The following is a 115,343-nucleotide window of genomic DNA, read 5'->3' on the forward strand; positions in this document are numbered from 1 at the left end:
GGGCCTGACCAGCCGGCTAACAGCTTTTGTGGTTAAAAACCTGCCCCCGGCATGCGTTTTTTGTATTACCCGGATGACAGACACAGCCAGTAGTCAATGTAAATAAACGCAAGTTACACCCACAAATGCCGCATCAAAGAAAACCCGCTGATCATTAAAAGGGCAGCCAGCAGCCGACCCATGAGGGGTGGTGGAATACGCCCCGCCAGCCGGTTGCCCACCACAACCGCCAGCAACGCAATAGGCGCCCCCAACAGCCAGCGTGGGCCAACCACTGCAAAACTGAATTGCCCGTCAAACCACAGCACACTCACGGCAATTGACCCAGCCAACACCATCACGACCGGCACAGTAGCGCGCACTGCAGCAACGCTACCCGCGCATCGCTGCAACCAAGCCACAACTGCGGGACCTGCCGTTGCAAACATGACCTCAATGACACCAATGAGCAGACCAGCGAAATGCACCCAGCCCACCCCGGGGGGGATTGCCGGACGCCGGATGGGCAATAAAGCACGTAAGCCTACAACGGCCACATATACCCCCAAAAAAAATAGTGGCCATCGTTTGTCCAGCTCGCCCAGCAACCATATCCCTAGAAAAGTACCAACCGCCATACCCGGTAACAACCGTGTCAGCGACGACCACTGAACCTGTTTTATATTCAGGCCACCGTGCAAGATGGATGCGGCAATATCCAGCAATATTGCCAGGGCCACCACCTCGGCAAGTGGCCAATAATTAGCCAGCAGCGGGACAACAACCAATGCAGAACCAAAGCCGGTAATGCCCAGCACCAAATAGCCAGCGCACAGCGCCAGGGCAGGAAACAAAAACTCAGACAATATCATCAGGCTTGATCGCTTCCAGACTTTGAGCGTGATGCTGAATCCAACGCACAAGTGCTTCGGCGGCTGGAGTAAGAGGCAAATCGAAACGGCGCAATACATACACAACTGCACTGGGCACCGTTTCTTCTATATTGATCTGACGCAACGCCGCAGAGAACGCATTGCGCTCGTATAAAGCGCGAGGCATAGTGGTCAACCAGTCCGAATGGGCAACGATGCCCGGTAGCGCCAGAAACGATTCACACACCATACCCATACGCGGTGCCGGCAAGCCATAATGCCTGAAAGCCTCTTCGATAATGGCGCCCGGGCCGCGTGGCGCACTCGAGAAGACCCAGCGGCAATCTTGCAGATCGCTTAACCGTTTGGCGTTGATTAATGGGTGATTGTCGCGTGCGACGATGACGATCTGGCTGGCGTACAAGGCCTCGGCCACCAGATCTTGCTCGAGATCGTACCGATGAGCGGCCGTCAACGCGAAATCAAGGCTGCCATCGCGCAAGCTGGCGGAAATACCGGGATATAGGCCATCACGAACTCGCACCACCACTTCAGGGTATTCGTTGCTGAAACTGGACAACGCCTGCGGTAGTGCCGACAAGGCAATAGCTGGCGACGTGGCGAACGTGATGTTGCCTTCCCAGCGCCCCCGTAACTGCTGCATTTCATCTTGCGCCCGTTGCGCCTCGGCCACAATCAGCCTGGCGTGCTTGATAAAGGCCTGTCCAAAGTGCGACAGCGTCACACCTCGTTTGCTACGCACTAGCAACGGCGCATGCAAAGACTGCTCGAGTTGCTGTATGGCGGCGCTAAGCGCAGGTTGGGACATATGCAACTGCTGTGCCGCTGCCCTAAGGCTTCCGACCTCTTCGATGCACAGCAGGGCCTGCAAAGTTTTAAGCTTCATGCGCGTCGCTTTTTATGATCAATTTTTCTGATCATAACCAAAAAAATTAGATTTGTATCTTTCACTCTACAGACACTAGTATTGGACAACAGCTCATAAAAAAGACTCAAGGAGACTCGCATGTTCATTCAAAACTGCTGGTATGTCGCGGCCTGGGACATTGAAGTACCCGAAGAAGGGATGCTTGCCCGGACCCTGCTAAATCAACCTGTCTTGCTTTATCGGGACACCCAAGGCAAAGTTGTAGCGCTCGAAAATCGCTGCTGCCACCGGGGAGCCCCGCTACACCTTGGTCGCAAAGAGGGCGACTGCGTACGCTGCATGTACCACGGACTGAAATTCGACCCCTCGGGCCAGTGTGTCGAAGTACCCGGCCAAAGCCAGGTCCCGCCAAAGACACGCATTCGTAGCTACCCGGTTGTAGAACGCAACCGACTGGTTTGGATCTGGATGGGCAATGCAGAAACCGCAAACCCGGACGATATCCTGGACTATTTCTGGCACGACTCGCCGCAATGGCGCATGAAGCCTGGCTACATTCATTACCAGGCTAATTATCAACTCATCATCGATAACCTGCTCGACTTCTCACATTTAGCCTGGGTACACCCCACAACACTAGGAACCGAGAGTGCAGCCGAGCTCCGGCCAAAAATTGAACGCGACATGAATGGCAACGGCACTCTGACGATCTCCCGGTGGTATCTGGATGACGAGATGCCCAACCTGCACAAGAAAGTCGCACAATTCAACGGGAAAGTTGACCGATGGCAAATCTACCAATGGTCACCCCCCGCTTGTCTGCGCATGGACGCAGGATCTTCTCCGGTAGGCACAGGAGCGCCTGAAGGCACCCGGGTGCCCTTGGCTCTGCAGTTCCGACACACATCGATTCAAACGCCCGAAACCGAGAACACCAGCCACTACTGGTTCTGTCAGGCCAGGAATTTCGAGCTGGATGACGACAGTCTGACCGAAAAAATCTATCAGAGCGTCGTTGAAGCGTTTGAAGAAGATCGAACCATGATCGAAGCACAGCAAAAAATCCTAAACCTGACTCCAGATCGTCCGTTCTTGCCTATCGCTGCTGACGCCGGACTGAATCAGGCGCGCTGGCTGATTGATCGCAAGCTGGCCCACGAAGCCGACACAGAAAACACAAACTAACTCCAAGGAAACCCGATGAGCTTTAAAGGAAAAGTCGCCATCGTGACGGGTGGTGCATCTGGCTTTGGCGCAGCCATTGCCAAACGCCTGTCGCAAGACGGATGCGCCGTCATGCTGGCCGACCTGAATGAGGATCTTGCCAAGCAGACAGCCCAACAACTGTCGCAAGCAGGCGGCCGCGTCGACTGGCGCAAGTGCGACGTCGCACTTCATCACGACTACCAAGCTGTCGTCGACGCGACACAGGCGACCTTTGGTGGACTCGATATTGTCGTGAACAATGCGGGCACAACACATCATAACAAGCCGGCCCTCTCCGTCACCGAAGACGAATTCGACTTCGTCTTCCGAGTAAACCTGAAAAGCATTTTCTGGTCAGCGCAATGCGTACTGCCCTGCTTTGCCACTCAAGGGCATGGCGTGATGATCAACGTCGCCTCAACAACAGGCGTACGCCCCGGACCGGGCCTAACCTGGTACAGCTCAAGCAAGGCTGCCATGATCAACGTGACCAAAGGACTCGCGCTTGAGTTTGCCAAATCGGGGGTTCGCATCAACGCAGTCAACCCCATGATTGGCGAAACGCCCCTGATGGCATCTTTCATGGGCATGGAAGACACACCCGCCAATCGGGAAAAATTTCTGGCCCGCATCCCGTTGGGCCGTTTCACGCGCCCGGACGACGTTGCGGGTGCCGTAAAGTTTTTGGCATCGGACGACGCAAGCTTTATGACGGGCGTATGTCTGGATGTCGACGGAGGAAGAAACATATGACAACGCCATTTTCGTACAGCGCCCCCAAACTACTGATCGCCGGCCAATGGAGAGAAGGTCGGGACACCAACCGCAATTTGATCACCAACCCAGCCAACATGCAGGCACTTGACGAGCTGACACTAGCCAGCAAAGACGACCTGAACGAAGCGCTTGCGGCAACCCAAGCAGCCTTCAACGTTTGGCGACAAACCAGCGCACACGAGCGTTGTGAGCGACTGGAGCGCGGCGTAACGCGTATTCGAGAAAACACCGAACATATTGCGCATTTACTGACGCTGGAACAAGGCAAACCCCTTGCCGAGGCGCGGGCCGAATGCCAAATGGCAGCCGACCTGGTCAAATGGTATGCCGAAGAGGCGCGCCGGATCTATGGCCGGATTATTCCCTCGCGTTTACCTAACAGCCGGATGGAAGTACAAAAGCAGCCCGTCGGCCCCGTCGCAGCATTTTCACCCTGGAATTTCCCACTGGTGCTGTCAGCCAGAAAGCTCGGCGGCGCACTGGCTGCGGGCTGCACCATCATTTTGAAAGGGGCGGAAGAAACGCCCGCCAGCGTTGCGGCCATGGTCGATTGCCTGAATCACGCGTTGCCTGAAGGCGTTTTGCAACTGGTCTATGGTAACCCGCCCGACGTCTCGCAAACCCTCATCGAATCACCCGTTATCCGCAAAGTCAGTTTTACAGGCTCGGTACCTGTCGGGCGACATCTGGCTGAACTGTCGGCTCATCATCTAAAACGTATCACCCTTGAGTTGGGCGGGCATGCCCCCGTCATTATCTGTAGCGACGCCGACCTGAAACGTGCCGTAGATCTGCTTGCCACACACAAGTTCCGTAATGCTGGGCAGGCATGTCTTTCTCCCACCCGGTTCTTTGTGGCCCGCCAGTGCTACGACCAGTTTGTCGATCTATTCGGCAAGGCTGCGTCTGCTTTACGCCTGGGGTCGGGGCTCGACGCGCAAACGCAAATGGGGCCGGTGGCCAACGCGCGACGCAAGCAAGCTTTGCTCGACCTGATTGACCGTACCGTGGCGGCGGGCGCGCAACGCATTTCGGCGACAGCCCCCGACGAAGGTTGCTTCGTTTCGCCCACGCTGTTGGTCGATGTACCGCAAAGCGCCCCCGCCATGCGCGAAGAGCCGTTTGGCCCAGTCGCCTGCCTGGTGCCTTTTGACACGCTTGACGAAGCCATTGCGCTAGCCAACCAAAGCGAATATGGGCTGGCCGGATACCTGTTCACAGACTCCGCCGCCAGCATCCATACGGTAACGCAAAATCTTGAGGTGGGCAGCCTGGCCATTAACGGCGTTGGCGTTTCGGTTCCCGAAGCACCCTTTGGTGGTGTTAAAGACAGCGGCTACGGCAGTGAATCGGGCATTGAAGGCATGGAAGCTTTTCTTGACAGCCGCTTCGTGCATTACGTCAGCTAACTTCGTCGCTCCAAGGCGTCGTACCTCGATTAGGCAGTATTGCACTAAAGAGGCCGGCGCCTTTTGACATTTACGGAATATTTCATGAAACCCAACATTATCTATATTGTTTCGGACGACCTGGGTTACGCTGACCTAGGCTGCTATGGCGGGCGGGAGGCCCAATTCGGGCCGGTGTCACCTCATATTGACCAATTAGCCGCCGAAGGCGTGAAATTCACCCAGGGTTATGCCAACTCACCGGTGTGTTCGCCCACACGCTTTGCGCTCATGACGATGCGCTATCAATATCACGTTCGGGCTGGCCTCGAAGAGCCCATTAGTAGCCGCAGCAAGGGCAGCACAACACTTGGGCTGCCGCCCGAACTACCGACGCTACCCCGGTTACTGGGCGAAGCCGGCTATAACACGGCGTTAATTGGCAAGTGGCATCTAGGGTATCCGCCATCGTTCGGCCCGTTACGGTCGGGCTATGACGAGTTTTTCGGCATTATGGCCGGGGGCGTCGACTACTTTACCCACTGCAGCAGTACGGGTGATCACGACCTGTACATTGACGAGGAAGAGCACAAAGAGGTTGGCTACCTGACCGACGTGCTGTCGAACCGGGCCGTTGATTACATCGAGCGCATGGCACCCGATGCCAAAGCAGGCAAACCTTTCTTCCTGAGCTTGCATTACACCGCGCCTCACTGGCCCTGGGAAACTCGCGACGATGCTCACGTCGCACCCGAGATCGCCAAGAACCTGTTCCATCTGGATGGCGGCAACGTCGATAGCTACCGAAAGATGATTCACCACATGGACGAAGGTATTGGCTGGATCATGAGCGCGCTGCGCACGCAGGGGCTGGATCAAAACACCCTGGTCGTCTTTACCAGCGACAATGGCGGTGAGCGCTTCAGCGACAACTGGCCATTGGTCGGCGGCAAAATGGACCTGACCGAAGGGGGAATTCGCGTCCCCTGGATCGCTCGCTGGCCAGCCGTCATTCCTGCAAATACGGTGTCGACACAACATTGCATGACCATGGACTGGTCGGCGACCATGCTCTATCTTGGCGACGGTAAACCCCACCCAGCCTACCCGCTAGACGGTATATCGCTGGAACAAGTACTGAAAAATCCCTCAGATACCTTCGAACGTCCTTTGTACTGGCGCATGAACCATCGCAGTCAACGTGCTTTGCGCATGGGCGATTGGAAATATCTGAAAGTAGACGATGCGGAATATCTGTTCAACCTAAAGGCCGACGAACGCGAACGCTCCAACCAAGGAAAACGCGAACCCGGCCGCCTTGCACAAATGCGCGCGCATTGGCTGGAATGGAACACCAGCATCCCCACCATCCCAGAGGACGCCATGGTTAGCCTAGGGTATTCGTACAAGGATATGCCGCAGCGCTAGCCGCGTCGGCCATAGACGCCGCAAAAAAGCCGATGCCGCTTTGACGCGACATCGGCTTTTTTGCACCCTACACAAACTTTAATTGCAGCTCCAAGTTGATGACTGCTGTACCGCTAAGACCTAAAACCATTGCAATGGCGCCAGCACCAAACCGGGCCAAGCCATAATCACGGCGATCAACAACAGATTAGCGACAATGAAAGGTGCCACACCACGATAAATCGTAGATAAAGGCACATCGGGCAGCAACGACTTGACTGTGAACACATTCATGCCTACCGGTGGGGTCAACATCCCCAGTTCCACCATGACCACCACAAAAACGCCAAACCAAACCGGATTTATGCCCATATCAATGGCCACTACAGTAAACACCGGTGCCGTCAGCAACAGTACGCTCATGACTTCCATCAGCGCGCCCAATAGCAGATAAATCGCAACCATCGCCAGTAATACACCCAAGGTTGAAAAGCCACTGGTTTGTATCCACTCGACCAACTGCGCCGTCATGCCAGACAAGGTAATAAAATTAGCGAACACCAGCGCACCAAAGACAATGACAAAAATCATCGCCGTCGTTACGGCGGTTTCTTTCAGGCACTCGAGCAAAATCCGCAGCGTCATTTTTCGGCGGGCCAACCCAATAAGGAAGGCGCCCATGGCGCCAATGCCTGCGCACTCAGTAGCTGTAAATACACCGCCATACAGCCCACCCATGACCAGCACAAACAGCAACAAGGTCGACCAGACGCCTTTAAGGGCAATGAACCGTTGCTTGTAAGGCATGCTTTCGCCACGCGGCCCGAGGTCTGGACGCATCAAGACGGTAAACCAGACCGTAGCGATAAAAAACACAAGCAACAAAATGCCCGGCACGATTGCCGCAATAAACAGCAGACGAATGTCGGTCTCGGTAAGCAACCCGAAGATCACCAACGGCACAGAAGGTGGAATCAAAACACCAAGCACCCCACCGGAAGCTACCGAGCCCGTAGACAACTTGTCGTTGTACCCTAGGCGACGCATGGGCGGCATGGCCACTTTGGTCATGGTTGCGGCCGTAGCAATGGAACTACCCGAAATGGCGGCAAACAATCCGCACGCGGCCACTGTGGCGTGGGCCAACCCTCCACGCAAATGCCCCAGCCACGCATACGCTGCATCGTAAAGCTCGGCACTGATGTCCGCTTTATGAACAAACAAACCCATGAGAATGAACATGGGCAACACTGACATGCCGTAATTTGCAGAAGAATCAACAACGATTTGCCCAAGCATGTACAGCGCCGGGTCTATCCCCCGCAAAGCTGCATATCCGCCCACCCCCGCCAATAAAAGCGAAAAAGCCAACGGCACTCCAGCAAAGGCCAATAAAAAAACAACGCAAAATCCAATTAATGCAATAGTCATTCTGACCCCTCTTTGCCTTGCACTCCGCGCCACATCAGGCCCAACGCCAATAATGCCGAGATTGCAGCCAGAGTCGCCAATGAAAAGCTCAGAGGCGCAAATGGCAGATTAAGAACTTCAGTACGATTACCGGCATCGAGATCTTCAGTGGCTTGCACCCAAAGACGCCACGACAACAAAAGCAACGCCCCCATGCTCAGACCGTCGCAAAGCACCATTTTCAGGCGTCGCACGCCACCTTTCACCCACCCGTCAACGAGGCTAACGCTGACATGCTGACGGCTTCGTGTGACCAGCGGCAAGGCAATAAAAATAACCAACGCCATCGAATACTCGATAATTTCCATACTGCCCTTTACCGGGGCAGAAAATAAATATCGGGCAAACACATCGATAAACGTGAGCACCACAATGATGGCAACGGGGATGGCGCAAAGCAACCCAAGAGTGCGCTCCAACAGACCCGCGCCCGTCGTTTCAGATCCGGTATTCAAATTCATGAAAAGCCCTTTTCAAAACACAGCACCAAGAACGGTTCGAGCACGGCCTGCAGAACGGCTAACCGCACCATCGAATCACGATCCAGCATTCCGTCCGCAGACCGTTGACGTACTTGCGGATAATAAGTTAGTGTGCAAAACGAAGTACCGGCTTTACTGTCTTGCCCGAAATAGCATCTTCAATCGCTTCATTGATTTGCCCAAACGGGTACATGCGTACCAGCCGTTCAAACGGGAAGCGCCCCAACGCTTGCATTTCGATGAGTTTGGGAATGAAGACATCGGCGTTGGAGTCGCCCTCGACAATGCCCCGCAAAGTTTTGCCATTCAGCATCACATCGCGCACATCAACTTCAAGCACCGACCCGACCGGAGCGCCCCCTACAAAACCGCAGCGCCCTAGTGGCGCAAGGCAGTCAATGGCTTGCCGCAACACCGCAGTGACCGCAGTCGTATCAAGACTGACATTAGCGCCGCCACCGGTGACCCGAGCAATTTCCACCACAACATCGCTGCTGCCATCGGCAAGCACAGTGTGGGTTGCACCTAGTTCTGTGGCCAAAGCAAGTCGTTCAGCAACGCGATCAACCGCCACAATCGTGGCTGCCCCCAAAGCCTTGGCAGCCATCAAGGCCGACAAGCCCACGGCACCCGTGCCGAAAACGACCACCGATTCGGCTAAGCCTGGTTTAAGCACATTGATAATCGCGCCGGCACCGGTCTGAATACCACAGCCCAAAGGACCGAGCATTTCAAACACCTCGGATGACACGGTGTCGGGGACTTTAACGACGTTGCGCTCGGTACAAATCGAATATGTCGCAAACGACGATTGGCCAAAGAAATTGTGGCGCACTGGCTGACCGCCTCGAGACAACGCCGTTGATCCGTCTGGACGCTGACCTAAAAAGTTGGTTCCGAAAAAGTTCGTGCAATAGCTTTCGGCATGTGCATGACAACTGCCGCAGTGGCCGCAAGAATTAAAGCTCATCACCACTCGGTCGCCCACTTTGACTTTGGTCACCGACTTACCCACAGCCTCGACAATACCAGCCCCTTCGTGGCCAAGCACCATCGGTTGTTCGACAGGGAACGGGCGACGCATCACGGAAATATCAGTATGACAAACGCCGGTTGCCACCAGCTTTACTCGAATCTCGTTATCGCGTGGCGGCTCGATGTCAAGCACCTCGATAGTGAGCGCCTGATTCGGCGCGTTCAAAACCGCCGCATTTATCTTTAATGTGGCAGTCATTATGCGTCCTGCACACTTTCGTGAACCAGTCTTGATTCCTGATCGATAAGACGATCAATCATGGCCCGAACCCGGCCCAGCGCAGCATCGCTTCGTACGGCTTTAGGCTTGACCTCTGGCGCACTGTTCATGACCTCTTGTTGAGCTTCTATTACCCAACGATCTTCGGCAAACGCGGTCGACATACCGATACCTACCTTTTCAATAATGCCTAGGTCATCATGCGGAAATTGGCACGGCTGAATCCAGAAGTAATGTGTGGTTTGCTCGGTTTCGGGCGTTAACAACGAAAAATGACGCAAATGCAAACCGCCCGGCCGTTCGTGAGGCGCATCGTCGTCGCCAGCAGATACCGAGCCGGCCCAGTTCTCAAAAACGGATGGCAACCACCAAATTTGACGATTCCAGAAGTCGACAGGGCCTGTAAACTTACCCGCCATGGCATGCAATGGCGAAGGCTGACAATTACGAATCACCCGATTCAACTTGATGCCGCGATCGAATGACGTAATTTCGGGACGAGCATTGGGAAACTCGCTATTGCCGAGCGTGGTTCGGTGCACAAACGTCAGGTGCGAGAAATCGAGCAGGTTATCGGCGATGAGCTGGTAATTTGCCTTGTAGTGGATATAACCGCTAGCAGTCGGCCAGTCTGGCGCATTGTTCCAGTGCACATCAACAATCTCGTCGCGACTAGCCAGCTCCGGGTCACCCAACCAGATCCATAAAAAGCCATGCTGCTCCACCAGCGGGAAGCGACGTACACACATACCTGGCGGAATCACGTCTTGCCCGGGAATTTCTACGCAATCGCCCTGAGCGTCAAACTTCATGCCGTGATAACGACAACGGATACCGCCCTCTTCGACGTCACCCAGCGACAAGGGGGCAAGACGATGACAGCACCGATCTTCAAGCGCTACGGCCGTACCGTCGGACAGACGAAAAAGCACCACTTTTTCGTTCAGCAATGTGCGGGCGAGAGGTTTTTCGGTACATTCGGGGGCCGTTGCGGCCACGTACCAAGCGTTCTTGATAAACATAATATCCACCTAATGATTGAAGCGGGTGAGCCGACGAGCCTTTACTTGTTCGCTTCGGCCTGGGTTTTATAGAATTCGAGCGCTTCCTGACCGTTCACGCCTAGCTTTTCGGCGTCATCAAGCCAGGCTTGGGTAATAGGTTTGGCCAACGCATGAAGATCTTTTGTGAAAGATTCGTCGGCCAGATGAAACTTCGTACCACTTGCGGCCGCCTTGGCACGCGCCGACGTTTCAAGCTCGTCATATACCTTCATGCTTTGTGCAAGCGCTTCACCGCTAATCGCCGAGATCGCTTCGCGATCAGCCTGCGAAAGCGCCGCCCAACGCTTTTTATTGATGAACAAGACAAACGACGGCGCTGTCAGGCTTCCTGTCACATCGGTAACGTCAGTGGCGTAAGACACCGTTTTAAGACCATCGGCGTCCGAGACCGAGTAGCCGACGAAAGCATCGACCGTTCGGCCCGAAATCGCTTCGTAACTCCGGGCTGCAGGGGCAACCACAACGCCGGCACCAGCTGCCTCGACCACCTTGGCAGGAACGCCCGGGATGGAATAGACTTTTTGACCTTTGAGATTGTCAATGCCGTTGATTGGGCCTTTCATGCCGAACATGACACCGGGCGGTAACACAAACATACCCAGCACCTGAACGTCGGCCAGTTCGTTGACTTTGGCAAAGTGTTCTTGGTAGGTGCGCCATAAGGCAACCGAACTCCCCCGCGAGGTCGTGTTCACAAAGGGCAGGTGGGCGATTTGGTTAAGCTTGGCCTGCTCGGTCAACAAGCCATGAAACTGATACGCCACATCAAAAACCCCCTTGGTCACGCTGGGCAATTGCTGATGCGGCGCCGCAAGACTCGCAGGTGCCACGTCAACTTTCACCCGACCGTCGGTCGCCTGACCGACACGCTCAGCCCAAGGCTTGATGACAATGTCGGTAACCGGGTGCGTGGGCGACAAAAAGCTGTTTAGCAACAACGTGGTTGTTTTCGCAGATGCAACCAACGGGGCGCAGGCCGATAGAACCAATGCCGATAAAAGGCGCTTGTATTTCATTTTTGTCTCCGTATATGTATTTGTTTTGAGTAGCCATAATAGATGCGGCTCTGTATGCTTAACAAATCAGTTTTATTGCTCTGTGATCAGAAAAACCAATAAGCCAATTTAGCCATCACGCGCGCAAACAACCTCAACCACTTGCATGTGAAGCCCAATGAAAATTCAAACGCTCAAAGCCCTTTTGCGGATCAACGAGATGGGAAGTATTCGCGCGGCGGCGCTGGCTCTGCATATCTCGCAGCCGGCCCTTACTCTGGCCATACAGCAACTAGAAGACGAAGTGGGCGCACCACTACTAATACGCACTAAGCGCGGGGTGACATTCACGGCCTATGGCAACGCCGTCCTGCAGCATGCGCAACTTATCGTGTCGGAAAGCCAGCGTATCAATGAGGAAATCGCGCAGATGCGGGGGCATTGGGAAGGACAAATCAGGCTGTCCTCGGCGCCGGCCATATCATTGACAATCTTGCCGCAAGCGCTGCGGCCTTTCATGGCCAAACACACAGGAATCAAGGTGCATTGCATTGACGGGCTGTCACCCATGATCAATCCTGCTCTCAGGTCGGGCGGGCTTGACTTTGCCCTGACACCGGTAGAGCTGGATAACATTGAGCCGGGCCTGACCGTAGAACCTTTGTGCGAACGCAAAATTGTCATCGCCGCACATAAATCGAACCCCTTGGCCAAGGCCACACGCCTTGAAGAACTGCAAAGCGCCCGTTGGCTGTACGCAACCCCAAGACCGGGTCCAGGCGCACATATAGAAAAAGCTTTTAGCGCAGCAGGCCTTGAGCCCCCAAAACCAGTCATGATTTGCGAGTCGTTGTTGACGCTACCCGACCTTCTAGTCGACTCAAACTTCGTCACCACGCTGCCAAATATTATTTTTGAACGAGCGCAGCATACCCACGACCTGTGCGCCATTCCTGTTCAAGAGCCCATCCCCACACTGCAAATCGGCATCCTTCGCATGGAAAGTGTCCCTCTGACTCCGGCTACGCAAGAACTGTTGAGCTGGATTCGCTTTGCGGCCAACAACTAACCACCACTGCCGTTTACCGAGCCACGAAAACAGCTATAAAAAACATTACTTTTAGGCCCAGAAAAGATAAACTGGAAAACAATTGCATTTAATATGTAATAGGCTTCCAACTTTTAGCAATAGGCCAAATGCCCACATTTACCGACAACCCGCGCGATATGGCCGAGGCGTTGCCCAGCATGATCTGGACAGCTACCCCAAGCGGCCAGGTCGATTACGTTAACCACGTGTTCGCGCACTACACCGGGCACCCGGCCAACCAAGACGACACAATCGACTGGCTGGCGGTCGTGCACCCCGACGACCACGAATCTACACTGCGCATTTGGGGCAACTGCATCGCGTCAGGCGCCAAGTATCAGGCTGAATTCAGAATTTTCCATAAGCCCAGCAACAGTTACCGCTGGCACCATGTGGCCGCTACCCCGCACCACAACGCCGACGGCACAATTAGGCGCTGGTACGGCATCACCACCGACATCCACGACATCAAACTGGCCAACCGAGCCGTTGACAAGGCCCACGACGAGCTTAAACGTGTGGTTGCACTGCAGGCCCTCGAAAGCAAAGTGCTAGACGCCATCAGCCAAGAACGCGAACTGCAAGACATGCTCGACATCGTCACCCACGCTGTTGACGGCTTCATCCCTGAGGTTCAGTCTTCTATTTTGCTGGTAAAAAACGGGCGCTTATGGCTTGGGTCGGCCCCTAAACATCCGCAAGACTACATTGAAGCCATTAATGGAATAAGTGTTGGCGAAGGCAATGGCTCTTGCGGCACCTCGGCCGCCCGGCAAGAGCCGGTGATTGTTACCGACATAAACACCGACCCGCTATGGGCGTCGGTTAACGACCTGGTGGAACTTATCGACGCGAAGGCGTGTTGGTCAATCCCGGTTATCGGGGCCACTGGCAAAGTGCTGGCCACGTTTGGCATATACAGCCATCACCCCGCACCCCCAACCGACGAGCAGCTAGCCACTATTAACCATATTTGCCAGTTTGTGCGTGTGGCTATCGAACGTACCCAACAGCGCGAAGCCGCCCGCCAGATAGAGAGACAACTGCGGTTGTCGCAAAGCCGCGAGGCCATAGTCAAGCTTACGGGCGGCTTGGCACACGATTTCAACAATTTGCTCACGGTCATTTTAAGTAATGCCGGCCAATTGGCCGAAGAGCTTACCGAAGGCAGCGAACACCAGGAAATGGCGTTAGACATCAAACGCGCGGCGCGCCGCGGGGCCGACATGATTCGCAACCTGCTGTCATTTTCAAGACAACAGTTGCTGCAGCCTAAGCCAGTACACGTTAACTCCCTGCTTACGGGCATGCACACCCTGGCCGAACGGGTACTCGACAGCCGAATTACGCTTAACCTGGCCCTTGAAGCCCGCCCCGCCACAATTATGGTTGACCCGGCCCAGCTAGAAAATGCCGTCCTTAACCTATTGTTAAACGCACGAGACGCAATTCAAAACTCGGGCACGGTGACGCTGCGCACCCGCACCGTCAATCACTATAACGCTGCCCTTCCCCGCACTTTACCAGTCAATGCCACCTACCTTCTCCTCGAGGTACAAGACGATGGCCACGGCATTGCGCCCGACGCCCGGGAGCATATCTTTGACCCGTTCTACACCACCAAAGACGTGGGTAATGGCAGTGGACTCGGGCTAAGCATGGTCGATGGCTTTGTTAAACAGTCGAAAGGCGGCGTCGCCGTAACCTCAGCCTTAGGGCAAGGCACCACAATAAGCCTTTATTTCCCGGTGATGGCCGACGTCGTCACTGCGTCCGGCGCCAAATCAGAAATCGAAACCCCACCCAGCGGTACCGGCAAAATTTTGGTTGTCGAAGACGAGCCTGCGGTACAAACCACACTGGTGCGGCAATTACAAAAACTGGGCTACCAGGTGCTGGCTGCGGGCAACGGCCACGAAGGCTTGCTCGAGCTGCAACGCCACCCCGATATCGACCTGTTGCTTACTGACATGATGATGCCCGGCGGTATGGACGGCCAACAGTTAGCCACCCTGGCGCGCCGGCACAACCCCAACATACGCGTAGTGTTGTCGTCGGGGTATTCGCACAAACTGGCCAAAGATCAAGACCGCACCGCCGAAGGCTATTGGCTGTTACCCAAACCTTATTTACGAATTGATTTGGCCACTTTGCTGAAAAAAGCACTTGCTACCTTAGCCACTTAGGTCCCAACTCACCCGCGCTTGGCCGACCTGCTTGCCAATTCACGAACAACCTGATCACGCAGCAGTATCAAGACCTGTAACTCGCGTTCAGAAGGGTTCCGCGGGGTGTGATCAAAAATACTCAGTGCGCCCAAAACACAACCGTTAAACCGAATAAGCGCACCTGCATAAAACTGCAACCCATGCCACCAAGAAGCCAATTGCGGCGTTTTTTTACCTTGCAATGCAGCACAAAAATCGCCTCCAACAACCAGGTCGGCATAAGGGTTCGGCTCGAGCAGCGTTTGCGAACAAATGTATGGACAAATCGGCAGCTCGCGCGCACCTAGGCCCACTTCAGCCTTGAACCAAAAACGATCTTTATCTATGAAGTTTATGGCCGCAGCCGGCACACCCCACGTGAGAGCGGCCAAACTCACGATGTCGTCGAAGGCCTCCTCGTACTCGGTATCGAGAATGCCCAACTGATCTAAAACACGTAACCTTTGGCTGTCGGACACCATAGCGTCAACTCGAGGGTCTGCTTCGCAAGTAACCATGGCTTTACATATAAGTGACGATAGTTGACTTTGTTTCTTATAGATACGTTTTGTTAATTATAATATTTGAGATACTCATCAAGCGCCTTAATAGCCCTATAAATTGAAAGGGTTCTGATTTGCTAGGCTCGATACACGCGTCTATTACGTAAACTAGGCTTTTGAGCTTCTATACGCACTAGAATCAACAACAAGGCCGGCCATTTTTCCGGCCTTGCTGTTGGATAATAGCGGCGCCACAAGAGCGCCGCACTACCCCTTAGAACTTCACACGCAAATACAAAGAACCTGTATTTTCGGTGTTACCGTTACCAAACTGGCCGTTGTACGACAGCCCCAGAGCGGCCTGCTTACCAACAGCCATTTCAGCCCCTAAGTCGACCAGCGCTGCGTTCTTGGCAATAGGCGAACCTGCCACCTTGAAGCTCGCACCATTACCCTGAGTGAAGCGCATGCTGCGAGACGATTCGATATCGCCCGCTGCATGGCGCCAGCCCAACCCGGCAAACAATGTAGCTTTGTTAGTCCCGGTATCAATGGTAGTTTTGCCGCGCAGGCCCAAGGTAAACATGGTGACGTCGTCGGTTTGGCTATCGCTGCTAAGCGCAGCTGCCCCACCCGATTCGGCAAAACCCTTGGCACGCTGACTCAGCCACGCAACGCCCAGGTATGGCTCAACTTCGCTGGCCTGCCCCACCGGCATGGCATAACCCAGCTCGGTAAACAGTTGCGTCGTATTGACATGGTAGTCGGCCTTGAGGGTTTGATTGCCCCCCAGGGTAACGTAACGGCGGCTGTCGACATTGTGACGGGTATAGGACGCACCGGCCATGAAGTTGACTTTGCCTTCACCAGTTGCCCAGCTGTTGCCGCCATAGAGCGCGGCGGTGTAGCTGTTGACGTCTGATTTTGAAGAACGGTCGTTGACTTCGATTTTGCCATCGGTAAAGCCGAAAGCGGCACCGACACGCCAACCGTTACCCACTGCGCCATCGCCCCCCACGAACAGACCTGTGGTCCGCGTACTGACCTTGGCAGCATTGCCATTGTCTTCAAGCGAACCCCAGTTGCCAACGACCTCGGCCCACAACGGGCGTGCGTTAGACGTGGGCATGGCACCCGCGGGCAAACCACCCGACGACTGGGCCACCGGCGCGCCAGGGGACATACCTGCACCCAGATTGCCGCGCATGCGGTTGGACAAGGTTTTGGTAATAACGCTGGCGCCACTTAAAAGTGCCGACTGCGTGCTGCCGTGAACTTCACCCGAAAGTTGATTGAGGGCGCCGGCGGTATCGGTAGACTGCATCGCTGCGTCGGCCGAGGCGTTTTGACCCAGAACAGTCAACACACCATCTAGAGTGGCATTTTGGTTAGCCGACAACCCTGGACGCTTGGCGGCCACTTTGGCATCGTCTGCAGACAGACTGATCTTGACGTCTTTAGCGCCGTACTGGGTAGCGTTAAGCTTGACCAATGTGCCGTCAAAACTGCTGTCGAGGGCTTCGGATTTGAATCGTTTTGTTGGATCAGTTGCCCCGTCAATGGCACCGGCCACGGCTTCTACAATAGTGTAGTCATGGTTCAGCTTGTAACCGCCCTTACCGTCTTCTTGACGCACTTGCAGGTCGATACCGCTAAGGTCTACGTTACCGGTTGAAATGCGGATCAGGTCGGATGCACCGGCCGCATTAACTTCGGCAACATAAGTACCCGTAAAACCCGCCATAGAACCATAGGTTTGAACACCCACGGAGTTACCAGGGCCCAAAGTACCGCCCGAGCCCCGCAGTACGCCTGCCACGTTCAGGTTACCGCCCAGGGTGGCGCCGCTATTTACAACCGCATCGCCGGTAATGGTGACGGGGTTTTGCGTGGTACCGCCGCGTAGCGACGAGTTGCTGTCCAGTTGAACGCCACCATTGATGGTGGTGCTGCCACTACCCAGGCTGACGCTGCTGTTGCTGGCAGCCAGCGCGGTGCCAGTACCGCTGCCAATGGTGTTGGAGGGTCCGGCAAAGTTCAGTGTGCTACCCACGGCGGTTACACCGCCTTGAATAATGGCATTATTGTTGAACTGCAGGGTAGAACCCGTTTGCCCAGACAGGCTCTGGGTAATGGTGGTGGTGCCCGACCCTTGAAACGTCATGCTCGAGTTAGAGGCGGCCGAAACGCTGCCCGTCACTGTATTGACATCGTTGAAGGTAACGGTGGTGTTCGATGTGTTGGTAACACTGCCAGTGTTGCCGGTAATGGGTTTACTTCCATCAGCAACGGTGGTGTTACCGTCAACAACCAGCCCTGCCCAGAACGCCCCGTCTTGAACATCCAGAACGGTTTGGGCAATTCTGTTTGAATCCGTATCCCTTAAGCCTCCGTAATAGTTCTCAATGTTGCCATCGGCATAAGAGCCGGCTTTTAACGTAAGGTTGACTACGCCATCTTCGCCACTGCCGGTACGATCCACGCGTAGCAATGTACCGTTATTCTTGGTCAGCGTTGAGCCGCTGCCAACGGTAATTTTTTGAGTCTGACCATGTGTGTCGAAGTTGGAGCTTATCGACGCCAGGCCTGCCTCGACAGTAGTGTCATTCAGAGTGACTTCAGCACCATTTAGTATTTCAATGGCGTTGCTCTTGAGGGCGACAAGACTGCTACCATTCGAGGTCGTCAGTTTGCTACCTTGACCAGAAATGCTGGCGGCAACTGAGCTTGTACCGCGTGTCTCCACGCGAGTCTTGTTCAAGTCAATGACACCAGTTTTTTGCGCCAAAACACCATAACTGCCATCACCAAGGGTGGTGATCGACGCGTTATTGAGATTGACACGAGCAGCTCCTTCCTCAGCGAGTGCCCCCATATTTTTATAGACTGAGGCCCCACCCCCTTGAACCAGAATGTTTGCGTTGCTGTAAGTAGCCACGCCACCGTTCAAAGCCCAAAGCCCATAGCCTACCTGACCTGATGTTGTTACGTCCACGCCGTCGGCCGTAACGGTCGACCCAGCGTCGCGTGCATAAAGACCATAAGCCATGAAGCCGTTTGTAGTAACAGAGCCCCCAGTTAATTCGACGCTTCCACCGTTATAAGCATGTGCTCCGTAAGCTCGCTGACCTTGAGTAACTATGGTGGTGCCGGTTGTTGAGATTGTCGACCCCGCACCATCTGCATAGAGGGCGTACCCGCGTGATCCCTGGCCTTCACCTTGGCTTCCTTTGCCATTCTCGTTCTTTGTTTCTATGGTGCCGCCAGTAAGCGTTATTGTTCCGCCCTCATTTGCATAAGCGCCGTAACCAAGCCCTGTTGTAACGACGTTCGTGTTGACGCCTGTGATGCTTGAGTTGGCGCCCAGCGAGTACAAACCGTGGGCGCCGTCTATGCCGAGGTTACCGTCAGCAACTGTGACCCCATTGTGGCTGGTGCTGATAGAGCTATTTGTAAGTGTTATCTTCCCGCCGCGTTCGGCTGTTGCGCCGCGAGCCTTCGAACCAGTGGTAACAATTGTGGTGTTGTCGACTGAAATGACCCCGCCAGTGGCGTTTTTATCGTTATTAGCGACCAAGCCATGGCCGAGCTCACCGCTGGTGGTTATTTTCGTGTTGTTCAGCGTGATGGTTGACCAGCTTTCGGCAAACGCACCAAAGCCATTTTTCCCCGTGGTGTCGATAGTGACGTCTGATGCACCTGTCGTGCTGATGAGACTGCCGTCGATGGCGTGCAGAGCAAAAGAGTCGTCACCGGTTGTCGAAACGGTAACGCCGACGCCAAGATTGATTACAGACTTGTCTGTGCCGTCTTTAGAGCTAGCGCCCGACTGAATGCCGTGGGCTTTATTGCCCACGGTGTGGACGATCATATTGGATGCGTTCAGCGTGGACGCAGCACTGCTTCCATTTTCGTGAACCAGAACGCCCCAAGCGCGTTTGGAAGAATCTGTAGTACTTGCTTTGTAGTTTTTGCCATCAATGGATGCCGACTCACCATCTCTGTGACTATAGGCTGCAGCGTTGGTTGCCTGGTTGTCGTACTGCGTATCCGCCACCGCCGTTCCCGCTACTCCTATCAAGCCCGCACCCGCCAAGGCAAGTACACCGCTGCGCAACATGCTTTCTGCGCAGCTTTTCTGCACCGAAGAGCCCGAGCGCTTTCCGCGCGCGTGGCTTAGTTCTGAAACGGCTACGTATGTGCCGGTTTTTTCGTTCCAGATGGTTTTGTAGACCCTATTCATTTTCTCTCCTGTGCAGCTTATGCCCGGTGTTGCCGTTGGCTAACCGTAGAAAGCCTGGTTCAACGTGATTTATTTGGATACAAGTAGATTTTTGTATCCATTGAAACATTTTTACTCACATTGATCAAGCAACCATAATTATATAAATAACATTATTTTCGGTTGAAAAATGAATTCAATATTTCAAATAACTTCATAGGAATTGCAAAAAACCAAAGTTCAAAACGCGGAAATGAAGTAGTTTTTTAGCCCTATTTTTATTTAAAAGCCTAATAAACAAGAAAAATTCAGGGAAAAGTACACTAGAACAGCAAGCCAACTGCCCAAAAAATAAATTACTCATTCCTTCAATTACATTATATTTTTTGTATACACCAAAGATCAGACGAGGCAAGAAGCACGCTTAAATGTAAGCAAACAGCCCGCGCCTTTGGCAACAACAACCAAAGAACAACACAACCAACCAACGCAAAAAGGCCGGAACACCGCCCTATGGCATGTGTTCCGGCCTAGCCAGAAACTATTCAAATATGCGTGCTTGATCAGCCCAACTAAGACAACAACATCACCTGCCCCGTGTCTAACTGATAGATACCGCCCACCACTTTAAGAGCGCCGGTTTCGACGCGTTGCCGCAAAATTGGTGTGGCGGTTGCCAGGCGTTGAACATTCAACCGGACATTTTCTTCCGTAGCCCGCTCTAGCAAAGACAAATTGCCGGGCTGACGACTGGCTGCTTGTACCGCAGGAACAATAGCCGTTGCCAAGCTTTGAATGTGGCCTGGGTAATCTGTATTTTTTTCGTAGGCGGAAATGGCTGCCGAAACGGCACCACAGCGGCTGTGGCCCAACACCATAATCAGAGGCGCGCCTAATACAGCCACCGCATATTCAAGGCTACCCAAAATGTCGACATTGACATAATTGCCGGCCACACGGGTAACAAACAGGTCGCCACGCGATTCGTCGAAGCAAAACTCGGGGCCGACACGAGAGTCCGCACAACTTAACAGACACGCATAAGGGTTTTGACCTTCGGATAGCGCGGCGCGAGATGTCGCGAAATCTTTTTTCGACGTGTCGCCTCTCACATAACGTGCATTGCCCGCCATCAGGCGCTCAAGCGCCTGGTCAGGCGACAGCTTGTTTTCTATTTTTGGCGGCGCCGACTGGGCTTGCGATTTCGCACCCAGGGAGCCAAATAACAGCGCCGCCGAGAACCCCGCAAGAAGCTTGCGCCTACCCGCCGAGACCTGGCGTTGATCAACGCCGCCTAAACCCCGATGAAACCGCGAAAAACAAGTGACACACATAATCGCCCTCCGTCAGGGAAAGTCAGGCATGAGTCAACCCGATACAGCCTGGGCTACCTGAAACGCAATTCTAAAAAGCGGGCACCGCTTTGCTGTGGATCACCGCTAACGCTGCGCCCGATTAAAGCTTGTGTCAATAGGTAATGGCAGCAACACCGTCATCACTGGGAATACACGCCATAAAAAACGCCCGGGCACCGCCTTGTCGGCAGGTGCTCGGGCGCGGTTTGGTGTCGCCGGGCTAGCGCTTGGGCACAGCATGCGTTACAGCGCGCCGCACCACCGACAGCCCGGGCTTACCCGGCCGAGTGATTAACCCAGCTTGGCAATCGCCGCGTTCAGCGTTGCGCTGGGGCGCATTGCGGCATCAGCCTTGGCTTTGTTGGGACGGTAGTAACCACCGATATCCACCGGTTTACCTTGCGGTGCAGCCAGTTCGGCGACGATCTTGGCTTCGTTTTCGGTCAGCGCCTTGGCCACTTCGGCAAACTTGGCTTGCAAGTCGGCGTCGGCGGTTTGCTCGGCCAAGGCCTGAGCCCAGAACATGACCAGGTAGAAATGGCTGCCGCGGTTGTCGAGGCCGCCGACTTTACGATCGGGCGAGCGGTTGTCGTCGAGGAATTTACCGGTTGCGCTGTCGAGGGTATCGGCCAGCACTTTGGCTTTGGGGTTGTTGTAACTGTTGGCCAGGTGTTCAAGCGATGCGGCCAGAGCCAGGAACTCACCCAGTGAATCCCAGCGCAGGAAACCTTCTTCGACGAACTGTTGTACGTGCTTGGGCGCCGAACCGCCTGCACCTGTTTCGAACAGGCCGCCACCGGCCATCAAAGGCACGATAGACAACATTTTCGCGCTGGTGCCCAGTTCCATGATGGGGAACAGATCGGTCAGGTAGTCGCGCAGCACGTTGCCGGTGACCGAGATAGTGTCTTTACCCTGACGAATACGCTCGAGCGAGAACAGGGTGGCATCGACCGGAGTCATGATGCGAATATCGAGACCGTTGGTATCGTGGTCTTTAAGGTAGCGCTCGACTTTTTCGATAAGCTGAGCGTCGTGACCGCGCGCAGGGTCGAGCCAGAATACCGCCGGGGTGTTGCTAAGGCGCGCACGATTGACAGCCAGTTTTACCCAATCTTGAATCGGGGCATCTTTGGTTTGGCACATGCGCCAGAGGTCGCCTGCCTGTACGGCATGCTCGAGCAAAACGTTGCCCGACGCGTCGGTAACACGCACGACACCGTCGGCCGGCACAACAAACGTTTTGTCGTGCGAGCCGTACTCTTCGGCGGCTTGCGCCATCAGGCCTACGTTAGGAACACTACCCATAGTGGCAGGATCGAACGCGCCATGGCGTTTGCAATCGTCGATAACGGCCTGATATACACCTGCATAGCAACGATCGGGGATCACGGCCTTGGCGTCTTGCAAGTTACCCTCGGCGTTCCACATCTTGCCCGAATCGCGAATCATCGCAGGCATCGAGGCGTCGACAATGACGTCGCTAGGTACGTGCAGGTTGGTGATGCCTTTGTCGGAATTGACCATGGCCAACGCGGGATGCGCTTGATAGACCGCATCGATGTCGGCCTTGATGGCGCTTTGCTGGTCGGCAGGCAAGTCGCCCAGACGAGCGTACAAATCGCCGATACCATTGTTGGGGTTGAAGCCAATGGCTTTAAGCGCTTCGGCATGCTTGGCCAGTACATCTTGATAAAACACCGAAACAACGTGGCCGAACAGGACCGGATCGGACACCTTCATCATGGTGGCTTTCAGGTGCACAGAAAACAGTACACCCTGACGCTTGGCGTCTTCGATTTGCGCTTGCAAAAAGCTGCGCAGCTTGGCCACCGACATGACCGAAGCATCGATCACTTCACCGGCTTTAAGCGTCGTTTTTTCTTTCAGGACGGTTTTGCTGCCATCGTTGGCCGTCAATTCAATTTTGACGTCGCCGGCCTGCCCCACTGTGACGGATTTTTCGCTGCCGTAGAAGTCGCCGTCGGCCATACTAGCCACATGCGCTTTGGAATCAGCTGCCCAGGCACCCATTTTATGGGGATGCTTGCGCGCATAATTTTTAACCGACAGGGGGGCACGACGATCGGAGTTACCTTCACGCAAGACGGGGTTAACCGCGCTGCCCTTAACCTTGTCGTAACGCGCCTTGATGTCTTTTTCTTCGTCGGTTTTAGGCTCATCGGGGTAATCGGGCAAAGCATAACCTTGGGCCTGCAATTCTTTAATGGCAGCCTTCAGTTGCGGCATCGAAGCACTGATGTTGGGCAGCTTGATGATATTGGCTTCGGGTTGCGTTGCCAATTGACCCAGCTCGGACAGCGCGTCGGAAATTTTCTGGTCAGCGGTCAGCTTGTCGGCGAATACCGCCAGAATGCGGCCCGACAGAGAGATATCACGCGTTTCCATGGCGATACCAGCTGTACGGGCAAACGCTTCGACCATTGGCAGCAACGAATACGTCGCCAAAGCCGGCGCTTCATCGGTAAGGGTATAGATAATCTTGGAAGTCATAGTGTCCTCTTGAGCCTGTGTCTGTCGCGGAAAAAGCAGGCACCGTTATCCGGGACTGGCACCGCGGGTTAGCGTGATATGTCTTATATAAGATACAAGACAGCCCCCTATTATAGCGAGAGCGCTGTCAAGTTGGCATACGGTTGATAATTTCCTGACCAAAACCTGAGCAAGACACCTGTGTGGCGCCTGGCAGGCGTCGCGCAAAATCGTAGGTCACAACTTTGTCTTGAATAGCTGCCTCGATGCCGGCCACAATCAGGTCGGCGGCTTCGGACCAGCCCAGATGGCGCAGCATCATTTCGGCGGACAAAATAGCCGCCCCCGGATTAACGTAATCTTTGCCGGCGTACTTGGGCGCCGTGCCGTGCGTCACTTCGAACAAGGCCACCGAATCGGACAGATTGGCGCCCGGGGCAATACCCGTCCCCCCCACCTGTGCCGCGACTGCAGCCGAAAAATAATCGCCGTTCAAGTTGGTGGTGGCAATAACGTCGAACTCTTTAGGGCGCAACAAAGCCTGCGGCAGGAAGGCGTCGGCAATAGCGTCTTTAATGACGATATCGCGGCCCGAAACAGGATTTTTAATGCGACACCACGGCCCTTCGTCGATGAGCTGCGCACCAAACTCGCGTCGGGCCAGGTCGTAACCCCAATCACGGAACGCCCCTTCGGTGAACTTCATGATGTTGCCCTTGTGCACCAGCGTGACCGAACTGCGGTCGTGGTCGATGGCGTACTGAATGGCTTTACGAATCAGGCGCTCAGACCCTTCGCGAGACGCTGTTTTAATGCCGATGGCCGATGTTTTGGGGTAACGGATATCTTGCGCCCCCAACGTGTTCTGCAAAAAATCGATCAACGCGTTGGCCTGATCGGACTCGGCCGGAAACTCGATACCTGCGTACACATCTTCTTGGTTCTCGCGGAAGATCACCATATCGACGCGTTCGGGGTGGTGGACGGGCGACGGCACACCCTTGATATAACGCACCGGACGCAAACACACATACAGGTCGAGCTGATGTCGCAAGGCCACGTTGAACGAACGAATACCCCCACTGACCGGCGTGGTCAGCGGGCCCTTGATGCCGACGACGTAATCTTTAATAGCCTGTACCGTTTCGGCGGGCAACGCCGTTTGCCCATAACGCTCGGCAGCGCTTTGCCCGGCATAAATTTCCATCCAGTGAATTTTGCGTGCGCCGTTGTAGGCCTTTTGTAGGGCGGCATCTACAACATTACGCATCACCGGCATGATGTCTTTACCCGTGCCGTCACCCTCAATAAACGGGATGACAACCTGATCGGGTACCTGCAGCGTACCGTCGGGGTTGACCGTAACCTTGCCGCCCTGGCTGGGGACCTGAATATGCTGGTAAGACATGAGTGCTCCGGTGAGTAATTGCGTGGCCGGCATGCGGCGTTTCAGGCATTTTATCGCGAGCAAAACAGCGACAGTAATCACGCGGCGCGATGGGGACTAACCCGACCTTTTAATTTCAGGCACACCCAAATACAATTTGGCACAAATTTGAGTCAACACCATGCCACAACTGCAACAACCCGTCCTGACCTTGCCCGACCAGCAACGACCGGTCGTTTCTCCGTGCGCCGGCGCTTTTACCCTGATGTGCGATGAAAACTGGCAGGTAATTTGGGCATCGCCCGAACTGCCCGTATTAACGGGATACGCCACCGACGACGTACTCGGCAAGAACCCCTGCGACTTCCTGCATGGCCCCGACACCGATATCGGTACCCTCGACCAGTTGCGTGAGTGCGTCGCCCATAAAAAGCATTTTTCAGGCGAAATGCTGAACTACAAAAAAGACGGGACGTCGTTTTGGGTCCACTTGAGCTTTAACCCCATATTTAACGATCACCACGAATTCCAGCATTTTGTCGCGATCCAAACCGTCAATACCTATACAGCGTTTACTGAAGAGCAGACGCGGGCTTATGTAACGCGCATGGAACGGCAACGCAACGTACTGATCCGGGAAGTGCATCACCGCATCAAGAACAGCTTGCAAGGGGTCGCCGGCATGTTGCGCCAGCATGCCCAGTCCGAACCCCAGGCCGCCCATGTACTGGAAAAAGCAATCGCCCAGGTACGCACCATTGCGGTCGTACATGGGCTGGAAGGCAAAGCGCTATACAACGAAGTAGTGTTGTGCGAGATGGCGCCCAGTATCGCCCGTATGGTGCAAGAGCTGGTGCTACCCGACGGCCCGCACTTTACAGTAACCGTGAACGTGCCCGAACGCATCCGGGTCTGCGAACAAGAACGCGTACCCATTGCCCTGATCCTGAACGAATTGATACTTAATGCCGCCAAGCATCTGTCGGCCACCGAACGGTACAGCACATTAAGCGTGGGTGTCGCCTGGCAGGCGCAGCTTGAGTGCGCGCGCATTACCATTACCAACCCCGGCCGCCTACCCGATGACTTTGATTTTGCGGCCGAACAGGGCATCGGCACGGGGCTTGAACTCGTCCGCTCGATGCTGCCTGCAAACGGCGCCACCCTGACCTTTGCCAATCGCGCCGGGTTCGTCGAAACACAGCTCACGCTTTCACCCCCCGTCATTTACAGCGTCAACCCCGCACGTCTACCTCACCCAACATGACACCTCAGCCGTCTACCATCGCCGCCGCCCCCCACCTGCTGGTTGTCGACGACGACCGCCTTGTGCTGGCCACACTGTCAAAGGGGCTCAAGTATGCCGGCTTTACCGTCAGCGAAGCCTACTCGGGCGAGCAGGCCCTGCAACTGCTGCAAGACATCACCCCCGATCTGGCCATACTGGATATCAGCATGCCCGGCGTATCCGGGCTTGACGTGGCACGCCAACTTCGGGCCAACACACAGATTCCGTTTATTTTTCTTACCGCCTACGGCGACGAAGAAACGGTTAAAGAAGCTACCGAAAGCGGTGCCGTCGGCTATCTGGTCAAGCCCATCGACACCGCGCAACTGATCCCGGCGATCAAAGCGGGCCTGGCACGCGCCGCCGACATTGTCGAGCTTCAAAGAAGCGAAGCACAACTGAACCACGCCCTCGAATCAAGCCGTGAAATCAGCATTGCGGTAGGCATCATCATGGAACGGGCTCGCCTGGACCACGAAAAGGCTTTTCAGGCGCTACGGTCACAGGCGCGTCGCACTCGCCGGCAAGTTCAAGATCTGGCCAAGTCACTGATTGCCGCTCACGAAACGCTCAGCCAGTTCGACGCCTAGGGTAATCCACACCTAGCCAATGGCTTTTCGTGCCTTAATAATCAGGACACAAAACAAGAACACACTGATACTTGGCAACGCCCGCCGGCCCCAAACCCGCCCGCTCTCGCGTTTGCCCTGGTCGCCCAATACCCGCGACCTATCTCAAACCTGGCCCAGCACCCGCCATTGCCCGTAAACCGCCGGCAACATGAAGCGCGTTGCGACCGCATTGCGCGCTGCGACCCCCGGCGTCACCAGGACCAGAGGACATGAGACAGGAACGCGCAGTCACGCATCGGGAATATATATTGCAGGACACCGAGACCATCGTCTCGAAAACAGACCTGCAGGGCAACATCACATACGTCAATCAAGACTTTGTCCGTGTCAGCGGCTTTTCAGAGCAAGAGTTGCTGGGGGCTCCGCAAAATATTGTGCGCCACCCGGACATGCCAAAAGAAGCCTTTTACGACCTATGGCAAACGTTGCGCAGCGGCAAAGCCTGGACTGGCCTGGTCAAGAACCGATGCAAGAATGGCGACCACTATTGGGTCGAGGCCCACGCCGCCCCCATCACCGAGAACGGGGCGGTCACAGGCTACACCTCGGTTCGTGTCAAACCCTCTCGCGAACAAGTTGAAGCGGCAGAAACGGCCTACCAAGAAATACGCGAAGGCACGCGACGCATTACCGTCAGAGAAGGCGCTGTCGTGCGACGCCCCCGTCTGTCGCGCCACCCTCAAACGCCACCCAACGAACTGTCATTGAAAACCCGTCTGATTGTATGGACGCTGTGCATGATGGGCCTGTTCCTGATCAATGCTTTCGTCGTGTGGCAGTTAAACCTCGCACACACCAGCGACACATCGGCCCTTCCGCTACTGGCCGAGCTGCTGATGCTTTTTGGGGCAGCCCTGTCGGCCTACGGCGGCATCGCCATCTACCGACGCCTAATCAGTCCGCTGGCGCGTGCTCAGCAGGATATTGACCGAATGAGCGCGGGCGATTTGTCCGGCCGCATCGACGCAATAGGCAACAACGAAATTGCCAATCTCATGCAGTCACTGCGCAAATTGCAAATCAACGTCAAGCTGCTGGTGGGGCAAATCAAGGAATCTACACAACAGGTAAGCGCACAAGCTGTGCACTTGACCCGTGACAATGCACTACTCGCACAACGCACGGAATCGCAAGCCGCTAACGTCGAAGAAACCTCAGCATCGGTCGCCGAACTGACTTCGATTGTTCAACAGCATGCCGAAAACTCCGAAGCGGCCAACCAACTGGTCGCCTCGACCGCCGAGGCCGCAACCCGGGGGGCACAAGCAGCGGCGCAGGTCACGTGCACCATGACCGAAATTCAGGAAAGCGCCCGCAAGGTGGTTGACATCATCGGCATGATCAACACGATTGCTTTCCAGACCAATATTCTGGCGTTGAACGCCGCCGTAGAGGCCGCACGCGCCGGCGACCAAGGGCGCGGCTTCGCCGTAGTCGCCGCAGAAGTGCGCAGTCTGGCGCTGCGCAGCGCCGATGCAGCAAAAGACATCAAGACACTGATCGAGGCGTCAGTTACGCGCATTGATGCCGGTAGTCAACAGGTCGACCAAACCGCACAGATCATGCATGACATTCTGGACTCAGCGCATCGAGCCACCACGCTCATGAGCGAAATAGCCTCTGCTGGAAAGGAACAGAGCGCCGGCATTGTTCACATTAACCAGGCCGTCGGACAAATTGAGGCCATTACCCAGGACAATGCTGCAGCTGTGGCAAGCACGGCGAAAACAGCCGAATCCCTGCAAGTACAGGCGACTCACCTTAATGCACTGCTGGACGCATTCAAGCTGATCGAGACCCGCACAACAATGCCGGGCTTGCCACCGAAACGCCCGGCCAAGAAGCGGCAACCCTTGCGTCAGCTTAAACGAAATGCGCCTGTGGCCCGCTTGAAACTAGGTTAAAGAACAACAAGGCCGACGCATGAAAGACTTGAAAGAAGCGGTCGACGCTCTGGCCCAAAGCCTCGGGCTTGACGAAGATGAAATCCGTCAACGCAAGGCGTTTCTGGAGCTGACGGAAGAGGACGCACTACGATTGCGACGCGCTCATGAATTACTGGGCAAAGAATCGAAACGTTTTGCCGACGCGTTTTACGCGCATTTGTCGCGATTTGACGCACTGAAGCCACTGCTGGATGGGGACGGCCGCCTAGACAGGCTGAAGCACGTGCAAGGACAGTACTTCAATACACTGACTGCAGGTAATTATGGGCCCGACTATGTACGCGACCGTCTGCGCGTGGGCCTTGTACACCAGCACATCGGGCTTGAACCCACCTGGTATTTGGGCGCCTACCGAAAATACGTCGCAGAAATGCAAAAGCTGTTGTGGCAAGTGTTGGGCCACATGCCAGACGAATTCATGAAGACCTGCGACGCACTAATGAAGGTCGTGAATTTTGATATTGGCCTGGCGCTAGATACCTATTTTCAGGCCGATACTGAAGAAATCCGTGAACACAAGGAATACGCCGAAAGCATTGTTTCGACCATGCCGACAGGGCTGATGGTCGTCAGCGCAAGCCTTATGGTGCTGTCGATGAACCCGGCCATGCGCGCCATCTTCAAACTGGATGATGACTTGTCGGCAGAAGGTTTGCCCTTGTCCAGCCTTGTAAAAAGCAGTTTGCTGCTTGAGGCCGGCGCTGACGTGCTGGATACCGGCAACGCACAGAACAGCATCTTCGTCACGCTGGATCAAGCCGATGCGTGCCTGAGGCTCGAGTTCAACTTGAGCTGCATCCGGTTCAGAGGCAAACCGCTACTGCTGGTGATGGCGCAAGATATTACCGAAAAGCTGCAGGTCAAGGCCAAGCTCGCACAAAGCGAGGAGCGCTACCGCCTGACCTTCAACCTGGCCGCTGTAGGAATGGCGCAAACAGATGCAGACGGCCGTATCACGCGCATCAACCCAAAGCTGTGCCATGTATTGGGGTACGAACGTCAGGAACTGCTGGGTATGCGTTTCCCGCAGCTTACGCACCCCGATGACCGCAATGACGCCGACGCCATGACCCGCCGCGTCATGGCCGGCGAGCTGGAACACTACAGTAAAGAGCGACGATACCTGCACAAAGAAGGCCATATTATCTGGACTCGCGCAACGGTATCGTGCCTTCGCGAAGACGATGCCCGCATCGGCCTGATTGTTGTGCTTGAAGATATTTCCGAGCGGAAACGCATGGAGGAGGAACTGGTCAGACTGGCGGGACACGACGCGCTGACCGGCTTGCCCAACCGGGTGCTGTTGCAAGATCGACTAGCCAAGGCATTAGCCCGCGCAAAACGCCACCACCAGCAAGTTGCTGTGATGTATCTGGACCTTGATCGTTTCAAGCATGTGAACGACAGCCAGGGGCACGCCGCAGGCGACGCTATGCTCGCCGAAGCCGCTCAACGGCTGACTGCGAGCATCAGGGAAACCGATACCGTCGCCAGACTGGGCGGCGACGAGTTTGTCGTCATTCTGGAAAACATAGACGATAACCGCGTTGCCACGGCAAGAGCTCAAGGCATTTTGCGTGCCCTGGCCGCCCCATTTACATACAAGGACCGTAACCTGTACACAGGCGCCAGCATTGGCATTGCGTTGTTCCCGAAAGACGGAGAAGATGGCGATACCCTGTTGAAACATGCCGACTCAGCCATGTACCAGGCCAAAGAGGCCGGACGCAATAACGTGCAGTTCTACACCCCCGAAGTCAATGCCCAACACATTCGGCGGCTGTACATTGCCGACGGCTTGCGCCGCGCGCTAGAGCAGAACGAACTCCAACTACACTACCAGCCCAAGATCCGCGCTGGTTGCGGGCAGATCATCGGCGTCGAAGCCTTGCTGCGATGGACATTGCCCGACGGCACAAGCATCGCCCCCGACGAGTTCATACCGGTTGCCGAAGACACGGGTCTAATTTTGCCCGCCGGCCAATGGGTGCTGAAACAAGCCTGCACAAATATTGTGAAATGGCGCACCCATGGCAACCCCGACATGCGCGTGTCGGTGAATTTATCGGCACGCCAGTTCAAGAATCAGGACATCGTCTCGCAGATAGAAAAAATCCTTGAAGACACGCAATGCCCAGCAAATGCGCTTGAGCTGGAAATTACGGAAAGCGTGCTGATGGAACGCCCGGACCACGTAACCGCCACCCTGCGCACCCTGAACGACATGGGTATCCGGCTTTCGATAGACGACTTTGGCACCGGCTACTCCAGCCTGAGCTATCTACGCAATTTCCCAATTCACGAATTGAAGATTGACCGATCGTTTATTGAGGACATTACACAAGACGAAAGCCACGCGGCCATCGTGAAGGCCATTATTACGCTAGCCCACAGCATGAAGTTGACCGTGCTGGCCGAAGGCGTTGAAACCGAAGCCCAACTGGCCTACCTGCGCAACGAACAATGCGACCACATGCAGGGTTACTTTTTTAGTCGGCCCGTACCCGCCCCGGCATTGGAAGAACTACTGCTGACTGGTGCGGAAATCAATTAACTTACTGGGCGGCCACTTGTATGGCGGCTTTGTACTCGGTTTTCCGCCCGGTGTCTTCGCGCCAAACCAACTGCAGGTCTGTGCTTGCAGTTGGTGCCAATGTAAAGCGCACATAGGGGTTTGCAGCCATTGAGCGGTAAAACTGAGCCTTAATGAACTGACGATCACCCAGACTAGCCGTGAAGCTATCGATAATGCGCTGATCGGGCAACTTGCCGCTAGCATCGGGCACTAGCCCTGTTTCCATCGGATGCGTGATCATGGTCAACACTTCGGCTGGTTTGCCGGCCACAAACTGCTTGGGCAAACGCACCCGCTCTTTCATTTCAAGCGCCTTGTCGGGAAGAGCCGCCCCGGCAATACAGCCACTGGTGGTGATACGAATTGCGCGCTCGGAAACGAACGCGCGACCGTCGCTGCTGCGGGCCACCACAACTACAGTTTGCGATTCGCCCAGACGAACACGCAAGCCCAGGTTCAGCGGCGCCACCTCGGGCCCCAGCTCGAAGTGCGCCACTTGCGGCGTAGGGTTACCCAGCGCAAAAATGTCGAGATAACGAATGTATACGCCGTCGCCCAGGGGCTGATCAGCGATAACCGACAACGCAACAGACGAACCGTCTTCAGACACGAGCGGCAATTCGAGCTTGACCGCCTGCCCTGCCTGCAGGTTGTTGCCAACCAAGGCCTTGACCGCGTCGACGCGCTGCCACGCGGGTGTTTGCGCCACCACCGTCAGGGGTGCAGCCAGCATTCCGGCCGAGAAACAAGCCGCCGACAGAACGCGACGAACAAAAAAACGAGGGAAAGTCATGATGAAGTTTGATGCAAATTAAGCGCCAGACGCGACCCAGCCAGTATACCCAGCAAGGCCATAACAGAACCCAGCGCAAGGGTAGATAAACCGGTCAGACCCTGGCCGATGGAGCACCCCATGGCCAGGGCGCCGCCCACCCCCATTAGAATGCCGCCGGTCATATAGCGACGCATTTGGGGCGGTGACTCGAACCCTTGCCATTTGAAGCGTTTTCCAACTAGCGCAGACACCAACGAGCCTGCCACCACACCGGCAACCACCAACACACCAAATCCTGCATCGACCCCCGTGGCAATCATCAGGTATTGAAGCGTTGCGCCCACAGGAGCAACAAAAGTCATGGACTCGAGGGGGACCGGATCAAAGTCGTCAGCACCCAGCACGCCCGTGACCAGCCACCCGGCTACCACCAGCAACCCAATGACCAACGCACCGAAGAAGTCGGCCTTGTGTCTTAGCAAGGTTGCCTTATGCAACGAAAACCCTAGCAAGCCCGCCAGGAACAACAAAGCCGCCGCCACGTAATAAGGCGTGAAAGGCCCTCGGAAACTGCCTGGCGACCACGAGGTGAGTTCGGCCAGGCCGACCCGCAGCGGCGCCAAAACGCCCGTAAGCGTAGCGTAGGCCGACACACCCAGACACAGCAAAACCACTGCGGCACGCAGATTGCCCTGCCCCAACAAGACCAGCGCCCTTGCGCCACAGCCATTGGACAGCGTCATGCCGTAACCGAACAACACGCCGCCCAAGGGCACCAATAGCCAGGAAAACGTACCGGCCAGATAAATGGATTGCGTCAGATCAACCCAACCTGCATAGGCGGCCCATTGAGTACCCACAATAGCCACGAACAATGCCAGCGCGAAACTTTGAAGCTTGACGGCGGGCACGGTTTCGGGCGTTGCAACGGATACAGCCGAGCGGCCCGGATTTGCCGCAGCTGCACTATGAGCATGCGCGGCTACGTGCTCTGACGCCCCCGATCGCCTACGCTGCAAGCGCTGAAAGTGCTGAGCCAAACCACGATGCAAACAAAAACCGCTGAGTTGCCCGGCCACCCCGAAAACAACCCCGATACACAGGGCAGACCAGAGCACGAGCTCGACATTCGACATAATGCTTCCTTGCGATGTTTAACCCGGGCCCAGGCCTGCGCAACCGCGCGACTTAGGCCTGCGTACCCCAGGTATCTTGGGCGATGGCGTTATACCAAGCCACGCCATATTCGGCCTCGAGCTTGCGGAAACCGGCATCGGCCTCTTTCGGGCTGACGCCACCGCTAGTTTCGACGATTTTACCGTCTTGCACCGCGTAAACGCCGGCCACCGAGATACCGTAATCGGGCGCAATCAAGCTGTAGCAGGTGTTAATGAAAGACGGCTTTACGGCTGGACGGCCAGCCAGAGCATTGGCAATGGCTGCCGCGGCAACCTTGGCCTGCGCATTAGCCACAAAACCCGACTTGGGCATCGGCGCCGCGACGGTGGCGTCGCCCACCACGTAGATATTAGGCACGCGCGTCGACTCGAAAGTTTCGGGGTTGACCGGCACCCAACCACTCTCGTTGGTGACCCCTGCACGCTCGGCGATGATGCCAGCCTTTTGGGGTGGAATGACGTTGAGCACATCGGCCTTGTGCTTCTCGCCGAACTCGGACTCGACCGTTAATGTATTGGCATCGACACGTACAACTTTACCGTCTTTAGACAGCGGCACCCACTCGATCATATCGCCATAAAAACGCTTCCATCCGTCGGTAAACAAGCCCTGCTTGGAAAACGCGTCTTTAGGGTCGAGCACCAGGATTTTTGACTTGGGCTTTTGCGTTTTGAAGTAATGCGCCACCATGCTGATGCGCTCGTAGGGGCCGGGTGGGCAACGATATGGGTTGGCGGGCGCCACCATGACGAACACCCCGCCATCGGGCATGGCATCAAGCTGCTTTTTAAGCAGTTCGGTTTGCGCACCTGCTTTCCAGGCGTGTGGCGCTTTTTGCGCTGCAGCCTCGTCATAGCCTTCCAAGGCATTCCAGCGGAAATCGATACCGGGCGACAACACGAGCTTGTCGTAGGCGAACGTTTGGCCACCCGCCACCTTGACGGTTTGCTTCTGGGCATCGACCGCATCAGCATAGTCGTGCACAACCGTTACGCCCAGAGCGCGCAACTCGTCGTAGTTATGTGACTGCTGCTCTAACGTACGCAGGCCACCCAAGTACAGATTCGTAAACGGGCAAGTCATGAACTCGCGCGCCGGCTCGATGAGCGTGACCTGAATGGCAGGGTTACGACGCTTGAGGTATTTGGCCGCCGTAGCGCCACCAAACCCCCCGCCGACAACGACCACCCGACCGGCCGAACCACTGGCAAACGATGGTGCACCCACCAGCAAAGCCCCTGCCGCACCGACCTTACCCACGGTGGCCAGCATTTCGCGACGTGTCATTTTTTTCGAATTGATCATGATGGTTACCCTTTAGTTCTTATTGGTAGCTTGAGGCTTGATTTGCGAAAAATGCTTCGCCAGGGCAGCAAGCTCGTCGTCGGAATAGCCCTTAGCCAAACGGTTCATGACCGTCGTACCCGCCGGCGGCGTGTCAGACTTATAGGCCATTAACTGGGCCTTGAGCACGGCTTCGGGGCGGCCCGCCAAAGACGGCATGCCTCCCGGCGACCGCCCATCGGTGCCATGACAGTTGGCACAAGCCGCCGCCAGTACCGTGACATCAAAGGTGGACTGAGCCTGAGCAGGTGCAGACAAGCCCAGGACTAGCAGCCCAACAGCCGATACAACGCCGGTAGACAGTTGCTTGATCAAAGTTTTCATAATTTTTCCGTTTGTTCAGAAACTTGAAAGAATTGAGGCATGCTAGCGAATTTCATCCGGCACGAGAACTAATTAATCGAGACCTATTTATAACCAGAAGAAATATAGTTGATTTGCGTCGCGCCGAAGCATAAGATGACCATACAGGACGCCGTATTTATGTTCTGTTTTTCGACTCCGGCCTAGTGCACGCGGGTCTTGCATGGTCGGTTTTAAGGAGCTGCCATGAACATCAAATCGCTCAATCTGGTTGTTGATATCAATGCCGACGGCCGCTACAGTTTCTGGGAAATCTGGGAGCTGATCCGCGATCTCTACCGTCTTCCGGGTAACCTGCTGGTCGAAGGTCTTGGCCATATCCCTTATGTATCCAACGCTTTAGGTATTCACGCCTCCGAAGCCATGGGCTATGGCAGCCTGAACGGGTTACTGGCGGTTACGCTATCTTTGTTGTTCTGGATCGCCCTGATACTGGGCTTGATGGCCTGGGCATCGCCGGATGCCGATACCGACGCCGAAGACAACGTCGGCAAGGCGACAGCCAGAGCCCCCGGGTTGGGCGGCAAGCAAAACCACCAACCCCCGGTACTGCATTAGCCCGCCGTCATGCAGCCACCTTGCTGCCAGGTTGTAACAACGGCAGCAGCGCCGTTGTGATTAGAAGCACTTCAGTTGATTGCACTTACACCTTTTGGCCGGGTTTATTGCCAAAATAGGCTCATTGAAGCTGAACAAGAGGTGAAGAATGAAGCGACTGATCATGACGGGCCTGGCGGCACTGGGTTTTGCCGGCGCACAGCCCGCGTTGGCCGACGTCGATATTGACATTGCCGTGGGCGTGCCGGGCATTGTTTACAGCACCCCGCACCCGCCGCGCTATGGACACCATCACCGGCATTACGAACCCAATGGCTGGAGTGTGACCGTGGGCCAGCCCCAGGTTGTGGTGGTGCCCGGCGGCGTCGTTTACAACGACTACCCCCGCTACTACAAAAGGCACGACTACCATCCGCATAAAAAATGGCGCGACCACAGGGGTAAGCGCCATCATAAACACCGCGGGCACCGCGATTAAAAAGAACTAAATTGTTTTTTCGACTGTGATCGCCCGGCGTCGTTGTGCAACACGCCGGGCTTTTTACATTACAGACGTTCGATACCGCCCATATAAGGCCGCAAGGCCTCGGGCACAATAACCGTACCGTCTGCTTGCTGATAGTTTTCGATGAGGGCCACCAGCGCCCGGCCCACCGCCAGACCCGAACCATTCAATGTATGCAGATATTCGGGCTTGCCTTTTTCGGGGCGATAACGCGCTTGCAAACGACGTGCCTGGAAGGCCTCGCAGTTTGAAACTGATGAAATTTCGCGCCACGTATTTTGGGCCGGCAACCAGACTTCGAGGTCGTAGGTTTTAGCCGCGCCAAAGCCCATATCGCCGCCACACAACAACATCACACGGTACGGGATGCCCAGCTTTTGCAACACAGCTTCGGCGTGCGTGACCATGTCTTCGAGGGCCTGATACGAGGCATCGGGATGCACCACCTGCACCAACTCGACTTTGTCGAACTGGTGCTGACGAATTACGCCACGCACGTCGCGCCCGCCGCTACCCGCCTCAGAACGGAAACATGGTGTGTGTGCCGTCAGTTTGATGGGCAGCTCGGCCGCCGGCGTGATGGTGTCGCGCATCGAACCAGCCAATGTAATTTCAGACGTCGAAATAAGATAAAGGTCTTCGCGCTCGACCGGGTTACCCTGTTCGTCGAGTTGGGGCTCTTTGTCTTGCCCTCCCTTGGTCACCCAGAACATGTCGTCTTTGAATTTGGGCAACTGACCCGTACCGTACAGGGTTGAGCTGTTGACGATATAGGGGGTGTAGCACTCGGTGTAGCCGTGCGACTCGGTTTGAAGGTCGAGCATGAACTGGGCTAACCCACGATGCAAACGTGCCGCGGCCCCGCGCAGCATCATGAAGCGCGAACCGGCCAGCTTGCGTGCCGACTCGAAGTCAAGGCCGAAACGCTCGGCTAGCGTGACGTGGTCTTTGACCTCGAAAGGCAAGGGGGCCGGATTGCCATTGGCATCGGTCGGGCCCGGCACCCAGCGGCGTACCTCGACGTTGTCGTCGGACGACTTACCTTCGGGCACGCTGTCATGCGGCAAATTAGGAATGGTCATGAGCCATTCGTTGAGTTCGGCCTGGATAGCCGACAAGTCTTGCTCGAGCGCTTTAAGCTGCTCGGGGATGGCCTGGGATTCGGCCATTTCTTTAGAGGCATCTTCGCCCTTGGACTTTAACTGGCCAATCAGTTTGGATACCGCGTTACGACGCGCCTGAAGGGTTTCGGTTTCGACCTGCACGGCCTTGCGACGGGACTCGAGCTGGGCGAAACGTTCGGTATCGAAGGACACGCCACGCCGGGCGAGCGCCGCGACCACACTGGGCAAATCTTTACGCAACTGATTGGGGTCTAACATATTGAGCCAAATAAAATAATTGAAAGGAAGCCGATAGCGCGTGGGCCGTACCAGACACTGCCAAGACCGCACCGGCTATTTTTTACCGCGATGCCGACGGTCGAGATCACGCAAAAACGCCAGCTTTTCGGTGATTTTACCCTCTAGCCCGCGGTCTGTCGGCTGATAAAAGCCCGCCCCCAAACCGTCGGGAAAATAACGTTCGCCTGCGGCGTACCCATGCGGCTCGTCGTGTGCGTACCGATACGCTTCGCCATGCCCAAGCTGTTTCATGAGACGGGTAGGTGCGTTACGCAAGTGCACAGGGACTGGTGCCGAACCATGCTGCTGCGCGTACTGCCGCGCAGCCTTATAAGCCTTGTAAACCGCGTTTGATTTGGCCGCGCAAGCCATGTAAACCAGCGCTTGCGCCAAGGCCAGCTCACCCTCAGGCGAACCGAGGCGCTCGTAGATATCGGCGCCGTTCAAGGCCAGTTCGGTTGCGCGCGGGTCGGCTAAGCCAATGTCCTCTACCGCCATACGGATCATGCGGCGTGCCAAATATTTTGGGTCGGCCCCACCGTCGAGCATACGCGCAAACCAGTACAAGGCAGCATCGGGGTCCGAACCACGAACGGCTTTATGCAATGCACTGATCTGATCGTAAAAAGCATCGCCCCCTTTATCGAAACGGCGAAGATTTTGCGACAGTGAGGTTTCAAGCCATTCGGCATCGATTTGGCTGCGGCCCGCACCCAAGGCCGACTCGGCCACCACCTCGAGCGCATTGATCAGCCGCCGGGCATCGCCGTCAGCCCACGCCGCCAGTTGGGCAGCGGCGTCTTCGGTAATGGAGATTTGCACAGCGGGAGCATCGTCGGCAAGACCCGCTAAGTCCGCGGCATCATTTTTACCCGATTCGGAGCCCAGGCGCATAGAAGACGCCGACGAGGCTGGAAAATCGGCAACCAGATCGGCGTTAATTGTCGCCAGCGCCTTGCCTATCAAGCCTTGCAAATCGGCCGCTGACAAGGGTTCGAGGACGTATACCCGGGCCCGCGACAGCAGCGCCGAATTCACTTCAAATGAAGGGTTTTCAGTGGTGGCCCCGATAAACGTAAACAAGCCGCTTTCAACATAAGGCAAAAAAGCGTCTTGCTGCGCTTTGTTAAAACGATGCACTTCATCGACAAACAATATAGTGCGACGCCCCTGGCCTTGAGCCACCTGAGCGGTAACGACGGCATCGCGAATGTCTTTGACGCCGCCCAGAACGGCAGAAATAGCCAGGAACTGGGCGTCGAATCCGTCGGCCATTAAACGGGCCAGCGTGGTTTTACCTACCCCCGGCGGACCCCAGAAAATCATGGAATGCGGGCGACCCGATTGAAACGCCACACGCAAGGGCTTGCCCGACCCGAGCAAATGCGCCTGCCCGATCACGTCGTCGAGGCGCCGTGGGCGCAACCGTTCGGCCAACGGCACATAAGCCGCACCGGCCGAGCCGGAAAAAAGGTCGGGAGGCGTCATTGAAGCTTGACGACATCGACGCCGGCGGGGGCCTTGAACTGAAAACTACCGGCCGGCAAACTGGGGTTAACCGATACCTTGCCCAAGTCAATGACGGTCGTTTGGCCAAAGGCATCGAGCAATTCGAGGCGCGCAGGCAGGTTGTCGGCAAACGCCATATCGACATATTTGAAACCGGCATCGGCACCTTTGGGCGTTGCCCTTAGCCAGGCCAGGCCATCGCGCTCGGGCAAGGCTTCGAGCGTGAAGGATTCGTCGAGCGAACCGGAGCCAAACAAAATGGCAGCGGGCGACGCGCCAATGGATTGATCGACGCTACGCTGGGTCACTTGCGCCAGGTCGGGGTCGTACTGCAATACATGGCGCCCGTCCGACACAATGAGTTGCTCGTAGGGCTTTTTGACGTCCCAACGAAACTTGCCCGGGCGCTGAAAGGAAAAGTCGCCGGTTTGCGATGGCTTACCCTGCCCCTGCGGCGTGATGGTTTGTTGCTGGAACTGACCGGTGGCCGACTGTACGTTTCCAATAAAGTGGCGCAATTGCGCTTCGGCCGACGCCGCCCAACTGGCGAGCGGCGCAGTGGCCAGCAAAGCAGCTGCAAAAAAAGCCGCAATTTTTTGATTAATCTGCATTGGCAGAATCCCCCGGAACAAGAATTTCGCGGTTACCGTTGGATTGCATGGCCGACACCAAGCCAGCTTGCTCCATTTGCTCGAGCAAGCGCGCCGCCCGGTTATAGCCAATGCGCAGGTGCCGTTGTACCGACGAAATTGACGCCCGTTTATTTTTGAGAATGACCTGAACGGCTTGATCGTAAAGCGGGTCGGACTCGGCATCGGCAAAGCCTGTAACCGATCCAAGCCCGTCGCCGGTCTCGCCTTCAGGGGCTCCTTCTAAGACCCCGTCGACGTAATTTGGTTCACCCTGCTCTTTGAGTTTGTCGACCACCCGGTGCACTTCGTCGTCGCTGACAAAGGCACCGTGCACGCGCACTGGCAGCCCAGTGCCCGGCGGCATATACAGCATGTCGCCCTGCCCCAACAACGTTTCGGCGCCCATCTGATCAAGAATGGTGCGCGAATCGATTTTGGACGATACCTGGAACGCGATACGCGTTGGGATATTGGCCTTGATCAAGCCGGTAATGACGTCGACGCTGGGCCGCTGCGTGGCCAACACCAAATGAATACCTGCGGCACGCGCTTTTTGCGCCAGGCGGGCGATGAGTTCTTCAATTTTTTTACCCACCACCATCATCAGGTCGGCCAGCTCGTCGATGACAACCACAATCATGGGCAAGGTCGATAGCGGCTCGGGTTCGTCGGGTGTTAACGAGAACGGATTGGGGATAGTTTCGTCGCGTTTTGCAGCATCGCGGATTTTGGCGTTGTAGCCGGCCAAGTTCCGTACGCCAAGCTTACTCATCAGGCGATAGCGCTTTTCCATTTCGCCCACGCACCAATTAAGCGCGTTGGCGGCATGCCGCATATCGGTGACCACCGGCGCCAGCAAATGCGGAATACCTTCGTAAATGCTCATTTCGAGCATTTTGGGGTCGATAAGAATCAGACGGGTTTGGGAAGCATCGGCCTTGTACAGCAACGACAAGATCATGGCGTTAATGCCCACCGACTTACCCGAGCCCGTGGTACCCGCCACCAGCAGGTGGGGCATTTTGGCCAGATCGGCCACAACCGGATTACCAGCAATGTCTTTACCCAGCGCGATGGTCAGCACCGACGGTGCCGCATGGTAGGTTTGCGACCCGATGATTTCGGAGAGCTTGACCATTTGGCGACGCGGGTTGGGCAGCTCAAGCCCCATCAAGTTTTTACCCGGGATGGTTTCAACCACGCGTATGCTGACCAGACTAAGCGCCCGGGCCAGGTCTTTGGCTAGATTGACAATTTGACTGCCCTTAACCCCTGTGGCCGGCTCGATTTCGTAGCGTGTAATTACCGGACCGGCCTGCGCCGCCACGACAGTGACATTCACGCCGAAATCAGACAATTTTTTTTCGATGAGCCTGGAGGTGAATTCGATGGTTTCGGGCGACACCGATTCGGGTAGTTCGGTCACCGCGTCGAGCAGCCCGATTTCCGGCAGCAAGCCCGAGGTATCTGTAGTCACTGGCGCCGCGAACAAGGTTTTTTGTTTTTCTTTTTCGGCGCGAATAGATTTGGGCACGCTGACGATCGCCGGTTCAATGCGTACCGGCTGCTCGTGAACCAGCTGTTCTTGTTTGGCTTCGACGACCTCTTTACGCTCGGCCTTTTTGACTTGACCCACTTTGCGATCTTCGCGCGCTAACTTAAGTTGCCACAGGTACAACGCAAACCGCTCGATGCAGAGCCCGATGCGTTCGGCTACCTGCAACCACGAAAACCGGAAAAACAGACTGGATCCTACGGCAATGAACACCAGCAACAACAAGGTGCACCCCGTGGTGCCCAAGGTGTAACCCAAGGCCTTAGCCAATAATTTACCCAGTTCGCCACCCGCCCCAGCGGGCAAATGCGAACCCGTTTCGACCAACTGCATGGCTTCGGTGCCCATAACCCCCACAAACATCAGCGCATAACCAACGCCAGCTTCCCAGCGCAAACGAGGAAGGACATCGAGCTTTTCTTCAGGAGGCAGTTGGCCGGTAAGCCGGTAAAAACCAACCCCGACGCGCTGAACCAGCAACACCACCCATAACCAGGCCGAATAGCCGAACAGAAAAAGCAGCAAGTCGGCCACATAGGCCCCTACCGTACCGCCTTTGTTAAGCGTGACCGTTGACTGCATGGAATGCGACCAGGCGGGATCGGAAGGCGACCAGGTGGCCAGCACCAACCCAAGCCAGGCGGCCAGCGCGGCGAACGCGATCCAACGAGCCTCGCGCAGCAAGCCCGAAAGACGGGTTTGCAATGCCGAGGGACCATTGCGCACGTTGCGCGACGAACGGGGAGATGCTGCAGGTATTCGAGCCATGGACTCATTATAATTGGCTACACACTAATTTCGGATATTGATGCGATGACGACTGCAAAACACGCCAAAGTAATGATTCTTGGTTCCGGCCCGGCCGGCTACACGGCTGCGGTTTACGCCGCGCGCGCCAACCTGAACCCTGTCCTGATTACCGGCCTGGAGCAAGGCGGGCAGCTGATGACCACTACTGACGTCGACAACTGGCCAGCCGATGCCCAAGGCGTGCAAGGCCCAGACCTGATGCAGCGCTTTCAAGAGCATGCCGCACGATTCGATACCGAATTCGTTTACGACCACATTTCCAGTGTCGATCTATCGAAACGCCCCTTTACACTCAATGGCGACTCGGGCGAGGTCTACACCTGCGACGCCCTGATCATTGCCACTGGCGCATCAGCCCAATACCTGGGCTTACCCTCAGAACAAGCGTTTATGGGCCGAGGCGTCTCGGGCTGCGCCACTTGCGACGGCTTTTTCTATAAAAAACAAGACGTTGTCGTAGTTGGCGGTGGCAACACCGCTGTCGAAGAAGCCCTTTACCTGTCGAATATTTGCAACACGGTTACCGTCATTCACCGCCGCGACAAATTCCGCGCCGAGCCCATCCTTATCGACAAAATGATGGACAAGGTCAATAACGGCAATATGCGACTGAAACTGTTCTACGAACTGCAAGAAGTGCTGGGCGATGATTCCGGGGTCACCGGGGTACGGATTCTGAACAATCAAACCGGCCAAACCGAAGACCTGGCCGTCACGGGCGCCTTTATTGCGATTGGCCACAAGCCCAATACCGGCATCTTCGAAGGCCAACTTAAAATGGAAAACGGCTACATCGTGACCCAGAGCGGCTTGAGCGGTATGGCTACCCAGACGTCTGTACCCGGCGTTTTTGCGGCGGGCGACGTGCAAGACCACGTTTATCGCCAAGCCATTACCAGCGCAGGCACCGGCTGCATGGCCGCGCTCGACGCCCAACGCTGGCTCGAGAACGGTGGCCAATAAACCCGGGCTGGCCGATCTTAAAAAGCTACGCCAGCAGGCCGAAGCCGCCACCGCGCCCAAACCTGCGGCAAGGCCTAACAAGAATCTGAAAAAAGGAACCCGGGGCAAACCCCTGGGTTCTGGCGGGCTGTCGTCTGCCACAGCCTCCAATCAATCAGTCTCGCCTGCTAGCGCAAGCCCCGCTGCGCACCTGGCCAGGCAAGGAGCGCGCAACGCAGCGCCCTGGCCGGCCGGCACCGAAGCCGTGCCAGAGCAAGATGTTGCGTTGTTCCGGCAAACTATGCGCTTCGTCCAGCCCATCAAAAACACCGGGCGGGCCATTTTGCCGCCTGTGCCCAAAGCAGCCAAAACCATACTTAAAGACCGTCGTGCTGCCGCCCAAGGGCAAGACTTTGAGCGCCCTACCCCAAAAGTATCCGATGTTTTCGCCCCGGCATTGCCACATGCCGAACGCGGCGACAGCGACTACCTGCGCCATGGCGTCGGGCCCGATGTTCTTAAAAACCTGAAACGCGGGAAATGGGCCATTGTGGCCAGCATCGACCTGCACGGCGCCACGCTGGAACAAGCTCGCGACCGGCTCGACCAGTTCATTCAATCGTGCATTACACACAATGTGCGTTGCGTGCAGGTTGTACACGGCAAAGGGTATGGGTCGCGCGATGGCGCCCCAGTACTTAAAGAGGTGGTTCGGCGCTGGCTTACCCAGTTTGACGCCGTACAGGCCTACACCGAGTGCCCCGAAAACAACGGCGGCAGCGGTGCGGTGCAGGTTTTGCTAAAAGCAGCGTCGGCAAATTAAAGGCCAAGCCAAATACCCGACGCACCGGCATAGACCGCCCCTCGTCGCCCACGACACCCCTATGTAAGCCGCACCAGAAAGAAAACGCAAAAAGGCCAGCGCTAAACGCTGGCCTTTTTACATTTTTTGATTTTTATGGGTACCGCTTCTTGCCATGAGTGGCAAGTATAGTTATTTCCGATTGTATCGGTTTGCCCATGCAGGGCTTTGTCTCCTCACCTGCATGTATTGAATTGTGCACCAATTGTTAACAATAAACACTTAGGGATTGCACCTATATTGTGCGCTGCAGAAACACAACGGGGCGAAATGCATTCACCAAGGTTGCGCGCGCTGCCCCAGGCCGGGTCGCGATCATCATACCAAAAGCGGGCAACAGGGTATTGACCCTGTCCCTTATGACTTGCAGCACCTTGCATATAGCAACGAGAAACACACAACTCTATAGAATTCTGCGCATACCCTGGAAGGATGATCCGATGTACACCTACAACGAAACAGACCAGCAACTGGTAAATGAACGCGTGGCCCAATTTGAAGGCCAAACGCAACGTTTCCTCGCCGGTGAGCTCACCGAAGACGAGTTCCGCACCCTGCGTCTGCAAAACGGTCTTTACATACAACGCCACGCGCCCATGCTGCGTGTCGCCATCCCATACGGCCTGTTGCGCGCCGACCAACTGCGCAAATTGGCTGACATTGCACGGCGCTACGACCGCGGATACGGTCACTTCAGCACCCGCCAGAACATGCAGTTCAACTGGCCCCGCCTTGAAGATGTCCCGGCCATATTGGGCGAGCTGGCAACCGTGCAGCTGCATGCGATACAAACCAGCGGCAACTGCATCCGCAATACCACCAGCGACCACCTCGCCGGCGTTGCGCCCGACGAAATCGTCAACCCGCTGGTGTGGTGCGAAATCATCCGGCAATGGTCGACATTTCACCCCGAATTTGCATTTTTGCCACGTAAATTCAAAATCGCCGTCAGCGGCGCCACTACCGACCGCGCCGCCATTGCCGTCAACGATATCGGGCTGCAGGCGGTTACCCAGAACGGCGAAACCGGGTTCCAGGTTTGGGCGGGTGGCGGGCTGGGGCGCACACCCATCGTGGGCAAACAAATCAGCCCGTTTGTTCCCTGGCCCCATCTACTGACATACTTAAGTGCCATTTTGCGGGTGTATAACCTGCATGGGCGCCGTGACAACAAATACAAGGCACGCATCAAGATTCTGGTTCGGGACATGACCCCCGAAGGCTTTGCAAAGGCGGTAGACGAGCACTGGCAAGCCCTGAAAAACGGCCCGGACACGCTGACTCAAGCCCACGTTGACCAAATTGCCTCACGCTTCAATTGGCCGGTCTACCAAGCCTTCGAAGCCGGCCATGACAGCCAGGTTACCGAACTGAAGGCCAACAACCCGGCCTTTGCACGCTGGCTGCGCACCAATACCCACGCCCACAAGGTTGCCGGGTATGCCGCTGTATCCGTATCGCTTAAACCCACGGGTTCGCCCCCTGGAGACATCACGGCCGACCAAATGGACAGCATAGCCACACTGGCCGAACAATACAGTCAGGGCCAATTACGGGTGACTCACGAACAAAACCTGTTACTGCCCGCCGTACCCCGTCAAGACCTGCCCGCACTTTGGCATGCGCTGAACGCACTGGGCCTGGCCACGCCCAACATCGGCCTGCTCACCAACATCATTTCATGCCCAGGCGGGGACTTCTGCGCGCTGGCCAATGCCGTATCCATTCCGGTAGCCGCCGCCATCCAGGCTCGATTCGACGACCTGGATTACCTGCACGACATTGGCGAACTGGACCTGAATATTTCGGGCTGCATAAACGCCTGCGGGCATCACCACGTTGGACATATTGGCATTCTGGGCGTCGACAAGGCGGGCCAGGAGTGGTACCAGGTCACGCTGGGCGGCCGCCAAAGTGCCGCACGCACTGAACAAGTCGGCGATACAGGCGCTGAAATCGGCCGCATCATAGGGCCGTCGTTCAGCCGCGAACAGATTCCGGACGTCATCGAGCGGCTGATACAAACCTATCTTGGCCTGCGCGACGACGACACCGAGCGCTTCATCGACGTCATCGACCGGGTTGGGCCCGAACCTTTCAAAACCGCGGTGTACAGCGACCCCAATATTGTGACCGGCAAAATCCAGCACACACGTAACGAAGAAGACGCACATGCCTGATACCCAAGACCCCCAGACACTTCTGACGGCGAGCGGCGATACACGGCGCATCCCGAAACCCATCACCTGGGAAACAGGTCATGGCTCGACCGTGCCGCCAGAGCATACCTCGTCAACAGCGCCTGACGCCGCGCCCGCCCTGCCTCCTGACGCACCTCACTGGCAGGTCGGACTGAACGACTGGCTGACTCACCAGGCAGACTGGGCGAACCGCAGGCATATTCCCGGTCTGGTGCTGACCAGCGATACCGACCCAGCGGCGCTAGGGGGGCTGAACACAACCATAGCCCCCGCCTGGATCACCATCGAGTTTCCGGTGTACACCGACGGCCGAGGCTTTACCCTGGCCCAACTGCTACGGACCCGGCACCACTGGACCGGTGAACTGCGCGCATCGGGCGACGTCTTGATTGACACCGTGTTTTACCTGCGCCGCTGCGGTTTTGACAGCTATCTGCTCAAGCCAGGCCACGATACGCCTGCCGCCCAACAGGCCTTGCACACCTTCACCGCTGCTTACCAGACGGTGTATCCCCTAGGTATCTGAACGCGTGAAATTATTTTAGAATTCAAGGATTAACCCCTTGATCAACCCCACGCACCAGTCGTATCGGCGCGCCCTGTTCTACCGAGGCTGCCATGGCGCTTTTCCCGAAAGAACCCGAGCTTGTCGGCCATTTGGCCGCACACCGGCTTTTTCACTCGAACGACCTGGACGAAACCCGAGACACCGTGGGGAGGATTTTCAAGCCCCACGAACTGGGCGTACGTGGGCGGCGCCAAAAGCTCGATGCCGAAATGGATCACCTGTCGTTGGGCAAGGCATCCATCAATCGGCTGCGCTATGGGGCAGACGTCACCATCGAACCCGAGTCGCTCGATGACTTCCTGTTGGTGCAAATGCCCATGGCCGGAAGAGCCGTTATTCACTGCGGCACCGACCACATCATTTCCACGCCCGACATGGCGTCAGTTCTGACGCCGTCTTTGCCAGTGCACATGCAATGGCAAGGGGTCTGTGATCAGCTTATTGTAAAAATAGAACGACACGCCCTTGAAACCGCGTGTGCAGCAGCGCTGGGCCACGCCCTGCCCAGCCCCATCGAATTCAAACTGGGCATGGACTTAAGTCGCGACGGTGGCCTGGCCTGGCGCCAACTTATTGCATTTTTAACCACCAGCCAGTTCATTGCCGGGGCCGACCAGCGTAATTTGGTTACCAGCCAACTCGAGCAGCTACTGGCCACCACCCTGTTAACCCAACATCCGCATAACTATTCGGCTGCGCTGCTTAACCCGGCGCCAACACCCGACCTGCCCTACATTCGGCGGGCCGAAGAGTACATTCTGGCGCACTGCAAAGAGCCCATCACCATGCAAGACCTAGCGCGTCATGCTCATATCAGTACGCGTAGTTTGTACAAGGGGTTTCAAGAACACCGGGGCATCAGCCCCATGGGCTACGTCAGGCAGGTGCGTCTGCAAAAGGTGCGCGACGCCCTGTTGCAGGCACGACGCGCTGGGCAAAGCATCAGCGTCACCCAGGTAGCCCTGGACTGGGGTTTCGGGCACCTGGGTCACTTTACGCAAGCTTATCGCAAGCAGTTCAATGAACTGCCTTCGCAAACGCTGCGGGGTTAGCCTGCACCTGCTTCTGCCGTTCCAGCAACTTGCGTGTCACCATGCGGTAGTCACGGGCATCAATGGGCAGCAACCACTGTTTAAAGCGGGTAAATGGCCCCACATTAATACCAATTTCGTCCAGCATTTCGTCAACGTTGTGCATCGAGAACGGAATAATATTGGTACCCCGCGCATGTTTGCCCTCGGTGCGCTCTTCCATCCATTTCAGGCGTCGACGCACATGCTCGCGGCGCTTTTCTACCGGAGGCAGGTCCAACCCGCCCATCAGGTGGGTGGCAATCCATAAGGCCGCAACTTCGGCGCTTAACGGGCTGTAGAACGACGAGTTATAGCCGCAGAAATGCAGACGCTTTACGGTTAGCGGCAAGATTTGACGATACAGCTCAAAGTTACCGCGCTCGTCAGTAATCTCATCTTGCACCGACTGCGGTAAAAATGGCACGACCTGCTTAAACCCGGTACCGCATACGACCAGGTCAGCGGGCACGGTACGCCCATCAGTCAAGGTCGCCACAGGCTTGCCATCGCGGGCCCCCAACGAAGCAATCTCGCACTCACGGGCGATTTCGGTTTTGCCCGCAATGACCTGCTCGTACAGTTCGTCGGTAGACAAACTGACGGTACTGCGGGCGATACGGTCGAACGTGCCCTCGGGTACCAGCCCCAGTTTGTCGAGCTTAAGCTGACGCGTTGCTATTTTTTGCAACGACGAAATCATGCTGTCGCGAACCCCGCTGCCCGCACCGTGCAAGAATTTCTCGAAGCCTTTGACCTCGATATACTGAAACAGACCTTCACCCATCCGGGTCAACATCAGGTACTTGTAGTTCAGTACATTCATGACCTTGCGCGGCATTTTCCAAAGGAGTTCGCGGGCAATGACTTTGGTCGATGCTGCAACTTCGCCAATGGCGGCCGCCACATCGCAAGACGACTTGCCATACCCTACCACCAGCACATTCTTGTTGCGCGCGTCTTCCAGGTTGTTGAACTCGGACGTTGCACACAGACGACCGCCGGCCGCCTCGAACTCGGCCACACCCGAATAGGGCGGAATAAATGGCTCGGAGAAAATACCGTTAGCCACCACCAGATGTTCAAACTGATGCTCATGTTCTTGCCCAGTTTGCGTGTTGCGTACTTTGACGCGCCAGCCTTTATCGCCCTCGGGCTCTGCGACGATGACCTCGGTGTTCAGCTGGATGCGGCGATCCAAATCGAAATGTTTGGCAAACGCCGCCAGGTATCGCTGCACTTGCTCACCGCTGGGCCACTCGGGGTACTCGGCCGGCATCGGGAAGTCGGATAAAAAGTAAGTGTCTTTATTGTTCTGGGTACGCAGGCCGGGATACCGACGCGTCGCACTCCAGACGCCCCCGACATCGGGTGCCTTCTCGAATACGGTCACATCATGACCAAACTGGGTCAGTACTTTGGCAGACGACAGGCCGGCAAAACCGGCACCAATGATTGCAATTTTCATGGCTTGACTCCGGTTACTCACACAGACGGGGAATGGCGGGAACAGCCTGCTCGGGTCCCATGGCGCTGTAGCCGCCATCGATAGCGAGGTCGGTTCCGGTAATAAAAGAAGCGCCCGGCGAGCACAGGAACACAACACCCTCGGCCACTTCGGATGGGTCGCCGACACGCCCCAGCAAATGGTAGGGTTCGGCCACCCGATCAGTCTTGGCACGGTCGCCGCCGGTCAGCTCATTCATGATGCGCGACCATGTCCAGCCTGGCGAGACCGAATTGACACGAATATGATCGGCCGCGAGGTCCATGGCCATATTGCGTGTCAGCTGAGCAATGGCGGCCTTGGTTACGGGGTAAAGCCAACGACCTGTTTGGGCTACCTTGGCGCTGATGCTGCTGAAATTGACAATAGCGCCACCGCCCCGCTTGATCATGTAAGGACGGCACGCACGCATCATCATGACAGCGCCCACCACATTCACATCGTAGCTTTGGTGCCAGTCATCGCGGCTGGCCTCGATGCCGTTGTCGACGTAGCTGCACGCCAGGTTAACCAGATAGTCAACGCCACCGAAGCGCGCGACAGCCTGATGCACGCACGCATCAATTTGCGAGTCGTCGGACAGATCGGTTTTTACAAATACGGCGCGTTCGCCCAGACTGTCGGCTACCCGCTGGCCGCCTGCCTCGTCGATATCGGCAATGACAACGGCTGCACCACGGTCGCAAAACGCTTTGGCTACGGCGGCGCCGATTAGTGTCGAGCCGCCCGTCACGATGGCCACTTTATCTTGCATGTCCTGCATGATCTTGTCTCCTGTCAATTAATGAAAGCTTAGTTATGTGTTTTTGACAGAAGCATTATGCGAAGCAGCCCTGCTCAAGGCCTATCCCGCAAGTGCCTATCGTTATCCCGAAAGTGCAAAGAACGGCATTCTTTTTCTGCTACAGTGCAACCGGTAAAACAAAGGCACCCTCGAATGAATCGACTTTTCACCGGTACCCTTGCATTCGTCACAGCGCTGGCACTTTCAGGCTGTGCACTGCCTGGCCCTTCCGGCCCGAACACGCCGCGCACCGAAGACATGTCGGTCGATCAAATGGCGCAAACCGATTTCAACCGCACTGTTACCGTCGCCATGCGCGACAACCTCGACAGCCTGAACAGACTGCTTGAAAAGCTTTACAGACGCAATCCGGCCGAATGGCGCAAATCAGGCGCCGGCGACATAGAAACCGCCATCAAACGGGGTCAGGCTGCCATCGAGTCCGGCCAGGCGCCGGCTCCCCTGCGTGGGCTGGCCGACATCCAGATCCTGTCGGTATCCCTCGACCCTAGCTACACGGGCGATCGCGTGGCTGCCTTTGTATTCGGGCTCGCCGACACCATCGTGCGCGCCCACAACGGCAAAACCCGCTTTTACGTCACCGATGCTCTTGAGGCACAAAAGGTGTATAACGCCGCACGTAATGTTGAAATAGCCGCCTGGATGCTATCGACACGCAAAAACAGCCTGGGGCAACCTTTGCTGCTGGCCAACGAAATCACGCCCGAAACCAGCAACCTGAGTTTCGAGCGCGAGTTTGGCCAACTTGTGGGCCGCCTTGATCTGATCGCCAACCTGCTGGACGAGAACCTGCGTCGGGTGGGCATCAACTACGTACAGGGCCTGTTGTTCTTCAACTTTTTACCTGTACGGTAAGCGACAAGCAAGCCAAGCGCCGTGCCACATTAAATGTATTTTGCCTCCCAGGCTAAGCCCAGGTGCGGGCACGCCGCTGGCAACTAACACCAACTTTTTTTACCCGGCGCGCTTTCGATTCAGGTGCTGGTGTGCTGCATATCACCATCAATTGACAGCGCTTGGCCAGAAATCGAACGACCGCTGTCAGACGCCAGAAATACCGCCAGGTCGGCGATATGGTTCGGGTCGACCAAGAACTTGAGCGATTGCGACGACATGGCATCAGCGCTGACCTGCTCCAGTGTTTTGCCGCTGATGGCGGCACGACCCTGAAGCACTTGCTGAAAACGCGGGCCATCGGTAGCGCCCGGCAACAGCGCATTGACGCGTATACCATCGCCTCCCAGTTCGATAGACAGGCTTTTGGTAAAACCGATGAGCCCCCATTTGCTGGTTGAGTACGCAGAACGATTCGGATAACCAAAGCGCCCAGCCACCGACGACATATTGATTATGACACCGGCCCCGGACTGTTTTAAAAAGGGAATGGCGACACGGGTCACGTTGAACGTACCGGTAAGATTGATTTGCATGACGCGCTCCCAGGCATCGGGGTCGAAATTTTCGACGGCAGCTGTCGGGCCCGGAATGCCGGCGTTATTGACCAACACATCAATCCCTCCCAGGCGCTCAGCAGCATCGGGCACCATCTGCTCAATCGCAGTACGACTGGAAACGTCGCATACGGCCGTATGCACGCCGGGTAAAACGTCGGCCATGGCCCGCAACGCGGGCTCATCGATATCGCACACAAAAACCCGTGCGCCCTTGGCCACAAATGCCTGGGCAATCGCCCGACCAATGCCGGACGCGCCGGCTGTAATCAGAACACGCTGCTGACTCACTTCTCCCCCTTTGGGCGACGCCCGGCCGCCGTCTAATTATTTGCCGCCTTGTCGAACCAGCCATTACACTTCAGGCCTGTTTGATTTTGACTTGAATCGTCATGGTAACCAAATCACCCGCCGCCTTGGCGCGTCAAGGTAAAGATAATTGCCCCTGGCAGCGGGTTGAGCCGGACGGCAGTAACCTTACCGTCGACAAGTTTCCCAGCACGTTGATTGTGCAACTGGCCAATATGCTGCGCCGTGAAGTGACGACGCAATACGCTGAACGATTCGGGCTGACCGTCTCCGAATGGCGACTTCTCGCGCTGATTGTGCGGTTTTCCCCCTTGCCCTTTGGTGAGCTGGTTCGTCTCTCGAGTTCGGACAAAGCCCTGGTCAGCCGCACCTTGCGCATTCTGGAACAACGCGGCTTCTGTTCGGTTCAACCCGAGCCCGGTGGCAATCGCAAAAAACTGGTGTGTGTTGCCTCTGAAGCCGGTACCGACCTGTACGAGCAAATCATGCCCGTTGCGCAAAAATACCAGGCCAATGTCCTGGCGCAGCTGGATGAACCCGAGCGCGTCGCCTTATACACCGCCCTGATGAAGCTCAGAAAGGCCGCCGACGCCGGATTGCTGCGCGTTCCAACCGCTCACGACGCTACTGACCGATAAACCTGATATTCACGGGCCGACATCGGGTTTTCCCTGTCGCTCATTTTGTTGACACATCAACAAAATGAGCGTTAACTTTAGCTTTCCAGAAACGATACGTCGTTTCACTAGCAAATCAACGGCACACTGCCATCCGCCGATCCATCAGCATTGCAGTGCGCTGCTTTCTTCACCGCTCATGGGAAGCACTCAACATGACAGACGCAATCATCGGCGCCAACGTCCCACAGGTCACCGGGCGCGCCAAGGTTTCGGGCACCGCCATCTATGCGGGCGACATCAAGCTAGCCGGCATGCTGCACGGCAAAGTGCTGCGCAGCCCCTATCCTCACGCCCGTATCGTCAGTATCGACACCTCCAAAGCCAAAGCCCTGAAAGGCGTCAAAGCAGTGATCACCGGCGAAGACACGCCTACCCGTCTTTGGGGGGTATCGCGAAAAGAGCGCCGTATCCTGGCCGCAGGCAAAGTCCGGTACGCCGGTGAAGAAGTGGCCGCAGTCGCCGCAATCAGCGAGGACATCGCCCGCGATGCGATCGACCTCATCCGGGTGGAATACGAAGAACTCCCCGCTGTTCTCGACCCGTTCAGCGCCCTTGAACCGGGCGCTATCGAGATCCACGAAGGCACGGGCAACATTGCCTACGAGACCCATGTCGATCGAGGCGACGTTGAACGCGGTTTCGACCGGGCGGCTGCGGTCTACGAAGCCACCTACAGCATGCCTTATCAGTATCCCGGGTATCTTGAACCCATGGCCTCGGTCGTTGACGTCGACGCCGCGACCGGCCGCATTACGGTATGGGCCGCCACGCAGTCCATTTTCATGTCGCGTTCGCGACTGGCTGAGGCGCTCGACGTGCCTCACTCACAAATCCGCTTTATCCAGACCATGACTGGCGGCGCCTTTGGCGGCAAAGCGGTCGAAGACGCCAATACGCCCATCGCAGCATTGCTGGCCATCAAATCGGGCAAGCCGGTGCGTCTGGCCAATAACCGCCTGGAAGACTTCCTGGCGGCCCCGTCAAGCATGCCGGCTACAGTCTGGCTGCGCATGGGCCTTTCAAAAGAAGGGCTGATCGTGGCCAAAGACTCGATGATTATCGGTGACAACGGTGCATACACCGGCCTGGCCGGACACGTTATCCATGTCACATCGATGCGTAGCGACAACATGCATCGCATTGAAAACGTCCGGGCACGTGGCAAGCTGGTTTACACCAACAAAATACCCAGCGGCGCGTTCCGTGGTTTTGGTGGTCAACAAATGGCTTTTCCGTTAAACAGCCACCTGGCGATGCTGGCCGAGATGGTCGGCATCGACCCACTTGAAGTGCAATTACGCAATGCCATCAAAACCGGTGAAACCAGCGTACACGGTTGGCATATGGGCAGTTGTGGCCTGTCTGACTGCCTGACGCAGGCCACCCACGGCATTGGTTGGGCCGAAAAACGCAAGGCGTCTAAAGACGCCGGCCCCATCAAACGCGGAACGGGTGTAGCGGCGGGCATTCATGTCAGCGCCAACCGCCAACTGGGCAACTGGGACGGCTCGACGGCCATCGTCAAAATGAATGAAGACGGACGAGTGACATTGATTACGCCAGAATGCGACATGGGCCAGGGCGCAGCCACCGTCCTTAGTCAGATTTGCGCCCATGAACTAAACATCCCTATCAGCCACGTTACCGTACCGCAACCCGATACCGACTCGACGCCGTTTGGTATTGGCACCGTCGCATCACGCGTCACCATTATTGCCGGCAACGCCGTGCGTTTAGCGGCCATCAAAGCGCGTGAGCAACTCTTTGAAGTCGCCGCCGAGAAACTCGACTCGGACCCGCACGCACTGGAAATCCACGACGACATGATACGCGTCAAAGCAGACACCTCCCGTGCGGTGTCGTTGCCCGACGCGGTGCGGCTACATCTGTTTCGCGTGGGCGGCCAGGGCATCTTCGCTCAAGCCACCTACGACCCGCCAACCGTCATGGCCGACGCCAACTACTACGGCAACGTCGCCCCCGCCTACTCGTTCGCGGCACAAGCCGTCGAAGTCGAAGTCGATACAGAAACCGGCCAGGTGCGCGTGGTTGATAGCTTTGTGTCAGACGACTGCGGCAAAGCCCTTAACCCCATGGCCGTGCATGGCCAAACCAATGGCGCCACCGCTCAATCTACCGCATGGGCGCTTTATGAAAGCCTGAACTTTGAAGACGGCCGACTCATGAACGGCAACTTTGCTGATTACGCCATGCCCACCGCCGACGCCCTGCCCGCGTTCAAGAGCGGCTTTATCGAATCGAATGACCCGAATGGCCCCTACGGTGCAAAAGGTGCCAGTGAAACCGCCGTCTTGCCGGGTGCGGCCGCCATTGCCAATGCCGTTTACGACGCTGTCGGCGTACGCATCAACGACCTGCCGATTACGCCCGAAAAAGTCCTTGCCGCACTGCGCGAGAAACACAACGCAGGAGACCAACATGCATGATTTCACTTATCTGGAACCAACCACGGCACAGGAAGCCTGCCAATTGCTGCGCGAATGCGGCGAAGACAGCCGCATTATTTCCGGCGGCACTGCCCTGTTGCTGGGCATGCGTCAGCGCATGCTGTCGCCCACGCACTTAATTTCACTGGGCAAAATCGACGACCTGAGCAACATTGAGTTTGAGCCCGGCGTGGGGCTAAGTATTGGCGCGCGGGCGCGCCATGCCGATATCGCCAGTTCGGCGGTCATTCAAGAGCACTTTCCCATGTTGGCCGACATGGCTCGACAGGTAGCCAACCCGCAAGTGCGCAACGCCGGCACGCTGGGCGGCAACCTGTGCTACGGCGACCCCGCCACCGACCCCCCAGGCTGTCTGATGGCCCTTGGGGCGCAACTGGTCATTGCGGGGCCCGAAGGCGAGCGACTGCTGCCTATCGAAGATTTTCTGGTCGATTATTTTCAGACCGCGTTGGGGCCGGACGAAATCCTGACACACGTCCTGGTACCCGCGCTGCCCGACGATGCCATTGGGTCGTACACACGCTTCCTGCGCACAGCGGCAGAGCATCGGCCGCTGGTCAACGTGGCGTTGCTCGCACGCGTTGAAAACGGCACACATTGCAAAGAGATCCGTATGGCGCTGGGTGCCTCAACGCCAACCGCTGTACGTCTGACAGCCGCCGAACAATTGCTGGCCGGTCAAACCCTGACACCGGCCCTGGCGGCCGAAGCGGCCAACATTGCCGTTCAGCATATCAACCCGATCTCGGACTCGCGCGGGTCCGCCGACTACCGCGCAGACATGGCCCGCGTCGTTATCCGCCGCGCCTTGATCAACCTCTTCGGCCTGACGGCGCAATAAGGACACGCTCATGAGCAAACACACCATTGATGTTGTCGTTAACGGCGAAGCCCTGACCGTCGATATCGACGCTCGCCGGCTATTGGCAGACTTCATACGTGACGACCTGAATCTAACAGGCACCAAGCGCGGATGCGAAACCGGCATTTGCGGCGCCTGCTCGGTCATCGTCGACGGCAAAGTCATCAAGTCCTGTCTGTCATTGGCCGTACAGGTCAACGGGAAGTCGATCACCACCATTGAGGGCTTGTCGTGCGAGGGTGAATTGCACCCTGTGCAAGAAGCCTTCCTGACCTGTGGCGGCATGCAATGCGGTTACTGCACGCCCGGCTTCATCATGACCACAACCGCCATGCTCGACCAAACCCCCGACCCGTCTGAAGCCGAGATTCGCAAGGGCCTGAATGGCAACCTTTGTCGCTGCACCGGCTACGTCAGCATAGTCGAGTCGGTACAAGCTGCCGCGCATAAGCTCGCGGCCAAATAACGACGCCAACACCGGAAAATCAAATGGAAATTGAAAAGAAAATGACGATTGCAGCGCCCAGGGACAAGGTCTGGACGCTGTTGCTTGACCCCAACGTAATGGGGGCCTGTGTACCCGGCATGGAGTCGATTGATGTCATCAGCGATACCGAGTACCTGGTGAACATCCACGTCAAAATGTCGTTCATCAGTGCGCGCTTTAAAGTGCGCACGATCATTACCCAAACAGACGCACCCGCCTACCTGAAAAGCGAAGGTACAGGTGAGGACTCCAGCATTACCAGCTCGCTCAAACATACCAGCGAGGTGTTCCTGACCGAACTGGGACCGAACGAAACCGAGTTCCGTACCAAGGTCAACGTTGAACTGCTGGGTCGCCTGGGCAGCTTTGGCATGAATATGGTCAAAACCAAGGCCGACCGCATGTGGGATGACTTTGGCAAGAACCTGGCCGAACGTATTGTGACCGGCGTTAATGGCGCCAAGGCCGCCGACACGCCTGCTGCGGGTACAGACGGCGTTGGTCAAGGTGCAAATACGATTGCAAGCGCGACCACTGTATCCGAAACCGGCGCAACGACTGCCGGCGCTAATGCGCAAGACAAGAACGCCAAGTCGTCAAAAACATCACTGATGTCACGCATGCGCTCGGCGTTTGGGCCATCGTCTTAAAGCACGGCCCAGACGCGGCCAACCAAAAGGCAACAGGCCTTCGGGCAAATGGTAAAAGACGGCTGGCCTCTCGACGAACGGCCGTTGACGTAAAATCTGAAGGGTCGACCCCACAACCGGGGCCGGCCCTTTATTTTTAAACACGCGCCAAAAAGGCTCAATGCCCATGCTTTTCAATCCATCCCGCGAACAGGTCAGGCAGTTTTTTTGTGGCGCCTGGCATAAACACACCCAAAACAACGTACTGACACCGATTGAATCGATGGCCGTTGAGTGGATTGTGCAGCACCCCGAATATCACGACGAACTGAACCGCCCGGACGCGCTTGAAGCCGAATATACGGTAGAAGGCGGGCAAACCAACCCGTACTTACACCTGTCGATGCACCTCGCTATTTCCGAACAGCTCTCTGTTGACCAGCCCCCCGGCATTCGGGCGGCCCACGACGGCCTGGCGCAGCGCATTGGAGCGCACGAAGCCGCTCACGAAATTATGGAGTGTTTGGGCGAAGTGGTGTGGGAAGCCCAACGACTGGGCAAGCCGTTCAGCAACGACACCTATCTGGAACTGATCAGGCAACGCAGCACACGCCACGGTCGATAAAACTGGCGCAAGACGCGACACCGACACAAAAGATCAGGCCCGGGTATAACCCGGGCCTGATCTTTTTAATGCGGAACCACCGCCCTTAAACAGGACAGCGGAAACGCGATTACTTGCGAATAGCCAAAGGCGATGGCAGGCTGGCCATCCAGGCGGCCATGTTTTTGATGTCTTCGTTGGACAACGCCATAGCCATGCCACCCATGATGGCGTTTTTACGGATATTTGCCGTTGCAGGCGCACCGGCCTGGCCACGCTTGTAGGCTTTTAAGGCATGCTCGAGGTAGTCGGCATGCTGGCCAGCCAAAATGGGGTAAGCCGGCATGATGGGCGTTTTGGCATCGGCGCCATGGCAACTGGCACAGTTAAATTGCTGATAAGCGGCTTGGCCAGCAGCCAGATCGGCGGCCTGAGCGGCACCCGCGGCAAACATAACGGAACCCAGCAGGGCAAGAGTCAATTTCTTCATGGTCGCCCCCGATTATTTCAAATTAGCGTAGTAAGCAGCCAGGTCGGCCATGTCTTTTTCAGACAGGCTCTTGGCAATGGCTTCCATGGTGGGGAAGCTGCGCGCACCGCTGGCGTACTCTTTCAGGGCAGCCACAATGTATTCTGCATTTTGGCCTGCAATTTTAGGTACGTGGTAAACCTCGGGGAAGCTGGCTTTGTAGCCTTCGATACCGTGACAGCCAATGCACATGGACACTTTATTTACGGCGGCTTTGGCATCGCCAACGGTGGCCGAATCGGCCGCATGGGCCTGACCCACGAACGCACAGGATGCCGTAACGGCTAGCGCAGACAGCGTGCGCTTGAAATTTGTTCGCAACTTCATAGTAGCTCTTGTTTGGCGGTAAATAAAAGGCCGCTCACCGCACAGGTGACCGACGAAACGTTGGGATTGTACGATAATTGTTGTGAAGATCGCTATTCACCCAAAATTACACTGCAAGACGCTATTTTAATACGGACCAAAAACATGACTTCTGCAGCACCCGCCTCATCCGAACAACGCTTTACCGGCACCGACCGCTATGTGGCCACCGACGACCTGAAGCTGGCCGTCAATGCCGCCATTGCACTTCAGCGCCCGCTTCTTATTAAAGGCGAACCAGGCACCGGCAAAACGATGCTTGCAGAGGAAGTGGCCGCAGCACTCGGACGCCCGCTGCTGCAATGGCACATCAAATCAACCACCAAGGCGCACCAGGGCCTGTACGAGTACGACGCCGTCTCGCGCCTGCGCGATTCGCAACTGGGCGACGAAAAAGTACGCGACATCGCCAACTACATCGTCAAGGGCGTACTTTGGCAGGCCTTCGAATCCGACGTACCCACCGTCGTGCTCATCGATGAAATCGACAAGGCCGACATCGAGTTCCCTAACGATCTGCTGCGCGAACTCGACCAGATGACATTTCATGTCTACGAAACGCGGCAAACCATTCAGGCCCGTCATCGCCCGCTAATCATCATCACGTCCAACAACGAAAAAGACCTGCCCGATGCCTTCCTGCGTCGTTGCTTCTTTCATTACATCAACTTCCCCGAGCGCGACACCCTGCAAGAGATCGTCAATGTGCACTACCCCAACATCAAACAAGAGGTACTGGCGGCGGCTCTCGATACGTTCTTTGCACTTCGCGACGCCCCCGGTCTCAAGAAAAAGCCATCCACATCCGAGTTCCTCGACTGGCTGCGTCTGCTCATGAACGAGAGCATCAGTGCCGACGATATCCGCCGCCCCGACCACGACTTGCCCGTCATGGCCGGCGCCCTGCTGAAGAACGAGCAAGACCTCACCCTTTTGCAGCGCCTGGCCGCCATTACGCGCGCCAGTACCCGTCGTTAAGTCCCGGCAACCTTGTTTGGTAATCTCACGTCATGTTGCTGGATTTCTTCTACCATTTGCGCAGTCACCGTCTTCCGGTCTCGGTCAACGAGTATCTGACACTGCTGGGCGCGCTTAAAAGCGGCATCATGCCGCCCACGCTCGACGACTTTTATCATTTGTCGCGCCTGACCCTCATCAAAGACGAAACCCTGTTCGACCGCTTCGACCAGGCATTCGGCGCGTTCTATCGGCAGCTCGAAGCCAGTCTGCCGGCCGACAAAGACCTTCCGCTGGACTGGCTCATCAAAGAGTTCCAAAAACAACTGTCGCCCGAAGAAAAGGCAGCCATTGAAAAACACGGCTGGGACAAACTCATGGAGCTCTTCAAGCAACGGCTGGAAGAACAGAAAGAACGTCATGCAGGCGGCAACAAATGGATCGGGACAGGCGGCAGCTCAGCATTTGGGCATGGCGGTTATCACCCCGAGGGCATCCGCGTGGGCGGGCCATCGGCCGGCAACCGCACTGCTGTAAAAGTCTGGGAAAAACGCGAATTTCGTGATTACGACGATAGCCAGGAGCTGGGCACCCGCAATTTCAAAATGGCATTGCGGCGACTACGGCGCTTTGCGCGCGAAGGCGCCGAACTTGAGCTCGATCTGGACGACACCATCAGCCACACCGCCAGAAACGCTGGCTTTCTCGACCTGCGCATGGTTCCCGAGCGACACAATGCGGTCAAGGTGCTCATGCTGCTCGACGTCGGCGGCAGCATGGACGACCATATACAGCGGGTCGAAGAGTTGTTTTCTGCGGCCCGCAGCGAATTCCACCATCTCGATGTCTACTACTTCCACAATTGCCCGTACGAGTACCTCTGGAAGACGAACAGTCGACGTCACGCTGAACGTTTCGAGACTTGGGATGTCATACGCAAATACAACGAAGACTGGCGCCTGATTCTTGTTGGCGACGCCACCATGAGCCCTTACGAGCTATTGCATCCGGGCGGCTCTGTTGAGCATCACAACAAAGAAACCGGTGCCACCTGGTTGCAACGCCTACTCGACAACTGGCCCAAATCAGTATGGCTCAACCCCGAACCCGAAGGGTACTGGCCTTACCGGCAGTCTATTGCCATTGTAAAAAACCTGATGCACGACCAAATGTACAGCGTCACCGTCAGCGGGCTCGAGCAAGCCATGCGACACCTTTCCAAATAACCCCGCCACCCCGGAGTCCCGATGCCTGGTTTAAAGCTGTTTAACGATCAACTAATACCCGCTACAGTGCAAACGCTGCGCCACGGCGTTGCCGGCCTGGCGCTGACCATTGCAGCACTGGCAAGCCTACCGCTGGTTCACGCACAAACGGCCCCAGCGCCGGCGCAAAGCCCAGACAAAGCGGCCGTGGCCATATCCGGTACGTCTGTCGCATTACCTGAAGGCGTTATTGCAGGCCCTGCCATCGAAGGCACGCACGCGTACACCCTGCCTAATGGGCTCAAGGTACTGTTGACGCCCGACGAAGCCCAGGCCTCAGTCACCGTCAACATGACCTACCTCGTGGGTTCACGACACGAAAACTACGGTGAAACCGGGATGGCGCATCTGCTCGAGCACATGCTGTTTCGCGGCACCCCATCCTTACCCAATGCCTTGGCAGAGTTTTCAAAGCGCGGGCTGAGGGCCAATGGCACCACTTCAAGCGACCGCACCAACTACTACGCGTCGTTTGCCGCCGACCCTGCCCTGCTTGACTGGTATGTACGCTGGCAGGCAGACGTCATGGTCAATGCGACCATTGCACGCAGCGACCTTGACGCCGAAATGACTGTGGTACGCAACGAAATGGAGGCTGGGGAAAACAATCCTTTCGAAACCCTGATGCAAAAAACACAGGCGGCGGCCTACCAGTGGCACAGCTACGCCAATGACACCATCGGTGCTCGCTCCGACGTCGAAAACGTCGATATCCAGCAGCTGCGGGCGTTTTATCGGCAGTACTACCAGCCCGACAACGCCGTCCTGATCATTTCTGGCAAGTTCGACCCTGCACAGACCTTAGCCTTGGTCGCTGACGCCTTCAAAGGCATCCCCAAACCCGAACGCACCTTGCCCCCCGAGTACACCGTCGAACCGGTGCAAGAGGGCCAGCGGCAGGTGGTAGTTAAACGAAATGGCGGCACCCCGCTCGTCGTCAGTCAGTACCACATTCCCCAAGGGGCCAGCCCCGATTTCGTTGCGCTCGACCTTGGGGTATCCATCATTGCCGACGTACCTTCGGGCCGCCTATACAAGGCCCTGGTCGACAAAAGGCTGGCGGTGCTAAGCTTCGGGTTCGCCCGCCCTATGCAACAACCGGGCTACGCCCTTTTCGGCGCTCAGCTCGAGTCTGGCGCCGACCCATACAAAACACTAAATGCGATGAACGCCGCTATTGCCGACGTGGCCCAAACGCCCTTCACCCAGCAAGAGCTCGATCGCGTCAAATCGCGCGCCCTTGCGCAATGGAATCAAGTCTATGCCGACCCGGCACACCTGACGTCGGCCCTGTCGGAAGCCGCTGCATTAGGCGACTGGCGCCTGTTTTACTGGCAGCGAGACCAGGTAGAGCAAACCACGCTTGACAACATACAACGCGTCACGACGGCCTATCTGGTACCCGATAACAGAACCGAAGGCATATACCTGCCCACAGACCAACCCACGCGCGCCCCTGCCGCCACACCTATCAATATCGAACAGATGCTGGCTGACTATACCGGGCGCGCACTGGAAGGCAACACGGCCGCCTTCGATGCCACGCCGGAAAACATCGACGCCCAAACCCAGCGCGAACCCTTAGCATTGTCCGACGGCACACAGATCGACATGGCCTTGCTGCCCAAGCCGACCCGCGGCAATCGGGTTGAGGCCAAACTAGTGATGCAATTTGGTGACGCAGCGTCTTTGGCCGGTAAAAGCACCGTTGCGGCCGCCGCCGCGTCTCTGCTCGATCACGGCAGCAAAACGCTGTCGCGCCAGGACATCCAGGACAAATTCACCGAACTACAAGCCGATGTCGGCCTGGGCGGCGGCAATGGCGTTGTGGTGGCCGAAATCTCGGTGCCGGGCAACAATCTGCCGCAAGTCATTGCGCTGGTCACCCATCTTCTGCGCGAACCCGTATTTCCAGCCGACGAGCTCGACACATACAAGACCCAGGTGATCACGTCCATTCGTAGCGGCATGACAGAGCCCGGCGCATTGGCCTCGCGCGCGCTGGCGCGCCACGACAACCCCTGGCCTAAAGAAGACCCACGCTACACACCCACCTTCGAAGAGGCGTTACAACGCGTCGAAGCACTGAATCAAAAGGCACTGGCAGATTTTCATGCGCAGTTCTACGGAACGGGCACGTTGCGCTTCTCGGCAATCGGCACCTTCGACGCAGACGCTGTACGCCAAGCCTTGAAAGCTGGGTTCTCAGACTGGAAGAAAGCCCCGGCCTACACCCGCCTCGATGACCCGTGGCGCAACGTCACACCCCAATCATTCACGATCAACACCCCCGACAAGGCCAATGCGGTTTACATCGCCTCGTTGCCGCTCAAATTGCGTGATGACAACCCCGAGTTCCAGGCGCTGTACGTCGCCAATTACCTATTGGGCGGGTCCAGTCGCTCACGACTCTGGGAGCGCATTCGTGTCACCGAAGGGATCTCTTACAGCGTCGGGTCAGGCGTCAACGCGTCGGCCTACGAGCCGTCGGGCGAATGGTCCATGTCGGCTATTCTGGCACCCGAAAACCGCGATCGTTTCCGGGCAGCACTGAACGACGAACTGAACAAGGCCCTCAATTCGGGGTTCTCCGATGAAGAGGTCAAGGAAGCCGTTCAGGCCTTGATGAACCTTCGTCGACTTAACCGCAGCAACGACGAGGTACTGGCCGCCGTGTGGATCAACTACATGCAAGAAGGGCGCAGTTTCGCCTGGTCAGCTCAGATCGACGACTTGCTATCAAAAATGACGGCTAAAGACGTCAATGCGGCGCTACGCACGTACCTTAAGCCCGATGCGTTCAGCAACGCACTGGCCGGCGACTTCGACAAAAACAAACCATAGTTTGCGCATTTTCAGGCAACATCAACGCGCAAAGCATGGTCTTTGATGTTGCAAGTTACCAAACAAAAAATGCCCGGGAATACCCGGGCATTTTTTGGCCTATACGCGCGGTAGTGTTACCGACTTTCAGCTAAAGAAGCTTTTCACCCTGTCTTTCCACGAGTCGCTTTTGGGTGAATGCTTTTCTCCCCCCTGCGACAACGAGGCTTCGAATTGACGCAAAATTTTCTTTTGCTCTTCGTTCAGACGAACCGGGGTTTCGACCACGATGTGGCAATACAAATCACCCGGGTAGCTGGACCGGACCCCTTTAACCCCCTTGCCGCGCAAACGGAAGGTTTTACCCGTTTGCGTGCCTTCGGGAATGGAAATTGAGCCTTTGCCCGACAGCGTGGGTACTTCCATTTCGCCACCCAATGCCGCCGTGGTGAAGGGCAGCGTCAGCTCGCAGTGCAGGTCTTCGCCATCGCGCTGGAATATAGCGTGCGGCTTAAGGTGGATTTCGACGTAAAGATCACCGGGTGGGCCACCATTGACGCCGGGTTCACCGTTGCCGGCCGAACGAATACGCATGCCGTCATCGATACCCGCCGGGATCTTGACCTGCAGGGTTTTATTTTTACGAATACGACCCACGCCGTCGCAAGCCACGCAAGGGTCTGTGATTTCCTGGCCGCTGCCATGGCATGTCGGGCAGGTTTGCTGGACACTGAAAAAGCCCTGCTGCATGCGCACGGCCCCGTTGCCGCCACAGGTGTGGCAGGTTTGCGGCTTGGTACCCGGCTTGGCGCCCGAGCCTTTGCAGGTTTCGCAATTTTCCCAACTAGGCACCCGGATTTCAGTATCAAAACCGTTGGCGGCCTGTTCGAGCGTGATATCGAGCGTGTATTTAAGGTCGGCGCCCCGATACACTTGCGGGCCGCCACGACGGCCACCACCGCCGCCACCGAAAATTTCGCCAAAGATATCGCCGAACGCATCGGCAAAGCCGGCGCCACCCATGCCGCCCATGCCACCGCCGCCGGCTGCATTCGGGTCAACACCGGCATGGCCAAAGCGATCGTAGGCGGATCGCTTCCCTTCGTCACTCAGGATTTCGTAGGCTTCTTTGACCTCTTTGAACTTTTCCTCGGCTTCTTTGCTGTCCGGATTACGGTCAGGGTGGTACTTCATCGCGAGTTTGCGATAAGCCTTTTTCAGTTCGTCATCAGTCGCGTTCTTGCCTACGCCCAGAACTTCGTAAAAGTCGCGTTTTGCCATAATTTTCTAAGTGCGTCGCACGACGCGTATCTTGTACATGAATAAGAATGCCCGATTTCCGGCAAACACCAGAAACCGGGCCTTAATCAATAAGAGTTGACCTTATTGATCGCGCTTGACTTCTTTGAAGTCTGCGTCGACGACATCGTCGTCGGCCGGCTTATCGGTGGCCCCTTCGGCGCCACCTTGAGCTGCGGCCTTGGCCTGCATGTCGGCGTACATCTTCTCACCCAGTTTTTGAGCTGCCGTCGTCAAGGCCTCGACTTTGGCGTCGATAGCTTCCTTGTCACCGTCTTTCAAGACCTCTTCGAGATCTTTAATGGCGGTTTCAATAGCCTGCTTCTCGGCGTCATCAAGCTGGCTGCCGTACTCTTCAAGCGATTTGCGTGTCGAGTGAATCAGGCTTTCGGCCTGGTTGCGGGCAATGGCCAGCTCTGCAATACGATGGTCTTCTTCGGCATGCGCCTCGGCGTCCTTCACCATACGCTCGACTTCTTCATCGCTCAGACCAGAATTGGCCTTGATGGTGATTTTGTTCTCTTTGCCTGTGCCCTTGTCTTTGGCAGACACATGCAAAATACCGTTGGCGTCGATGTCGAAGGTAACCTCGACCTGAGGCACACCACGCGGTGCGGGCGGAATGCCCTCGAGGTTGAATTCGCCCAGCGCCTTGTTACCGGCAGCAATTTCACGTTCGCCCTGGAAAACCTTGATGGTCACAGCCGGCTGGTTGTCGTCAGCGGTCGAGAACACTTGCGAGAACCGGGTAGGAATCGTCGTGTTCTTGTTGATCATCTTGGTCATCACGCCGCCCAGGGTTTCGATACCCAGTGACAGCGGGGTAACGTCGAGCAGCAGAACGTCTTTACGATCACCAGACAACACCGAACCCTGAATGGCAGCGCCTGCAGCAACGGCTTCGTCGGGGTTGACATCTTTACGTGGGTCGCGGCCGAAGAACTCTTTGACCTTTTCCTGCACTTTGGGCATGCGGGTCATACCGCCGACCAAAATAACGTCGTCGATTTCAGATACCTTGACGCCTGCATCTTTGATGGCGATACGGCAAGGATCGATGGTACGTTCGATCAGCTCTTCAACCAAAGCCTCGAGCTTGGAGCGCGAGATTTTAAGCGCCAGGTGCTTAGGACCGGAAGCGTCGGCCGTGATGTACGGCAGGTTGATTTCGGTTTGCTGGGTCGAGGACAGTTCGATTTTTGCTTTTTCAGCGGCTTCTTTAAGGCGCTGAAGCGCAAGCACATCTTTGGACAGATCAACGCCGCTTTCTTTTTTGAACTCGTCGATGATGTAGTCGATGATGCGCTGGTCGAAGTCCTCTCCGCCCAGGAAGGTGTCGCCGTTGGTCGACAACACTTCGAACTGTTTCTCGCCGTCGATGTCAGCGATTTCGATGATAGATACGTCGAACGTACCACCGCCAAGGTCGTAAACCGCAATCTTGCGGTCGCCCTTTTCGGTTTTGTCCATACCAAACGCCAGTGCAGCGGCGGTCGGCTCGTTGATAATGCGCTTGACTTCAAGACCAGCAATACGGCCGGCGTCTTTGGTCGCCTGGCGCTGGCTGTCGTTGAAGTAAGCAGGCACTGTAATAACGGCTTCGGTCACCTCTTCGCCAAGGTAATCTTCGGCGGTTTTTTTCATTTTGCGCAGCACGTCGGCCGACACCTGAGGTGGCGCGAGCTTCTTGCCTTGCGCCTCAACCCATGCATCGCCGTTGTCGGCTTTGACGATCTTGTAAGGCATCAGGTCGATGTCTTTTTGTACGGCTTTTTCTTCAAACTTACGGCCGATCAGACGTTTGACGGCGTAAAGCGTGTTGGCAGGGTTGGTGACTGCCTGGCGCTTGGCGGGTGCACCCACCAGAATCTCGCCGTCTTGCATGTAAGCCACGATAGAAGGCGTGGTACGGGCGCCTTCAGCGTTTTCGATGATTTTGACCTTGCCGCCATCCATGACTGCCACGCAGCTGTTGGTGGTACCCAGGTCGATGCCAATAATCTTGCCCATAATATATAGCCCTGAAAAATTCGAAATTAGTAAAAATCAGCTTGATGTCGAGTAATTGGGGCCTGATAACACCTTTTCAAGGCGACGCCCCAATTTTTTTTACTTGCCCGAAGACACCGTAACCAACGCAGGCCGCAAGACGCGGTCGGCAATGGTGTACCCCTTCTGGAGGGTTTGCACAATGCTCCCTTCGGGGAAGTCGGACGGAATCGACGAAATGGCTTGATGCACGTTGGGGTCGAATTTGTCGCCAGGAACAGGCGCTACATCTTTCATGAGGTTACGCTCGAACGCGGACACCAGTTGCTTGAGTGTGGCCTCGACACCTGCACGCCAGGCATCGGGCGTTTGGTCAGGCAATGCAAGCGCGGCCTCAAGGCTGTCTTTGACAGGCACCAGGCTCTCGGCAAACGACTCAGTGCCGAACTTGCGAGCTTTGGCAACGTCATCCTGTGCACGGCGGCGAATATTTTCGACCTCGGCTTTGGCGCGCAAAAGCTCATCGTGGTATTGGGCGACCTGGGCCTGAGCGGCCTCGAGCAAAGCGGCCAAATCATGGTCTGCACCCTCGGCGCCTAGAGGCTCGTTCGATTCGAGCTGCTCGGAAGTGTCCGTTGCCGGATTTTCGTCTTTGGGATCAAGGGGCTGCTGGTTCGTCGACATAGTTAAAGCTCTCCACTTCAAGTGATTCAATTCAATGCAAATGGGGGCACTCGCCCCCATTTCAAGACCAGAAATAGCTTTGTACAAAGTGCGCAGGCGATTAGCCCCGCCGAGGGTTAGCCATGTGCCGGCGACCGCCCCTTTTACAACCAGCCCTGCAGATGCTGCTTGACCAGGCCGGTCAGGCCGCGCGCCCAGGTTTCGTCATCGTTGAGGCATTCGATATAACGGAACTGTTCGCCGCCTGCATGTAAAAACGCCTCTTGACACTCCACCTGGATTTCCTCGAGCGTCTCGAGACAATCGGCCAGAAAACCCGGACACATGACATCGACCCGGCGCACCCCTTGTTCAGCCCAGGCCTTGAGGGTGGGCTCGGTATAGGGCTGCAACCATTTCTCGGCGCCAAACCGGCTTTGAAACGACACATGCACCAAATGGCCGTCTTCGCCCAGACATTCACGCAGCGCTGCTGCCGTGTCCATGCAGTCGCGATGATAAGGATCACCCTGATTGATGGTGCGCTGGGGCAAACCATGAAAACTCAACAACAGACGCTGGGGCTTACCTTGCGATTGCCACAGTGCGCGAACCTTGTCGGCCATGGCTTGAATATAGGCGGGCAACGTCGGGTAACGTTTCACAAAGCGCAGTTCGGGCTGATTACGCAAGCGCGCCGCATAAGTGCACACTGCATCAACCGCCGTGGCGGTAGTACTGGCCGCATACTGCGGATACATGGGCACTGTCAGGATGCGCTCGCACCCTTTGGCTCGCAGGGCTTCGATACCCTGCACCACGGAAGGGTTGCCGTAGCGCATAGCCAGGACCACGTGCACGTCGTGCCCCTGCTCGGTTAACAGGTCTTGCACTCGGTCGGCCTGTACCTGGCTGTACACCGTAAGCGGTGAGCCGTTTTCGAGCCAAATACCGGCATAACGCGGCACCAGCTTACGGGGCCGGATACGCAAAATAATGCCCTGCAAAATAAATTGCCAAATCCATTGCGGAATTTCGATGACGCGCGGGTCGGACAGAAACTCGGACAGATACCGGCGGATGGCGGGCGCTGTCGGTGCATCGGGCGTACCCAGATTGACCAGCAGAACGCCGACGGGGCCATCGGCGCGCGCCGGCGGGTTCGGATCAAGGCCATGAGGATCGGGCGTTTCGGGCAGATAACGAGACGGCAAAAAACTGGACATGAAAGGCCTTGAAAGAATCGGGGTCAGGAGGTGTTGTGGCTAAGCGCGTTTGAGAGCAGGCGCGCCGTGATGTCGACGATGGGAATGACGCGATCGTAGGCCATACGGGTAGGCCCGATCACACCCAGAGTGCCGACGATTTTACCGTCGATACCATAGGGTGCTGTAATAACCGAGACGTCTTCTAGCGGGACAAGCTGTGAATCGCCGCCGATATAAATTTGCACACCATGGGCGCGGCTGGAGACATCGAGCAACTGCAACAGATCGGTTTTTTTCTCGAAAAGCGCAAACATGCGACGCAAGCGATCCATGTCTGACGCGATGTCGGAAATATCGAGTAATTTGCTTTCGCCGGAAATCACCACGCCGTCATCACTGCCGTCAGACGCCGTACCCGCCTCAACCGCCTGTTGCATCAGACGCGAAATATCTTCTTTAAGCGATGACAACTCGTTGGTAATGGCCTCGCGGACTTCATAAAACGACCGGCCTGCAAAATGCGCATTAAAGAAATTACTGGCTTCGGTCAGCTCTTGGTCGAGGTAATCGCGCTGAACAAACAAAATGCGGTTTTGTACGTCACCGTCCGGTGTCACGATGATCAGCAGAACGCGCTTGTCGGAAAGACGGATGAATTCGATTTGCCGAAATACTTGCGAGCGCTTTGGGGCCAGCACCACACCGGCAAAGCGGGTAAGGTTAGACAACAAATTCGCCGCAGCATTAACGGCTCGTGTCGGCTCGGATGCCGGCAACATCTCGCGTATCTGGCTGGGTTGCAAAACCTCGAAGCGTTGCGTCGCCAGCAGACGATCGACAAACAGACGGTAGCCTCGCGGGGTTGGCACCCGCCCGGCCGACGTATGCGGGCTATGGATAAGCCCCAGCTCTTCGAGGTCGGCCATGACATTACGAATGGTGGCCGGGGACAGCTCGAACATTTTTGAAAGTGTGCGCGACCCCACGGGTTGACCATCGGCAATATAACGCTCGATGAGTGCCTTGAGCAGGGCTTTGGCTCTGTCGTCCATGTCCATGTTTAAACCTTACGCCTCCGGAAGACAAAGTTGTCGTTCCGGGTACAACAACAAACGCTTGTGGAACATATAATAAATTTATCTGAACCCAAACATCATAAACAAGGTATCGGCACAATGCATTTCAAAACTGTAGCGTTGGTCGGGCGCTACCAGGACAGCGGACTTGACGCCCCGCTGCGCGAACTGGCCGCGACCCTCGAAAAAGCAGGGTGCCGCGTTCTTGTCGAAACCGATACTGCCGTCAATACCGGAGTTACCGAATACGCTGTCGCGTCCTACGCCGAAATCGGCGGCCAGGCCGACCTGGCCGTTATTATGGGCGGCGACGGCACCATGTTGGGTGCGGCCCGCATGCTGGCGCGGGCCCATGTACCGCTTATCGGCATCAACCACGGCCGACTAGGGTTTATTACCGACATCCCGCTGCAGTCGGCAGCCGCCGCTTTAACACGCGTCATCGAGGGCAACTTCAATATCGAAGAGCGCATCTTACTTGAAGGCCGGGTCATGCGCGGCGACCAGATCATGTTTTCGGGGGTTGCCCTGAACGACGTCGTCATCAATCGCGCCGGCCGCGGGGGCATGATCGAACTGGGCGTCGAGCTCGATGGCAACCTGATGTACAACCAACGCGCCGACGGGCTGATCATCTCTACCCCGACGGGCTCCACCGCTTACGCGCTGTCGGCCAACGGCCCCATTTTGCACCCGCAACTGCGCACCATGCTTTTGGTACCGGTCGCACCGCAAACATTGTCAAACCGGCCCATCGTCATCCCCGACAGCGGCGTACTCAGCATCACCATCACATCGCTCAGCCGCGTCGAATCGGGCGCCAGCGTTCACTTCGATATGCAAACCTGGTCCGAATGCCAAGCCGGCGACCGCATCGAAGTGCGGCGCGCGCAAGATACCATCCGCTTCGTTCACCCAACCGGTTACAGCTTTTTCTCGACGTTGCGGCGCAAATTGCTCTGGAACCAAATGCCCACCCTGTCAGACGAGACCGAATAAACCATGTTGCGATCCCTGAGCCTTACCGATTTCGTCATTGTCGAGCACTCCGAAATCCAATTCGACTCGGGTTTCACAGTGTTTTCAGGCGAGACAGGCGCTGGCAAGTCAATTCTTATCGACGCCCTGTCGCTGGTGCTGGGCGCGCGTGCCGACACCGCTTTTATCCGCGATGGCGCCGACAAGGCCGACATCAGCGCGGTATTTAACGTGCCCAACAACCTGGTCGGCTGGCTGACCGAACACGACCTTGATGCCGACGATACGCTGGTGCTTCGTCGCGTAATCGACCAGCAAGGCAAAAGCCGCGCCTACATTAACGGGGTGCCCGCCACGCTGGGCCAATTACGCGAACTAAGCGAACAATTGGTCGACATCCATGGCCAGCACGCCCACCAAAGCCTGCTCAAACCCGGTAGCCAGCGCGAACTACTCGACACGCAAGGCCGCCACACCGATCTGGTCCAAAATGTGGCGCAAGCTTGGCAGGCCTGGCAAACACTGACCAAACAGCTCGACAATGCGCGCGCACATACCGACATACTTCAAGAAGAACAAAACCGGCTCGAATGGCAAGTCAACGAGCTTGAACAGCTAAGCCTGGCCGACGGGGAATGGGACGCCCTCTCGGCTGAACACAACCGACTGGCTCACGCCCAATCGTTACTTGAAAACGCCACACAGGCTTTAAGCGCATTAGACGACGACACCGCCGGCGCGCATCACATCCTGAACACCGCAGCACATCGGCTGCAAGGCATGCTTCGCCATGACACACAACTCGCCGTAATTTGCGACACCCTCGAATCGGCTCGCATCGCGACTGCCGAGGCCATATCCGACCTGAACAGCTACATCAGCAAGCTCGACCTCGACCCCGACGCCCTGCAGCAAGCCGAGGCGCGAATGTCGGCCATCTTCGACGCCGCTCGCAAATTCCGCGTCGAACCCGACGAGATCCCCGCCCTGGCCACACGCTTGCGTGAACGGCTACACGAAACACAAGCCGGTATCGACCTGGCAGCACTCGAAGCCAAAGCCCAGGCGGCGCACGACCACTACACGGCATGGGCAGCACAGTTGACAACCGCACGTAAAAAAGCTGCCAGCCTCATGGCACCCGCCGTCACTCAAGCCATGCAAACGCTAGCCATGGCCGGCGGGCGCTTCGATGTGGCCATCACCCCTTGCGCGTCTGGCCCTAACGGCAACGAAACCATCGAGTTTTTGGTGGCGGCCCACACCGGCACACAGCCTCGCCCGCTGGCCAAGGTGGCCTCAGGCGGCGAACTGGCCCGGCTGTCGCTGGCGCTGTCAGTCATCGCCAGCCAGGCTGCACGCGTCCCTACACTTATTTTCGACGAGGTCGACAGCGGTATTGGCGGCGGGGTGGCCGAAGTAGTGGGCAAACTGCTTGGGGCCCTGGGCGAACGCCATCAGGTGCTATGCGTCACACACTTGCCCCAGGTAGCGGCTTGCGGCAACCATCACTTCAAGGTCAGCAAGTCTCAGCACAAAGGCAAAACGACCTCGCGCATCGATTTACTCGATAAAAAAGCGCGCATCGATGAGATAGCGCGCATGCTGGGTGGGCTAAGCATTACCGACACTACGCGTCAGCATGCCGCCGAAATGCTGGGGGCCTGAAGCTTATTTTTTCTTCTGGCACGACTCGCAAATACCGTACAGCATCATGGTGTGGCTTTCGAGCGTAAACTTTTTTTGCTCGGCAATCAGGTGCTGACGCTTTTCGATGTCGGGGTCGGTGAACTCGACCACCTTGCCACAGTTGGTGCAGATAAGATGGTCGTGGTGGTCGCCGTCGTTAAGCTCGAAAACGGCCTTGCCCCCATCGAACTGGCTACGCGTTAGAATACCTGCCTGTTCAAACTGCGTCAGCACGCGGTAAACGGTTGCCAGGCCAATATCGATATCTTCTGCGATAAGGGCACGGTAAACGTCTTCGGCGCTTTGGTGGCGTGTGTCTGATTTACGAAAAACATCCAGAATTTTAAGGCGTGGAAACGTTGCCTTAAGACCCATGTTTTTCAGTTCGTTTTGTTCATTCATGTTCGAGGCTCTCGGGCAGGTGGACATTATGCCTTTATCATAACGGTTTTATTCAACCTGAATCACAGGGGCGCTTCGTGCTTACGACTGCTAAACCACTATTTTCAAAGTTGCGCACAGGCTTGGCCGTTGGTGCGCTGGCCCTGACGCTCACCGCATGCGGCGGCACCAAGTGGGGCTTCCCTTACCGGGCCGACGTTCAGCAGGGCAACTGGGTAACTGCCGAGCAAGTCGCGCGACTCGAACCCGGCATGACCCGTGAGCAAGTTCGCTTCATTTTGGGCACACCCACCCTGCAAGACATCTTCCGCAACGACCGCTGGGATTACCCCTACTTCAACAAGCCCGGTTACGGCGAAGAAGAAGAGCGTAAGTTCACTGTCTGGTTCGAAGGCGACGTACTACTGCGATGGGCCGGAGACCAAATGCCCGACCGCCAACCTTTCGAAAAGAGTGATTCGGGCGCCCAATCGGCCGAAGGCGCACCGCAAGACGCCGACGCTGGCAAAGCCGCCATCGAACGCCGGGCTGGCCCCAACACCGAGATCGAGATCAACCCTGAGCGCACGCCGGCTGCCGTGATTCAAAGCCAGCCTGTTTCCGAACCTTTACGCTAAGAGACCCCTATGCGCATCGCCATTGCAGGATCCGACGGCCGCATGGGCCGCATGCTGATCGAAGCTGTCATTAATTCGCCCGACCTGACGCTCGCCGTTGCGCTCGACCGCGCCGGTTCGGCCTGCATAGGCCAAGACGCCGGTGGCTTTCTGGGCCACACGACGGGCGTGCACATTACCGACGACCTCGACGCATTAAGTCACGCCGACTGTCTCATCGACTTCACGCGCCCAGAAGGCACACTTACCCACCTCGAGGCATGCGTCAAACATAAGGTCAAGTGCGTTATCGGCACAACAGGCTTCGATATCGCGGGTAAGCAGGCCATTCAGGCTGCAAGTCAAAAAACAGCCATTGTGTTCGCCCCAAACATGAGCGTAGGCGTCAACGCGACGCTCAAATTGCTGGACATGGCAGCGCGCCTGCTCAATAGTGGCTACGACGTCGAAGTCTTCGAAGCCCATCATCGCAACAAAGTCGACGCGCCTTCGGGCACCGCGTTAGCTATGGGCGAAACTGTTGCCCGGGCTTGGGGCGAGAAGCTAGACGATATCGCCGATTGGGCGCGCCACGGGCATACCGGCGCACGTGAAGACGGCCGCATTGGTTTTTCGGTCATGCGCGGCGGCGATATCGTGGGTGACCACACGGTGTTTTTTTGCGGTGCCGGCGAGCGCATCGAGATCTCACATCGCTCTAGCAGCCGAACCACCTACGCCCAAGGCAGCCTGCGTGCCGCACGTTACCTGGCGCGTAAAGAGTTCGGCCTGTTCGACATGCAAGACGTGCTCTCTAGTTGATCAGAACAGGCATTACCCAATAAAACACAAAGCTTGCCGGCCTACCGCCTGGAGGCCGGCAATCAAGCACACAACACGGGCTCTTGCTCTAACCTTACCCCAAAGCGGGCGTAAACATCGGCGCAAATATTCTGCGCCAACGTCAGCAACTCTGCAGACGTCGCCCCACCAAAATTAACCAATACAAGCGCTTGCCGGTCGTGCACACCCACCGCACCCTGGCGGCGCCCTTTCCAGCCAGCACGATCAATCAGCCAGCCGGCCGCCAGCTTAAAGGTGCCGTCAGGCTGCGGGTAACCAACCAGGTCAGGGAAGCCAGCCCTCAGGCCTTCCCAAACCGACGCCTCAACCACCGGATTTTTAAAGAAACTGCCTGCATTGCCCAGCACCGCCGGGTCGGGCAATTTGCTTTGCCTGATAGCGCAAACTGCATCAAATACCTGTCGGGGCGTCAACTGCCCCGATGCAGCCATTTCGCGACATGTCGATAAATCGGGGTACGACAATTGCGGTACCCAAGGCTTGGGCAAACGAAACCGAACCCGTGTAATCAGCCACCGGCCCGCGGGCTGGCGTTTAAAAAAACTGTCTCGATAGGCGAACTCGCACTCGCTCCGCGAAAACACCCGACTTTTGCCCTGCTGAATGTCCCAGGCGTGCACCTGGTCGATGCGCGTATCGAGTTCAACGCCATAGGCACCAATATTTTGTACGGGCGCGGCCCCGACAGTGCCGGGTATAAGCGCAAGGTTCTCAAGGCCGGCCCAGCCATTTTCCAGACATTTGCCTACAAAGTTATGCCAGGTCTCACCGGCCTGGGCTTCAACCAGCCAAGCATCCGGCGTATCCGCGATCAGGGCAATACCTTGGGTTTGCGTACAAATTACCAACCCGGACAATTGCGGCGCCAGCACCACATTACTCCCGCCCCCCAGCACCAAGGCGTGGTCGTAAGCAGTTGCCAACCGAGTCAGCGCGGGCAATTGGGCCTCGTCGGTAAAGACAACGCAAGCGGAGGCATGCGACACCAACCCCAACGTATTCATGGAAGAAAGATCTTTGGGTTCGACAGACAAAGACATGAGTAAGTCTCGTAGACACAAGCGGGCGAAAGACAGCTATTACACCATGACCCAATAATGACCGACGCGACGACGGAAATTTTGGCCGCATCAACCCATTTGCGCACAAATTTAATTTTGTGTTATTATTTTGGTCTTGCCAGAAACAAAGCAGCTTTTAAAGCCTAGACGAAAGTGAAGCCATAAAGTTGAATAAGGCAAGCGCAAAAAGTGTAGCAGTTAGCAGCAAACGCAGTGTAATAACTGCGATGACATAACCTGAAACGCAAGGCAGCTGTCTTAACCCAGCATGTAGTAGCCAAGCAATTTGTGATGCAGTAAAAATTTAAAAACAAGTTAAAAAAAACGGTTTTTAAGTTTGCAAAACAAAAAAAACAGGTTATAATGCAAAGCTTCCTGGGGCTAGCAAGCCAACAGGAAAACACTGAAAAGTGCGCACCACGCGGGAATAGCTCAGTTGGTAGAGCGCAACCTTGCCAAGGTTGAGGTCGCGAGTTCGAGACTCGTTTCCCGCTCCAAATACCAAAAGGGAAGCCCACAAAGCTTCCCTTTTTTACGTACAATTTAGTACGTTTCGGCGCAATGGCAGAGTGGTTATGCAGCGGATTGCAAATCCGTGTACCCCGGTTCGATTCCGAGTTGCGCCTCCATCCCCCCCTCCCCTATTTCGGCCTGCCCATGGATGACCTCGTTCGTGCCGCAATGGCTCGCTGGCCAGACGTCCCCGACGTTTTCGGCTGGCTGTCTTTAACCCGCAACGGCCAATGGCGTCTGCACCCCACGGGTAACGCGCTAGCCCCAGACGATGGCGACCCAGATCCCGAGGGCGAATCCATCAGCAACCCGCAAATTACGAGTTTCATCAGCCGCAACTACATGACTGACGACAGCGGGCGCTGGTATTTTCAGAATGGGCCGCAAAAAGTTTATGTCCGGCTCGATGCTGCACCGTTAATACTGCGCATCGACAACAACAACAGCAGCCTTCAAGCACACACCGGCACTGTGGTCGACATCGTTAGCAGCTGGTGGCTCGACGATGAAGGGCACCTTTACGCACAAACCAACCTGGGCCCAGGTCTCATTGTCGGACGCGACTTGCCAGCGGTCATCGACACCCTTCACACCCCCGAAGGGCAGCCGCTGTCAGACGCGCTTGAAGCCACCACTGTAGATTCCATCGTCGTGGCACCCGCACTTGCCGCCTCCCAGACACAGCCTGCCTCGCTGCACTTTTGCGCAGCAAACCATATCGAAACACTTCTGGGTTTTGTGCGCCGACCTGCATTACGCTATGCTTAGGCGCAATGCTTAAAGCTTCGCAACACAGAAAAGAATAATTTCTTATGGCCACCCAACCCGCATCATCGTTTTACTTCCCCGCGCCGCGCGCACAAAAGTTTTGTAGCCAATGCGCCGCGCACATTACCTACCTGACACCGCCCGACGACAACCGGTTGCGGGCCGTATGCGAAAGTTGCGGCGCGGTTCATTACCAGAACCCGCGCAATGTCGTCGGGGTGCTGCCAATATGGGAAGACAAAATATTGCTGTGCCGGCGCGGCATAGAACCGCGCTATGACAAATGGACCTTACCCGCTGGTTTCATGGAGCTGGGCGAAACCACAGCCCAAGGCGCCATGCGGGAAACCCAGGAAGAGGCTGGCGCCCAGATCGAACTAGGGCCGCTGTACACCGTTATCGATGTGCCACACGCCGAACAGGTACATTTCTTTTATCTTGCGCACGTACTCAGTCCCGAACTGGCTCCCGGGCCCGAGAGCCTCGAGGCCCGCTTCTTTACCGAAGATGAAATCCCCTGGCCCGAACTCGCGTTCCGTACGGTGATCACAACACTCGAACACTACCTCGAAGACAAAAAACGCGGCCACTTCAAGCCCGGAGCGCATCCGCCGGTGCACTACTACGAAGTTTCGCTCCCAAAACGCGACTACTAATCCACGCTCGTCCTTCCGGCATGACAGTTTTACCCTGGGTTGGGCCGCACGACCCGCTACCTGACCCACACCATGCACAACCCGACGGCCTGCTGGCCGCCGGTCTCGACCTCGGCCCCGCACGCCTCGAGGCCGCCTATCGCAAAGGCATTTTCCCCTGGTTCAACGAAGGCGACCCGGTCTTGTGGTGGAGCCCAGACCCACGCATGGTGCTAGCTTGCTGCGATCTGATCGTTTCGCACTCCATGGCCAAGAAGCTACGGCAGCTCAAGCGCTCTGAATCGATTGACGCCTCTGGCCTGCAGATTCGCGTCGACACCGCCTTCAACCAAGTCATAGACGCCTGCAGCGCTCCCAGACAAGGACAGCCCGGTACCTGGATTTCACCGCAAATCAAGGCGGCCTATGGCGCGCTGCACGACCAAGGCAAAGCCCACAGCATCGAAACCTGGCTTGATGGCAAGCTGATAGGCGGCTTGTACGGCGTCAGTTTGGGCGGTTTCTTTTTTGGCGAGTCCATGTTCAGCCTCGCACCAGACGCCTCGAAACTTGCGCTGGTGTACTTAACCGGCTTTTTAAAATGCCACGGGGTCGAACACATAGACTGCCAGCAAGAAACTCCACATCTGGCCAGCCTGGGTGCCAAACCCGTGCCCAGGGCTGTCTTTATGAGCTGGCTGAGCACAGCCCTTAACCGCCCACCGCCGCCTTGGCGCTCTGGCACGCTATTACAAAACGGTACGATTGCACCATTGCCCTGAAAGCACCGATAATGAACGGGCAAACAACCCCGGTGCCCTGTCATGAGCCGTCCTACCGACCCCCATTGTCAAACGCTTCAGTTTTACGCCACGGCAGCTTACCCGTGCAGCTACCTCGAGGGCCGCAACGCGCGCTCTCAGGTTGCCGCCCCCAATCATCTGATCGACACCACGCTATACAGCCGCTTGGTCGAACAAGGTTTTCGTCGCAGCGGCATTTTTACGTATCGCCCACACTGCGATCAATGCCAGGCCTGCAGGCCCATTCGTGTCGACGTCAATAATTTTGTGCCAACACGCACGCAAAAACGTGTCTGGAAGCGGCATGCTGCGCTAACGGCCAGCGTCCTTCCGCTTGAGTTTCACCCAGAGCACTACCAGCTTTACCAACAGTACATCGGGACGCGACACGCCAATGCAGGCATGGATGACGACAGCGAAGCCCAGTACACCCAATTCTTGCTCAGCAGCCGGGTAGACACCGCACTGGTCGAATTCCGCACCCCCGAAAACGAACTGAAAATGGTGTCGATCATTGACGTGCTGGACACGGGTTTATCAGCCGTCTACACCTTTTTTGACCCCTCCGCCCCAGGCAGTCTGGGGACATACGGCGTACTTTGGCAAGTCGAGCATTGCCGTGAATTGGACCTGCCCTGGCTTTACCTGGGGTACTGGATTCATGAAAGCCGTAAAATGGCGTACAAATCTGTTTTTCGCCCCCATCAAATCTACGTCAACGGCGTTTGGGCCACCCCCGAACCCTTGGCCGGCTGAGCCATGTCATTACTCTTTAACGCCTACTCGTTTACCCGCCCTGCCCTCTTTTCACTAGACGCCGAACACGCACACGAACTCACGCTGTCGTCTTTGCAAAAGGCCTACGACTGCAGCTTCACCAGGCGCCTCATGCATAGCGCGCCCAGTCTGCCTACGCAACTCATGGGCTTGCAACTGCGTAACCCTGTCGGGCTGGCGGCAGGGCTAGACAAAAACGGAGCGCACATCGACGCCCTTGCAAACCTTGGTTTTGGCTTTATCGAGGTGGGCACCGTAACGCCCAAGCCCCAAGACGGCAACCCGAAGCCACGCATGTTTCGCTTGCCAGCCGCCAATGCACTCATCAACCGACTGGGGTTCAACAATCGCGGGCTCGATGTCTTCCTACAGAACGTGCAGCGCAGCCAGTGGCGCCAACAGGGCGGCATTGTAGGGCTCAATATCGGCAAAAATGCCGCCACACCCATTGAGCGCGCCGTTGACGACTACCTGATCGGCCTGGAAGGTGTGTACCCGCATGCTGACTACGTTACCGTAAATATTTCGTCTCCGAACACTCAGAACCTGCGAGCCCTGCAAGGGCAAGACGAACTGGGTGGTCTTCTGTCAGCACTGGCCGACAAGCGCAAGGCGCTTGAAGACCAGCATGGCAAACGCGTGCCTCTGGTGGTAAAAATTGCCCCTGACTTATCTACCGAACAGGTTGATGTCATTGCAGACGTGCTGGGTCGCCATGGCGTTGACGGCGTCATTGCAACCAACACAACACTGTCGCGCGATGCCGTGAAAGGCCAACCGCATGCCGAAGAGAACGGCGGCTTGTCGGGCCCGCCGGTTCACGCCTTGTCGCTGGCTGTCATTCGTCGCCTGCGCGAACAATTGGGTCCGCAATTTGCCATTATTGGCGTTGGCGGTATTGGCAGCGGGCGTCAGGCCGTCGAAAAGATACAGGCGGGCGCAAACGCCATCCAGCTTTATACCGGTCTGATCTATCGCGGCCCCGCACTTATCGGCGAATGCGTACGTAGCTTGTCAACGCTCAATAAATAAACACATCGGGCGTTACGCTGCTTCTGCCGAAACAAGTTTTTCGGCACTGCTTTGTACTGCACCGCCCATCCGGCTTCGCCATGAAAAACACCCCAAAGGTTGGATGTGTGTCCAACTTTTGGGGTGCAGTTCAAAGGCAGACTGCTTTTAGCGGGCAAAGCACACTAAAGGCATCTTACCAGCAAGCATACCGGCCGAAACCCGCCCGGCAGCCTGCCGCTTGTATTACGAGGCGCGGCGCGTACGAGGCGTGGCCGACTTAACCACTTCAGCGGCTTCAGATGCGGCCTTGAAGGTGGCGTTGGTGGCTGCCGTGATGTTCGACTCGGCTGCTTCGCTGGCTTGCTTGGCTGCTTTGGCAACAGTTTCGTAGGCTGTGTTGGCCGAGGCCACCGACGACTTCAGCAAAGCAATGGCGCCTTCGGTGCCAGTAGGTGCATTTTTTGCCAACTGGTCGATGGTGTCATGCATTTGCTTCTGACTATGGGCCAGTTGCTCTTCAGCAAGGCGTGCCAAATCGGACTGAACCGAAGACATAATGTCGTAGACGTGCTTGCCATAGGCCAGCGCCTTGTCGGCGTTAGGCTGTACCAGGCCCGACGTAAAAGCTGCCGCTTCTTGAGGGTCTTTAACGTCGATAGCTTCTTGCGATTTCTGAGCAACGTCTTCAAACGTTGCCTTCATCACTTTGAGGTTCAGATCAACCAGTTTTTCGAAGCCGCCGAAGATCGAACCCTGAGCAGCCAGGATCTTGTCAAGCGAGGCTTTCTGGTTGGCAAAAATTTGTTGGGGAATTGCGCTCATGGTGTTTTCCTTTAAATAAGGGTTATGCTGCGTTGCACAAAAACAATTTAACCCTTTAAAAACAACATGTCAATGAATTTTTTATTGCAGTGCAATAATTTTGGAACAGGCTTTTTCAGCGTCCGCTGATTGGCCCACCCTCAAAGCCCAACGCTTCAGAAATGCTGCTGGCCGTCTTGAGCAAAACATCAATCCATTCGTCGCGCATGCGCTCGGCAGGCGCCGAAATTGACAACCCCGCCTGCAAATTACCGGCATCATCGTAGATACCGGCCGCGATGCAACGGACCCCTAGTTCGAGTTCTTCGTTGTCGCGTGAATAACCGGTGCGACGCACCAGGGCGAGCTCTTTTTCAAGCTTGTCGGCCTGAGTAATACTGTTGGGCGTCGCGCCGGTGAGCCCGGTACGCATAATGTATGCCTTGATCTGACGCGAATCGCTGGCCGATAAAAACAGTTTTCCGGTAGACGTCAGGTGTAAGGGCGCACGCCCACCAATTGCACGCACCACCTGCATACCCGACCGCTCGCTCCAGGCGCGCTCGATATAAACGATCTCGTCATTTTGCTGCACCGACAAATTAACGGTTTGCCCGGTCAGTTTATGCAACGCACGCATCGGATCCAGGGCCACCTCTCGCACACTCAGGCGCCCTTTAACCAGCGAACCTAGCTCGAGCAAACGCATGCCGAGACGATACAGCCCGCTGTCCACCCTTTCGACATAACGCCCCGCAACCAGATCGTTAAGAATGCGATGCGCCGTCGACGTATGCAACCCGGTTTTAGCCGCTAGGTTTTTGAGCGGAACGGGTTCGGCCTGATGCGCCAGTACGTCGAGCAACAGCATGGCACGCTCGAGCACCTGAATGGTGATCGGTGATTCGGAAGGAGCATTTTGGACGGTAGCCCCTGGGCGGGCAGAGAGTTCGGTTCGGGACATGCTTGACTTTGACGCAACGCAACATTCTCATATTATGAAAATAGTTGTCGTTTTGGCAAGATCTTTTTGCCTGTCGTGTGTGGTCCGATAAAAGCGCCCAGGTGCACCAGCTTGCTTCAGCAGAGCCAGCCAGGCGCACCCAATGCCAGAGGGAGGTGTCAGGGCGACAAGGTGCCACCGGCCTCTTGGGCCGCATTCTTCAAAAAGGCCAAAGCCTCGGCCGCGGCGAGGGGTTCGCCTTTGACGCCCAGGTCGATATGCGGTTTACCCTCGCCGCCCATACTGGGCAAACTGAACGCCTTTACGCCGGGCCAACGCGCCTCGAGGGCTTCGAGCGCCGGCGTAATGCGTGATTCAGGTAGCCCGAACACCAGGAAGGAATGCTCGACACGCACCGTCTGGTGATGATACTGGCGGTAACGCGTATCGAGTGTCCATTCGAGCATTGGCCAAGCCATGACCGGAAAGCCGGGCATGAAGGTATGGTTACGAATGAAAAAACCAGGAATCTTGTTGTAGGGATTGGGAACGATTTCAGCCCCTGTTGGAAACACGCCCATTTGCAAACGCTGCTGGTTTTCAGGCAATGACATATCGGCGCTGCCGACGCCATTTTTCTCATTCTCGGCGCAACGTTCGGTAATAAGACGTTCAGCCTCGGGATGCAGGGCAAGGTCAAGCCCCAGCGCCTCAGCGGCCGCCTGACGGGTTTGGTCGTCGGGCGTCGCCCCGATGCCGCCGCAGCTGAAGACAATGTCGTCAGTGGCAAAGCTGCGCTTGAGTACGGCGGCAATACTGGCACGATCGTCGGAGACGAATTCGGCACCCGACAACTGCATGCCCCGCTGCCCAAGAAGCTCGATGACCTTTGAGAAATGCTTGTCTTGCCGACGGCCGGACAAAATTTCGTCGCCCACAATAATGAGGCGTACACGAGGCACAGTAATAGATGTCATTGATTCACCTTTTTTAAAACTTAGACATCGATAACGGTTTCTTGGCGCAACTGACGCAAAGCCTCAAGGCTGAAATGCGCGTACACCAGTGCCGAAAACACCGGCAACACCAGCCAAGCGGGCGGAAACAGATTGATCAATGAAAGAATAAAGCCCATCAGCCAGTACTTGCGGTTATGCCGCTTCCAGATGATGCGGCGCTCGACAGGGCTGGCATGTTCGATGACGGCATCGACACGCAACATACGGGTAAAGGCGAATGCCCACCAAAAAATGGGCAACAAAATCGGAAACGGCGGAAACAGCCAAAGCGGCATGGTCAGCAACCAGCCGATGGCAAAGAGCCCACCGACCCAGACCGCATTCCAAATGCCTAGCGCAGTCGACATTTGCCCTTGCCGAATTAGTCCCCGGTATTCGCGTTGCTCGAGGTGACGCAACACCAGCGGCATGACAAACACGGCAGCAATGACCAACCCCAAAATGCCCGATAGCGGCAGCAAAATGGCTATGGCCAGCAAAGGCACCAGGTAGGCTTGCAAAGAAAACAACCCGATGCCGAGCATCCATTGGTCTACCGTAGTCAGTACGCCCCAGTTGGCCGCCTCGCCGCTTAGCCAGGCAGTAAGCGGCGCCCAGAACGCCCACAGCAAAACGATACCGCCCAGCAGCGCAATAATGAAGGGCAAAAATAAAGCAAACAACATTTTGGGGTGCAGCTGCGACACCAGCGCACGCCGAAACGCCTGCCCCACCGACGCCATGCCAGAGACCCGGACGGGCTCGGAGACGTTGGCAACTACACGAGAATCAGACATAGTTTCAGTGACCTTTCAAACATTCGACTATCATAGCTAAAGCCAAAACAATTTGCCCCAGACACACACCCGTTTTTGCCCCTGTTTATGCCCGTTTTCACACTTCCCGACCACATTGACCCGCTAAGAAAGTACTTGGCCGACAGCAGCACAGACACCAGTTTGGTGGCATGTTTTTGTGCTGCCTGGTGCGACACGTGTCGCGACTACGCCCCTGCCTTTGCACAATTGGCAGACAAGTTTCCGCAGTACGTTTTTATCTGGGTGGATATCGAAGAAAACCCCGAGCTGCTCGGGGATGAAGATGTAGAGAACTTCCCGACGTTATTGGTGCAAACTGCCACCGAAAACCGGTTTTTTGGCCCGATGCTGCCACATATTGGTCACCTGGAAAAGCTATTGGCAACCATAAATAGAATGCCCGCCATTAATGGCGGGCCGCCGATGCTGCGCCAAACCCTGATGGCGCAAGCCTGAACACCTGCACTGCGCACCCACAAAGCCAATGCCAAGACACGTGCCTTTGGGCAGAGCGCGGCAAAGCCCACCGGGCTACGCCGACTGACCTAGCGTCCGCCCAGGAGTACGCCCACCTGCTTGCGCACGGCCTTGCCGGGCCCGGCTGACTTGGGCAGCTGGGGCGCTGCTGATACCGACGACGCCACATAGGGCTTGGTGAAGAAGTCATCGACAGGCTTGCGCGACGACATGTCGGCATAAGCCCGGGAAGAACGTTCGCGACCCGACGAGGAGGCGCCTGTCGAGGGACGGCGCGTTGCAGCCTGAACCTGTGCGGGTAGCTCGAGCGTGCCGCGCGGGATCTTGGCTTTGATGAGCTTTTCGATGTCGAGAAGGTAACGCTCTTCGTCAGGGGCAAAAAAAGCAATGGCCTCGCCCGACGCGCCGGCACGGCCCGTACGACCGATACGGTGAACGTAATCTTCGGCGTTGTAGGGCAAGTCATAATTGATAACGCAAGGTACACCTGCCACATCGAGACCACGTGCGGCAACATCGGTGGCTACCAAGACTTCAAGATCACCTGCCTTGAAGGCCTCGAGCGCCTTCATGCGATCGAGTTGGCTTTTATCGCCATGAATCGACTCGGCCTTGACACCATCGCGCTCGAGCAAGCGCGCCAAGCGGCTGGTGCCAATTTTTGTATTTGAAAAAACAATAACCTGGTTAAGCCCGCGCGACTTGACCAGATGAACAACAGCAGCCCGCTTGGCATCGCCTGACAACGGATACGCAATTTGCGTCACGTTTTCGGCGGTGGCGTTGGGTCGCGCGACTTCGATTTCGACCGGCTCTTTAAGCCAAGTGCGACCGAGTTTACGGATTTCGGGGCTGAAGGTTGCCGAGAACAACAAGGTTTGACGACTTTGCGGCAACAAACGAACGATGCGATCGAGGTCGGGCAAGAAACCCATATCGAGCATGCGGTCGGCCTCGTCGAGCACCAGAATACCGACTTGGGCAAGGCTCACGTTCTTTTGCTCGATGTGGTCCAGCAAACGACCCGGGGTAGCAATGACGACTTCGCAACCGCGCCGTAACGCGTCGCGTTGAGGGGCGATATCGACACCGCCAAACACTACCGCCGAGCGCAAAGGAATAGACTCGCTGTAACGCGACACGTTCTCGGCGACCTGGTCTGCCAGCTCGCGGGTAGGCGTAAGAATCAGCGCTCGAACCGGGTGCCGAGCAGGTGAGGCACTGCTATTGGCCAGAGGCATTAAGCGCTGCAATATGGGCAGCGTGAAAGCGGCGGTTTTGCCTGTGCCCGTTTGCGCCGCACCCATGACGTCGCGACCTTGCATGACGACCGGGATAGCTTTGGCCTGGATAGGCGTGGGAACGGTGTAACCCGTTGCGGCGACTGCCTGCAAAATGCCCGGGTGCAAGCCTAGATCGGAAAACGTGATTTGCGGAGTATCGGAGATAATAGTTTCTGTCATTGAATAAGGTTACGCCTGCGCAGGAACACCCCGCCAGACTTTGATAACCCGGGCATTTTAACGCACGTCGTCCCGCAACCCTATGACAGCCCAAAAGGGCCACCCGAAAGTGTCGTTAAATATCCACTACTTAGCCAAGGCAGCAGCTACAACAGCGCCCGTATCACCCAAAACGCCAACATACCCGACACAATAACGGCCACCGTACTGCGCGTGCGCGCATAAACCACTATGGCGACCAACACAGCCAGCAAACGAACATCGACAAAGGCATGAGCCCCTTCTGACCAGGGCAGAATTTCGGGAATAATAATGCCAATAAGCGCGGCGGGTGGCGCATAACGCAATGCGCGACGCACACCCTCGGTTAACGGGATTCGATTACCGAATACAAAATAACCCGCACGAGTAATTAAACTGCACAACGTCAGCAGCCCGATTACCGCCAAAACATAGGTGTCATTATCAGCCATGGCTTACCTTTGCTGAGGCTTGATGCTTTTCAGTCAAAACGCCGGCGACAATGCCGCCAACAACGGCCACAGCAAGGCCCAGACGCAAGGGCAGCGGCTGCCCCAGCCAGGCAATGGTGCCTGCCACCAATATAGAAACCGCCATGGGCATATTTTTGACCAACGGAATCGTAATGCCCAGCAACGCCAGCGTCGCGGCGAACTCTAGCGCCCAGCTTGTTGGCACAACGCCGCCCATGAATATGCCGGCCAACGAGGCCACCTGCCAAGAAATCCAGCCCGGAATAATCAGCCCGAGGTAATACCAGAACTGATGGCGTGTGCCGCGCTTTTTGCTGTCGGCAAAACGCGTCATGAACAAAACAAAACCCATATCGCTTAACCAAAAGCCTAGACCCAGGCGCGAGGGCCAGCGATAGCGCGCAAAAAACGGCTGCATGGCCGCACCAAATATCACGAATCGGATATTGACCACACACGCTGCCGCAAAAATAAGCCATATGGGCGCACCGGCCACGATAAGCGGCAGTGCAGTCAGTTGGGCCGAACCCGCATACACCAACAACGTCATCAGGCTGGCCATGGCTTCAGACATGCCAGCCTTGACCATGGCAATACCAGTCACAAACCCCCACAGGCTGGTTGCCACCATGGTGGGCAGGACCTGACGAAAACCTTCGTTGAAGCTTTTCTGTGCCCGCGCCTTTGACCACGCGTTATAAGTAGATAAAGACCCCATCCGACGCCTCATTACCCTTCGGGCATTTTTTGAAAAATGCCGGGACAACCCTGTAAACCCGCAATCATATACGAGCGCACCCGAATTGTTTTATTTCGCTGAATTGTCGCGGGCTGTTGGTACAATGCAGCCAGTCAAATCATTATCCCAGGACGAATCATGAGCAGTGCCGATACCCCTGCAAAACACAACGATGACGTCATTCTGGTCGGCGCAGCCGACCTGCCTGTTTATTGCCCAGGCCCGAAAGCCCCGCTCTGGTCAATGCACCCGCGCGTTTACATCGAAGTCGCCAAATCGGGCCAGGGCGTTTGCCCCTACTGCAGCGCCACCTACCAGCTCAAGCCAGGCGAACACGTCCACGGCCACTAAGCGTCAGCCCGTGGCCGCCCAGCTCGATCTCTCGCCTTGCCCTTCCCCCATATGGTTGCCCGGTGGGCACACGCAAACCATATGGGGCGCAACGGTCGCGCGCTTTCATCATATTTCGTTCGTACGCGAACGGGTAGACACCCCCGATGGCGATTTTCTCGACTTCGACTGGACAGGCCCTGGCCTGTTCGCCGATAAAACCGCCGCCAATGTTCGCGTCCCGCGCGAGCCTGCTCTCGAGCATACCGCCGCCTATCGGTGGGCCGACCGCACCGACTGGCAAGCCCTTATGGGGCTCGAAGAAACACCGGCTTTAATACTGTTTCACGGCCTCGAAGGCAACAGCAACAGCCGTTACGCCCAATCAATCGCCCAGTACTTCCGGGGCCGGGGCTGGATTGTCGTCATCGCCCATTTTCGAGGGTGTTCAGGCTTTCCAAACCGCATGGCGCGAGCCTACTACTCGGGCGACACCGAAGATGTCGGTTTCATGCTCGATACCGTCAGGGCCCGCATTCCCAACGCTCATTGGCACGCCACAGGCGTCTCGCTCGGGGGCAATGCCATGCTTAAGTTTCTGGCCGAAAACCCCAACGCCAGCCATTGGGTCAATGCGGCAGCCGCCATCTCCGTCCCGCTCGACCTCGTTGCTGCGGGCGGCGCGTTATCCGACACGCCGGTTGGCAAGTGGGTGTATTCGCCCTATTTCCTGGCCTCAATGAAGCGAAAAATCGCCGAGAAAGCCCAACGTTTTCCTGGCAATATCGACACCCTGCGGCTTAATCACATCAAAACCATTCGCGACTTCGATGACATGTACACCGCGCCCATGCACGGTTACAAAAACGCCCTCGATTACTGGACGCGAGCATCTTCCAAGCCCCTGCTAAAGGCGCTGACAACACCCTCGCTCATCCTAAACGCGCGCAACGACCCCTTTGTTCCCGAAGCGTCGCTACCGGGCCCGAAAGAGTGTTCAGAACAAGTGTTGCTGCACCAACCCGCCGAGGGGGGGCACGTGGGGTTTATTACGGGGAAGTTTCCGGGCCACACCAGCTGGTTGCCCACGCGGCTATCCCGCTTCTTCGAGCGCAAGCAATAACGTCGCAACAGGCCTGGCCCAGCTGCGGGCTAGGGCTAGGCCGAGCCCTATCTAAACTGCTCTAGCAACTCACGATTGCGCCGAACCCGTTCTTGCAGGGTTCGGATTTCGACGTCAAGTTCAGACTGCACGTAGAAGTCTTGAGTCATGCCCCGCGCCTGCTGTAATTGCGACACCGCCGTGGGTAAAGCACCTGTTTTTTCGTAGAAGACGGCCATGGCGCGACGCGCCTGCACGGGCCGACCCATACGCTCGAGACTGAGCGCCTGCATCTGATAAAACCGGGGCTCGTCGGGCCATTTTTTAATCAGGCTGGTGAGCATTTGGACCGCTTTCTCGGGCTGGTTGTCGGCCTGCAATGCCCGTGCCACCACCATACCCAACGCCTGATTGTCGGGCCAGCGTTCGAACGCCTTGAGCGCGGCATCTACGGCCTTTTGATTATCGCCGCGCGACAAGGCAATATCGGCTTCGAGCCCGGCGATTTGGGGCGAATATATGCCGTCAGCCCGCGCATTCTGCAACGCCTTGGCGGCCTCATCAAGGTCTTTCCGCTGCCAGGCCAGATAGGCCAGGCCATACCATGCTGCTGCCTTGGGCACGCCAGTAGCCGACTGAGCGTCTTGCCGAAGCACCGCTTCGGTGTTGCGCAGCGCGAGCGAGTCGCGCGATTGGATAACACGCAGTTTTGCGCGTACAAACCAGTAGGCATCGGTATCGTTGCGCCGAACAGGCGGCAAGGCCCGCACGCGGTTTTCGATATCGGACATTCGCTGAATCGACAACGGGTGAGTGCTGGCATAACTGCCGCCCCCTGCCCCTTCGTTCAGCCGCGATGCCGTCCCCAAACGCTCGAACATTTGCACCATACCGACTGGGTCGTAGCCGGCGCGACGCAACATTTCTACGCCGGCGCGGTCGGCCTCTTGCTCGGCCATCCGCGAAAAGCCCAACTGGCGGTCGACCGCCGCCGCTTGGCCGAAGGCCGCAACACCTGCAGCGAGATCACCGGCACCGGCTATGGCGGCAAGTAAGGCCCCGGCGATGGAGGCCATGGCAATATGACTGGACTGATTGCTTTGTGTCATGCCACGGGCAACGTGGCGCTGATTGACGTGGCCGATTTCGTGCGCCACCACCGACGCCAGTTGCGACTCGTTGGTTGAGGCCACCACCAACCCACTGTTGATGCCAACGTAGCCCCCCGGCAGGGCAAATGCGTTAATCGAGGGATCGCGCACACCGAACACATCGATGGCTGCGCTACCCGCAGCCCCAGACAACTTGCGCCCCATATCATTCAGATACTGGGAAACATCGGGGTCGTCGATATAGGTTGGGTCGCGACGTCCTTGCTCCATGATGGCGTCGCCCAGCGTTTTTTCGAGGGCAGGAGACAATTCCGCCGACGAGGCGGACCCCATACTGGGCAACCCCATGGGCTGGGCCTGGCCGGCCACCGGTGCAAACAAAGCAAATACCAGAACCGCCGCGCCCGTGTACTTCATGTGCCTGCCACCCCCACAGCCGGCACAGCGGCCGACCTTATCTTGCCGGGTAACCGCCCTTTGCCCGACAGGCGCATCAGGGTACCCAACGCAAATAACAAACCAAAAACCTCGACGAAACCAGCCAAAATCCACATCGTCAGACCGCCTATGGCCTGGTCGGTAACTGCAGACATGCCCGGTATTGCGCGGCCACAGAGATCGAAAATAGGATATAGGTCGTATTCGGTGAACGTAATCACTGCGCCGACCACCATTTGCGGCACCATCGTAATGACCGGCGACAAAATACGTGCCCCCGGCGATAGTACAGCGGGCGGGCTTGGGCGACGATCAAGAATCAAATTCCAGTACAAGAACCCGCTAATGACCACGGACCAGTTCATGAAACGATACAGGCGCCAGTCGAGCATGGAATAAAACTGCACGCTGGGAATAAGCCAGATCACCACCAAGAACACGAACATGAACGGCACAAGAATTTTGTTCGTCAGCACGGCCTCGGTGAAGCGCCCCAAGGGGGTAAGGCGGAAATTTTTTAGCCAAAGCCGAAGCGGCATGGGCAACCCGGCGCGCATGACCTGACCGGGGTAAGCCCCCATGATAAGTAGCGGGCCTAGATGATGCAGCACGAGATGCTGCAAACGATGAGCAAAGAAAAGGCGCTCGGCGTAGTAGTCGATGCGGGTATGCAGCGACAAATACAACACCACAATACCCAACCAAAACAGCCATTGACGCGCCGCAGAAATGCGATGTTCGCGGGTACCACGGATGAACAGCACAATGCCCACCACAAACATGAGCACCAGTGCGGGAGAAAACTCCCAGGGCACAAGCCAGCCTAGGACATCCATGGACAACAACCCAAAAGCGAAAACACCCGCTAGTTTAAAACAATATGGCGATGATCACCCCAGCGCACATGACGCACACCGGCAACGGTAGTGAGGTCGCGCGCCTGCTTCATGAGCACGGGGCGCATTTCGGGGGAACAACTTACCGTGACACAGGCACTGACCAGTGCCGGATCGGCCGCTGCGCTGACCTGTACCGAGCCCACCTTAAGGCCTGCAGATTCGAAGTTTTTGTACAAGGTGCGCCGGACATCGGCCATGTGGTCACGCGCGCACACGACAGTAAGGCGCGAAGCGGCAGGCTTACGGCCACGAGCAGGCACCGACTGAACGCCCGCGCGACGAAGGAACAAATTGAACAAACGCATAACACCACCTTTCGTATGCCGCACAAAGCACACGCAAAGCATCTGACCAAACATGGCCAGGATTTAAAAAGTGGGTGGCGTAAAACCCGGGGACAACCCGGTTAGACATGCCACACCCTGCTGTATTACCCCAGGGCGTGACCAAGCTGAAAACCTGAAAACGCGCCTAGAGATCAATAAAATTGTCGATACACGATCGACTGTTACTGTCGCCAGAATCGGTATTCACCGCTTCAGCTCCTATAAAATGAAGAGACCGCCATTCTAACCTGCAGACCTGGGTTCAGACAAGACAGCCAGGCCTCTCAAAGATGACTTGGTCGATAATTTTGCAGCGTCACAACACCTCGTTGAATGATGCGCGAACGTCAATCAAAGCTGATAGCCGTCCAGCCAGCCCAGGGCGGTGTACACATGGACCACAGTTGCGGCAATCCCGAAAACGACAACCGTACCACCCAGAAACACGGTCAAAATAGCCACAAGCACCGGGCCCCAACCCGTTTGGGTCTGCAGCGACGAGCCCGGGTTGTAGCGGGCATCGAACCAGGCGTCTGGTTTCAGACTGAACACCAAGGCCTCGATGCACCCCGCCGCCATGGGAATAAAAAGCAGCAAAAATGCCGGGTTATCCCACCAGCTTGGAAAGGTTTGCGCGTAGGCCAGCAACCCCAGCGTTACCAGCGTGAACAACCACGCGTAGGGGCGACGCAAATACCACCAGTGGGCGCCAAACACACCCAGCACTGCCGCCAGCAGCGCTACAATGACCTTGCTGCGATGTTGCTTCATCTGCATTATTCCGAAGTTCAACCGAACGCCGATTGTATTAGAACCCTTCATGTCCCAACCCGATTTCGACCTGGTTATTATGGGCGCAGGCCCGGTTGGCAGCGCGCTGGCCCTGATGCTGGCCCGCTACTCCCCCGACCCTGCTCGTATCGCGCTCGTGGGCACCCAATTCTTTGCGACAGACACTTTAAACAGCCCCACCGACCCACGCACCATTGCCCTGAATCACGGCAGTCAAGTCGCTCTGCAGGCCCTCAACGCCTGGCCGAGTCGGTGCAGCCCCATCACAACGGTTCACGTTTCACAACGCCAGCGTTTAGGCCGCACCCTCGTTCAACACGACGATTTCGGCGTTCCCCAGTTGGGGTGCGTGGTCGCCTATCCCGACCTGCTGGTCGCGCTGCACGCGGCACTGGAAAAAAGCGGGGTCACCCGGCTTAAGTCCAGGCCCGTCACGCTTGCATTTGGCAACCCGGTCGAACTGCACCCCGATACCGGCCCGATAACCGCACACTTGGCGGTTCAATCAGACGGTGCGAAACCAAAAGGTATCGAGCGCAACTACGCACAGGCCGCGGTGCTGGCCACTGTCACCGCCTCCGAGCCCCGCCAGGGCTGGGCCTTCGAGCGCTTCACGCGTCAAGGCCCACTGGCTGTTTTGCCCCATCCGTCGGGCGAGGGCCACTATGGCGTCGTTTGGTGCTGCCATCCCGATCAGGCGCAAGCGCTCATGCACCTGGCTCCGGCCCAATTCAACGCCGCCCTGAATGACACCTTCGGGACGCGGCTGGGCCGGCTGACACTGAACGGCAATCGCCAGCAATTTCCGCTCGGCCTGAATGCAGGGCCGCTACGCACACATGCACGTGGGGTCGCCATTGGCAATGCCGCACAAACACTGCACCCGGTTGCCGGCCAGGGCCTTAACCTGGGCCTGCGCGATGCGTCACAACTGGCCCACGCCCTGCGGTTTTGGCTGGCCAACCCCTCGTCCGACCCTACGCCGCTGCTCGATACCTTTACCGGACAACGCCGCATCGACCGCTGGGCAACCGCCGCCATCACCGACGTCTTGCCTCGCATATTTGCCACAGGCAACCCGTTGGTGGAGCACGCCTGCGGCCTAGGGCTGCTGGCCATGGACTTAAGTCACACCCTGCGCACCCCGCTAGCCACGCACCTGCTGCAAGGCATACGCACGTAACATCTTGACGTCAGCCCCAATCCTAATTGGCGGTTAAAATCGACCCTATGCGTATCGGCCCCTGGACCTTCCCCAATCGTGTTTTTGTCGCCCCGATGGCCGGTGTCACCGACCGTCCGTATCGCCAATTGTGCAAGCGACTGGGCGCGGGGTATGCCGTATCCGAAATGGCGGCCAGCAACCCAAAGCTTTGGCACAGCGTCAAAACGTCGCGGCGCCTCAACCACGAAGGCGAGTCCACTCCCATTGCCGTGCAAATTGCGGGCGCCGATCCCGCCATGATGGCCGAAGCCGCCGTTTTTAATATTCAAAAAGGCGCGCACATCATCGATATCAATATGGGGTGCCCGGTCAAAAAAGTGTGCAACGTCGCATCGGGCTCAGCGCTATTGCGCCACGAAGCCCTGGTCGCCCAAATTCTTGAAAGCGTAGTGTCGGCATGCCGCCCGTACAACGTACCGGTAACGCTCAAAACCCGCACCGGCTGGGATGCCGAATCGCGTAACGCCCTGCACATTGCCCGTCTGGCACAAGATATCGGCATTGCCGCACTTACCCTGCACGGACGCACCCGCGCCGACCTATACAACGGCCAAGCCGAGTACGACACCATCAAGGCGGTCAAGCAAGTATTATCCATCCCCGTCATTGCCAACGGCGACATCGACAGCCCCGAAAAGGCCCGCTATGTACTTGATTACACCGGCGCCGACGCGGTCATGATCGGGCGGGCCGCCCAAGGGCGGCCCTGGATTTTCCGCGAAGTGGCCCATTACCTCGACACAGGCCGGCACCTCTCGCCCCCCACCTTTGGCGAGCTTCGTTCCTGCCTACTCGAGCACCTCGAAGACCACTATCGCTTCTATGGCGAATATACTGGCGTACGTTCGGCACGGAAACACATTGGCTGGTACCTCGCCGAACAGCCCGACAGCGCCGCGCTGCTAAGCCACATCAATCAAACTGAATCCACCCAGGCACAACTTGCCGCGGTCGCCCACTGGTTCGATCTGCATGCCCCCGACGATTTCATCCTGTCACCGGCAACATCCGAATCCGTACCCGCGCTGGCTGCCTGACCCAACCAAACCAATAACAGCAAAAATCTGTACACATGAACGACCTCAATCCACTGGAACAATGCGTGCGCGACAACCTCGAACGCTACTTTGCCGACCTGGGCGACTCTGAACCCGACAACATGCTGGCCATGGTCATTTCATGCGTCGAGCGCCCCGTGTTGCAAGTGGCCCTTGAACGCGCCAACGGCAACCAGTCGAAAGCCGCCGACATGCTGGGTATTACCCGCAGTACTTTGCGCAAGAAACTGCAAGCCCACAATCTGCAACCCTGATTTCCCACTTTATTTTTTGCTATCTCATGAAAACTCAAACCGCACTGCTTTCGGTTTCCGACAAGACCGGCATCGTCGACTTTGCCAAGGCGCTGGCCCAGCGTGGCGTCAAGCTGCTGTCTACCGGCGGCACCGCAAAACTGCTGGCTGACGCCGGTCTACCCGTTACCGAAGTCGCGCAACATACGGGTTCGCCGGAAATTCTCGACGGCCGCGTCAAAACCTTGCACCCAAAAATTCATGGCGGCCTGCTGGCCCGGCGCGACAGTGCAGAACACATGCAAACCATCGAAGCCCACGGCATCGATCGCATCGACCTGCTGGTGGTCAACCTGTACCCGTTTCGCGAAACCATTGCCAAACCAGACTGCACGTTTGCAGATGCGGTTGAGAACATCGACATCGGCGGGCCGGCCATGTTGCGCGCTGCCGCAAAAAATCATGGCACCCCCGAGGGCGGCGTAACCGTCGTCATCGACCCGGCCGACTATCCGCGTGTACTGGCCGATATTGACGGCCCGCAGGGCGAACCGGGCTACGCATTGCGCCTGGAACTGGCGGCCAAGGTATATGCTCACACAGCAGCCTACGACGGCGCCATCGCGGCCTACCTGACAAGCCTGACCGAAGCCGAGCCTGCGCAAGACGCTCAACCCGCCCGCGACACATGGCCTCGCACCCTAACGCTGCAGGTCAAACAGCACCAAGCACTACGTTACGGCGAGAACCCACACCAAACTGCAGCGTTTTATGTCGACCAGCCGGTTGGACAGGGTTTGCTGGGCAGCTACCGCCAATTGCAAGGCAAAGAACTCTCGTACAACAACATTGCCGATGCCGACGCCGCCTGGGAATGCGTTCGCAGCTTTACACAAAGCGCCTGCGTTATCGTCAAGCATGCCAACCCCTGCGGCGTGGCGGTAGGCGACACCCCTGAAGCCGCTTACCAGCAGGCGTATAAAACCGATCCTACCTCAGCATTTGGCGGCATCATTGCGTTCAACCGTCCGGTCGACGAAGCCTGCGCGCAAGCGATTACCTCGCAGCAGTTCGTCGAGGTCTTGCTGGCACCCGCCTATACCCCAGAAGCACTCGTCGTATTCGCGGCCAAGAAAAACGTTCGCGTTCTGGAAATCCCAGCCGGCGAAGCTCACAACGCACTCGACATCAAACGCGTCGGCGGCGGCTGGCTGGTACAAAATCCTGACGACTTCCAGGTCGACCCAGCCATGCTCAAGGTCGTCACCACCAAGCAGCCCTCTGCACAACAAATGCAAGACCTGATGTTTGCCTGGAAGGTCGCCAAGTACGTCAAATCCAATGCCATCATCTTTACGGGCAATGGCATGACCTTGGGCATCGGCGCCGGACAAATGAGCCGTATCGACTCGGCGCGCATCGCCGCCATCAAGGCCGACAATGCCGGGCTCAGCCTGCAAGGCTCAGCCGTCGCGTCCGACGCCTTCTTCCCTTTCCGTGATGGTCTTGATGTAGTCGTTGATGCCGGCGCCACCTGCGTCATACAGCCCGGTGGCAGCGTACGCGACGACGAAGTCATCGCCGCCGCAAACGAGCGCGGCATCGTCATGGTCTTCACGGGTACACGTCACTTCCGCCACTAATGCGGATTCTCGGCATTGACCCGGGCCTCAGGCGCACCGGCTTTGGCATTATCGATGTCCAGGGCATGCGCCTGACCTACGTCGGCAGCGGCACCATTGTGGTGCCCACCGACCAACCCCTGGCCCGGCGCCTCAAAACCATCCTCGATAACGTACGCGAAGTCGTCGAAGTCCACCAGCCCACGGTGTCGGCCCTCGAGAAAGTGTTCGTCAACACCAACCCCACGTCAACATTGTTGCTGGGTCAGGCTCGCGGGGCAGCCATGTGTGCGCTGGCTGACCACAATCTCGATGTACACGAATACACTGCGCTACAAATAAAAAAGTCAGTGGTAGGTAATGGGCATGCCGCCAAAGAACAGGTGCAAGCCATGGTGCAGCACTTACTGAAACTCAGTGGCCTGCCCTCGCCCGACTCGGCCGACGCGCTGGCCTGCGCCATTTGCCACGCCCACGTCGGCCCGCTCACCGAGAAACTCAAGACATCGGGCGCGCTGGGCAGCCTGGGCGGTACCCGCCTGCGCGGCGGACGCCTTGTGTAAACCCTCTATAAACGCCCCCTTGCAGGAAACCGCAACATGATCGGACGCATTACCGGCACCCTTATCGAAAAATCCCCGCCAACCGTGTGCATTGACGTCGGCGGTGTGGGCTACGAAATCGATGTCCCGATGAGCACGCTCTACAACCTGCCTGACACCGGGGCCAAAGCCACTTTGTTCACCCACCTGGCGGTGCGCGAAGATGCCCATATCCTATACGGGTTCAACTCAGCTCAAGAACGCGCTACCTTTCGCGCGCTCATCAAAGTTACAGGCATTGGGGCGCGCACGGCGCTGGCAGTGCTGTCGGGGATGACCTCTGAAGAACTGGCCGACGCCATTACCCGGCAAGAAACAGGACGTCTGACGCGGGTGCCAGGCATTGGCAAGAAAACAGCCGAACGACTGCTGCTCGAGCTCAAGGGCAAAATCGGCGCCGACTTGCCGGCCGGCCAGCCCGGTCAACCCGCATCCAGCCGCGACGACATCGTCAACGCGTTGCTGTCACTGGGCTACTCTTCCGCCGAATCGCAGGCGGCACTCAAAACGCTGCCTGCCGATGTTGACGTCGCCGAAGGCATCCGTCTGGCCCTCAAGTCTTTGTCGCGTTAGACTGCAGCCTTATTGTTGGGTAACTGTTTATGGCCATTCAATCCGACGCCCTGACCGGCAACGCTCCGCAACGCATTGTCAGCCCGCAAACCAGCTCGCCGGGCGAAGACTCTATTGAACGGGCCTTGCGCCCCAAGCTGCTGGCCGAGTACGTGGGTCAGCACAGCGCACGCGAACAGCTTGAAATTTTTATTGCCGCGGCACGCAAACGCGGCGAAGCGCTTGACCACGTGCTGCTGTTCGGCCCTCCAGGCTTGGGCAAGACCACCCTGGCTCATATTGTCGCCCACGAAATGGGCGTGCAACTGCGCCAAACTTCGGGTCCCGTTCTTGAGCGCCCGGGCGACCTGGCCGCATTACTGACCAACCTTGAAAAAAACGATGTCTTGTTCATCGACGAAATTCATCGCTTGTCGCCCGTTGTTGAAGAAATCCTGTACCCCGCCCTCGAAGACTTCCAGATCGATATTTTGATCGGCGAGGGGCCGGCTGCACGCAGCGTAAAAATCGACCTGCAACCTTTTACGCTCGTGGGCGCAACAACACGCGCCGGCATGCTGACCAACCCATTGCGCGACCGCTTCGGCATTGTCTCAAGACTTGAGTTCTACAACGTCACAGACCTGACCCATATTGTGACGCGCAGCGCCAACCTGCTTAATGTCAGCATTACCCCCGACGGCGCCACCGAAATCGCGCGACGCGCGCGCGGTACGCCGCGTATTGCCAACCGGCTGCTGCGCCGGGTACGCGACTATGCCGAGGTCAAGTCGAATGGCGTTATCAACGAACAAACCGCGGGTGCTGCACTGGCCATGCTCGACGTCGACCCGCAAGGCCTCGACCTGATGGACCGCAAGCTGCTGGACGCGATTATTCACAAGTTTGATGGCGGCCCAGTGGGTGTAGATAGCCTGGCTGCGGCTATCGGCGAAGAGCGCGACACCATTGAAGACGTAATCGAACCGTATCTGATACAGCACGGCTACCTGCAGCGCACCCCGCGTGGTCGCATGGCAACGCACACGACCTGGCGGCACCTGGGGCTGACGCCCCCGAGTGCCGCAGGTAATACGCCCGATTTATTTTCCTAGTCAATCAACCCAGAAAAAGCAGAGCGTCCGAAGAACTAGTCGTTATGGCAGTTCTTCATTTTGCCGGTGCCAACGCTGCGCCAATATCGAGCTGACGATGAGCTGCAACAAATGAAAAATCATCAACGGCAAAACCATGACCCCAGCCACCGATGAGGTAAACAAAACCTGTGCCATCGGCACCCCGCTGGCCAGGCTTTTCTGGGCACCGCCAAAGATCGCGGTGATTTGATCTTTGCGCCCAAAACCAAACACTTTGGCGAGGGTATGCACAAAAACCATAGCCAAAGCAAGAAACACCAAACTAATAACAACTAAACCGGCGACCATAGACGCCGATATCTGTTGCCAGATACCGCCGATAACCGCTGCGCTGAAGGCACTATAAATAACAAGCAGAATCGACCCGCGATCTATAAATGACAGCGCCTTGCCTGCCTTGCGAAAGGCATTATCAAAATAGGGCCGCAAAATATGACCAGCAATGAACGGCAACATAAGTTGCGCGAAGATGCTGGCAACGGAGTCAATAGGCGACGCTGCTCCCGTCGTCGGTGTGATAAGACCATTCACCAAAAAAGGCGTAATGACGATACCCAGCAGCGTAGAGGCCGACGCGCCGCAAACCGCCGCCGGAACATTGCCACGCGCAATACCTGTCAGGGCAACCGCCGACTGCACAGTAGCTGGCAGCATGCACATGTAGAGCACCCCAAGATAAAGCTCATCGTTGATCAGCGGCAACAGCAAAGGCTTCAAAGCGAAACCCATCACAGGAAAGAATACGAAAGTGCAAGACAGTATCAGCGCGTGTAAACGCCAATGCGTCAGACCGTCGATGATGGCCTGACGTGACAACTTGGCCCCGTGCAAAAAAAACAGCAAGGCAATCGCAACTGTCGTGACATGTTTCAGGACAACGGCAAAACTGCCATAGGCCGGCAGCACGCTGGCCAGCACGACGGTGCCAACCAACATAAAAGTGTAAGTATCGGGAAGAAAAGGTATTCGTTTCATGAGAGGTATTAAATTCAGCGTCAAGAGTCAGACCGGCTGCGTGAGACCCACGCAACGCAAGACCTCTTCTCCGTAGGCATCGCGCTTACGTACGCCGACGCCGCTGATATGCCCCAGCTCTTCAAGGGTTTGCGGGCAGGCCAGCGCCAGTTCGCGCAGCGTGGCGTCGTGAAAAATAACGTAGGCTGGGACGCCATGGCTACGCGCCACCTCGGCACGCCAGGCTCGCAGGTTTTCAAAGCGCTGTTGCGCCTCGGGCGGCAAGTCGGGCTGCGCAATACGCGGCTTGGCCACGCGTGATTGCCGCGCAGCCTTTTCGGCTTCACGCCGAAACATCAGCATGATTTCACCTTTTAGAACGGGGCGACTGGCATCCGTGAGCGCAAGGGTGCCATAACCCTCGTGATCGACCGCCAATATATTCATGGCCAATAACTGGCGCAACACGCCGCGCCAAGCCTGTTCCGACAAGTCGTTACCCACGCCGAATACGGTCAGGGTCTCATGCTGATTCTGACGGACGCGATCAGTAAGTTTGCCGCGCAAAATGTCAATTAAATGCCCGCCCCCAAAACGCTGGTTTCGTTCGCGCCACAAACGGTAAACGGCCGACAGCATTTTTTGTGCGGCCACTGTGCCATCCCAGGCCTGCGGCGGCTCCAGGCAAGTATCACAGTTACCGCAGGGTTCGATCTGCTGATCAAAATACGCTAGCAAGCGCTGACGCCGGCAATTGACCGTTTCGCACAAACCCAGCATGGCATCGAGCTGTTGCCCCAGTCGTCGCTTGAATGCCGTATCTCCAGGCGACTCATCGATCATGCGGCGTTGCTGCATGACGTCTTGCAAGCCATAAGCAAGCCACGCCGTAGCCGGTGCACCGTCGCGCCCAGCCCGGCCGGTTTCCTGATAGTAGCCTTCGACAGACTTGGGCATATCGATATGAGCGACAAACCGCACATCAGGCTTGTCGATGCCCATGCCAAAAGCAATGGTTGCCACCATGACAATGCCGTCTTCACGCAGAAAGCGGGCCTGGTTCTCGGCGCGCTGCGTGGCGCTTAACCCGGCGTGATAGGGCAAAGCCTGTACACCCTGGCGGCACAGGAAATCGGCGGTTTCTTCGACCTTGGCACGCGACAGCGCATACACCACGCCACAATCACCGTCATGCTCGGTCTGAATAAAATTGAGCAACTGACGACGCACCTCGCTTTTTTCAACAATGCGATAGCAAATATTGGGGCGATCGAAACTGGAGACAAACTGCTGTGCACCGTCGAGCTGTAAGCGATGTACGATTTCGTGCCGGGTGGCGGTCGTGGCGGTGGCCGTCAAGGCAATGCGCGGCACTTCAGGCCAGCGTTCGGCCAGCACCGACAACCCGAGATACTCGGGCCGGAAGTCGTGTCCCCATTGCGAAACGCAGTGGGCTTCGTCAATAGCGAACAGCGCCACTTTGCCGCGCGACAACATGTCGAGACAACGATCGCTCAGCAAGCGCTCGGGCGCGACATACAGCAGGTCGATTTGGCCCGACTGAAACGCCTGTTCGACCTGACGCGCCTCGCGCCAATCGAGCGTGGAATTCAAAAATGCAGCCCGCACGCCCAGCTCGAGCAACGCATCGACCTGATCTTGCATGAGCGCGATAAGAGGCGACACGACCACACCCACACCAGGCCGGACCAAGGCGGGAATCTGATAGCACAGTGACTTACCGCCCCCGGTAGGCATGAGCACCAAGGCATCGCCACCGGCGACGACATGTTCAATAATGGCTTGCTGATTGCCCCGGAAGGCGTCGTAACCAAAAACCTGCTGAAGGGTATCGAGGGGGTCGGGGCTGAAGGACATCACGACATTTTAGTATGAAGAGCCGTTTCAGTTTATTTCGAAGCGCTTGCCCACTGCTGCCCGATCGCGCAAACTTCAGGCTATGGAAAAACCGCTTACCAAAGTGCTGGTCGTCGACGACGACCCCGCCCTGCGCCAACTGCTGGCCGACTACCTCAACCGGCACCACTACGACACCCTGCTGGCGCCCGACAGTCGCGACCTCGAAATGCGCATTGAACGCTATTCGCCCGACCTGATCGTGCTTGACCGCATGCTCCCTCACGGCGATGGCGCGGATGCCTGTCGCCGCTTGCGTCAACAGGGGGAAGACATTCCGGTCATTTTGCTGACGGGCAAAGATGAAACCGTCGACCGCATCATCGGCCTTGAAGCCGGCGCCGACGATTACCTGGGCAAGCCCTTTGACCCGCGCGAGCTGCTGGCGCGCATCGAGGCCGTATTACGGCGCAAAAAAGGCGCCTCGGCCCTGGTCAAAGAACAAGCTGTCGAATTCGGACCGTTCCGCTTCGACCCGGTACTGCGCCAGCTCTTCAAAGATGACGAGGTCATCAAACTCACCGGCGGCGAAGTCAACCTGTTAGAAGCGCTGATACGTAACCCGGGCAAGCCCTTGTCGCGCGAGCGCCTGCTCGCCCTGGCACGCGACGACGACGAAGGCGAACGTAACGACCGTGCCATTGACATTGCCGTACTGCGCCTGCGCCGCGCCATTGAAGACGACCCCAAACAGCCGCGCTGGATCCAAACGGTATGGGGTATTGGCTATCGGTTCTCGCCATAATGGCCGGCTTTAAAAACAAACTCGGCATACTGGTGCCGCGTTCGCTCAGCGCGCGCCTAATTCTGCTTACGTTGGGTACTTTACTCGTGGTTCAGGCAGCCACTTTGGCCACGGTCGCTCATTTCAGGCAAAAATTTACCGAACAAGTCACGGTCGAAGTCACGGCAACAACCATCCGTACCTTGCGCCAATCGCTCGCCAAAGTACCGGCGGCAGAGCGGGCCGAGTTTGTTCGCCAGGCCTCGCGTAACGAATGGCGGCTATGGTCACGCACATTGCCGGCCAACGCACAACTCGAGCGCCGCATTCGGCGCGACAACGACGCCGGACACCAACGCCCTGGGGCCACGCCGCCAAAACCCCCGCCAGACAACGACTTGCGCCGCGAACTACGCTATTTTGTCGATGCCCTCAACGCACGGCTCGATGATGGCACTCGTGTCGGGCTGTCACGCGGGCCGGTGCCGCGCCTCTACATTTCGCTGGCACCCAACGAAAACCCCGAAAGCAACGCCCAAGAATGGTTGGTCATTCCGTTGGATCAACTGGCCCCCCCCGTAAGCACGCCAGCGATTCTGGCCTGGCTGGGCGGCATGGGCCTACTGCTTCTTGTGGCTGCCGCTTTTTCATGGCATATCACCCGACCACTTACACGGCTATCGCGAGCGGCTGACCAATTGGCCGCCGGCAAACCACAGCGGGTTGAACCCGCCGGGCCAACGGAAACACGTCGCCTGGGCGAACGCTTCAACGCGATGCTCGATACGCTGGCAGAGTCCGATGCTGTCCGACGGACGTTGTTGGCCGGGCTGCCTCACGACTTGAAAGGCCCGCTGGCCCGCATGCGGCTACGCGCCGAAATGCTCGACAGTACCGACGCGCAAGAAGGCTTTCGTAAAGACATTCACGATATGCAGCGCATCATCGACCAGTTCATCGGGTTTGTACGCGGCACCGATTTAAGCACGTACACCTTTGCCACGCTTGACCTGCGCCACTGGCTTGAAGAGCAAATCAGTGCCTGGGAAAGCGCCGGGAGCGATGTGCACATGATCGCGCTGCCAGACACCGAAGTCATGATCAATGCGGATCGTACAGCCCTGGCCCGACTCATCGACAACCTCGTCACCAACGCCCTTAACCACGCCACGCCACCTGTCGAGGTTTCGCTGTCAGTCACCCAGCACCACGCCGTAATCACCATTACCGACCATGGCAAAGGCATCGATCCAGAGCGCCGCGCCGAGGCGTTGCGACCTTTTTCGCGGCTGGATGACGCCCGAACCCTGACGGGGTCAGTCGGGTTGGGGCTGGCATTATCGGACGCGATTGTGAAAGCCCATCAGGGCACCATGAAGTTGGGCGAAGCTGCGTCGGGCGGGCTGGCCATAACAATCAGCCTGCCGTTGCTTTCAGGCGGGCAAACTAAAGCCTGAACTGCGGCGGCTTGGGTGCCTTGGAAAGACCAAACATGCGCCAGTACACCCAGATATTGAATACCAGCGCAACCGGCAAAGCCACGACAACGGCAGCCAAGATAAGACGTAAAGTTTCAACCGACGCCGCGCCGTCCCAGACCGTAATGTCGTCGAGCACCAGATAAGGGAAGAAACTGTACCCCAGACCACCTAGCGTGATCAGAAAGACCAATAGCGTCATGACGAACGGGAGCGCAGTCACTCGATGGCTGTACTGGATGGTACGTTGCAAGCTCATTTCGATGGTCATGAAACTGACCAGCGTAAACACCCAAAGCCCGACAACGACTGTCCATTGAGGGCCATCGCTCCAGCGCAAAAACACGCCCGTGTTCGCAAAAGCCAATACTAACGAGACCGCCACCGAACCGGCCGCTGCCCATCGCACCGACTGCCGCCCCCACCAGGCGGCACGAATACGCAACTCACCTGGCTCGCGCATGATGAGCCAGGTTGCACCCAGCAAACTGTAGGCCGCAATAGCGCAAGCCCCGACAAAAACCGCATAGCCAAAATAACCGGTACCTGGCTCGTAACCCACGACAATGCGCCCGAGCAAAAACCCGTGTGCAAAAGCCGTTAACCAGGAACCCCACGCAAAGGCCAATGACCAACGGTTTTGCAAATGCACGGGCGCACGCAGACGCAGTTCGAATGCAGCAGAGCGCACCATAACACCGATGGCCAGCAACGCCATGGGTAGGTACAAGGCCTGCATGACGGGCCCCCAAGCGTTAGGGAAGGCCGTCAGAAAAAGCCCCATGCCCAAGATCAGCCAAAATTCGTTGGCGTCGCGCCACGGACTCAGCAACGCAAGCATACGCGGCCGTAATTCGGCCGCAGCAAACGGTACTAGACAACCCACCCCGATGTCGAAGCCATCGAGGACAGTACCCGCCACAATAATGGCGTAAAACACCGCCATGAACACCAGCGGCATCCAGAATTCGGGCGCATGAGCCTCGATGCCCAACAAAGCAACCAGTGTGTCGATCATGCCCGCCCCCTACGCCGCGCCACAGGCACGACGCCATAACGTACTGAGTAATTCAGCAACTGAATAAAGCCGGCCAGCAACAGCACGTACACGACCCCGTAGGCCAGTGTGGTGGCAAACAAGACATCGTTGCTTTCGGAGACGGCCACTTCAGCCAACGTCACCGTACCGTACACCGCAAAAGGGGCCTGCCCCAGCCACACATGGACCATGAACAAGCCTAACAATGCCCAGCCCACGTAACGGCAAGCGGATAAACCACGGCGCCATCCCTGGGGCAGCGCCGTGAGCTCGAAAGCATGGCGACGCAAATAAAGCAGCGTCAACCAACTGAAGAAAAACACGCCGCCCGCCAAAATTACCAATAGCCGCCAAGACCAGAAAGTGAGTGCCACCGGAGCATGCATGCCTGCGAACTTGTCGAGCCCCAACGACACACCGATTTCATCAACCCCCAGCCAAGGTCGCGCCAGATCGGGCAGGACCACTGAAAAAAGATTGCGTACACCGGATTCGCTGGGCCACGCCAGGAGCGGAAGGTCGGGCGCGGAACCCGAGACCCAATAGGCTGCAGTTGCTGCAGCCTTGGCTGGCTGGTTTACAGCGACCTGCACGCCATACAAAGCCAGCAGCACAAACAACACCACACTGCCCGCCGCCGCCAGGCCAAGGCCGGTTTGAAAAACACTACGATCAGTATCGTCGACGGTGTGATGCAACGAGTGTCTCGCCGTCACGCCCATCATGAGGAACCCCGCGACCAACGCCGAGATCACCAACGCCAACCCAAGAAAAGATGGGAAAAAGGGGTTAAAAATCAAGGCGTACCAGTCAACCACACGGTACAGACCATCGGAGAACTCGGCGCCCGTCGGCGACTGCATCCAGGACATCAGCACCATGGCCCAGGCCAACGCCAGGGTCAGGCCTATGGCAACCAGCACAACCATGACGGTATGCAGCGTATCGGACATGCGACGCTGTCCAAACAACATGGCGCCCAAAAAGCATGATTTGAAGACAAAGGTTGTGATAATGACGGCAGCCATTAGCGGGCCGGCCACATTACCCATTTTGCCCATAAGACCGGGCCAGACACTGCCCAATTGCACCAGTACAGGCACACCAGCGGCCATAACCAATATGGCTGTCAGGGCAAATACCCTGACCCAAAACCGGTAGGCGGCCACATAACGCGACTGAACCCCGCCCCTGGCACGCAGCTTGAAAAAAACCAGTACCCAGGCCAGCCCGACCTGTGTCAAAAGAAACAGCCCCAGAAAACCCAGACTGAAAAAAAACTGGAGCTGGGACAACCAAAGTGGTGAGTTCGTCATGATTTGCCAAAGTTGGACGCCACATAATGCTAACCGCGGACGGGTAGACAGGCAAATAGTGCAGAACGTGGCAAAATGCTTCTTTTGTATTGCTCTCTTGTATCGCACGTTCGTGCCCCCTTCTATGTCGACCGAATCCAGCTCACCTGCCCCCTCAAATTTTCTGCGCACTATTATCGAAAACGATCTGGCAAGCCATCGCTTTGCCGACAAACGTTGGGCCGGCAAACCCGGTCCTGCCGCCGTGCAGCAGCAAGGCGAGCCCGACGTCGCCAAGATACGCACGCGCTTCCCGCCCGAGCCCAACGGCTACTTGCATATTGGGCATGCCAAAAGCATTTGCCTTAACTTTGGTCTGGCGCGCGATTACCAGGGGGCATGCCACCTGCGTTTCGACGACACCAACCCCGAAAAAGAAGATGACGAGTACGTGCGCGCCATCATCGACACCGTTCAATGGCTAGGCTTCAACTGGGAACACAACGGCGAAACCAATCTTTATTTCGCCAGCGACTATTTCGAAACCATGTACGGTTTCGCGCAAGCCCTGATTCGCGGCGGCTATGCCTACGTCGATGAACAAAGCCCCGACGAAATGCGCGCCACGCGCGGCACACTGACCGAAAAAGGCACAAACTCGCCCTGGCGAGACCGCCCCGCCGACGAATCACTGCAATTGCTGCAAGAAATGCGCGATGGCAAACATCCCGACGGCAGCATGGCCCTGCGTGCAAAAATCGATATGTCCTCGCCCAACATGAATATGCGCGACCCGGTGCTTTACCGCATCCGCCATGCGCATCACCATCGTACGGGTGATGCCTGGTGCATTTACCCCATGTACACGTGGGCGCACCCCGTCGAAGACGCCCTCGAGGGCATCACTCACAGCATTTGCACCCTCGAATTCGAAGACCAACGGCCCTTCTACGACTGGATTCTTGCGCGCCTCGTCGAACTTGGACAATTGGCCGAGCCCCTGCCACACCAGTACGAGTTTGCGCGTCTGAACCTGAGCTACGTTGTCACCAGCAAACGCAAGTTGCTTCAGTTGGTGCGTGAAGGGCACGTTGCGGGCTGGGACGACCCCCGTATGCCTACATTGGCGGGTTTGCGCCGACGCGGCTATACGCCAGCGGCTATTCGTCTGTTCTGCGAACGTCTAGGCGTATCCAAGGCCGATTCCCGCATCGACTACAGTATCCTCGAGCAAGCCCTGCGCGACGACCTCGACCCCATCGCCGATCGTGGTGTGGCCGTTCTCGACCCGCTCAAACTGGTGATTACCAACTACCCAGAAGGCCAGACTGAACTGTGCCACGCGCCTCTTAACCCGCATGAACCCGAGGGTGGTCAGCGTGAGTTTCCCTTCAGCCGCGAACTCTGGATCGAACGCGACGACTTCCGCGAAGACCCGCCCAAAAAGTACTTCCGTCTTTTCCCAGGCAACACAGTGCGGCTCAAGTATGGCTATATCGTCACCTGCACCGGCTGCGTCAAAGACGAGAACGGCAACATTACCGAGGTCCATGCCGAATACCTGCCCGACACAAAAAGCGGTACCCCCGGTTCGTCGGCCGTCAAAGTCAAAGGCAATATCACCTGGGTCAGCGCCGCACACGCCATCCCGGCCGAAATCAGGCTCTACGATCGCCTGTTTTCCGACCCGCACCCCGACGCGGGCGACAAGGACTTCCTGGCGGCCATTAACCCCGACTCATTCCAGGTCGTCCAAGGCTGGCTCGAACCCGGCACGGTAGCTTCACCCGACAAAATCTGGCAATTCGAACGTTTGGGGTACTTTGTGGCCGACCGGGTCGACTCGACCCCCGAAAAGCCCGTGCTGAACCGTGCCGTTACGCTGCGCGATACCTGGGTTTGAGGTGCTTTGCTGTGACTGACTCGCCCCATAAAAAAAGCCCGCTGGCACTCGACTTCAAAAGCGCTACGCTTTACGCCGTACGCGTTGTATTGCATAGCGCCGATTTGTCCGAACTACTGGCCTCGCTTGACCAGCGTATGGCCGACGCGGGCAGCTTCTTCGAAAACGAAGCGGTCGTCATCGATGCACAAGGACTGAACGACGCTGTCGACTGGCCAACCTTGATCAGTGCGCTACGCAAACACCAACTGCGGCCGATCGGGGTCATGGCCAACGACAGCAACCTCGAACAGGCCCGCCAATGCGGCCTCGAGCCCGTCGACTTGTCCAGCGCACCCGTACGTTCAACCGCACCGACCGAGACTACTCCGCCGCCTATCGTCGCCAAACCTGCTGCGCCATCGGCCACGACCAAAACGGGCTCAGCATCGGCCAAAGCCGAACCCGCCAGCCCAACGTCAAAAGCCAGCCCAGCTAACGCTCCCGTCAACGCTCAACGCGCGCCAGCCCAATCCGGCGACACCGAGCCAACAAGTACCGGCAACCAACCAGTTGCCGCCATGGTCATCAACCGCCCTTTGCGGTCGGGCCAGCGCATCTATGCTCGCGGCACCGACCTGATCGTCATCGGCATGGTCAGCCAAGGCGCCGAGGTTATCGCCGACGGCAACATCCACGTTTACGGCCCCCTGCGGGGTAAGGCCATGGCGGGTGCCCGTGGCGATACCAGCGCCAAAATATTCACCACCCAGCTCAACCCCGAACTGCTCGCCGTCGCTGGCGTGTATCGCGTGGTCGAATCGGCGCTTGATCCAGCTTTGGCGAACCAGCCCGCCATCGTCCAGCTCGACGGCGAAACTTTACAGATTGTGCCGCTTGGTACAAAAGGGTAGGCGCCGCTGCCATGTGGCGGCGGTTTTGCATTACGATTACGTGATTCACAAAAACACTTAAGGGATTGATATCGTCATGGCGCGAATTGTTGTAGTAACTTCCGGCAAAGGCGGTGTGGGGAAAACAACCACCAGTGCCAGCTTTTCTTCTGGCCTGGCCATGCGGGGGCATAAAACCGTCGTTATCGACTTCGACGTCGGCCTGCGCAACCTCGACCTCATCATGGGTTGCGAGCGGCGGGTGGTGTATGACTTTGTCAATGTCATCCAGGGCGAAGCAACACTCAAGCAAGCGCTCATTCGCGACAAGCAACTTGAAAACCTTTACATTTTGCCGGCGTCACAAACGCGCGACAAAGACGCCTTGACCAAAGAAGGCGTTGAGAAAACTCTGAACGACCTGAAAGACATGGGTTTCGAATACATTGTCTGCGATTCACCCGCAGGTATCGAAACTGGCGCGCTGATGGCGTCTTATTTTGCAGACGATGCCATCGTCGTTACCAACCCTGAAGTCTCCTCGGTACGCGACTCTGACCGCATTCTGGGCATTTTGTCGTCCAAATCGCACCGCGCCATTCACAGCGACGAGCCCATCAAAGAATACTTGCTGCTTACCCGCTATAACCCCAAGCGTGTGGTCGACGGCGAGATGCTGTCTTTGCAAGACATCGAAGACATCTTGCGCATCAAACTCATCGGCGTTATTCCCGAATCTGAAATGGTATTGCAGGCCTCGAACCAAGGCGTGCCCGCCATTCACATGCGTGATAGCGATGTGTCGCTGGCCTACCAAGATGTGGTGGCACGCTATCTGGGCGAAGAAAAGCCGCTACGGTTCATCGACTACGAAAAACCCGGGCTTTTGAAGCGCCTGTTCGGGGGTAAGTGATATGTCTTTCTTGTCTTTCCTGCTGGGCCAAAAGAAAACATCCGCTAGTGTGGCCAAAGACCGGCTGCAGCTTATTCTTATTAACGAACGCGGCGGCGACAGCAAGGCGCCCGACTTCTTGCCAGAACTGCAAAGAGAGCTGCTCCAGGTCATCTCGAAGTACGTGCAAATTAATCCGGACGACATCAAGGTCAACGTCGACCGGCACGATTCGCTCGAAGTGCTCGAAGTCAAAATCGAAATGCCGCAAGTCGAAGCGCGACGAGTTTAAGCGCCTTACTCATGCAACGGCCACCATTTTTCGGTGGCCGTTTTTTTGATCATGCTGCACTGATCGGCGGCGCACTGGCCGCCGGCATCGCACGACCCCTGCGGGGCTACCCATCGGCCAAACGCCGCGCGAGGCGATTGCGGAACTCACGGGATTGATCAGCGCCGGGTTGTCGTAATGCCACCGTTTGCCCTTTATGGCGTGCCGTCCATCATCCTTTGTCCAGAATCTTATCTTCGGCTTCTGTCTATAAGCCATCTCGTAGCATTGATCACTCGGGCAGGTTTTGACCGGGATATCAAGCACTCGCGTTTAACCGTGCTCAATCAACGACATTTATTGAGGTACGAATATGCCATTACGTTGGTGCAGGTTTGGCCTGGGTGGGCCCAAGGGCTTGAGCACGCCGTCGAACGGGCGTTGACCGAGGATGCAAGTGCGCGACTGTTTGAGCCGGCGCTTTCGACCCATCGGGTCGTGCCGGCGAGTTTCGCGCACGCCTCGGGCAGCGTTCGTTTGACGGGTAGCCCCGCAGGGGCCGTGCGATGCCCCGCCGGGCCTGCCCAGGCCAAACCGGCACCCACAAGCACTCAAACCAACACCCCCGATCAACGCAGCAGCAAAAACAACAATAGCGACCCAATAAAAAACGGCCACCCAAAAAGGTGACCGTTTTTGCCTGAAGCAGCTACTGGTTTACTGGCGCTTGCCGATTTGATCGCCAACCACACCACCAATTGCCGCACCACCCACAGTGCCCAGAACGCTACCACCGGTAATGGCCGCACCCGCCACGCCACCTACACCGGCGCCGGTAACTGCGCCCTTTTGGCGGCTGCTCATGCTGTCCCAGCTAGAACAGCCAGCGGCGGCTACAGAAACCAAAGCAACAGCAGCAAGTTTTGTAATTGTCGTCAATGTCATGGTGACCTCCTGAATAATGTGCAGGTTGATGTCTGCGATGACTCTAGAGTGCCAAAATTTTCGGCGCCAAATGTGAGCTTACGCAAACAATGTATCAGGAAATAAACCAACACCCCAAGAATAATTAAGGCGAACGTCAGAAGCGTAACAGCGTAACTGCGGGGCCAGCCACCCATTGTCTGACAACTGGATACCCCGCAATTTGTAACAACTCACTTGAGTGCTTTGTAGCGTATACGCTTTGGTTTCGCGCCTTCTTCGCCTAGACGACGCTTCTTGTCGGCTTCGTATTCCTGATAGTTGCCATCGAAGAACACGACTTGCGAATCGCCCTCGAACGCCAGAATATGCGTGGCGATACGATCGAGGAACCAACGGTCGTGGCTGATGACCATGACGGTACCGGCAAACTCAAGCAAGGCATCTTCCAACGCACGCAGTGTTTCTACGTCGAGGTCGTTCGATGGCTCGTCGAGCATCAGGACGTTGCCTCCGGCAATAAGCGTTTTGGCCAGGTGGAAACGGCCACGCTCACCCCCGGACAAATTGCCGACCAGCTTGTTCTGGTCGCTGCCCTTGAAATTAAAACGCCCCAGATACGCGCGGGAAGACATCTCGAACTTGCCTACCGTGATCAAGTCGGCACCATCGGACAGCGCATCAAAGACCGTTTTATCGTTGGCCAAGGCATCACGCGACTGGTCGACATGCGACACCTTAACGGTTTGCCCGATTTTCACCGCGCCAGAATCAGGTTGTTCGGCACCTGAAATCATGCGGAACAACGTTGATTTACCCGCGCCGTTAGGGCCAATGATACCGACGATGGCCCCTGGTGGGACTTTAAAGCTGAGGTTGTCGATGAGCAAACGGTCGCCAAATGCCTTGCTGACGCCATCGAACTCAATCACTTCGTTACCCAGGCGATCGGCCACAGGAATGAAAATTTCCTGGGTTTCGTTGCGCTTCTGGTATTCGTGAGACGACAGTTCTTCGAAACGAGCCAGACGCGCCTTAGCCTTGGCCTGACGGCCTTTGGGGTTTTGACGCACCCATTCAAGCTCTTTCTTGATGGTGCGCTGACGGGCTGATTCGCTCGCCTCTTCTTGCTTCAAACGATTATCTTTTTGCTCGAGCCACGAACTGTAATTGCCCTTCCAGGGAATGCCGTGGCCGCGATCCAGTTCCAGAATCCATTCGGCAGCATTGTCCAGGAAGTAACGATCGTGGGTGACGGCCACGACGGTACCCGGGAACTTGCGCAAAAACACTTCCAGCCATTCAACACTCTCGGCGTCAAGGTGGTTGGTGGGCTCGTCGAGCAAGAGCATGTCGGGTTTGGACAACAACAACCGACACAAGGCAACGCGACGCTTTTCACCCCCGGACAACTTGCCGACAACGGCATCCCAAGGCGGCAAACGCAAGGCGTCGGCAGCGATCTCCATTTGAGTTTCGATGTCGTCGGCACCGCTAGATGCAGCGGCTGCGATCACGGCTTCAAGTTCGGCCTGCTCGGCAGCCAGCGCGTCAAAGTCAGCGTCGGGCTCGGCATAGGCCGCGTATACAGCGTCAAGGCGCTTGCGCGCTTCAAACACGTCACCCAGGCCTTCTTCAACCGCTTGTCTCACCGAAGACTCGGGGTTCAGTTGGGGCTCTTGAGGTAGATATCCAATTTTGATGCCCGGCATGGGCACGGCTTCGCCTTCAATTTCTTTGTCGACACCCGCCATGATCTTGAGCAGTGTCGATTTACCCGCACCGTTCAGACCGAGCACGCCAATTTTGGCCCCCGGGAAAAAAGAAAGCGAAATATCACGCAGAATCTGTCGCTTCGGCGGCACGATCTTGCCCACGCGATTCATGGTGTAAACGTATTGAGCCATGCTATGAAAGGAACCCGTAAAAGTAAGACAAAAGACGATTGTAGGCCGTCTTGGCAAATAAAACTAAAATGGAGGTTTGACCCGAAGATTGCAAGCCATGGCCAACACACCAACGTCCCCGCAGCCGCTAACGTTTACCGACGAAGAAATCGATTACCTGGGCCGCACCGCGGACGCGCTCAGCGCCTACATTGGCAAACCCGTATTGGCCGAAATTATTGATGCCGACGAAACCGGTTTCGAATGGGTCGTATTCGGCATCCCGCTCGACGTCGCCGACGACGCCGAGAACCACGTGATTGTGGCGATTGGCGGCCAAAACGCGCGCATCATCGGCAACAAAGGGGGCATAGACATCAAAGACGAAGTCTATGACTGCGAATACCTGTGGGCCATTCAGCTGTCTGACCTGGAAGGCGTCAGGTTTATCAAGGTCGACCACGAAGGCGAAGAAGTGGCCTGGAGCGATGACATCGGCGGCATTTTGCCGTTCGAGCTAAGCGACGAGCCCCTACCCGACATTGACGAAGAAGATGACGATAGCGGCGATGGAGACAACGCCGACGACACCTTCAGCCCGCACCGAGCGCCCCCCGGCTTGCATTAAACACAACCCGCGACGACTCGGCTGTCCCGCAAAAAACTGGGCGGCAAACATGCCGGCCCAAAAAACAAAACCCGACCAGTAGGCCGGGTTTTATAAAAAAGCGCCTGGTATCAGGCCTTTTTTACTTTTTCGAGCATTTTAAATACGCCTTTAGGCGATTTAATAAACAAACGCTTGAACGCTTTGCCCAGGCAACGACGTTCGATCGTGTTGCGCCGGTTACGCTTGACTTCTGCCATGACGAATTCTCCGAATAGCGGGTCTTGAACTATAACTAACCCACCATTCTACCGTAAACTTGGCCGTTGCCTCAAATCTCCTGTTGCGTTGTTACTTATGAGCTCTTCAATTCGCATTTTTGGCGCCCGCCAGAACAATCTGAAAAACCTTGACGTCACCATAGACACCGGCAAACTGCTGGTCGTTACCGGGGTGTCGGGGTCGGGCAAGAGCTCGCTGGCTTTCGACACTTTATACGCAGAAGGCCAGCGGCGGTACGTTGAAACGTTTTCGCCTTACGCACGTCAGTTTCTCGACCGTATGGACAAACCGCAGGTTGACCGTATCGAGGGCATACTGCCGGCCATCGCTATCGACCAGGTCAACCCCGTGCGCAATTCGCGCAGCACAGTGGGCACCATGACCGAGCTGAATGACCACCTGAAACTGCTGTTTGCCCGAATGGGGCAGTTGTACTGCCGCTGCTGCGGCAACCGGGTCATACAAGACGATGCCGCCACAGTGCGCAATGCCCTGGCCGAACGTACCGCTGGCGCCGACCCGCGTCTGGTCGTCACCTTTCCTATCGGTATCCCGGCTAACTTCACCGAAGACGAAATTCGCGGCTTTTTAGACCAACAGGGCTACACCCGCATCCACCACGAAGAAACCGTCGACATCTCCGTCGATGCAACGACCCCGACTACACAGAAGAAGGGCAAAAAAGCCGGCACAACCGCCCCGACCGCCAAACGAGTCCTGCATGTCATTCAAGACCGTTTCCGCTTAAGCAATGTCGACCCAAGCCGTTTGGGCGAGGCCCTGGAAACCGCATTCAAGCAAGGCGACGGCCATATCACCGTATATGCCTCGGACAGCGCCGACGGCCCAGAGACGGCATGGCGCTTTAGCAACCGATTGCATTGCGCCCAGTGCAATATTGATTATGCCCGCCCACTGCCCAGCACCTTTTCGTTCAACTCGCCTTTGGGCGCTTGCGAAGCCTGCCGGGGCTTTGGCCGCGTCATGGGCATTGATTACGGCCTGGTCGTGCCCGATGACAACAAAACCTTACGCGAAGGGGCCATAAAGCCATGGCAAAGCCCTAGCTATAAAGAATGCCAGGCCGAGATGCAACACTATGCCGACGCGGCAGGCGTACGTTTAGATGTTGCCTGGAAAGCACTATCGCCGGAAGAGCGTCATTGGGTCATCCATGGCGACCCGGCCTGGCGCGGCGGGCCGCAAGCCTGGAAAACCCAGTGGTACGGCGCGCAACGCTTTTTTGACTGGCTTGAGACCAAAGCCTACAAAATGCACGTACGTGTTCTGCTGTCGAAGTACCGCAGCTACACGCCCTGCCCGACTTGCGGCGGCGCCCGGCTCAAGCCCGATGCCACCTTGTGGCGACTAGGGAAATCCCATGTACCCGTCAACCCGCTTTACCCCCGCTTCAAGCCGGTTCATGCACAGTTTGACGATGCACGGCTAAATGCGCTGCCTGGGCTTGGCCTGCACGACCTTATGCGTCTGCCTATTGAGCAGGTTCGCACCTTCTTCCAGACACTCAGCTTCGGCGATGCGCTAGATGCTGCACTTGACCTTTTGATGACAGAGGTACGTACCCGCCTCGACTTTCTTTGTGACGTCGGACTGGGATATTTATCGCTCGATCGCCAAAGCCGCACCTTGTCGGGCGGCGAAGTGCAACGCATCAACCTGACCACCGCACTCGGCACGTCGCTGGTGAACACTCTGTTCGTGCTCGACGAACCGTCTATTGGCCTGCACCCGCGCGACATGAACCGCATCGTCGAAGTCATGCACCGCTTGCGTGACAATGGCAACACCCTGGTGGTCGTTGAGCATGATCCTCAAGTCATGGTTGCGGCCGATCGCATTCTGGACATCGGCCCAGGGCCGGGAGAACGCGGCGGGCACATCACATTCGACGGCACGCCCGCTCAACTGCGCGAAGCCGACACGCTGACCGGCAACTACCTGGGCAATCGCCTACGCGTCGAAGCGCCACGCCCGCTAGCCGTCCAGCCGTCAACACCCAAACTGTTGCTCGAAGGCGTGCGGGCCAATAACCTCAAGAACGTATCGGTGTCTATCCCGCTGGGGCGGCTTGTCTGCGTCAGTGGCGTTTCTGGTTCCGGCAAATCCACGCTCATTCAAGACGTCTTGTATCCGGCGCTGCTCAAACGCCAGGGCAAGCCCACCGAAGCGCCAGGGGAGTTCGAACATCTGCTGGGCGCCGAGCAAATTGCAGACGTGGTCATGGTCGACCAAACGCCCATCGGGAAAACCGCCCGATCGAAT

105 protein-coding genes and 2 tRNA genes (2 of these 107 running past the window's edge) are annotated in these 115,343 nt (G+C 56.8%); 57 read left to right on the top strand and 50 right to left on the bottom strand.

Annotation, left to right across the window (positions count from 1 at the left end; translation table 11 throughout):
• Positions 1 to 106: the 3' end of a class I SAM-dependent methyltransferase gene (locus tag PuT2_RS01030; protein WP_093969169.1), read on the top strand. The gene continues 551 nt to the left of window position 1, outside the view; only the last 106 of its 657 coding nucleotides appear in the window; the start codon falls outside the window, past its left edge; it ends in the stop codon at positions 104 to 106.
• Between the two features lie 7 nt (positions 107 to 113).
• Here PuT2_RS01030 and PuT2_RS01035 read toward each other — a convergent pair whose 3' ends face one another.
• Both PuT2_RS01035 and PuT2_RS01040 read right to left on the bottom strand, forming a co-directional pair.
• Entirely contained in the window at positions 114 to 845 is a 732-nt protein-coding gene (locus PuT2_RS01035; protein ID WP_093969563.1) for a sulfite exporter TauE/SafE family protein, read from the bottom strand.
• Positions 838 to 1,758, bottom strand: coding sequence for a LysR substrate-binding domain-containing protein (locus tag PuT2_RS01040; RefSeq protein WP_093969170.1), 921 nt, complete (start codon positions 1,756 to 1,758; stop codon positions 838 to 840). The genes PuT2_RS01035 and PuT2_RS01040 overlap by 8 nt, the downstream gene beginning before the upstream one ends.
• Before the next feature lie 120 nt (positions 1,759 to 1,878).
• Between PuT2_RS01040 and PuT2_RS01045 the strand changes: the two genes are divergently transcribed.
• The 4 genes from PuT2_RS01045 (at position 1,879) to PuT2_RS01060 (ending at position 6,539) form a co-directional block, all read left to right on the top strand.
• Positions 1,879 to 2,925 carry an aromatic ring-hydroxylating dioxygenase subunit alpha gene (locus tag PuT2_RS01045; RefSeq protein ID WP_093969171.1) on the top strand — a complete coding sequence of 349 codons (1,047 nt, stop codon included), beginning with the start codon at positions 1,879 to 1,881 and terminating at the stop codon, positions 2,923 to 2,925.
• 15 nt (positions 2,926 to 2,940) lie between these two features.
• Complete coding sequence (locus tag PuT2_RS01050; RefSeq protein WP_093969172.1) at positions 2,941 to 3,699, top strand: SDR family oxidoreductase; 759 nt, start codon at positions 2,941 to 2,943, stop codon at positions 3,697 to 3,699.
• Positions 3,696 to 5,132: an NAD-dependent succinate-semialdehyde dehydrogenase gene (locus PuT2_RS01055; protein WP_093969173.1), complete on the top strand. Its 1,437-nt coding sequence runs from the start codon at positions 3,696 to 3,698 to the stop codon at positions 5,130 to 5,132. Before PuT2_RS01050 ends, PuT2_RS01055 begins: the two co-directional genes overlap by 4 nt.
• 84 nt (positions 5,133 to 5,216) lie before the next feature.
• Positions 5,217 to 6,539, top strand: coding sequence for a sulfatase (locus PuT2_RS01060; RefSeq protein ID WP_093969174.1), 1,323 nt, complete (start codon positions 5,217 to 5,219; stop codon positions 6,537 to 6,539).
• A 120-nt stretch (positions 6,540 to 6,659) separates the two neighbouring features.
• Here PuT2_RS01060 and PuT2_RS01065 read toward each other — a convergent pair whose 3' ends face one another.
• The 5 genes from PuT2_RS01065 to dctP all read right to left on the bottom strand — a co-directional run bounded on the left by PuT2_RS01065 (position 6,660) and on the right by dctP (position 11,805).
• Positions 6,660 to 7,949 carry a TRAP transporter large permease gene (locus PuT2_RS01065; protein WP_093969175.1) on the bottom strand — a complete coding sequence of 430 codons (1,290 nt, stop codon included), beginning with the start codon at positions 7,947 to 7,949 and terminating at the stop codon, positions 6,660 to 6,662.
• Entirely contained in the window at positions 7,946 to 8,449 is a 504-nt protein-coding gene (locus PuT2_RS01070; RefSeq protein ID WP_093969176.1) for a TRAP transporter small permease, read from the bottom strand. Before PuT2_RS01070 ends, PuT2_RS01065 begins: the two co-directional genes overlap by 4 nt.
• Before the next feature lie 127 nt (positions 8,450 to 8,576).
• The gene (locus tag PuT2_RS01075; RefSeq protein ID WP_093969177.1) at positions 8,577 to 9,704 is read right to left on the bottom strand and encodes an NAD(P)-dependent alcohol dehydrogenase; all 1,128 of its coding nucleotides are present in this window, start codon (positions 9,702 to 9,704) and stop codon (positions 8,577 to 8,579) included.
• A complete protein-coding gene (locus tag PuT2_RS01080; RefSeq protein ID WP_093969178.1) occupies positions 9,704 to 10,747 on the bottom strand; it encodes an aromatic ring-hydroxylating dioxygenase subunit alpha in 1,044 nt (347 codons plus the stop codon). The genes PuT2_RS01075 and PuT2_RS01080 overlap by 1 nt, the downstream gene beginning before the upstream one ends.
• Before the next feature lie 41 nt (positions 10,748 to 10,788).
• The gene (gene dctP / locus PuT2_RS01085) at positions 10,789 to 11,805 is read right to left on the bottom strand and encodes a TRAP transporter substrate-binding protein DctP (protein WP_093969179.1); all 1,017 of its coding nucleotides are present in this window, start codon (positions 11,803 to 11,805) and stop codon (positions 10,789 to 10,791) included.
• Positions 11,806 to 11,962: 157 nt separating this feature from the next.
• On the opposite strand from dctP, the gene PuT2_RS01090 reads away from it, so the two are divergent.
• Together PuT2_RS01090 and PuT2_RS01095 are read left to right on the top strand one after the other, a co-directional pair.
• Positions 11,963 to 12,853, top strand: a complete 891-nt coding sequence (locus tag PuT2_RS01090) for a LysR family transcriptional regulator (protein ID WP_093969180.1) — start codon at positions 11,963 to 11,965, stop codon at positions 12,851 to 12,853.
• 128 nt (positions 12,854 to 12,981) lie between these two features.
• A complete protein-coding gene (locus PuT2_RS01095; RefSeq protein WP_093969181.1) occupies positions 12,982 to 15,060 on the top strand; it encodes an ATP-binding protein in 2,079 nt (692 codons plus the stop codon).
• Between the two features lie 8 nt (positions 15,061 to 15,068).
• Here the strand turns inward: PuT2_RS01095 and PuT2_RS01100 are convergent, their stop codons facing one another.
• The 5 genes from PuT2_RS01100 to icd all read right to left on the bottom strand — a co-directional run bounded on the left by PuT2_RS01100 (position 15,069) and on the right by icd (position 25,062).
• Complete coding sequence (locus PuT2_RS01100; RefSeq protein ID WP_143516081.1) at positions 15,069 to 15,599, bottom strand: GAF domain-containing protein; 531 nt, start codon at positions 15,597 to 15,599, stop codon at positions 15,069 to 15,071.
• Positions 15,600 to 15,858: 259 nt separating this feature from the next.
• Complete coding sequence (locus PuT2_RS01105; protein ID WP_093969183.1) at positions 15,859 to 19,827, bottom strand: autotransporter domain-containing protein; 3,969 nt, start codon at positions 19,825 to 19,827, stop codon at positions 15,859 to 15,861.
• Positions 19,828 to 20,378: 551 nt separating this feature from the next.
• On the bottom strand, positions 20,379 to 21,140 hold the full coding sequence (locus PuT2_RS01110; RefSeq protein ID WP_093969184.1) for a carbonic anhydrase: 762 nt from the start codon (positions 21,138 to 21,140) through the stop codon (positions 20,379 to 20,381).
• 312 nt (positions 21,141 to 21,452) lie between these two features.
• Positions 21,453 to 23,675, bottom strand: coding sequence for an NADP-dependent isocitrate dehydrogenase (locus PuT2_RS01115; RefSeq protein ID WP_093969185.1), 2,223 nt, complete (start codon positions 23,673 to 23,675; stop codon positions 21,453 to 21,455).
• 127 nt (positions 23,676 to 23,802) lie between these two features.
• Positions 23,803 to 25,062 carry an NADP-dependent isocitrate dehydrogenase gene (gene icd, locus PuT2_RS01120; protein ID WP_093969186.1) on the bottom strand — a complete coding sequence of 420 codons (1,260 nt, stop codon included), beginning with the start codon at positions 25,060 to 25,062 and terminating at the stop codon, positions 23,803 to 23,805.
• Between the two features lie 160 nt (positions 25,063 to 25,222).
• On the opposite strand from icd, the gene PuT2_RS01125 reads away from it, so the two are divergent.
• The 4 genes from PuT2_RS01125 (at position 25,223) to PuT2_RS01140 (ending at position 31,461) form a co-directional block, all read left to right on the top strand.
• Complete coding sequence (locus PuT2_RS01125; protein ID WP_093969187.1) at positions 25,223 to 26,308, top strand: sensor histidine kinase; 1,086 nt, start codon at positions 25,223 to 25,225, stop codon at positions 26,306 to 26,308.
• Positions 26,305 to 26,919 carry an ANTAR domain-containing response regulator gene (locus PuT2_RS01130; protein ID WP_093969188.1) on the top strand — a complete coding sequence of 205 codons (615 nt, stop codon included), beginning with the start codon at positions 26,305 to 26,307 and terminating at the stop codon, positions 26,917 to 26,919. The genes PuT2_RS01125 and PuT2_RS01130 overlap by 4 nt, the downstream gene beginning before the upstream one ends.
• Before the next feature lie 251 nt (positions 26,920 to 27,170).
• On the top strand, positions 27,171 to 28,865 hold the full coding sequence (locus tag PuT2_RS01135; RefSeq protein WP_093969189.1) for a PAS domain-containing methyl-accepting chemotaxis protein: 1,695 nt from the start codon (positions 27,171 to 27,173) through the stop codon (positions 28,863 to 28,865).
• A gap of 19 nt (positions 28,866 to 28,884) precedes the next feature.
• A complete protein-coding gene (locus tag PuT2_RS01140) occupies positions 28,885 to 31,461 on the top strand; it encodes an EAL domain-containing protein (protein ID WP_093969190.1) in 2,577 nt (858 codons plus the stop codon).
• A gap of 1 nt (position 31,462) precedes the next feature.
• Here the strand turns inward: PuT2_RS01140 and PuT2_RS01145 are convergent, their stop codons facing one another.
• The 4 genes from PuT2_RS01145 to PuT2_RS01160 are packed head-to-tail and all read right to left on the bottom strand — an operon-like array spanning position 31,463 to position 35,104.
• Complete coding sequence (locus PuT2_RS01145; RefSeq protein WP_093969191.1) at positions 31,463 to 32,275, bottom strand: thiosulfate oxidation carrier protein SoxY; 813 nt, start codon at positions 32,273 to 32,275, stop codon at positions 31,463 to 31,465.
• Positions 32,272 to 33,393 carry a YeeE/YedE family protein gene (locus PuT2_RS01150; RefSeq protein WP_093969192.1) on the bottom strand — a complete coding sequence of 374 codons (1,122 nt, stop codon included), beginning with the start codon at positions 33,391 to 33,393 and terminating at the stop codon, positions 32,272 to 32,274. Before PuT2_RS01150 ends, PuT2_RS01145 begins: the two co-directional genes overlap by 4 nt.
• 52 nt (positions 33,394 to 33,445) lie before the next feature.
• Positions 33,446 to 34,741, bottom strand: a complete 1,296-nt coding sequence (locus PuT2_RS01155) for an NAD(P)/FAD-dependent oxidoreductase (protein ID WP_254046909.1) — start codon at positions 34,739 to 34,741, stop codon at positions 33,446 to 33,448.
• A 12-nt stretch (positions 34,742 to 34,753) separates the two neighbouring features.
• Positions 34,754 to 35,104 (bottom strand): c-type cytochrome, encoded by a 351-nt coding sequence (locus tag PuT2_RS01160; protein ID WP_093969193.1) that lies wholly within the window; start codon positions 35,102 to 35,104, stop codon positions 34,754 to 34,756.
• Between the two features lie 225 nt (positions 35,105 to 35,329).
• Here PuT2_RS01160 and PuT2_RS01165 point away from each other — a divergent pair, with 225 nt between their 5' ends.
• Both PuT2_RS01165 and PuT2_RS01170 read left to right on the top strand, forming a co-directional pair.
• Complete coding sequence (locus PuT2_RS01165) at positions 35,330 to 35,701, top strand: hypothetical protein (protein WP_093969194.1); 372 nt, start codon at positions 35,330 to 35,332, stop codon at positions 35,699 to 35,701.
• 148 nt (positions 35,702 to 35,849) lie between these two features.
• Positions 35,850 to 36,179, top strand: a complete 330-nt coding sequence (locus tag PuT2_RS01170) for a hypothetical protein (protein WP_093969195.1) — start codon at positions 35,850 to 35,852, stop codon at positions 36,177 to 36,179.
• A gap of 68 nt (positions 36,180 to 36,247) precedes the next feature.
• Here PuT2_RS01170 and serS read toward each other — a convergent pair whose 3' ends face one another.
• From serS to PuT2_RS01190, 4 genes are all read right to left on the bottom strand, one after another.
• Positions 36,248 to 37,588: a serine--tRNA ligase gene (serS, locus tag PuT2_RS01175; protein ID WP_093969196.1), complete on the bottom strand. Its 1,341-nt coding sequence runs from the start codon at positions 37,586 to 37,588 to the stop codon at positions 36,248 to 36,250.
• 75 nt (positions 37,589 to 37,663) lie between these two features.
• A complete protein-coding gene (locus tag PuT2_RS01180) occupies positions 37,664 to 39,097 on the bottom strand; it encodes a replication-associated recombination protein A (RefSeq protein WP_093969197.1) in 1,434 nt (477 codons plus the stop codon).
• Positions 39,094 to 39,729 (bottom strand): outer membrane lipoprotein chaperone LolA, encoded by a 636-nt coding sequence (lolA, locus tag PuT2_RS01185; RefSeq protein WP_093969198.1) that lies wholly within the window; start codon positions 39,727 to 39,729, stop codon positions 39,094 to 39,096. The genes PuT2_RS01180 and lolA overlap by 4 nt, the downstream gene beginning before the upstream one ends.
• Complete coding sequence (locus PuT2_RS01190; protein WP_093969199.1) at positions 39,719 to 42,073, bottom strand: DNA translocase FtsK; 2,355 nt, start codon at positions 42,071 to 42,073, stop codon at positions 39,719 to 39,721. Before PuT2_RS01190 ends, lolA begins: the two co-directional genes overlap by 11 nt.
• A 45-nt stretch (positions 42,074 to 42,118) precedes the next feature.
• Here PuT2_RS01190 and trxB point away from each other — a divergent pair, with 45 nt between their 5' ends.
• The 5 genes from trxB to PuT2_RS01215 all read left to right on the top strand — a co-directional run bounded on the left by trxB (position 42,119) and on the right by PuT2_RS01215 (position 47,740).
• Complete coding sequence (gene trxB / locus PuT2_RS01195) at positions 42,119 to 43,078, top strand: thioredoxin-disulfide reductase (protein WP_093969200.1); 960 nt, start codon at positions 42,119 to 42,121, stop codon at positions 43,076 to 43,078.
• Complete coding sequence (locus PuT2_RS01200; RefSeq protein WP_093969201.1) at positions 43,068 to 43,880, top strand: Smr/MutS family protein; 813 nt, start codon at positions 43,068 to 43,070, stop codon at positions 43,878 to 43,880. The genes trxB and PuT2_RS01200 overlap by 11 nt, the downstream gene beginning before the upstream one ends.
• Before the next feature lie 479 nt (positions 43,881 to 44,359).
• On the top strand, positions 44,360 to 46,099 hold the full coding sequence (locus tag PuT2_RS01205) for a nitrite/sulfite reductase (protein WP_093969202.1): 1,740 nt from the start codon (positions 44,360 to 44,362) through the stop codon (positions 46,097 to 46,099).
• Entirely contained in the window at positions 46,092 to 46,646 is a 555-nt protein-coding gene (locus PuT2_RS01210) for a DUF934 domain-containing protein (protein ID WP_093969203.1), read from the top strand. The genes PuT2_RS01205 and PuT2_RS01210 overlap by 8 nt, the downstream gene beginning before the upstream one ends.
• A 92-nt stretch (positions 46,647 to 46,738) precedes the next feature.
• On the top strand, positions 46,739 to 47,740 hold the full coding sequence (locus PuT2_RS01215) for an AraC family transcriptional regulator (protein ID WP_093969204.1): 1,002 nt from the start codon (positions 46,739 to 46,741) through the stop codon (positions 47,738 to 47,740).
• Here the strand turns inward: PuT2_RS01215 and PuT2_RS01220 are convergent.
• Together PuT2_RS01220 and PuT2_RS01225 are read right to left on the bottom strand one after the other, a co-directional pair.
• The gene (locus tag PuT2_RS01220; protein WP_093969205.1) at positions 47,706 to 49,226 is read right to left on the bottom strand and encodes an NAD(P)/FAD-dependent oxidoreductase; all 1,521 of its coding nucleotides are present in this window, start codon (positions 49,224 to 49,226) and stop codon (positions 47,706 to 47,708) included. The two genes, PuT2_RS01215 and PuT2_RS01220, sit on opposite strands and share 35 nt — an antisense overlap.
• 13 nt (positions 49,227 to 49,239) lie before the next feature.
• Positions 49,240 to 50,028 carry an SDR family oxidoreductase gene (locus PuT2_RS01225; protein WP_093969206.1) on the bottom strand — a complete coding sequence of 263 codons (789 nt, stop codon included), beginning with the start codon at positions 50,026 to 50,028 and terminating at the stop codon, positions 49,240 to 49,242.
• A 174-nt stretch (positions 50,029 to 50,202) separates the two neighbouring features.
• On the opposite strand from PuT2_RS01225, the gene PuT2_RS01230 reads away from it, so the two are divergent.
• Entirely contained in the window at positions 50,203 to 50,925 is a 723-nt protein-coding gene (locus tag PuT2_RS01230; protein ID WP_093969207.1) for a hypothetical protein, read from the top strand.
• A gap of 119 nt (positions 50,926 to 51,044) precedes the next feature.
• Here PuT2_RS01230 and PuT2_RS01235 read toward each other — a convergent pair whose 3' ends face one another.
• Positions 51,045 to 51,812, bottom strand: a complete 768-nt coding sequence (locus PuT2_RS01235) for an SDR family oxidoreductase (protein ID WP_093969208.1) — start codon at positions 51,810 to 51,812, stop codon at positions 51,045 to 51,047.
• Positions 51,813 to 51,913: 101 nt separating this feature from the next.
• On the opposite strand from PuT2_RS01235, the gene PuT2_RS01240 reads away from it, so the two are divergent.
• From PuT2_RS01240 to PuT2_RS01265, 6 genes are all read left to right on the top strand, one after another.
• Positions 51,914 to 52,468, top strand: coding sequence for a MarR family winged helix-turn-helix transcriptional regulator (locus PuT2_RS01240; protein WP_093969209.1), 555 nt, complete (start codon positions 51,914 to 51,916; stop codon positions 52,466 to 52,468).
• 194 nt (positions 52,469 to 52,662) lie between these two features.
• On the top strand, positions 52,663 to 54,957 hold the full coding sequence (locus PuT2_RS01245) for a xanthine dehydrogenase family protein molybdopterin-binding subunit (RefSeq protein ID WP_093969210.1): 2,295 nt from the start codon (positions 52,663 to 52,665) through the stop codon (positions 54,955 to 54,957).
• On the top strand, positions 54,950 to 55,819 hold the full coding sequence (locus tag PuT2_RS01250) for a xanthine dehydrogenase family protein subunit M (protein ID WP_093969211.1): 870 nt from the start codon (positions 54,950 to 54,952) through the stop codon (positions 55,817 to 55,819). The genes PuT2_RS01245 and PuT2_RS01250 overlap by 8 nt, the downstream gene beginning before the upstream one ends.
• Positions 55,820 to 55,829: 10 nt before the next feature.
• Positions 55,830 to 56,306 (top strand): (2Fe-2S)-binding protein, encoded by a 477-nt coding sequence (locus PuT2_RS01255; RefSeq protein ID WP_093969212.1) that lies wholly within the window; start codon positions 55,830 to 55,832, stop codon positions 56,304 to 56,306.
• A 23-nt stretch (positions 56,307 to 56,329) separates the two neighbouring features.
• Positions 56,330 to 56,977: a CoxG family protein gene (locus PuT2_RS01260; protein ID WP_093969213.1), complete on the top strand. Its 648-nt coding sequence runs from the start codon at positions 56,330 to 56,332 to the stop codon at positions 56,975 to 56,977.
• A gap of 166 nt (positions 56,978 to 57,143) precedes the next feature.
• Positions 57,144 to 57,581 (top strand): DUF1841 family protein, encoded by a 438-nt coding sequence (locus PuT2_RS01265; protein WP_093969214.1) that lies wholly within the window; start codon positions 57,144 to 57,146, stop codon positions 57,579 to 57,581.
• A 109-nt stretch (positions 57,582 to 57,690) separates the two neighbouring features.
• Here PuT2_RS01265 and PuT2_RS01270 read toward each other — a convergent pair whose 3' ends face one another.
• On the bottom strand, positions 57,691 to 58,050 hold the full coding sequence (locus tag PuT2_RS01270; RefSeq protein ID WP_093969215.1) for a cytochrome c: 360 nt from the start codon (positions 58,048 to 58,050) through the stop codon (positions 57,691 to 57,693).
• Positions 58,051 to 58,062: 12 nt separating this feature from the next.
• Entirely contained in the window at positions 58,063 to 58,416 is a 354-nt protein-coding gene (locus PuT2_RS01275) for a cytochrome c (RefSeq protein ID WP_093969216.1), read from the bottom strand.
• A gap of 144 nt (positions 58,417 to 58,560) precedes the next feature.
• On the opposite strand from PuT2_RS01275, the gene PuT2_RS01280 reads away from it, so the two are divergent.
• From PuT2_RS01280 to PuT2_RS01290, 3 genes are read left to right on the top strand one after another with little or no spacing between them, the layout of a single operon-like run.
• Complete coding sequence (locus PuT2_RS01280; RefSeq protein ID WP_093969565.1) at positions 58,561 to 59,433, top strand: MoxR family ATPase; 873 nt, start codon at positions 58,561 to 58,563, stop codon at positions 59,431 to 59,433.
• A 32-nt stretch (positions 59,434 to 59,465) separates the two neighbouring features.
• Positions 59,466 to 60,638 carry a VWA domain-containing protein gene (locus PuT2_RS01285; protein ID WP_093969217.1) on the top strand — a complete coding sequence of 391 codons (1,173 nt, stop codon included), beginning with the start codon at positions 59,466 to 59,468 and terminating at the stop codon, positions 60,636 to 60,638.
• 21 nt (positions 60,639 to 60,659) lie between these two features.
• Positions 60,660 to 63,521 (top strand): pitrilysin family protein, encoded by a 2,862-nt coding sequence (locus tag PuT2_RS01290; RefSeq protein ID WP_093969218.1) that lies wholly within the window; start codon positions 60,660 to 60,662, stop codon positions 63,519 to 63,521.
• A gap of 126 nt (positions 63,522 to 63,647) precedes the next feature.
• Here the strand turns inward: PuT2_RS01290 and dnaJ are convergent, their stop codons facing one another.
• From dnaJ to hrcA, 5 genes are all read right to left on the bottom strand, one after another.
• Entirely contained in the window at positions 63,648 to 64,781 is a 1,134-nt protein-coding gene (gene dnaJ / locus PuT2_RS01295) for a molecular chaperone DnaJ (protein ID WP_093969219.1), read from the bottom strand.
• A gap of 102 nt (positions 64,782 to 64,883) precedes the next feature.
• Positions 64,884 to 66,809 (bottom strand): molecular chaperone DnaK, encoded by a 1,926-nt coding sequence (gene dnaK / locus PuT2_RS01300; protein ID WP_093969220.1) that lies wholly within the window; start codon positions 66,807 to 66,809, stop codon positions 64,884 to 64,886.
• 99 nt (positions 66,810 to 66,908) lie between these two features.
• Positions 66,909 to 67,472: a nucleotide exchange factor GrpE gene (gene grpE / locus PuT2_RS01305; protein ID WP_093969221.1), complete on the bottom strand. Its 564-nt coding sequence runs from the start codon at positions 67,470 to 67,472 to the stop codon at positions 66,909 to 66,911.
• A 143-nt stretch (positions 67,473 to 67,615) separates the two neighbouring features.
• Entirely contained in the window at positions 67,616 to 68,677 is a 1,062-nt protein-coding gene (gene hemH, locus PuT2_RS01310; RefSeq protein ID WP_093969222.1) for a ferrochelatase, read from the bottom strand.
• Between the two features lie 23 nt (positions 68,678 to 68,700).
• Positions 68,701 to 69,711 (bottom strand): heat-inducible transcriptional repressor HrcA, encoded by a 1,011-nt coding sequence (gene hrcA / locus PuT2_RS01315; protein ID WP_093969566.1) that lies wholly within the window; start codon positions 69,709 to 69,711, stop codon positions 68,701 to 68,703.
• Between the two features lie 123 nt (positions 69,712 to 69,834).
• Between hrcA and PuT2_RS01320 the strand changes: the two genes are divergently transcribed.
• Together PuT2_RS01320 and recN are read left to right on the top strand one after the other, a co-directional pair.
• A complete protein-coding gene (locus tag PuT2_RS01320) occupies positions 69,835 to 70,734 on the top strand; it encodes an NAD kinase (protein WP_093969223.1) in 900 nt (299 codons plus the stop codon).
• Between the two features lie 3 nt (positions 70,735 to 70,737).
• Positions 70,738 to 72,381 carry a DNA repair protein RecN gene (gene recN, locus PuT2_RS01325; protein WP_093969224.1) on the top strand — a complete coding sequence of 548 codons (1,644 nt, stop codon included), beginning with the start codon at positions 70,738 to 70,740 and terminating at the stop codon, positions 72,379 to 72,381.
• Between the two features lie 3 nt (positions 72,382 to 72,384).
• On the opposite strand, the gene fur is transcribed toward recN, so the two are convergent.
• On the bottom strand, positions 72,385 to 72,804 hold the full coding sequence (fur, locus tag PuT2_RS01330) for a ferric iron uptake transcriptional regulator (protein WP_093969225.1): 420 nt from the start codon (positions 72,802 to 72,804) through the stop codon (positions 72,385 to 72,387).
• Positions 72,805 to 72,881: 77 nt separating this feature from the next.
• Between fur and PuT2_RS01335 the strand changes: the two genes are divergently transcribed.
• Positions 72,882 to 73,421, top strand: a complete 540-nt coding sequence (locus PuT2_RS01335) for an outer membrane protein assembly factor BamE (protein WP_371596180.1) — start codon at positions 72,882 to 72,884, stop codon at positions 73,419 to 73,421.
• 9 nt (positions 73,422 to 73,430) lie between these two features.
• On the top strand, positions 73,431 to 74,222 hold the full coding sequence (gene dapB / locus PuT2_RS01340; RefSeq protein ID WP_093969226.1) for a 4-hydroxy-tetrahydrodipicolinate reductase: 792 nt from the start codon (positions 73,431 to 73,433) through the stop codon (positions 74,220 to 74,222).
• A gap of 62 nt (positions 74,223 to 74,284) precedes the next feature.
• On the opposite strand, the gene murB is transcribed toward dapB, so the two are convergent.
• Complete coding sequence (murB, locus tag PuT2_RS01345) at positions 74,285 to 75,304, bottom strand: UDP-N-acetylmuramate dehydrogenase (RefSeq protein ID WP_093969227.1); 1,020 nt, start codon at positions 75,302 to 75,304, stop codon at positions 74,285 to 74,287.
• A gap of 442 nt (positions 75,305 to 75,746) precedes the next feature.
• Here murB and PuT2_RS01350 point away from each other — a divergent pair.
• From PuT2_RS01350 to PuT2_RS01380, 7 genes are all read left to right on the top strand, one after another.
• Positions 75,747 to 75,822: transfer RNA gene (locus PuT2_RS01350), tRNA-Gly, on the top strand.
• A gap of 58 nt (positions 75,823 to 75,880) precedes the next feature.
• A tRNA-Cys gene (locus tag PuT2_RS01355) sits at positions 75,881 to 75,954 on the top strand.
• Between the two features lie 28 nt (positions 75,955 to 75,982).
• Positions 75,983 to 76,606: a DUF2946 family protein gene (locus tag PuT2_RS01360; protein ID WP_093969228.1), complete on the top strand. Its 624-nt coding sequence runs from the start codon at positions 75,983 to 75,985 to the stop codon at positions 76,604 to 76,606.
• Between the two features lie 44 nt (positions 76,607 to 76,650).
• The gene (locus PuT2_RS01365; protein WP_093969229.1) at positions 76,651 to 77,262 is read left to right on the top strand and encodes an NUDIX hydrolase; all 612 of its coding nucleotides are present in this window, start codon (positions 76,651 to 76,653) and stop codon (positions 77,260 to 77,262) included.
• A 20-nt stretch (positions 77,263 to 77,282) separates the two neighbouring features.
• On the top strand, positions 77,283 to 78,023 hold the full coding sequence (aat, locus tag PuT2_RS01370) for a leucyl/phenylalanyl-tRNA--protein transferase (RefSeq protein WP_093969230.1): 741 nt from the start codon (positions 77,283 to 77,285) through the stop codon (positions 78,021 to 78,023).
• Between the two features lie 42 nt (positions 78,024 to 78,065).
• Positions 78,066 to 78,800, top strand: coding sequence for an arginyltransferase (locus tag PuT2_RS01375; RefSeq protein WP_093969231.1), 735 nt, complete (start codon positions 78,066 to 78,068; stop codon positions 78,798 to 78,800).
• Positions 78,801 to 78,803: 3 nt separating this feature from the next.
• A complete protein-coding gene (locus tag PuT2_RS01380) occupies positions 78,804 to 79,853 on the top strand; it encodes a quinone-dependent dihydroorotate dehydrogenase (RefSeq protein WP_093969232.1) in 1,050 nt (349 codons plus the stop codon).
• 225 nt (positions 79,854 to 80,078) lie between these two features.
• Here the strand turns inward: PuT2_RS01380 and phaP are convergent, their stop codons facing one another.
• The 4 genes from phaP to PuT2_RS01400 form a co-directional block, all read right to left on the bottom strand.
• Positions 80,079 to 80,657: a TIGR01841 family phasin gene (gene phaP, locus PuT2_RS01385; RefSeq protein ID WP_093969233.1), complete on the bottom strand. Its 579-nt coding sequence runs from the start codon at positions 80,655 to 80,657 to the stop codon at positions 80,079 to 80,081.
• 115 nt (positions 80,658 to 80,772) lie between these two features.
• On the bottom strand, positions 80,773 to 81,600 hold the full coding sequence (locus PuT2_RS01390; protein WP_093969234.1) for an IclR family transcriptional regulator: 828 nt from the start codon (positions 81,598 to 81,600) through the stop codon (positions 80,773 to 80,775).
• A 158-nt stretch (positions 81,601 to 81,758) separates the two neighbouring features.
• Positions 81,759 to 82,556 carry a molybdopterin-binding protein gene (locus PuT2_RS01395; protein ID WP_093969235.1) on the bottom strand — a complete coding sequence of 266 codons (798 nt, stop codon included), beginning with the start codon at positions 82,554 to 82,556 and terminating at the stop codon, positions 81,759 to 81,761.
• 20 nt (positions 82,557 to 82,576) lie between these two features.
• Positions 82,577 to 83,320: an EI24 domain-containing protein gene (locus PuT2_RS01400; RefSeq protein WP_371596210.1), complete on the bottom strand. Its 744-nt coding sequence runs from the start codon at positions 83,318 to 83,320 to the stop codon at positions 82,577 to 82,579.
• 141 nt (positions 83,321 to 83,461) lie between these two features.
• Here PuT2_RS01400 and PuT2_RS01405 point away from each other — a divergent pair, with 141 nt between their 5' ends.
• Complete coding sequence (locus PuT2_RS01405) at positions 83,462 to 83,851, top strand: thioredoxin family protein (RefSeq protein ID WP_093969237.1); 390 nt, start codon at positions 83,462 to 83,464, stop codon at positions 83,849 to 83,851.
• 89 nt (positions 83,852 to 83,940) lie between these two features.
• On the opposite strand, the gene PuT2_RS01410 is transcribed toward PuT2_RS01405, so the two are convergent.
• The 3 genes from PuT2_RS01410 to PuT2_RS01420 all read right to left on the bottom strand — a co-directional run bounded on the left by PuT2_RS01410 (position 83,941) and on the right by PuT2_RS01420 (position 86,547).
• Positions 83,941 to 85,335, bottom strand: coding sequence for a DEAD/DEAH box helicase (locus PuT2_RS01410; RefSeq protein WP_093969238.1), 1,395 nt, complete (start codon positions 85,333 to 85,335; stop codon positions 83,941 to 83,943).
• Positions 85,336 to 85,481: 146 nt separating this feature from the next.
• Positions 85,482 to 85,808 (bottom strand): AzlD domain-containing protein, encoded by a 327-nt coding sequence (locus PuT2_RS01415; protein ID WP_093969239.1) that lies wholly within the window; start codon positions 85,806 to 85,808, stop codon positions 85,482 to 85,484.
• On the bottom strand, positions 85,801 to 86,547 hold the full coding sequence (locus tag PuT2_RS01420; RefSeq protein ID WP_093969240.1) for an AzlC family ABC transporter permease: 747 nt from the start codon (positions 86,545 to 86,547) through the stop codon (positions 85,801 to 85,803). Before PuT2_RS01420 ends, PuT2_RS01415 begins: the two co-directional genes overlap by 8 nt.
• A gap of 159 nt (positions 86,548 to 86,706) precedes the next feature.
• Here PuT2_RS01420 and PuT2_RS01425 point away from each other — a divergent pair, with 159 nt between their 5' ends.
• Positions 86,707 to 86,919, top strand: coding sequence for a zinc-finger domain-containing protein (locus PuT2_RS01425; RefSeq protein WP_093969241.1), 213 nt, complete (start codon positions 86,707 to 86,709; stop codon positions 86,917 to 86,919).
• 10 nt (positions 86,920 to 86,929) lie between these two features.
• Positions 86,930 to 88,021, top strand: a complete 1,092-nt coding sequence (locus tag PuT2_RS01430) for a YheT family hydrolase (RefSeq protein ID WP_093969242.1) — start codon at positions 86,930 to 86,932, stop codon at positions 88,019 to 88,021.
• Positions 88,022 to 88,068: 47 nt separating this feature from the next.
• Here the strand turns inward: PuT2_RS01430 and PuT2_RS01435 are convergent, their stop codons facing one another.
• The 4 genes from PuT2_RS01435 to PuT2_RS01450 form a co-directional block, all read right to left on the bottom strand.
• Positions 88,069 to 89,529, bottom strand: a complete 1,461-nt coding sequence (locus PuT2_RS01435; protein ID WP_254046910.1) for a M48 family metalloprotease — start codon at positions 89,527 to 89,529, stop codon at positions 88,069 to 88,071.
• A complete protein-coding gene (locus PuT2_RS01440) occupies positions 89,526 to 90,395 on the bottom strand; it encodes a cytochrome c oxidase assembly protein (protein WP_173862494.1) in 870 nt (289 codons plus the stop codon). Before PuT2_RS01440 ends, PuT2_RS01435 begins: the two co-directional genes overlap by 4 nt.
• Positions 90,396 to 90,415: 20 nt before the next feature.
• Complete coding sequence (locus PuT2_RS01445; protein WP_093969244.1) at positions 90,416 to 90,754, bottom strand: hypothetical protein; 339 nt, start codon at positions 90,752 to 90,754, stop codon at positions 90,416 to 90,418.
• Positions 90,755 to 91,126: 372 nt separating this feature from the next.
• Positions 91,127 to 91,546 carry an NINE protein gene (locus PuT2_RS01450; protein ID WP_233574903.1) on the bottom strand — a complete coding sequence of 140 codons (420 nt, stop codon included), beginning with the start codon at positions 91,544 to 91,546 and terminating at the stop codon, positions 91,127 to 91,129.
• Positions 91,547 to 91,595: 49 nt separating this feature from the next.
• On the opposite strand from PuT2_RS01450, the gene PuT2_RS01455 reads away from it, so the two are divergent.
• Genes PuT2_RS01455 through ruvB form a run of 7 tightly spaced genes read left to right on the top strand, consistent with a single transcriptional unit; the run spans position 91,596 to position 97,974 of the window.
• The gene (locus PuT2_RS01455) at positions 91,596 to 92,750 is read left to right on the top strand and encodes an FAD-dependent monooxygenase (RefSeq protein ID WP_093969246.1); all 1,155 of its coding nucleotides are present in this window, start codon (positions 91,596 to 91,598) and stop codon (positions 92,748 to 92,750) included.
• 47 nt (positions 92,751 to 92,797) lie between these two features.
• On the top strand, positions 92,798 to 93,829 hold the full coding sequence (gene dusB, locus PuT2_RS01460) for a tRNA dihydrouridine synthase DusB (RefSeq protein WP_093969247.1): 1,032 nt from the start codon (positions 92,798 to 92,800) through the stop codon (positions 93,827 to 93,829).
• Between the two features lie 35 nt (positions 93,830 to 93,864).
• Positions 93,865 to 94,104 (top strand): helix-turn-helix domain-containing protein, encoded by a 240-nt coding sequence (locus PuT2_RS01465; protein WP_093969248.1) that lies wholly within the window; start codon positions 93,865 to 93,867, stop codon positions 94,102 to 94,104.
• Positions 94,105 to 94,130: 26 nt separating this feature from the next.
• Positions 94,131 to 95,726, top strand: coding sequence for a bifunctional phosphoribosylaminoimidazolecarboxamide formyltransferase/IMP cyclohydrolase (gene purH / locus PuT2_RS01470; protein ID WP_093969249.1), 1,596 nt, complete (start codon positions 94,131 to 94,133; stop codon positions 95,724 to 95,726).
• Entirely contained in the window at positions 95,726 to 96,268 is a 543-nt protein-coding gene (ruvC, locus tag PuT2_RS01475; protein ID WP_093969250.1) for a crossover junction endodeoxyribonuclease RuvC, read from the top strand. The genes purH and ruvC overlap by 1 nt, the downstream gene beginning before the upstream one ends.
• A gap of 36 nt (positions 96,269 to 96,304) precedes the next feature.
• Positions 96,305 to 96,880, top strand: coding sequence for a Holliday junction branch migration protein RuvA (gene ruvA / locus PuT2_RS01480; protein ID WP_093969251.1), 576 nt, complete (start codon positions 96,305 to 96,307; stop codon positions 96,878 to 96,880).
• A 29-nt stretch (positions 96,881 to 96,909) separates the two neighbouring features.
• Positions 96,910 to 97,974 carry a Holliday junction branch migration DNA helicase RuvB gene (ruvB, locus tag PuT2_RS01485; RefSeq protein WP_093969252.1) on the top strand — a complete coding sequence of 355 codons (1,065 nt, stop codon included), beginning with the start codon at positions 96,910 to 96,912 and terminating at the stop codon, positions 97,972 to 97,974.
• A 42-nt stretch (positions 97,975 to 98,016) separates the two neighbouring features.
• Here the strand turns inward: ruvB and PuT2_RS01490 are convergent, their stop codons facing one another.
• Both PuT2_RS01490 and recQ read right to left on the bottom strand, forming a co-directional pair.
• Positions 98,017 to 98,991, bottom strand: coding sequence for a bile acid:sodium symporter family protein (locus PuT2_RS01490; RefSeq protein WP_093969253.1), 975 nt, complete (start codon positions 98,989 to 98,991; stop codon positions 98,017 to 98,019).
• A gap of 27 nt (positions 98,992 to 99,018) precedes the next feature.
• Positions 99,019 to 100,848: a DNA helicase RecQ gene (gene recQ, locus PuT2_RS01495; RefSeq protein WP_093969254.1), complete on the bottom strand. Its 1,830-nt coding sequence runs from the start codon at positions 100,846 to 100,848 to the stop codon at positions 99,019 to 99,021.
• 82 nt (positions 100,849 to 100,930) lie between these two features.
• Between recQ and PuT2_RS01500 the strand changes: the two genes are divergently transcribed.
• Both PuT2_RS01500 and PuT2_RS01505 read left to right on the top strand, forming a co-directional pair.
• Complete coding sequence (locus PuT2_RS01500; protein WP_093969255.1) at positions 100,931 to 101,632, top strand: response regulator; 702 nt, start codon at positions 100,931 to 100,933, stop codon at positions 101,630 to 101,632.
• Positions 101,632 to 103,068 carry an ATP-binding protein gene (locus PuT2_RS01505; RefSeq protein WP_093969256.1) on the top strand — a complete coding sequence of 479 codons (1,437 nt, stop codon included), beginning with the start codon at positions 101,632 to 101,634 and terminating at the stop codon, positions 103,066 to 103,068. Before PuT2_RS01500 ends, PuT2_RS01505 begins: the two co-directional genes overlap by 1 nt.
• On the opposite strand, the gene PuT2_RS01510 is transcribed toward PuT2_RS01505, so the two are convergent.
• Together PuT2_RS01510 and PuT2_RS01515 are read right to left on the bottom strand one after the other, a co-directional pair.
• A complete protein-coding gene (locus tag PuT2_RS01510) occupies positions 103,058 to 104,107 on the bottom strand; it encodes a cytochrome d ubiquinol oxidase subunit II (protein WP_093969257.1) in 1,050 nt (349 codons plus the stop codon). The genes PuT2_RS01505 and PuT2_RS01510 overlap by 11 nt on opposite strands.
• The gene (locus PuT2_RS01515; RefSeq protein ID WP_093969258.1) at positions 104,104 to 105,444 is read right to left on the bottom strand and encodes a cytochrome ubiquinol oxidase subunit I; all 1,341 of its coding nucleotides are present in this window, start codon (positions 105,442 to 105,444) and stop codon (positions 104,104 to 104,106) included. Before PuT2_RS01515 ends, PuT2_RS01510 begins: the two co-directional genes overlap by 4 nt.
• Positions 105,445 to 105,568: 124 nt before the next feature.
• On the opposite strand from PuT2_RS01515, the gene PuT2_RS01520 reads away from it, so the two are divergent.
• The 4 genes from PuT2_RS01520 (at position 105,569) to minE (ending at position 109,382) form a co-directional block, all read left to right on the top strand.
• A complete protein-coding gene (locus tag PuT2_RS01520; protein ID WP_093969569.1) occupies positions 105,569 to 107,326 on the top strand; it encodes a glutamine--tRNA ligase/YqeY domain fusion protein in 1,758 nt (585 codons plus the stop codon).
• Positions 107,327 to 107,337: 11 nt separating this feature from the next.
• Entirely contained in the window at positions 107,338 to 108,219 is an 882-nt protein-coding gene (gene minC, locus PuT2_RS01525; protein ID WP_173862495.1) for a septum site-determining protein MinC, read from the top strand.
• Positions 108,220 to 108,295: 76 nt separating this feature from the next.
• Positions 108,296 to 109,111, top strand: coding sequence for a septum site-determining protein MinD (gene minD / locus PuT2_RS01530; protein ID WP_093969259.1), 816 nt, complete (start codon positions 108,296 to 108,298; stop codon positions 109,109 to 109,111).
• A gap of 1 nt (position 109,112) precedes the next feature.
• A complete protein-coding gene (gene minE / locus PuT2_RS01535) occupies positions 109,113 to 109,382 on the top strand; it encodes a cell division topological specificity factor MinE (RefSeq protein WP_093969260.1) in 270 nt (89 codons plus the stop codon).
• A 696-nt stretch (positions 109,383 to 110,078) separates the two neighbouring features.
• On the opposite strand, the gene PuT2_RS01545 is transcribed toward minE, so the two are convergent.
• Together PuT2_RS01545 and ettA are read right to left on the bottom strand one after the other, a co-directional pair.
• Positions 110,079 to 110,306: a glycine zipper 2TM domain-containing protein gene (locus PuT2_RS01545; protein WP_093969262.1), complete on the bottom strand. Its 228-nt coding sequence runs from the start codon at positions 110,304 to 110,306 to the stop codon at positions 110,079 to 110,081.
• Positions 110,307 to 110,518: 212 nt separating this feature from the next.
• Entirely contained in the window at positions 110,519 to 112,192 is a 1,674-nt protein-coding gene (ettA, locus tag PuT2_RS01550) for an energy-dependent translational throttle protein EttA (RefSeq protein WP_093969263.1), read from the bottom strand.
• 97 nt (positions 112,193 to 112,289) lie between these two features.
• Between ettA and PuT2_RS01555 the strand changes: the two genes are divergently transcribed.
• Positions 112,290 to 112,799: a hypothetical protein gene (locus PuT2_RS01555; RefSeq protein ID WP_093969264.1), complete on the top strand. Its 510-nt coding sequence runs from the start codon at positions 112,290 to 112,292 to the stop codon at positions 112,797 to 112,799.
• A gap of 110 nt (positions 112,800 to 112,909) precedes the next feature.
• Here PuT2_RS01555 and PuT2_RS16160 read toward each other — a convergent pair whose 3' ends face one another.
• On the bottom strand, positions 112,910 to 113,038 hold the full coding sequence (locus tag PuT2_RS16160) for a hypothetical protein (RefSeq protein WP_255416184.1): 129 nt from the start codon (positions 113,036 to 113,038) through the stop codon (positions 112,910 to 112,912).
• Positions 113,039 to 113,135: 97 nt separating this feature from the next.
• On the opposite strand from PuT2_RS16160, the gene uvrA reads away from it, so the two are divergent.
• On the top strand, positions 113,136 to 115,343 hold the 5' portion of the coding sequence (gene uvrA / locus PuT2_RS01560; RefSeq protein ID WP_093969265.1) for an excinuclease ABC subunit UvrA. 3,489 nt of this gene lie beyond the right edge of the window; only the first 2,208 of its 5,697 coding nucleotides appear in the window; its start codon is at positions 113,136 to 113,138; its stop codon lies off the right edge, out of view.

Source organism: Pusillimonas sp. T2, from assembly GCF_002236805.1.
Lineage (GTDB): Bacteria > Pseudomonadota > Gammaproteobacteria > Burkholderiales > Burkholderiaceae_B > Neopusillimonas.

What these genes read in the sequence shown, in the direction of transcription:
- serS (WP_093969196.1), bottom strand. Translation starts at nt 37,588, where the DNA reads ATGTTAGACCCCAATCAGTTGCGTAAAGATTTGCCCAGTGTGGTCGCG.
- grpE (WP_093969221.1), bottom strand. Translation starts at nt 67,472, where the DNA reads ATGTCGACGAACCAGCAGCCCCTTGATCCCAAAGACGAAAATCCGGCA.
- PuT2_RS01420 (WP_093969240.1), bottom strand. Translation starts at nt 86,547, where the DNA reads ATGGGGTCTTTATCTACTTATAACGCGTGGTCAAAGGCGCGGGCACAG.
- aat (WP_093969230.1), top strand. Translation starts at nt 77,283, where the DNA reads ATGACAGTTTTACCCTGGGTTGGGCCGCACGACCCGCTACCTGACCCA.
- PuT2_RS01425 (WP_093969241.1), top strand. Translation starts at nt 86,707, where the DNA reads ATGAGCAGTGCCGATACCCCTGCAAAACACAACGATGACGTCATTCTG.
- PuT2_RS01450 (WP_233574903.1), bottom strand. Translation starts at nt 91,546, where the DNA reads ATGAAGCAACATCGCAGCAAGGTCATTGTAGCGCTGCTGGCGGCAGTG.
- PuT2_RS01410 (WP_093969238.1), bottom strand. Translation starts at nt 85,335, where the DNA reads ATGACAGAAACTATTATCTCCGATACTCCGCAAATCACGTTTTCCGAT.
- PuT2_RS01180 (WP_093969197.1), bottom strand. Translation starts at nt 39,097, where the DNA reads ATGACGCCTCCCGACCTTTTTTCCGGCTCGGCCGGTGCGGCTTATGTG.
- PuT2_RS01080 (WP_093969178.1), bottom strand. Translation starts at nt 10,747, where the DNA reads ATGTTTATCAAGAACGCTTGGTACGTGGCCGCAACGGCCCCCGAATGT.
- PuT2_RS01055 (WP_093969173.1), top strand. Translation starts at nt 3,696, where the DNA reads ATGACAACGCCATTTTCGTACAGCGCCCCCAAACTACTGATCGCCGGC.
- PuT2_RS01265 (WP_093969214.1), top strand. Translation starts at nt 57,144, where the DNA reads ATGCTTTTCAATCCATCCCGCGAACAGGTCAGGCAGTTTTTTTGTGGC.
- PuT2_RS01275 (WP_093969216.1), bottom strand. Translation starts at nt 58,416, where the DNA reads ATGAAGTTGCGAACAAATTTCAAGCGCACGCTGTCTGCGCTAGCCGTT.
- PuT2_RS01390 (WP_093969234.1), bottom strand. Translation starts at nt 81,600, where the DNA reads ATGTCCCGAACCGAACTCTCTGCCCGCCCAGGGGCTACCGTCCAAAAT.
- PuT2_RS01090 (WP_093969180.1), top strand. Translation starts at nt 11,963, where the DNA reads ATGAAAATTCAAACGCTCAAAGCCCTTTTGCGGATCAACGAGATGGGA.
- PuT2_RS01320 (WP_093969223.1), top strand. Translation starts at nt 69,835, where the DNA reads ATGCATTTCAAAACTGTAGCGTTGGTCGGGCGCTACCAGGACAGCGGA.
- PuT2_RS01075 (WP_093969177.1), bottom strand. Translation starts at nt 9,704, where the DNA reads ATGACTGCCACATTAAAGATAAATGCGGCGGTTTTGAACGCGCCGAAT.
- PuT2_RS01155 (WP_254046909.1), bottom strand. Translation starts at nt 34,741, where the DNA reads ATGATCAATTCGAAAAAAATGACACGTCGCGAAATGCTGGCCACCGTG.
- PuT2_RS01380 (WP_093969232.1), top strand. Translation starts at nt 78,804, where the DNA reads ATGTCATTACTCTTTAACGCCTACTCGTTTACCCGCCCTGCCCTCTTT.
- PuT2_RS01215 (WP_093969204.1), top strand. Translation starts at nt 46,739, where the DNA reads ATGGCGCTTTTCCCGAAAGAACCCGAGCTTGTCGGCCATTTGGCCGCA.
- PuT2_RS01130 (WP_093969188.1), top strand. Translation starts at nt 26,305, where the DNA reads ATGACACCTCAGCCGTCTACCATCGCCGCCGCCCCCCACCTGCTGGTT.
- minD (WP_093969259.1), top strand. Translation starts at nt 108,296, where the DNA reads ATGGCGCGAATTGTTGTAGTAACTTCCGGCAAAGGCGGTGTGGGGAAA.
- PuT2_RS01515 (WP_093969258.1), bottom strand. Translation starts at nt 105,444, where the DNA reads ATGACGAACTCACCACTTTGGTTGTCCCAGCTCCAGTTTTTTTTCAGT.
- murB (WP_093969227.1), bottom strand. Translation starts at nt 75,304, where the DNA reads ATGTCTTTGTCTGTCGAACCCAAAGATCTTTCTTCCATGAATACGTTG.
- PuT2_RS01555 (WP_093969264.1), top strand. Translation starts at nt 112,290, where the DNA reads ATGGCCAACACACCAACGTCCCCGCAGCCGCTAACGTTTACCGACGAA.
- lolA (WP_093969198.1), bottom strand. Translation starts at nt 39,729, where the DNA reads ATGCAGATTAATCAAAAAATTGCGGCTTTTTTTGCAGCTGCTTTGCTG.
- PuT2_RS01105 (WP_093969183.1), bottom strand. Translation starts at nt 19,827, where the DNA reads ATGAATAGGGTCTACAAAACCATCTGGAACGAAAAAACCGGCACATAC.
- PuT2_RS01060 (WP_093969174.1), top strand. Translation starts at nt 5,217, where the DNA reads ATGAAACCCAACATTATCTATATTGTTTCGGACGACCTGGGTTACGCT.
- PuT2_RS01365 (WP_093969229.1), top strand. Translation starts at nt 76,651, where the DNA reads ATGGCCACCCAACCCGCATCATCGTTTTACTTCCCCGCGCCGCGCGCA.
- PuT2_RS01115 (WP_093969185.1), bottom strand. Translation starts at nt 23,675, where the DNA reads ATGACTTCCAAGATTATCTATACCCTTACCGATGAAGCGCCGGCTTTG.
- PuT2_RS01135 (WP_093969189.1), top strand. Translation starts at nt 27,171, where the DNA reads ATGAGACAGGAACGCGCAGTCACGCATCGGGAATATATATTGCAGGAC.
- dapB (WP_093969226.1), top strand. Translation starts at nt 73,431, where the DNA reads ATGCGCATCGCCATTGCAGGATCCGACGGCCGCATGGGCCGCATGCTG.
- PuT2_RS01150 (WP_093969192.1), bottom strand. Translation starts at nt 33,393, where the DNA reads ATGTCGAATGTCGAGCTCGTGCTCTGGTCTGCCCTGTGTATCGGGGTT.
- ettA (WP_093969263.1), bottom strand. Translation starts at nt 112,192, where the DNA reads ATGGCTCAATACGTTTACACCATGAATCGCGTGGGCAAGATCGTGCCG.
- dnaK (WP_093969220.1), bottom strand. Translation starts at nt 66,809, where the DNA reads ATGGGCAAGATTATTGGCATCGACCTGGGTACCACCAACAGCTGCGTG.
- hrcA (WP_093969566.1), bottom strand. Translation starts at nt 69,711, where the DNA reads ATGGACGACAGAGCCAAAGCCCTGCTCAAGGCACTCATCGAGCGTTAT.
- PuT2_RS01110 (WP_093969184.1), bottom strand. Translation starts at nt 21,140, where the DNA reads ATGTGTGTCACTTGTTTTTCGCGGTTTCATCGGGGTTTAGGCGGCGTT.
- PuT2_RS01125 (WP_093969187.1), top strand. Translation starts at nt 25,223, where the DNA reads ATGCCACAACTGCAACAACCCGTCCTGACCTTGCCCGACCAGCAACGA.
- PuT2_RS01395 (WP_093969235.1), bottom strand. Translation starts at nt 82,556, where the DNA reads ATGACATCTATTACTGTGCCTCGTGTACGCCTCATTATTGTGGGCGAC.
- ruvB (WP_093969252.1), top strand. Translation starts at nt 96,910, where the DNA reads ATGGCCATTCAATCCGACGCCCTGACCGGCAACGCTCCGCAACGCATT.
- dusB (WP_093969247.1), top strand. Translation starts at nt 92,798, where the DNA reads ATGCGTATCGGCCCCTGGACCTTCCCCAATCGTGTTTTTGTCGCCCCG.
- PuT2_RS01040 (WP_093969170.1), bottom strand. Translation starts at nt 1,758, where the DNA reads ATGAAGCTTAAAACTTTGCAGGCCCTGCTGTGCATCGAAGAGGTCGGA.
- PuT2_RS01375 (WP_093969231.1), top strand. Translation starts at nt 78,066, where the DNA reads ATGAGCCGTCCTACCGACCCCCATTGTCAAACGCTTCAGTTTTACGCC.
- PuT2_RS01270 (WP_093969215.1), bottom strand. Translation starts at nt 58,050, where the DNA reads ATGAAGAAATTGACTCTTGCCCTGCTGGGTTCCGTTATGTTTGCCGCG.
- PuT2_RS01240 (WP_093969209.1), top strand. Translation starts at nt 51,914, where the DNA reads ATGGTAACCAAATCACCCGCCGCCTTGGCGCGTCAAGGTAAAGATAAT.
- PuT2_RS01465 (WP_093969248.1), top strand. Translation starts at nt 93,865, where the DNA reads ATGAACGACCTCAATCCACTGGAACAATGCGTGCGCGACAACCTCGAA.
- PuT2_RS01220 (WP_093969205.1), bottom strand. Translation starts at nt 49,226, where the DNA reads ATGAAAATTGCAATCATTGGTGCCGGTTTTGCCGGCCTGTCGTCTGCC.
- icd (WP_093969186.1), bottom strand. Translation starts at nt 25,062, where the DNA reads ATGTCTTACCAGCATATTCAGGTCCCCAGCCAGGGCGGCAAGGTTACG.
- PuT2_RS01245 (WP_093969210.1), top strand. Translation starts at nt 52,663, where the DNA reads ATGACAGACGCAATCATCGGCGCCAACGTCCCACAGGTCACCGGGCGC.
- PuT2_RS01285 (WP_093969217.1), top strand. Translation starts at nt 59,466, where the DNA reads ATGTTGCTGGATTTCTTCTACCATTTGCGCAGTCACCGTCTTCCGGTC.
- PuT2_RS01160 (WP_093969193.1), bottom strand. Translation starts at nt 35,104, where the DNA reads ATGAAAACTTTGATCAAGCAACTGTCTACCGGCGTTGTATCGGCTGTT.
- PuT2_RS01095 (WP_093969181.1), top strand. Translation starts at nt 12,982, where the DNA reads ATGCCCACATTTACCGACAACCCGCGCGATATGGCCGAGGCGTTGCCC.
- PuT2_RS01210 (WP_093969203.1), top strand. Translation starts at nt 46,092, where the DNA reads ATGCCTGATACCCAAGACCCCCAGACACTTCTGACGGCGAGCGGCGAT.
- PuT2_RS01190 (WP_093969199.1), bottom strand. Translation starts at nt 42,073, where the DNA reads ATGGCTCGAATACCTGCAGCATCTCCCCGTTCGTCGCGCAACGTGCGC.
- PuT2_RS01230 (WP_093969207.1), top strand. Translation starts at nt 50,203, where the DNA reads ATGAATCGACTTTTCACCGGTACCCTTGCATTCGTCACAGCGCTGGCA.
- PuT2_RS01255 (WP_093969212.1), top strand. Translation starts at nt 55,830, where the DNA reads ATGAGCAAACACACCATTGATGTTGTCGTTAACGGCGAAGCCCTGACC.
- PuT2_RS01360 (WP_093969228.1), top strand. Translation starts at nt 75,983, where the DNA reads ATGGATGACCTCGTTCGTGCCGCAATGGCTCGCTGGCCAGACGTCCCC.
- PuT2_RS16160 (WP_255416184.1), bottom strand. Translation starts at nt 113,038, where the DNA reads ATGGCAGAAGTCAAGCGTAACCGGCGCAACACGATCGAACGTCGTTGC.
- dctP (WP_093969179.1), bottom strand. Translation starts at nt 11,805, where the DNA reads ATGAAATACAAGCGCCTTTTATCGGCATTGGTTCTATCGGCCTGCGCC.
- PuT2_RS01445 (WP_093969244.1), bottom strand. Translation starts at nt 90,754, where the DNA reads ATGCGTTTGTTCAATTTGTTCCTTCGTCGCGCGGGCGTTCAGTCGGTG.
- ruvA (WP_093969251.1), top strand. Translation starts at nt 96,305, where the DNA reads ATGATCGGACGCATTACCGGCACCCTTATCGAAAAATCCCCGCCAACC.
- ruvC (WP_093969250.1), top strand. Translation starts at nt 95,726, where the DNA reads ATGCGGATTCTCGGCATTGACCCGGGCCTCAGGCGCACCGGCTTTGGC.
- PuT2_RS01400 (WP_371596210.1), bottom strand. Translation starts at nt 83,320, where the DNA reads ATGGCGTCGGTGGGGCAGGCGTTTCGGCGTGCGCTGGTGTCGCAGCTG.
- fur (WP_093969225.1), bottom strand. Translation starts at nt 72,804, where the DNA reads ATGAATGAACAAAACGAACTGAAAAACATGGGTCTTAAGGCAACGTTT.
- PuT2_RS01290 (WP_093969218.1), top strand. Translation starts at nt 60,660, where the DNA reads ATGCCTGGTTTAAAGCTGTTTAACGATCAACTAATACCCGCTACAGTG.
- PuT2_RS01260 (WP_093969213.1), top strand. Translation starts at nt 56,330, where the DNA reads ATGGAAATTGAAAAGAAAATGACGATTGCAGCGCCCAGGGACAAGGTC.
- hemH (WP_093969222.1), bottom strand. Translation starts at nt 68,677, where the DNA reads ATGTCCAGTTTTTTGCCGTCTCGTTATCTGCCCGAAACGCCCGATCCT.
- PuT2_RS01490 (WP_093969253.1), bottom strand. Translation starts at nt 98,991, where the DNA reads ATGAAACGAATACCTTTTCTTCCCGATACTTACACTTTTATGTTGGTT.
- PuT2_RS01500 (WP_093969255.1), top strand. Translation starts at nt 100,931, where the DNA reads ATGGAAAAACCGCTTACCAAAGTGCTGGTCGTCGACGACGACCCCGCC.
- PuT2_RS01435 (WP_254046910.1), bottom strand. Translation starts at nt 89,529, where the DNA reads ATGAAGTACACGGGCGCGGCGGTTCTGGTATTTGCTTTGTTTGCACCG.
- phaP (WP_093969233.1), bottom strand. Translation starts at nt 80,657, where the DNA reads ATGAGCGCAATTCCCCAACAAATTTTTGCCAACCAGAAAGCCTCGCTT.
- minE (WP_093969260.1), top strand. Translation starts at nt 109,113, where the DNA reads ATGTCTTTCTTGTCTTTCCTGCTGGGCCAAAAGAAAACATCCGCTAGT.
- PuT2_RS01405 (WP_093969237.1), top strand. Translation starts at nt 83,462, where the DNA reads ATGCCCGTTTTCACACTTCCCGACCACATTGACCCGCTAAGAAAGTAC.
- PuT2_RS01140 (WP_093969190.1), top strand. Translation starts at nt 28,885, where the DNA reads ATGAAAGACTTGAAAGAAGCGGTCGACGCTCTGGCCCAAAGCCTCGGG.
- PuT2_RS01505 (WP_093969256.1), top strand. Translation starts at nt 101,632, where the DNA reads ATGGCCGGCTTTAAAAACAAACTCGGCATACTGGTGCCGCGTTCGCTC.
- PuT2_RS01050 (WP_093969172.1), top strand. Translation starts at nt 2,941, where the DNA reads ATGAGCTTTAAAGGAAAAGTCGCCATCGTGACGGGTGGTGCATCTGGC.
- recQ (WP_093969254.1), bottom strand. Translation starts at nt 100,848, where the DNA reads ATGTCCTTCAGCCCCGACCCCCTCGATACCCTTCAGCAGGTTTTTGGT.
- PuT2_RS01225 (WP_093969206.1), bottom strand. Translation starts at nt 50,028, where the DNA reads ATGCAGGACATGCAAGATAAAGTGGCCATCGTGACGGGCGGCTCGACA.
- PuT2_RS01520 (WP_093969569.1), top strand. Translation starts at nt 105,569, where the DNA reads ATGTCGACCGAATCCAGCTCACCTGCCCCCTCAAATTTTCTGCGCACT.
- PuT2_RS01100 (WP_143516081.1), bottom strand. Translation starts at nt 15,599, where the DNA reads ATGGTTACTTGCGAAGCAGACCCTCGAGTTGACGCTATGGTGTCCGAC.
- recN (WP_093969224.1), top strand. Translation starts at nt 70,738, where the DNA reads ATGTTGCGATCCCTGAGCCTTACCGATTTCGTCATTGTCGAGCACTCC.
- PuT2_RS01145 (WP_093969191.1), bottom strand. Translation starts at nt 32,275, where the DNA reads ATGACTTTCCCTCGTTTTTTTGTTCGTCGCGTTCTGTCGGCGGCTTGT.
- PuT2_RS01545 (WP_093969262.1), bottom strand. Translation starts at nt 110,306, where the DNA reads ATGACATTGACGACAATTACAAAACTTGCTGCTGTTGCTTTGGTTTCT.
- PuT2_RS01250 (WP_093969211.1), top strand. Translation starts at nt 54,950, where the DNA reads ATGCATGATTTCACTTATCTGGAACCAACCACGGCACAGGAAGCCTGC.
- PuT2_RS01280 (WP_093969565.1), top strand. Translation starts at nt 58,561, where the DNA reads ATGACTTCTGCAGCACCCGCCTCATCCGAACAACGCTTTACCGGCACC.
- trxB (WP_093969200.1), top strand. Translation starts at nt 42,119, where the DNA reads ATGACGACTGCAAAACACGCCAAAGTAATGATTCTTGGTTCCGGCCCG.
- PuT2_RS01510 (WP_093969257.1), bottom strand. Translation starts at nt 104,107, where the DNA reads ATGATCGACACACTGGTTGCTTTGTTGGGCATCGAGGCTCATGCGCCC.
- dnaJ (WP_093969219.1), bottom strand. Translation starts at nt 64,781, where the DNA reads ATGGCAAAACGCGACTTTTACGAAGTTCTGGGCGTAGGCAAGAACGCG.
- PuT2_RS01415 (WP_093969239.1), bottom strand. Translation starts at nt 85,808, where the DNA reads ATGGCTGATAATGACACCTATGTTTTGGCGGTAATCGGGCTGCTGACG.
- PuT2_RS01045 (WP_093969171.1), top strand. Translation starts at nt 1,879, where the DNA reads ATGTTCATTCAAAACTGCTGGTATGTCGCGGCCTGGGACATTGAAGTA.
- PuT2_RS01165 (WP_093969194.1), top strand. Translation starts at nt 35,330, where the DNA reads ATGAACATCAAATCGCTCAATCTGGTTGTTGATATCAATGCCGACGGC.
- purH (WP_093969249.1), top strand. Translation starts at nt 94,131, where the DNA reads ATGAAAACTCAAACCGCACTGCTTTCGGTTTCCGACAAGACCGGCATC.
- PuT2_RS01070 (WP_093969176.1), bottom strand. Translation starts at nt 8,449, where the DNA reads ATGAATTTGAATACCGGATCTGAAACGACGGGCGCGGGTCTGTTGGAG.
- PuT2_RS01455 (WP_093969246.1), top strand. Translation starts at nt 91,596, where the DNA reads ATGTCCCAACCCGATTTCGACCTGGTTATTATGGGCGCAGGCCCGGTT.
- PuT2_RS01065 (WP_093969175.1), bottom strand. Translation starts at nt 7,949, where the DNA reads ATGACTATTGCATTAATTGGATTTTGCGTTGTTTTTTTATTGGCCTTT.
- PuT2_RS01170 (WP_093969195.1), top strand. Translation starts at nt 35,850, where the DNA reads ATGAAGCGACTGATCATGACGGGCCTGGCGGCACTGGGTTTTGCCGGC.
- PuT2_RS01205 (WP_093969202.1), top strand. Translation starts at nt 44,360, where the DNA reads ATGTACACCTACAACGAAACAGACCAGCAACTGGTAAATGAACGCGTG.